General features: G+C 66.3%; 100 protein-coding genes and 1 tRNA gene (2 of these 101 running past the window's edge). 42 read left to right on the forward strand and 59 right to left on the reverse strand.

From position 1 onward, the window contains the following. The 13 genes from AC3ITN_RS11535 to AC3ITN_RS11595 all read right to left on the reverse strand — a co-directional run. On the reverse strand, positions 1-679 hold the 5' portion of the coding sequence (locus AC3ITN_RS11535) for a hypothetical protein (RefSeq protein ID WP_489390583.1). Its footprint begins 125 nt before the window's first position; 679 of the gene's 804 nt are visible here — the first part of the coding sequence; it begins with the start codon at positions 677-679; the stop codon falls past the left edge of the window. Positions 680-695: 16 nt separating this feature from the next. Beyond that, positions 696-3140, reverse strand: a complete 2445-nt coding sequence (locus AC3ITN_RS11540; RefSeq protein WP_313347100.1) for a VirB4 family type IV secretion/conjugal transfer ATPase — start codon at positions 3138-3140, stop codon at positions 696-698. 75 nt (positions 3141-3215) lie between these two features. Beyond that, a complete protein-coding gene (locus AC3ITN_RS11545) occupies positions 3216-3524 on the reverse strand; it encodes a VirB3 family type IV secretion system protein (protein ID WP_313347102.1) in 309 nt (102 codons plus the stop codon). Continuing rightward, complete coding sequence (locus tag AC3ITN_RS11550) at positions 3517-3903, reverse strand: TrbC/VirB2 family protein (protein ID WP_313347105.1); 387 nt, start codon at positions 3901-3903, stop codon at positions 3517-3519. The genes AC3ITN_RS11545 and AC3ITN_RS11550 overlap by 8 nt, the downstream gene beginning before the upstream one ends. Positions 3904-3975: 72 nt before the next feature. Further along, positions 3976-4902 (reverse strand): lytic transglycosylase domain-containing protein, encoded by a 927-nt coding sequence (locus AC3ITN_RS11555; protein ID WP_489390584.1) that lies wholly within the window; start codon positions 4900-4902, stop codon positions 3976-3978. Beyond that, positions 4902-5945 (reverse strand): P-type DNA transfer ATPase VirB11, encoded by a 1044-nt coding sequence (virB11, locus tag AC3ITN_RS11560; RefSeq protein ID WP_313347111.1) that lies wholly within the window; start codon positions 5943-5945, stop codon positions 4902-4904. Before virB11 ends, AC3ITN_RS11555 begins: the two co-directional genes overlap by 1 nt. Before the next feature lie 15 nt (positions 5946-5960). Then, positions 5961-7223, reverse strand: coding sequence for a TrbI/VirB10 family protein (locus tag AC3ITN_RS11565; protein WP_489390585.1), 1263 nt, complete (start codon positions 7221-7223; stop codon positions 5961-5963). After that, positions 7220-7999 carry a TrbG/VirB9 family P-type conjugative transfer protein gene (locus AC3ITN_RS11570; RefSeq protein ID WP_313347116.1) on the reverse strand — a complete coding sequence of 260 codons (780 nt, stop codon included), beginning with the start codon at positions 7997-7999 and terminating at the stop codon, positions 7220-7222. The genes AC3ITN_RS11565 and AC3ITN_RS11570 overlap by 4 nt, the downstream gene beginning before the upstream one ends. Beyond that, positions 7996-9033, reverse strand: coding sequence for a VirB8 family type IV secretion system protein (locus AC3ITN_RS11575; protein WP_313347119.1), 1038 nt, complete (start codon positions 9031-9033; stop codon positions 7996-7998). Before AC3ITN_RS11575 ends, AC3ITN_RS11570 begins: the two co-directional genes overlap by 4 nt. Positions 9034-9122: 89 nt before the next feature. After that, on the reverse strand, positions 9123-9572 hold the full coding sequence (locus AC3ITN_RS11580) for a hypothetical protein (RefSeq protein ID WP_489390586.1): 450 nt from the start codon (positions 9570-9572) through the stop codon (positions 9123-9125). A gap of 412 nt (positions 9573-9984) precedes the next feature. Then, positions 9985-11658 (reverse strand): type IV secretory system conjugative DNA transfer family protein, encoded by a 1674-nt coding sequence (locus tag AC3ITN_RS11585; protein ID WP_313347124.1) that lies wholly within the window; start codon positions 11656-11658, stop codon positions 9985-9987. Positions 11659-11694: 36 nt separating this feature from the next. Then, entirely contained in the window at positions 11695-11949 is a 255-nt protein-coding gene (locus AC3ITN_RS11590) for a hypothetical protein (protein ID WP_489390587.1), read from the reverse strand. 156 nt (positions 11950-12105) lie between these two features. Beyond that, positions 12106-12534, reverse strand: coding sequence for a D-Ala-D-Ala carboxypeptidase family metallohydrolase (locus AC3ITN_RS11595; RefSeq protein WP_489390588.1), 429 nt, complete (start codon positions 12532-12534; stop codon positions 12106-12108). A 224-nt stretch (positions 12535-12758) separates the two neighbouring features. Between AC3ITN_RS11595 and AC3ITN_RS11600 the strand changes: the two genes are divergently transcribed. The 4 genes from AC3ITN_RS11600 to AC3ITN_RS11615 all read left to right on the forward strand — a co-directional run bounded on the left by AC3ITN_RS11600 (position 12759) and on the right by AC3ITN_RS11615 (position 17998). Beyond that, positions 12759-13979: an MFS transporter gene (locus tag AC3ITN_RS11600; RefSeq protein WP_489390589.1), complete on the forward strand. Its 1221-nt coding sequence runs from the start codon at positions 12759-12761 to the stop codon at positions 13977-13979. Positions 13980-14117: 138 nt separating this feature from the next. Then, positions 14118-16865, forward strand: coding sequence for a UvrD-helicase domain-containing protein (locus AC3ITN_RS11605; RefSeq protein WP_489390590.1), 2748 nt, complete (start codon positions 14118-14120; stop codon positions 16863-16865). An 81-nt stretch (positions 16866-16946) separates the two neighbouring features. Continuing rightward, a complete protein-coding gene (locus AC3ITN_RS11610) occupies positions 16947-17507 on the forward strand; it encodes an RNA polymerase sigma factor (RefSeq protein WP_489390591.1) in 561 nt (186 codons plus the stop codon). Beyond that, positions 17504-17998, forward strand: a complete 495-nt coding sequence (locus tag AC3ITN_RS11615) for a hypothetical protein (RefSeq protein ID WP_489390592.1) — start codon at positions 17504-17506, stop codon at positions 17996-17998. Before AC3ITN_RS11610 ends, AC3ITN_RS11615 begins: the two co-directional genes overlap by 4 nt. A 46-nt stretch (positions 17999-18044) precedes the next feature. Here AC3ITN_RS11615 and AC3ITN_RS11620 read toward each other — a convergent pair whose 3' ends face one another. Beyond that, the gene (locus AC3ITN_RS11620) at positions 18045-18827 is read right to left on the reverse strand and encodes a hypothetical protein (RefSeq protein WP_489390593.1); all 783 of its coding nucleotides are present in this window, start codon (positions 18825-18827) and stop codon (positions 18045-18047) included. Between the two features lie 154 nt (positions 18828-18981). Between AC3ITN_RS11620 and AC3ITN_RS11625 the strand changes: the two genes are divergently transcribed. The 4 genes from AC3ITN_RS11625 to AC3ITN_RS11640 all read left to right on the forward strand — a co-directional run bounded on the left by AC3ITN_RS11625 (position 18982) and on the right by AC3ITN_RS11640 (position 22128). Beyond that, positions 18982-19182, forward strand: a complete 201-nt coding sequence (locus AC3ITN_RS11625) for a hypothetical protein (protein ID WP_489390594.1) — start codon at positions 18982-18984, stop codon at positions 19180-19182. A 589-nt stretch (positions 19183-19771) separates the two neighbouring features. Next, the gene (locus AC3ITN_RS11630) at positions 19772-20983 is read left to right on the forward strand and encodes an OmpA family protein (protein WP_489392919.1); all 1212 of its coding nucleotides are present in this window, start codon (positions 19772-19774) and stop codon (positions 20981-20983) included. A 50-nt stretch (positions 20984-21033) separates the two neighbouring features. Then, a complete protein-coding gene (locus AC3ITN_RS11635; protein ID WP_489390595.1) occupies positions 21034-21408 on the forward strand; it encodes a DUF6180 family protein in 375 nt (124 codons plus the stop codon). A 273-nt stretch (positions 21409-21681) separates the two neighbouring features. Further along, complete coding sequence (locus AC3ITN_RS11640) at positions 21682-22128, forward strand: lysozyme inhibitor LprI family protein (RefSeq protein ID WP_489390596.1); 447 nt, start codon at positions 21682-21684, stop codon at positions 22126-22128. Positions 22129-22234: 106 nt separating this feature from the next. Here AC3ITN_RS11640 and AC3ITN_RS11645 read toward each other — a convergent pair whose 3' ends face one another. Beyond that, positions 22235-23197 (reverse strand): hypothetical protein, encoded by a 963-nt coding sequence (locus AC3ITN_RS11645; RefSeq protein ID WP_489390597.1) that lies wholly within the window; start codon positions 23195-23197, stop codon positions 22235-22237. A gap of 3 nt (positions 23198-23200) precedes the next feature. Further along, positions 23201-23425, reverse strand: coding sequence for a hypothetical protein (locus AC3ITN_RS11650; protein ID WP_489390598.1), 225 nt, complete (start codon positions 23423-23425; stop codon positions 23201-23203). Between the two features lie 524 nt (positions 23426-23949). On the opposite strand from AC3ITN_RS11650, the gene AC3ITN_RS11655 reads away from it, so the two are divergent. Both AC3ITN_RS11655 and AC3ITN_RS11660 read left to right on the forward strand, forming a co-directional pair. Beyond that, complete coding sequence (locus tag AC3ITN_RS11655; RefSeq protein WP_489390599.1) at positions 23950-24444, forward strand: hypothetical protein; 495 nt, start codon at positions 23950-23952, stop codon at positions 24442-24444. A 177-nt stretch (positions 24445-24621) separates the two neighbouring features. Further along, a complete protein-coding gene (locus AC3ITN_RS11660; protein WP_489390600.1) occupies positions 24622-24792 on the forward strand; it encodes a CsbD family protein in 171 nt (56 codons plus the stop codon). A 203-nt stretch (positions 24793-24995) separates the two neighbouring features. Here the strand turns inward: AC3ITN_RS11660 and AC3ITN_RS11665 are convergent, their stop codons facing one another. From AC3ITN_RS11665 to AC3ITN_RS11685, 5 genes are all read right to left on the reverse strand, one after another. Further along, the gene (locus tag AC3ITN_RS11665) at positions 24996-25355 is read right to left on the reverse strand and encodes a helix-turn-helix domain-containing protein (RefSeq protein WP_489390601.1); all 360 of its coding nucleotides are present in this window, start codon (positions 25353-25355) and stop codon (positions 24996-24998) included. Between the two features lies 1 nt (position 25356). Continuing rightward, complete coding sequence (locus tag AC3ITN_RS11670) at positions 25357-25593, reverse strand: type II toxin-antitoxin system HigB family toxin (protein ID WP_489390602.1); 237 nt, start codon at positions 25591-25593, stop codon at positions 25357-25359. 282 nt (positions 25594-25875) lie between these two features. After that, positions 25876-26682 carry a type I restriction enzyme HsdR N-terminal domain-containing protein gene (locus AC3ITN_RS11675; protein WP_489390603.1) on the reverse strand — a complete coding sequence of 269 codons (807 nt, stop codon included), beginning with the start codon at positions 26680-26682 and terminating at the stop codon, positions 25876-25878. Between the two features lie 191 nt (positions 26683-26873). Further along, positions 26874-26963, reverse strand: a tRNA-Ser gene (locus AC3ITN_RS11680). A gap of 78 nt (positions 26964-27041) precedes the next feature. Then, entirely contained in the window at positions 27042-28034 is a 993-nt protein-coding gene (locus tag AC3ITN_RS11685) for a LysR substrate-binding domain-containing protein (RefSeq protein ID WP_313347170.1), read from the reverse strand. A 125-nt stretch (positions 28035-28159) separates the two neighbouring features. On the opposite strand from AC3ITN_RS11685, the gene AC3ITN_RS11690 reads away from it, so the two are divergent. After that, the gene (locus tag AC3ITN_RS11690; RefSeq protein WP_313347276.1) at positions 28160-28747 is read left to right on the forward strand and encodes an FMN-dependent NADH-azoreductase; all 588 of its coding nucleotides are present in this window, start codon (positions 28160-28162) and stop codon (positions 28745-28747) included. A 353-nt stretch (positions 28748-29100) separates the two neighbouring features. Here AC3ITN_RS11690 and serS read toward each other — a convergent pair whose 3' ends face one another. After that, positions 29101-30381: a serine--tRNA ligase gene (gene serS, locus AC3ITN_RS11695; protein ID WP_489390604.1), complete on the reverse strand. Its 1281-nt coding sequence runs from the start codon at positions 30379-30381 to the stop codon at positions 29101-29103. 115 nt (positions 30382-30496) lie between these two features. Between serS and AC3ITN_RS11700 the strand changes: the two genes are divergently transcribed. After that, the gene (locus AC3ITN_RS11700) at positions 30497-31132 is read left to right on the forward strand and encodes an energy transducer TonB (RefSeq protein ID WP_313347174.1); all 636 of its coding nucleotides are present in this window, start codon (positions 30497-30499) and stop codon (positions 31130-31132) included. A 321-nt stretch (positions 31133-31453) separates the two neighbouring features. Then, on the forward strand, positions 31454-32029 hold the full coding sequence (locus AC3ITN_RS11705; protein WP_489390605.1) for an energy transducer TonB: 576 nt from the start codon (positions 31454-31456) through the stop codon (positions 32027-32029). Positions 32030-32270: 241 nt separating this feature from the next. Here AC3ITN_RS11705 and aroA read toward each other — a convergent pair whose 3' ends face one another. From aroA to AC3ITN_RS11725, 4 genes are all read right to left on the reverse strand, one after another. Further along, positions 32271-33578 carry a 3-phosphoshikimate 1-carboxyvinyltransferase gene (gene aroA, locus AC3ITN_RS11710; RefSeq protein WP_489390606.1) on the reverse strand — a complete coding sequence of 436 codons (1308 nt, stop codon included), beginning with the start codon at positions 33576-33578 and terminating at the stop codon, positions 32271-32273. 91 nt (positions 33579-33669) lie between these two features. Continuing rightward, entirely contained in the window at positions 33670-34866 is a 1197-nt protein-coding gene (gene pheA / locus AC3ITN_RS11715) for a prephenate dehydratase (protein WP_489390607.1), read from the reverse strand. A gap of 52 nt (positions 34867-34918) precedes the next feature. After that, positions 34919-36004, reverse strand: coding sequence for a 3-phosphoserine/phosphohydroxythreonine transaminase (gene serC, locus AC3ITN_RS11720; RefSeq protein WP_489390608.1), 1086 nt, complete (start codon positions 36002-36004; stop codon positions 34919-34921). 97 nt (positions 36005-36101) lie between these two features. Beyond that, on the reverse strand, positions 36102-36902 hold the full coding sequence (locus AC3ITN_RS11725; protein WP_489390609.1) for an FHA domain-containing protein: 801 nt from the start codon (positions 36900-36902) through the stop codon (positions 36102-36104). Between the two features lie 120 nt (positions 36903-37022). On the opposite strand from AC3ITN_RS11725, the gene AC3ITN_RS11730 reads away from it, so the two are divergent. From AC3ITN_RS11730 to AC3ITN_RS11740, 3 genes are all read left to right on the forward strand, one after another. Further along, on the forward strand, positions 37023-37298 hold the full coding sequence (locus AC3ITN_RS11730) for a polyhydroxyalkanoic acid system family protein (protein WP_313347188.1): 276 nt from the start codon (positions 37023-37025) through the stop codon (positions 37296-37298). An 87-nt stretch (positions 37299-37385) separates the two neighbouring features. Next, complete coding sequence (locus AC3ITN_RS11735; RefSeq protein WP_489390610.1) at positions 37386-37880, forward strand: phasin family protein; 495 nt, start codon at positions 37386-37388, stop codon at positions 37878-37880. 277 nt (positions 37881-38157) lie between these two features. Beyond that, complete coding sequence (locus AC3ITN_RS11740; RefSeq protein ID WP_489390611.1) at positions 38158-39225, forward strand: restriction endonuclease; 1068 nt, start codon at positions 38158-38160, stop codon at positions 39223-39225. Positions 39226-39228: 3 nt separating this feature from the next. On the opposite strand, the gene hutC is transcribed toward AC3ITN_RS11740, so the two are convergent. Together hutC and AC3ITN_RS11750 are read right to left on the reverse strand one after the other, a co-directional pair. Further along, a complete protein-coding gene (gene hutC / locus AC3ITN_RS11745) occupies positions 39229-39957 on the reverse strand; it encodes a histidine utilization transcriptional repressor HutC (RefSeq protein WP_313347196.1) in 729 nt (242 codons plus the stop codon). Positions 39958-39986: 29 nt separating this feature from the next. Next, complete coding sequence (locus AC3ITN_RS11750) at positions 39987-41369, reverse strand: formimidoylglutamate deiminase (protein WP_489390612.1); 1383 nt, start codon at positions 41367-41369, stop codon at positions 39987-39989. A 63-nt stretch (positions 41370-41432) separates the two neighbouring features. Here AC3ITN_RS11750 and hutI point away from each other — a divergent pair, with 63 nt between their 5' ends. From hutI to AC3ITN_RS11780, 6 genes are all read left to right on the forward strand, one after another. Beyond that, positions 41433-42632 carry an imidazolonepropionase gene (hutI, locus tag AC3ITN_RS11755; RefSeq protein ID WP_489390613.1) on the forward strand — a complete coding sequence of 400 codons (1200 nt, stop codon included), beginning with the start codon at positions 41433-41435 and terminating at the stop codon, positions 42630-42632. 23 nt (positions 42633-42655) lie between these two features. Beyond that, positions 42656-44197, forward strand: coding sequence for a histidine ammonia-lyase (hutH, locus tag AC3ITN_RS11760; RefSeq protein ID WP_489390614.1), 1542 nt, complete (start codon positions 42656-42658; stop codon positions 44195-44197). Then, on the forward strand, positions 44194-45042 hold the full coding sequence (hutG, locus tag AC3ITN_RS11765; RefSeq protein WP_489390615.1) for an N-formylglutamate deformylase: 849 nt from the start codon (positions 44194-44196) through the stop codon (positions 45040-45042). Before hutH ends, hutG begins: the two co-directional genes overlap by 4 nt. Further along, positions 45039-46703, forward strand: a complete 1665-nt coding sequence (gene hutU, locus AC3ITN_RS11770; protein WP_489390616.1) for a urocanate hydratase — start codon at positions 45039-45041, stop codon at positions 46701-46703. The genes hutG and hutU overlap by 4 nt, the downstream gene beginning before the upstream one ends. A 202-nt stretch (positions 46704-46905) precedes the next feature. Then, a complete protein-coding gene (locus AC3ITN_RS11775; RefSeq protein WP_489390617.1) occupies positions 46906-49026 on the forward strand; it encodes a TonB-dependent receptor family protein in 2121 nt (706 codons plus the stop codon). A 114-nt stretch (positions 49027-49140) separates the two neighbouring features. Further along, a complete protein-coding gene (locus tag AC3ITN_RS11780) occupies positions 49141-49557 on the forward strand; it encodes an EF-hand domain-containing protein (protein WP_489390618.1) in 417 nt (138 codons plus the stop codon). 40 nt (positions 49558-49597) lie between these two features. Here AC3ITN_RS11780 and AC3ITN_RS11785 read toward each other — a convergent pair whose 3' ends face one another. The 9 genes from AC3ITN_RS11785 to AC3ITN_RS11825 form a co-directional block, all read right to left on the reverse strand. Next, complete coding sequence (locus tag AC3ITN_RS11785) at positions 49598-49957, reverse strand: hypothetical protein (RefSeq protein WP_489390619.1); 360 nt, start codon at positions 49955-49957, stop codon at positions 49598-49600. A gap of 31 nt (positions 49958-49988) precedes the next feature. Further along, positions 49989-50366, reverse strand: coding sequence for a VOC family protein (locus tag AC3ITN_RS11790; RefSeq protein ID WP_489390620.1), 378 nt, complete (start codon positions 50364-50366; stop codon positions 49989-49991). 50 nt (positions 50367-50416) lie between these two features. After that, positions 50417-51193, reverse strand: a complete 777-nt coding sequence (locus AC3ITN_RS11795) for an SGNH/GDSL hydrolase family protein (protein WP_489390621.1) — start codon at positions 51191-51193, stop codon at positions 50417-50419. Between the two features lie 13 nt (positions 51194-51206). Continuing rightward, positions 51207-53579, reverse strand: coding sequence for a GH92 family glycosyl hydrolase (locus tag AC3ITN_RS11800; protein WP_489390622.1), 2373 nt, complete (start codon positions 53577-53579; stop codon positions 51207-51209). A gap of 124 nt (positions 53580-53703) precedes the next feature. Continuing rightward, complete coding sequence (locus tag AC3ITN_RS11805) at positions 53704-55830, reverse strand: patatin-like phospholipase family protein (protein ID WP_489390623.1); 2127 nt, start codon at positions 55828-55830, stop codon at positions 53704-53706. Positions 55831-56091: 261 nt separating this feature from the next. Beyond that, a complete protein-coding gene (locus tag AC3ITN_RS11810; RefSeq protein WP_489390624.1) occupies positions 56092-58548 on the reverse strand; it encodes a S9 family peptidase in 2457 nt (818 codons plus the stop codon). A 138-nt stretch (positions 58549-58686) separates the two neighbouring features. Then, a complete protein-coding gene (locus tag AC3ITN_RS11815) occupies positions 58687-59109 on the reverse strand; it encodes a DUF4279 domain-containing protein (protein WP_489390625.1) in 423 nt (140 codons plus the stop codon). Between the two features lie 11 nt (positions 59110-59120). After that, entirely contained in the window at positions 59121-59438 is a 318-nt protein-coding gene (locus tag AC3ITN_RS11820; RefSeq protein ID WP_313347223.1) for a DUF5076 domain-containing protein, read from the reverse strand. 97 nt (positions 59439-59535) lie between these two features. Beyond that, positions 59536-60795: a cytochrome P450 gene (locus AC3ITN_RS11825; protein WP_489390626.1), complete on the reverse strand. Its 1260-nt coding sequence runs from the start codon at positions 60793-60795 to the stop codon at positions 59536-59538. Between the two features lie 580 nt (positions 60796-61375). On the opposite strand from AC3ITN_RS11825, the gene AC3ITN_RS11830 reads away from it, so the two are divergent. Both AC3ITN_RS11830 and AC3ITN_RS11835 read left to right on the forward strand, forming a co-directional pair. Continuing rightward, complete coding sequence (locus AC3ITN_RS11830; protein ID WP_313347226.1) at positions 61376-62152, forward strand: HipA family kinase; 777 nt, start codon at positions 61376-61378, stop codon at positions 62150-62152. Then, the gene (locus tag AC3ITN_RS11835; RefSeq protein ID WP_489390627.1) at positions 62130-62519 is read left to right on the forward strand and encodes a DUF3037 domain-containing protein; all 390 of its coding nucleotides are present in this window, start codon (positions 62130-62132) and stop codon (positions 62517-62519) included. The genes AC3ITN_RS11830 and AC3ITN_RS11835 overlap by 23 nt, the downstream gene beginning before the upstream one ends. Positions 62520-62558: 39 nt before the next feature. Here the strand turns inward: AC3ITN_RS11835 and AC3ITN_RS11840 are convergent, their stop codons facing one another. From AC3ITN_RS11840 to ligA, 8 genes are all read right to left on the reverse strand, one after another. Continuing rightward, on the reverse strand, positions 62559-63011 hold the full coding sequence (locus AC3ITN_RS11840; RefSeq protein ID WP_313347229.1) for an REP-associated tyrosine transposase: 453 nt from the start codon (positions 63009-63011) through the stop codon (positions 62559-62561). A gap of 414 nt (positions 63012-63425) precedes the next feature. Further along, positions 63426-65957, reverse strand: a complete 2532-nt coding sequence (locus tag AC3ITN_RS11845) for a membrane-bound PQQ-dependent dehydrogenase, glucose/quinate/shikimate family (RefSeq protein WP_489390628.1) — start codon at positions 65955-65957, stop codon at positions 63426-63428. Between the two features lie 293 nt (positions 65958-66250). Beyond that, on the reverse strand, positions 66251-68965 hold the full coding sequence (gyrA, locus tag AC3ITN_RS11850) for a DNA gyrase subunit A (RefSeq protein WP_489390629.1): 2715 nt from the start codon (positions 68963-68965) through the stop codon (positions 66251-66253). Between the two features lie 149 nt (positions 68966-69114). Beyond that, positions 69115-70188, reverse strand: a complete 1074-nt coding sequence (gene mtnA / locus AC3ITN_RS11855; RefSeq protein ID WP_489390630.1) for an S-methyl-5-thioribose-1-phosphate isomerase — start codon at positions 70186-70188, stop codon at positions 69115-69117. A gap of 55 nt (positions 70189-70243) precedes the next feature. Further along, positions 70244-70930, reverse strand: coding sequence for a DUF3011 domain-containing protein (locus AC3ITN_RS11860; protein ID WP_489392920.1), 687 nt, complete (start codon positions 70928-70930; stop codon positions 70244-70246). 201 nt (positions 70931-71131) lie between these two features. Continuing rightward, positions 71132-72076 (reverse strand): EF-P lysine aminoacylase EpmA, encoded by a 945-nt coding sequence (gene epmA, locus AC3ITN_RS11865; RefSeq protein WP_489390631.1) that lies wholly within the window; start codon positions 72074-72076, stop codon positions 71132-71134. Continuing rightward, positions 72073-72558 (reverse strand): GNAT family N-acetyltransferase, encoded by a 486-nt coding sequence (locus AC3ITN_RS11870; RefSeq protein WP_313347237.1) that lies wholly within the window; start codon positions 72556-72558, stop codon positions 72073-72075. The genes epmA and AC3ITN_RS11870 overlap by 4 nt, the downstream gene beginning before the upstream one ends. Before the next feature lie 86 nt (positions 72559-72644). Further along, positions 72645-75110 (reverse strand): NAD-dependent DNA ligase LigA, encoded by a 2466-nt coding sequence (gene ligA, locus AC3ITN_RS11875; RefSeq protein WP_489390632.1) that lies wholly within the window; start codon positions 75108-75110, stop codon positions 72645-72647. Positions 75111-75312: 202 nt separating this feature from the next. Between ligA and AC3ITN_RS11880 the strand changes: the two genes are divergently transcribed. Beyond that, positions 75313-76449 carry a pyridoxal phosphate-dependent aminotransferase gene (locus tag AC3ITN_RS11880; protein ID WP_489390633.1) on the forward strand — a complete coding sequence of 379 codons (1137 nt, stop codon included), beginning with the start codon at positions 75313-75315 and terminating at the stop codon, positions 76447-76449. A gap of 42 nt (positions 76450-76491) precedes the next feature. Here AC3ITN_RS11880 and zipA read toward each other — a convergent pair whose 3' ends face one another. The 6 genes from zipA to AC3ITN_RS11910 form a co-directional block, all read right to left on the reverse strand. Next, on the reverse strand, positions 76492-77223 hold the full coding sequence (gene zipA, locus AC3ITN_RS11885) for a cell division protein ZipA (protein WP_489390634.1): 732 nt from the start codon (positions 77221-77223) through the stop codon (positions 76492-76494). A 43-nt stretch (positions 77224-77266) separates the two neighbouring features. Next, a complete protein-coding gene (gene smc / locus AC3ITN_RS11890) occupies positions 77267-80770 on the reverse strand; it encodes a chromosome segregation protein SMC (RefSeq protein ID WP_313347243.1) in 3504 nt (1167 codons plus the stop codon). A 705-nt stretch (positions 80771-81475) separates the two neighbouring features. After that, complete coding sequence (gene rplI, locus AC3ITN_RS11895) at positions 81476-81928, reverse strand: 50S ribosomal protein L9 (protein ID WP_313347244.1); 453 nt, start codon at positions 81926-81928, stop codon at positions 81476-81478. 150 nt (positions 81929-82078) lie between these two features. Then, entirely contained in the window at positions 82079-82309 is a 231-nt protein-coding gene (gene rpsR / locus AC3ITN_RS11900) for a 30S ribosomal protein S18 (RefSeq protein WP_002804494.1), read from the reverse strand. An 11-nt stretch (positions 82310-82320) separates the two neighbouring features. Beyond that, positions 82321-82758 (reverse strand): 30S ribosomal protein S6, encoded by a 438-nt coding sequence (rpsF, locus tag AC3ITN_RS11905; RefSeq protein WP_313347246.1) that lies wholly within the window; start codon positions 82756-82758, stop codon positions 82321-82323. A gap of 168 nt (positions 82759-82926) precedes the next feature. Then, positions 82927-83265, reverse strand: a complete 339-nt coding sequence (locus tag AC3ITN_RS11910) for a HesB/IscA family protein (protein WP_313347247.1) — start codon at positions 83263-83265, stop codon at positions 82927-82929. Between the two features lie 129 nt (positions 83266-83394). Here AC3ITN_RS11910 and asnS point away from each other — a divergent pair, with 129 nt between their 5' ends. The 11 genes from asnS (at position 83395) to AC3ITN_RS11965 (ending at position 92856) form a co-directional block, all read left to right on the forward strand. Next, complete coding sequence (asnS, locus tag AC3ITN_RS11915) at positions 83395-84789, forward strand: asparagine--tRNA ligase (protein WP_313347249.1); 1395 nt, start codon at positions 83395-83397, stop codon at positions 84787-84789. Positions 84790-84813: 24 nt separating this feature from the next. After that, the gene (locus AC3ITN_RS11920) at positions 84814-85119 is read left to right on the forward strand and encodes a hypothetical protein (RefSeq protein WP_313347251.1); all 306 of its coding nucleotides are present in this window, start codon (positions 84814-84816) and stop codon (positions 85117-85119) included. Then, positions 85116-85430: a hypothetical protein gene (locus AC3ITN_RS11925; RefSeq protein WP_313347253.1), complete on the forward strand. Its 315-nt coding sequence runs from the start codon at positions 85116-85118 to the stop codon at positions 85428-85430. Before AC3ITN_RS11920 ends, AC3ITN_RS11925 begins: the two co-directional genes overlap by 4 nt. Positions 85431-85436: 6 nt before the next feature. After that, the gene (locus AC3ITN_RS11930; protein WP_313347255.1) at positions 85437-86069 is read left to right on the forward strand and encodes an FMN-binding negative transcriptional regulator; all 633 of its coding nucleotides are present in this window, start codon (positions 85437-85439) and stop codon (positions 86067-86069) included. Further along, the gene (can, locus tag AC3ITN_RS11935) at positions 86066-86728 is read left to right on the forward strand and encodes a carbonate dehydratase (RefSeq protein WP_313347257.1); all 663 of its coding nucleotides are present in this window, start codon (positions 86066-86068) and stop codon (positions 86726-86728) included. The genes AC3ITN_RS11930 and can overlap by 4 nt, the downstream gene beginning before the upstream one ends. 23 nt (positions 86729-86751) lie before the next feature. Beyond that, complete coding sequence (locus AC3ITN_RS11940; RefSeq protein WP_489390635.1) at positions 86752-87264, forward strand: 3-hydroxyanthranilate 3,4-dioxygenase; 513 nt, start codon at positions 86752-86754, stop codon at positions 87262-87264. 180 nt (positions 87265-87444) lie between these two features. After that, positions 87445-88722 (forward strand): kynureninase, encoded by a 1278-nt coding sequence (gene kynU, locus AC3ITN_RS11945; protein WP_489390636.1) that lies wholly within the window; start codon positions 87445-87447, stop codon positions 88720-88722. Positions 88723-88753: 31 nt separating this feature from the next. Next, entirely contained in the window at positions 88754-90121 is a 1368-nt protein-coding gene (locus tag AC3ITN_RS11950) for an FAD-dependent oxidoreductase (protein ID WP_489390637.1), read from the forward strand. Next, complete coding sequence (sbcB, locus tag AC3ITN_RS11955; RefSeq protein WP_313347265.1) at positions 90121-91563, forward strand: exodeoxyribonuclease I; 1443 nt, start codon at positions 90121-90123, stop codon at positions 91561-91563. Before AC3ITN_RS11950 ends, sbcB begins: the two co-directional genes overlap by 1 nt. Further along, positions 91560-92246 (forward strand): DUF2461 domain-containing protein, encoded by a 687-nt coding sequence (locus AC3ITN_RS11960; RefSeq protein ID WP_313347267.1) that lies wholly within the window; start codon positions 91560-91562, stop codon positions 92244-92246. Before sbcB ends, AC3ITN_RS11960 begins: the two co-directional genes overlap by 4 nt. A gap of 70 nt (positions 92247-92316) precedes the next feature. After that, entirely contained in the window at positions 92317-92856 is a 540-nt protein-coding gene (locus tag AC3ITN_RS11965) for a DUF2939 domain-containing protein (RefSeq protein ID WP_489390638.1), read from the forward strand. Positions 92857-92963: 107 nt separating this feature from the next. Here the strand turns inward: AC3ITN_RS11965 and AC3ITN_RS11970 are convergent, their stop codons facing one another. The 3 genes from AC3ITN_RS11970 to AC3ITN_RS11980 all read right to left on the reverse strand — a co-directional run bounded on the left by AC3ITN_RS11970 (position 92964) and on the right by AC3ITN_RS11980 (position 100703). Continuing rightward, entirely contained in the window at positions 92964-93908 is a 945-nt protein-coding gene (locus tag AC3ITN_RS11970; protein WP_421571028.1) for a 5'-nucleotidase, read from the reverse strand. A 49-nt stretch (positions 93909-93957) separates the two neighbouring features. Further along, positions 93958-94734, reverse strand: a complete 777-nt coding sequence (locus AC3ITN_RS11975) for an NAD kinase (RefSeq protein WP_489390639.1) — start codon at positions 94732-94734, stop codon at positions 93958-93960. A gap of 992 nt (positions 94735-95726) precedes the next feature. Further along, positions 95727-100703, reverse strand: a complete 4977-nt coding sequence (locus AC3ITN_RS11980; protein WP_489390640.1) for an NAD-glutamate dehydrogenase — start codon at positions 100701-100703, stop codon at positions 95727-95729. Positions 100704-100935: 232 nt separating this feature from the next. Here AC3ITN_RS11980 and AC3ITN_RS11985 point away from each other — a divergent pair, with 232 nt between their 5' ends. Genes AC3ITN_RS11985 through AC3ITN_RS11995 form a run of 3 tightly spaced genes read left to right on the forward strand, consistent with a single transcriptional unit; the run spans position 100936 to position 106058 of the window. Continuing rightward, complete coding sequence (locus AC3ITN_RS11985; RefSeq protein WP_489390641.1) at positions 100936-101595, forward strand: TetR/AcrR family transcriptional regulator; 660 nt, start codon at positions 100936-100938, stop codon at positions 101593-101595. Continuing rightward, a complete protein-coding gene (locus AC3ITN_RS11990; protein WP_313348973.1) occupies positions 101595-102869 on the forward strand; it encodes an efflux RND transporter periplasmic adaptor subunit in 1275 nt (424 codons plus the stop codon). Before AC3ITN_RS11985 ends, AC3ITN_RS11990 begins: the two co-directional genes overlap by 1 nt. A 15-nt stretch (positions 102870-102884) precedes the next feature. Continuing rightward, the gene (locus AC3ITN_RS11995) at positions 102885-106058 is read left to right on the forward strand and encodes a multidrug efflux RND transporter permease subunit (RefSeq protein WP_489390642.1); all 3174 of its coding nucleotides are present in this window, start codon (positions 102885-102887) and stop codon (positions 106056-106058) included. Between the two features lie 480 nt (positions 106059-106538). Here AC3ITN_RS11995 and AC3ITN_RS12000 read toward each other — a convergent pair whose 3' ends face one another. Next, positions 106539-107657 carry an acyl-CoA dehydrogenase family protein gene (locus tag AC3ITN_RS12000; RefSeq protein ID WP_489392921.1) on the reverse strand — a complete coding sequence of 373 codons (1119 nt, stop codon included), beginning with the start codon at positions 107655-107657 and terminating at the stop codon, positions 106539-106541. Positions 107658-107833: 176 nt separating this feature from the next. On the opposite strand from AC3ITN_RS12000, the gene AC3ITN_RS12005 reads away from it, so the two are divergent. From AC3ITN_RS12005 to metH, 3 genes are all read left to right on the forward strand, one after another. After that, positions 107834-108763 (forward strand): ArsR/SmtB family transcription factor, encoded by a 930-nt coding sequence (locus AC3ITN_RS12005; protein ID WP_313346264.1) that lies wholly within the window; start codon positions 107834-107836, stop codon positions 108761-108763. A gap of 10 nt (positions 108764-108773) precedes the next feature. Further along, on the forward strand, positions 108774-109877 hold the full coding sequence (locus tag AC3ITN_RS12010) for a homocysteine S-methyltransferase family protein (RefSeq protein ID WP_489390643.1): 1104 nt from the start codon (positions 108774-108776) through the stop codon (positions 109875-109877). 65 nt (positions 109878-109942) lie between these two features. Further along, positions 109943-112627 carry a methionine synthase gene (gene metH, locus AC3ITN_RS12015; protein WP_489390644.1) on the forward strand — a complete coding sequence of 895 codons (2685 nt, stop codon included), beginning with the start codon at positions 109943-109945 and terminating at the stop codon, positions 112625-112627. Positions 112628-112843: 216 nt separating this feature from the next. Here metH and AC3ITN_RS12020 read toward each other — a convergent pair whose 3' ends face one another. The 4 genes in view from AC3ITN_RS12020 to AC3ITN_RS12035 are tightly spaced (at most 23 nt apart) and all read right to left on the reverse strand, a layout consistent with a single transcriptional unit that may run on beyond the window. Beyond that, positions 112844-113569, reverse strand: a complete 726-nt coding sequence (locus AC3ITN_RS12020; RefSeq protein ID WP_489390645.1) for a DUF2058 domain-containing protein — start codon at positions 113567-113569, stop codon at positions 112844-112846. 13 nt (positions 113570-113582) lie between these two features. After that, positions 113583-113822: a SlyX family protein gene (locus tag AC3ITN_RS12025; RefSeq protein ID WP_313346258.1), complete on the reverse strand. Its 240-nt coding sequence runs from the start codon at positions 113820-113822 to the stop codon at positions 113583-113585. Further along, positions 113815-115164: a UDP-glucose dehydrogenase family protein gene (locus AC3ITN_RS12030; protein ID WP_489390646.1), complete on the reverse strand. Its 1350-nt coding sequence runs from the start codon at positions 115162-115164 to the stop codon at positions 113815-113817. The genes AC3ITN_RS12025 and AC3ITN_RS12030 overlap by 8 nt, the downstream gene beginning before the upstream one ends. Before the next feature lie 23 nt (positions 115165-115187). Further along, on the reverse strand, positions 115188-115343 hold the 3' portion of the coding sequence (locus tag AC3ITN_RS12035; protein ID WP_489390647.1) for an FKBP-type peptidyl-prolyl cis-trans isomerase. 825 nt of this gene lie beyond the right edge of the window; only the last 156 of its 981 coding nucleotides appear in the window; its start codon lies beyond the right edge, outside the window — the gene reads right to left on this strand; the stop codon is at positions 115188-115190.

Here is a 115343-nt window from a genome sequence, read left to right on the forward strand (position 1 = left end):
TGTAGGCGTCGTACGCCATCATGCGCGTTCCCCACTGCTGGGCCATGACGTTCAGCTCGTTGCCCAAACGCAGCGTATCGCTGTCTGCGGCCTGCACGGCACCGGTCTTGTTGCTGCCGATGCGGCTCATGAAGTTCTTGTACATCTGCTCCTGCGCCTTCTTGATGGTCTCTTCAAGGAAGTCGATGGAGTCGTTGTACTTGCGGTTCTGCATCATGCGGATGTTCACGCAGATCTGCGCCTGCTGCGAGGCAATGTCGCCATCACTGATGCCGGTCAGCGACGCCACGGTCCTCAGGTCGAAGCCCAAGGCCTTCTTGCCGCAAGCCTCCTCAACCAGATACTTGGGCGGCACCTTTTCGAGCTTCGCGCCGTCGGGCAAACCCACGATGTAGTTGAACGCATCGAAGATGGCCCGCACTTCATCGATCTGCTGCTTGATCTGGTTCCAACGCACCGCTTCCTTGGCATAGGTGGTGGTGTCGGAGATCCACGAGCGGATATCGCCGATGATCGAGGTGATGTCGATGACCGGCATGCCCGCGTACGCATTCTGCGTTCCCAGCAGCAAGGCGATGCTCAGCACGCCTGCGCGCAGTCGCATGCGCTTGGCGGGACGAGCCTTGGTCGTGTTGTTGGTCGAGATGTTCATTGCACCCTCCAATGTCATGTTGCTCATGATCCGTATCCTTACGTCAGGCCGCGTCCGAGCTGGCCGCTGACGGCTTGCCCGATCCTTTGCGATTCTTGTAGAACTCTTCCAGCCACTGCTCCGGGGTCAGCTCACTGACCGGCGTGCGCGCCCGGGCCGATGCGGTCTGCAGCACCCGGTGCATGATGTCGATGTTGTCGGTGGACGCCGAGATGACCGACAGAATGTCGTCCATGCCACGCAGGTTGAGCTGGCACACGCTCGATGCGTGGCCCTGCTTGACCAGGAAGCAGCGCGAGCGCTCGTCCAGTGCGGTGACCACGCGGAATTCGGCTTCCGTCAGCTTCAGGCCGTCCATGTAGTCCGACTTGCTGGCGTTCGGGTTCGGCAGCAGGATCAGCGTGGCGGTCTGCTCGATCAGCGCGGCGGAGATGTCGCTCTTCAGCGCATCTTCCGGGCTCTGCGTGGCGAAGATGCCCAGGCCGTTCTGCTTACGGATGGTCTTCTGCTTGTTCTTGGCGAATTCCTTCAGGCCACCCTCGCCGTCCAGGATTTTCCAGAATTCGTCCATCACGTAGATCAGCGGACGACCGTCAATCAGCGATTCCAGCTTGTGCAGCAGGTAATTGATCACCGGCACGCGCACTTCGGGGTTGTCGATGATGTCGGTGTAATCGAACCCGATGATGTTGGCCTTGCTCAGGTCGATGGTATCGACCGGGTTGTCGAACACCCAGCCCAGCGAGTTGCCCGACGTCCAGCGGCGCATGCGCGCGTACAGGCCGTCATCGCCCATGTTGGGCAGGCTCTTCTGGAAGTTGGTCATGCTGCGCAGGTGCATCGGGGTGTCGAGCATGCTCTCCACGCCGCGGTAGATGTCCTCTTCCTCGCGGGCGCTGTATTCCTTCTTGCCGGCCAGCACCTTGATCAGGTCGGCCAGGAACTGCACGTTGGCTTCATTGTTCTCGCACTGGAACGGGTTGAAGCCGGTGGCCGAACCGTTCTCCAGTGCCAGGTAGTTGCCGCCGCAGGCACGCACGAAGATCTCCGCGCCGCGATCCTTGTCGAAGAAGAAGATCGTGGGCGACGGGTCGTACTTCTGCACCTGGCTGAGCAGGAAGTTGATCAGCGCGGTCTTACCGGTACCGGACTTACCAATCACCATGGTGTTGGCGATGGCCTTCTCACCCAGCGAATTCTCCGACGGGTGGGTGGCGTGGAAGTTGAAGTAGTACGGCTGGCCGTTGGTGGTCTGCAGCGTGGTAACGCAGTCACCCCACGGATTGTTGTGCTGCTTGCCGGTGGCGAAGTTGTGCAGCGGCGACAGGCCCAGGAAGTTCAGCGAGCTCAGGTTCGCCAGGCGGGTACGGTAGCGCCAGTTGCCCGGAAGCTGTGCGTAGAACGCCGAGGTGACAGCCAGGTCTTCCTTCACCGACACGAAGCCGGCATTGGACAGCTCGGCGCGGGTGCTCGCCACGTTCTGGGAGAGCTTGGCCTGGCTGTCGCCGTACACGGCCAGCGTGTAATGGTACTCGCCCAGCACGAAGTTGCCGGACGACAGCTGGTCCATGGCCTGGTCCAGCTCGATGATCTGGCTCACGGCCTTGTCGCCGGAGGAGATCATCATGCCCTTGGTACGGTCGAGCACCTTCAGCGCGTCCTGGCGGCCCATGGGGCTGAAGGAATGCGTGACGACGTACTCGAAGTCCAGGTACTTCAGGCCATTGAGAATGCCCGGGTAGGTCCCCTCGGCAAACTCCTTGATATTGAGGATCGCGCCGAAATGGTTGACACCATTGGGCGTTGCGATCACGAAATCGCCGGTCTTGGCCGAGAACATGTGCTTGCTGACCGGCAGGAAGTCCTTGATCGGGGCCGACAACACCGGCACCGGTTCATCGATGCGGTTGATCAGGTACCCGAAGAACTCCAGGGTCTCGGAGAACACGATGCCGTTCTTGGCCTCGTACATGCCCAGACGGTACGGCGCGTAGTCGCGGATCACCGCTTCGACGTTGCCGGCCAGCTCCATCAGCTTCTCGATGGCCTGGGTCTGCTCGGCCTGCAGCTTGCTGACGTCGGCCGACTTTTCCACGAAGCGCTTACCGGTCACGACCGGGCGGTACAGCATGGTCAGGTACAGCTCGTTCTGCATGATGCGCTGCGAGGACAGCATGCCCATGTACTGATCGGACACGTCCTGGTTGAACTTCTGCTTGAACGTGCTCTTGCCCTTCAGGGTGCGGCGGCGGCGGATGTCGTGGGCCCAGAACGCCACGTTGACGAAGTCCGGCGCACGCAGCGTCTGCAGGAGGCGGTTGAAGGTGTTGTGCTTGTGCTCAAGCTCCCACTCCTCACGGCCCACGAACGGCAGACCCTCCAGGTGCCAGGTCAACAGATAGTCGCCGCCCGTCGTCTTGACCACATTGGTGGACACGTGCGACGACAGCGGGATGAATTCGGCAATGGAGGTGTCTGGGCTGAACATGCTGCTGATTCCGATGAGGGGTCTTCGGTAAGTCGGAATGGCCCGGGCAGGTGCTGCCAGGGCCATTCCGGCACCTCAATCCTTGGGTGCCGGTTTGGTGCGGTAGTGATTCGGGCTGAACACCCACATGCCGTCATGATCCTGCACGTTGCGCACCTTCAACTTGAACTGCAGCCGAAGGCCCATCAACCGGAAGATCATTTCGTCGCGCTTGGCCATGTGTCGCATCACGAACACAGCCACCGGAATGCTGGCCAGGTACCAGAAGTTCGTATAGACACTCAGCAGGAACAGGCCACCGACGACGAAAAAGAACGGCACGTAGGGAACGCCCATGAACATCGCTGGGCGTGTGCAGCCGCGAAAAACGACGTTCTTATGCACTGTAGTACTGCAGGGTGTTGGTCAGCATCGCGCTGCAGGCGCTGTTGTCCGAGCTGTCACCCAGCAGCATGCTGGCGATCTGGCCGGCCGCACCGATCAGCAGGCCACCGATCAGGATCGGCGCCACGTCGGCAATGCGCTTGTGCGCGAAGGCGATCTGGTAACCGGCGAAGATGACCGCGATGGTCACCACGGCGATCGAGGCGATGCTCAGCAGACCGTTGATGCTGTCGAAGAAGCCGCACACCTTCTCGTCGGTGCCACCGAAATCCTGGGCGAAGGCCTGCGGAACGAACATGGCGCCGACGAACGCGGTGGCCATCAGCACGGTCTTGAGGGTGCGCTGGGCGTTGACGAGATCGAGATTGAATCGCTTCATGGGTGGATATCCTTGTTGATGGGCTTGCATTACTGAGTGGCCAATCGGGGGCTTGACCGTGCCGCGCCCGCGTCAAAAGACGAAGGCTGCATCCCCTGCGGGAACCGGTGGTGCCGCCGGCATGGGAACCGGCGGGTTGTATTGCGGGGTTGACGATGCCGTCGGAACGGGCGCATTGCGCTCGCTCCACGGCCGGAGCATGACGGGGGCTTCAGGTGCGGCACCGAGCTGCGGCGACACAGCCGGTGCCTGCATCTGCACCCGCTGCGGCGCGGCCGGCGCCTGGGTCATGTTGCGATCCACCGCGCCCAGCACCACGCGTGACAACGCCTGGTCGGCCAGATTGACCAGGCTGCCGCGGGCCATGGCCGAGGTCGACGGGTAGACGACATAGGCGCGTGCCGGGTCGTCCGCGAGCGCCTGTGCGACGGCAGCGCCCTGGGCGATCACACGGCTCTGCGCGGCCGACTCGAACTGCGGATGGTGCTCGACCTTCACTTCGCGCCGTGCGCTGCGCGGCAGCACGTTGATCGGGGCGACGCCATCGGCCGCGGCCACGCGCTGGCTGCGCTGGATGGAGTCGTAGATCTTCTGCACGTACCCGTGGCGGAAACCGGTAGTGAAGTTGCCCGAGTAGTAGCAGCTGAACGACTTGCCCCAATCGCCGCCCGAGCGCTTGTAGCACTCGGCCAGGATGCGCGAACCGGCCACCAGGTTGTCGCACTGGCGGAAGGCCTTCTCGTACGAGTCCAGGCCGTATTTGGGCAGGTTGTAGCGGTTGACCTGGGCAAGGCCGACGGAGAAGTTGTAGCCCTTCTCTTCCAGCATGCGCACGGTGGCGATGGCTTCATCGAGCTGCTTGGGCTGGCGCGCCAGCGCACCGCCCACCACGCCGATGGCGTAGGGGTTGCGCGAGGACTCCACGTTGATCACGTGCTGCATGATGTCCATGGGCACCGCCATGTCCTGGCAGGCAAGCATTTCCAGTCCTGGAAGCATCAGTGCTGCCCTCCCTGTGCACGGCCGGGATTGAAGTCGATACCGGTGATGTAGCGCGAGCCGGCATGCGCCTTGATGTGGACCACGATGTCGATGGTCATCATCAGCAGGCGCTTGATGACGTCGAACTCCAGGCCGGAGCCTTCGGTGGATGCCTTCACCATCAGCGCCAGCTGGTCCCAGGTCTGCTCCGGGCTGCCGGCATGGCAGCTGGTGATCGAACCCGGGTGGCCGGAGGCGCAGTTGCGGATGAAGTAGAACGCCTCATCGCCGCGCAGCTCGGCGAGGATGATGCGTTCGGGCTTCATGCGCAGGCACGCCTCCATGCAGCTCTTGGCGGTCACGTTGCTGGTGCTCTGCCCGCCCTTGGAATACAGCAGGTGCACTACGTTGGGCTGCGACAGGAACAGCTCGCGGGCGTCCTCGATGGTGACCAGGCGTTCGCCGTCCGGAATGTGGTTGACCAGGGCCTTCATGAAGGTGGTCTTGCCGCTACCGGTGGCGCCGGACACCACGATGTTCTTGCGGTACTTCACCGCACGCCGGAAGAACTCGGCGTACTCGCGGGAGGCACGCAGCTCGATCAGCTCGCGGTCCTGCTCGCTGAGGCTGCCGTCCTGCTCCAGGATCTGGTTGAAGAAACCGTCTTCGTGGTACTGGCTCAGCGTCTTGGTGTGCTTGGACGGCAGACGGATCGTGATCGACACCTTGCCCGCATCGCAGGCCGGCGGGATCACGAACTGGGCGCGCTGCCCGGTCGGGAAGGTGAGCGACACCACCGGGTCAGCGTCGGTAATACGCTGACCGGTGTTGCTTTCATTCACCACGGCCGTGCAGAACTGCCGGGCCCGCTCGAAGGTCAGGCCCGGCACGTCCACGCGCTCCCACCCCGCCCGGGTTTCCAGGTACAGCTCGCCGGGACGGTTGATACAGATTTCCGTCACGTCCGGCGAGCTCATGTACTCGGCAATTCCCAGCACTTCGTACTGATAGCGCAGGAAATCACTGGAGACTTGGGCGATGGGGGCCACTTCTGCATCCATGGTCAGGTCACTTCGTTACCGGCTTCCCAGCACTTGGCTGAAGTCGACATCCTTGGCGACATATACGTTGATACGGGTACCCTGGTTGATGGTCACCGTCGGCGGACGACGCTGTGCCAGCGCCTCACCGGCCAGGCGTTCCATCTGTCGGGCGGTGGCGCTCTCATACGGGGACTGCACCGCCAAGCCGCTGCCGGTGATGGTCGTGCTTTCCGGGCCGTGTTCGGCGGCGGCGTACTTGAAGGCGTCCGCCAGCAGGCTGATCATCAATGCAGACGCGACGCGGCTGCCCCAATGCGCGGAGTACTGACCCGGCATGCCGGCGCCGCCCAGACCGTCGATACCCGGGCTGGACATGGCCACGTCGATGCCGTTCGGGGTGGTGACGCGGTCCCAGATCACTTCGACGCGATCACCGACCGGGCCACCGCCGTAGGAACCATAGATCTTGGAACCCTTGGGCAGCAGCAGCGTGCGACCGTTGATGGAGTACACCGGTTCGGTCAGCAGGCACGAGGTGTAGCCGGCGAAGTCGCTGATGATGCGGGTTTCCAGGATGCAGCGCAGGTAGGTGCCGCGCACCAGCAGCGCATCCGGCGAACGGATGAACGATGCATTGGACACATCATCCACGTCCGGACCGCGGCGCACGCGTTCCGGCGCGGCCGGCTGGCCGCCGTTGCTGGCCTGGATGGCGGCCATCATCATCTTGCTGTAGTCGTCGTTCGCACCTGCGCCTTCCGTGCCATCACCCTGGCCCACGCCCGGGCCACCGCCCGTACGACGATCCATCAGGGTCGGGCCACGGTCGATCTCGCGTTCCTGCGGCGGCGGCATCATCGCCGCCATGCGGGCCTCGCGGCTGTCGTTCTCCGGCAGCGGCGGCAGCATCGGAATCGGCTGGGCATCGGACGGCAGCGGCGGCACGCCACCGACCGAATCCGGCCCCAGGCGCGGCATTTCGGGAGCCGACGCACGCGTGGTTTCAGCCTTCTTGACCGGCTCCTCCTCGGTGCCCTTGCGGAACAGCAGGAAGCCCATGGCGATCAGCAGCACCAGGATGCCACCCATGAACGCAAGGGCCTTTCGGTTCAGGCGCTGCTCTTCGGCCGAGCGCAGCTGCGGCGCGCCGGCATCCAGATCCGGTGCCTGCGAGGCCTGTGCGTTGCCAAAGTACGGATTGGAGGGATCTACGCCGCCCTGGCCGGCGCCGTACTCGCGCTGTCCGTCATCTCGAATGTCGTTCGGGTCGTTGCCCGGAGTGTTGTGCTGGCTCATTTCTTCACGTTCCTTCGCAGGCCGACAACGTTCTCGCCGTGGCGGACCACCAGGTACGGGTAGGTCCCATGGACGATGAGGGTATTGCCTTCCACGGTGGTGTTGACCACGTATTCCTCACCATACTCTTCATCCCGGCCAAACACGGCGGGGAAAATGCCGGTCTTGTACTCGGGTGAGTTCGGCAGCTTGACGTAGGTAAAGCGGCTGTCGTCGTAGACATTGACCGGAATCAACCAGCCCATCTTCTTGGCGCGACGGGTCGAGTACGAGTAGTCAAAGTTGTACTGGCGATCCTTGGCCAGCTCGGTGCTGAGCAATGGCTTGGCTTCTTCCTGCACCGCCGCCTGGGCGGTACCGAATTCGGTGTCGCTGGGATAGCTGAAGGCGATCTTGTACTGCACGCCTGCGCGACGGGCCTGTTCCAGCTGGCGCCAGTCGGTCGCCACCACCTTCAGTTCGAAGATGTACGAATGCGTTTCGGTGCGCACCATCATGTTGGTGTCGACGTCGACGTTCTTCGGCTTGAGATAGAACACGTTCTCGCGACGGGTCAGCTCCCAGCCGCTGCTGAAGCCGGTGCTGTAGTCCAGGATCTTCTCGTTCGGGCTCAGCTCGATCTGGGTGGTCAGACCCAGGCCGGTGCGCACGGGATAGATGCGGTCCTGCTCGTATTCGTAGTGATCCACTGCCTGTGCAGACGCACCTGCGGAGAACATCAACGACAGCATCGACACGACGGCCAATGCTCCTCCTTTTACCTTTCGACTACTCATCGGTTGCTTGCTCCATCAGCAGTTCCGGTGGAAATTCCCTGAGCCGGCCTCATGGCCGGTTGCCCCTGCATCTGTTGTCCCTGGCCCGGCTGGGCCGGATACGCGCCCTGCGGCACCTGCTGGCCCGGGTACGGCTGTCCCTGCGCCGGCTGCTGCGGATAGCCCTGCGGCGGCACGGCGACCGGCTGGCCGGTGACCGGGTCGATCGCGGGCGCGGCGGCGGCCGCCTGGGCAGCGTCATACGCCGCCTGCTGGACCTGCTCGCCCTGCTGCTGCAGCGCGGCGTCGTCCGGACCCGGAATACCGCGGGAATAATCGTTGTCCACGCGGTACTCGAATACTTCCATGCCCAGCGGGTTGAGGATGCGTTCCTGCTCGGACAATGCCAGCTTGCCGTCGTAACGGAAGCGCAGGGTCACCAGCTGGTTGTCCAGGTAGTTGGTGGTGCTCTTGATCTTGTCGTAGATGCTGCGCTGGATGCGCACCGACGCGCCGCGGAAGCCGCCATTGGGCTGGGCTTCGAGCGGGGTGATGCTGAGGATCTTCACCCGGATGGCGCGTTCCTTGCCGTACAGCAGGATCGGGCTCTGCGGGTTGTTGCCCGCATAACGGGCGCGCACCGCATCGCTGACCGGCTTGCTGGACATCACGTGCACCAGCTGCCAGTCGCGCAGGCCCATCACCGCGAAGTCGTACGACTCGCGCGCCATGACGTACTGCGCCACGTTGCTGCGGTTGATCGCATCACTGGCGGTGATGGTCTGCCCTTCAAAGTTGCCCGTCAGCTTGGCCACGGTCGCGGTGCCGCTGTAGGCATCGGCCATCACCAGGAACGGCACCTTCTCCTTCAGCGGCAGCATGTAGTAGTAGCCGCCAGCCAAGGCAAGCGACATCACCAGCGACGACCCTGCCACCCACCATGCACGGCGCTCGCTGCGGCGTGCCAGGTCGGCCACGGTGATCTCGTAGCTCACCGCCTTGGAGACGGCCTGGTCCACTTTCGGGCTGTTGCCTGCGTCCTTCTTTCGGAACATGGAATTCATCCGTACTGCTGGAATATCAATGGGCACGACACCCCAACGCCAGGCGTGGGGAACATCGCGGTTGCCTGATCCCTACCGGCTCAGCTTCCGCTGGCCGCGTCGGCGCCGCCGGCCGAGGCGGTAGAGGCGGAAGCGGACTGGACCACGATCTGGTTGCCGACGATGGAGATCGACACACCCTGCCCCGCATACGCGGAGGTGAGATCGATGACCGCCTGCTGCGGATTGGTGGTGGTGATGTTGGCGACCGCGCCATACAGCGTGTAGTCCGAGGTCAGGCGGTAATCCAGGGTCATCCCCGAATCCTTGGCCCAACGCTCGAGCATGGTCTTCAACGTGCCGTCCATGGGAGATGCCTGGTACACGTAGCTGCTGTACAGGGGAATTTCCATGGTGGTGCTGGCGAAACGATTCACCGGCTTCCAGCGGCCGCCGAAATCCGGCGCGGGCTTGGTTGCGCAACCGGCCATCAGCACGGCAACAGCGACGATGGCAACAGTGCAACCCTTAGATAGAAACGCTTGCTTCATACGGACTTCCCTATGACGTACGGAATAGCGGCTTTTAGCCCGGAAATAACGGCAACACATCGACCCGTCGCGGCCTGCTGTCAGGCGCGACGAACCAACGTTGGATGCAAGCTGCAACACCTTTCACTGGTGCAACCGGGCCCCCGCCCCGTCTGGTGTGAAAACGCCCCGAACGCGTGTCCGGCCCCTGCGCCTTCACCCCTCAACCCGAGAAAAGCCATCCATGTTCCTCTTGGTAGTACTTCAGTGCATGTCTTCCAGCACTGTCCTCAACAACAAATGCGTGACGTATGGAACGTCCATCACAAATACGATGCCACAACTTCGCGTCAAATCAACGTCAAGCATGACAAATTTTTAACCTTCACATCCATTTTCCGAGACACACGTCACACGTTTTCACGCGTGACGCCTACAAATCCAACATCGGCACGGCGGTCTTCGGCAGCAGGCGCGATGTGAAATAACGGTCCTGGTAGTACTTGATCTTGTCGCATTTGACCGGGTGCGGAATGCCTTCGTACAGGAAGACCTCGTGGTCGTTGCCCATGGCCTTGAGCTCCTGCGGCAGCATCAGCGCACGGCGCTCCTCGGTGAAGCTGTGGGTCTTCTCACGCGCATGGGTGACGTTCTTCTTGCGCACGGTGGTGTAGCCGAGCATTTCCGAATAGTCGTTGGCATCCTGCTGTTCGCGCGGCGCGTACAGGATCTGCAGGGCGTGATTGGTGATGATGGTGCGCGACACGTCCTTGCCGTAGGTGGCATCGAGCTGGGCCATGCTCTGGATGATCGGCAGCAGGCGCACGTTGTAGCCGGCCATGTAGGACACGGCCGAAGCGATGATGTCGACCTTGCCGATCGCGGTGAATTCGTCCATCAACAGCAGGCACTGGTACTTCAGGTCCGGATTGGACTTGGGCAGTTCCTTGGTGTTGAGGTTGATGATCTGGCTGAAGAACAGGTTGATGATCAGGCGACTCTCGGCCAGCTTGTTGGGCTGGATGCCGATGTAGATGGTCATCTTCTTCTTGCGCAGGTCGGTGAGCAGGAAGTCGTTGGCGCTGGTGGCCTTGTCCAGCACCGGGTTGATCCAGGCGTTGAGCGGCTCCTTGAACGTGCCCATGATCGAGGCGAAGGTCTCATCGGCCTGCGACAGCATGTTGGCGAACGCCGAGCGCGCATTGCTGCTCAGGAACTTCTGCTCCGACAGCGCCTTGAGGTACTTCTTGAGATCGCTGCCGTCGCCGGTGGACAAGCGGAAGATGGCGCCCAGCGTCGGCGTGCCCTGCCCGGACGGGAAGCCCATCCGGCGCTCATCGTCCCAGTTCTCGAACAGGTACAGCGAGAAGGCCATGAACGCGTTGCGGGCCTGGCTGATCCAGAACTTCTGGTCATCGGACCCATCCGGATACAGCATCGCGGCGATGCTCATCAGTTCCGAGACACGGAACGCCTGGTCGTCGGACACGTAGCTGAGCGGATTCCAGCGATGGGTGCGGCGATCTTCGGCGAACGGGTTGAACAGGAACACCTCATGGCCCTGGCCGGCGCGCCAGCCACTGGTGAGGTCGAAGTTTTCCTGCTTGATGTCCAGCACCACCACCGACTCGCCGTACTCCAGCAGGTTCGGAATGACCACGCCCACGCCCTTGCCCGAGCGGGTCGGCGCGGCCAGGATCACGAACTGCTGGCCACTGAGCCGCACCAGCTTGCCGCCGAAGCTGCCCACCACGATGCCGTTGTCGGACTTCTTGAACAGCCCATGCTTGGCCAGGTCCGAGGCCGCCGCGAAGCGCGCATCACCGTGCAGCGACTTCTTCTTGGGCTTGAACATGAGGAACAGCACGACCAGGCACAGCAGCGCCGGCAGGCCGAAGCCCACCGCGCCAGCCGCCTTGATCTTGGTCAGGTACGGCGCCACCGCAGGCTGGTCCATCGCCTGGATGTACTGGTAATAGGTGCTCCAGGTGAACAGCCCGGTGTCCAGGCGCAGGAACAGCAAGGTGAGATACCCGGCGAGGCAGTAGCCGACAAGCGCGGTCAACAGCACGACGACAGCGGTGACAACAATCTTCTGCGTGGACAAACCCAATCCTCCATGACGCGCCCCAAGGCGCTACGGCTAGCGCCGACGCCTGCGTGGCGTCGAGCGCGTTTCTGTCGTCTCATCTTCCAGACTGACCACCTTCTCCTCTTCGAGCAGCAGCAACCATTGCCTGTGCGCCTGGTCCAGCGACACTACATCGGTCACGCGTGTTCCGTCAGAGGTGAAAACGGCATAGCCGAACACATCGGCCGGACTGTAGACCGGCGAATATGTCAGTGCCACCAGCTGAAATCTGCCGTCGACCCGCAACACATGAGGGTACTCGACCATCACGCATGCTCCCCGGATCGACGCCAATGGCGGCATGCTAATGCACGTTGAGCGCGATGCCAATCAGAAATTACCGACAATACGCATGTAGATACAGGTGTATTCGCGACAATGTTGCGCGTGGCGGGACAATGGAACGGGATCGCGTTCAACAGATCACCCCACGCCATCAAGGTAGCGGGTGCTTCCGTTGCGTCGCACCGCGGTCAACTGCTGGCGTCGATGTTGCGCGCCGTAGGACACGTGGACCCATTGCCCGAACTCGTCGATCAACTGATCGAACGGCAGCCCGAGCGCCACGATCCGCCGCGCCAGCGCCATGGAGGTCATGCCGTTGACGTGGATGTCGGCGGCCTGGCCGGATCGATGCTGGCTGCCGGGCACACCACCGACCGCGCGATTGACCGCCGCCGAACGAAACGCCGAGGTGATGTACACCGGTTTCCCTACCGCATCGCGCAACGGCTGCAGGATGTGCGTGGCCAATGCGAGCAACGCGGCACGCTCGCGGCGAGTGGGCGCGTTGGCCAGACCGGTCGAGGTCGCGGTGAGCTCCTCGAGACTGAAATTCGGGGTCAGCTGCACCCGCTCGCCTCGCCTGCAGAAAGACGCTCAAGCCTGCGGTGAGCGCTGCGGCGCGCCGTGAAGATCGCGTGAAACCAACGTGAAATGGCGCCGGATGGCGGGTCAATCGAGTTGCAGCCGCGCACGCCGGACCACAGCATTCCAGTGGCGAAGGCCACGATTTCAGGCGTATGGTGCGCCGCAGCAGTACAATAGCTGGCCTCGTTCTGTCCCACTGCCGTCCCATGACCCCCACTACCCTCCCCTTGGCCGCGCGGTTGTCTGCCCGCGAGCGGACGCTGATCATTCTGGCGCTGTCGCTGGGCGGCTTTGCCATCGGCACCAGCGAATTCGCCAGCATGGGGCTGATGCTGGAAATCAGCCGCGGGCTGTCGATCAGCGAGACCCAGGTGGGTCATCTCATCAGTGCCTACGCCATCGGCGTGGTCGTGGGTGCCCCGGTGCTGGCCTTCGCCGGCGCCGGCTATGCCCGCCGGACGTTGCTGCTGGGCCTGATGGGCTTCTATGCCGTGGGCAACCTGGCCAGCGCGCTGGCACCGGACTACGCGACCATGCTCATCGCTCGTTTCGTCGCCGGCCTGCCGCACGGCGCCTACTTCGGCGTGGCGATGCTGGTGGCGGCTGCGATCAGCCCGCCCGCACAGCGCGGCGCGGCAATGTCCAAGGTGCTGCTGGGCCTGTCGGTGGCAATCCTGGTCGGCAACCCGCTCACCACCTGGCTCGGCCAGCAGCTCAGCTGGCGCACCGCATTTGCCTTGGTCAGCGTGCTGGCAATTGCCACGGTGGTGATGATCGCGCGCTACCTGCTGCCCGACCCGGACGAGGTGCGCACCTCGCCGATGCGCGAGCTGCGCGCCTTCAACCGCCCGCAGGTGTGGCTGGCGCTGGCGATCGGCTCGGTCGGCTTCGCCGGCATGTTCTGTGTGTTCACCTATCTTGCCCCGACGCTGGTGCAGGTGACCGGCCTGGCCGAGTCGTGGATGCCGGTGGCCGTGGGCATCTTCGGTGTCGGCGCGATCATCGGCAATGTTGCCGGTGGCTGGCTGGTGGACCGCTTCCAGTTCCGTGCCGCCGGGCTGGTGCTGGTGTGGTCCATCGTGGTGCTGCTGGCCTACCCGCTGGCGGCCACCTCGGTCTGGACCGTCTTCCCGATGATCATCGCCGTGGGCACGATGGGCGCGCTGGCTGCCGTGCTGCAGACCCGCCTGATGGACGTGGCCGGTGAGGCCCAGACCCTGGCTGCCGCCTCCAACCACGCCGCCTTCAATACGGCCAATGCGCTGGGCCCGTGGTTCGGCGGCATGGCCATCGGCGCCGGCTTCAGCCCCGCCGTGACCGGTTATGTGGGCGCGGCCACTGCGGTGGGCGGCCTGCTGCTGTGGGGCGTGGCGGTGCTGGTGGAGCGGCAGTCGCGCACGCATGACGCGGTGGCCTGCGATCGCTGAGCGGTACGAATAGCCACACCCTGAAGAGACCCCGCTGCGGCGGGGTTTTTTCGTTTGGTTTTTCCTATCATGACGCGATGATTGCTTTCCCGATGCACGCCCTGCATCGGCGACCCGCCCGCTTTTCTGGATGTAGTGATGACGCACAACTGGTCCCCTTCCCCATGGGGCCTACGCCTCTCGCGCTCGCCGGACTGGCGACTGCGCCGGGTTGATGACCGCTTCGAGCTGACCGTGGAAGCACGGGTCTACACACTGGCCACCGGTGCGTCATCCGCGTGGCGGGTACAGCGCGGCCCGGTGTGGAGCACGCTGCATTTCGCCACCGAAGACGGCGACCTCCGGCTGGGCGGACTTCCAAATGGGCAGGCCGCCGACCTGCACGCGCTCTGGTCCACCAGCGTGCACGCACAGCAGCAGGACCGTCGCCTGGCCGACGCCAATGACGCCCTTGCGCAGATCCGCGACTGGCTGGTCCACGCCGACGCGCTGCTGGCGCGTGCCGATGCCCAGCGGCGCTGGCTCACCCAGGAGCAGCTTCAGACGCTGCAGCATCAGCGCCCCGCCCTGCCCTTGGATGACGAGGCGCTGTGGGCGGTATTCGACGATCCGGCGCTGCGCCCGCAGCTGGATGGCAACGACTCGGCGATCGAAGAAGACCTGCTGCGCTGGTGCGGCGACTGGCCCGCGCTGTGGACGGCGCGCAACGACGCCCACCTGCAGCGCGAGCGCAGCGACGCCGGCGACCTGCTGGACCAGGTTGAACGCCAGCCGCTGACGGCGGAGCAGGCGCGCGCGGTGATCTGTTTCGACAGCCGCATGCTCGTGGTCGCCGCGGCGGGATCGGGCAAGACCTCCACCATGGTGGCCAAGGCCGCCTACGCGATCGACCGCGGACTGGTGGCCGCCGACCAGATCGTCATGCTGGCCTTCAACAAGGAGGCCGCCACCGAGCTTCAGCACCGCACCGACGCCGCCTTCCAGCGGCTGGGCATGGATGCCGAGGGCGTCCAGGCGCGCACGTTCCATGCATTGGGGCGGCAGATCATCGGCAAGGTCAGCGGACGCATGCCCGAGGTGCCGGGCTGGGCCGTGGATGCCGCACAGGGCTTCCACCAGCTGGCCGACATCATCGACCGGCTGAAGGATCGCTCCCTGCACTTCCGCACGCAGTGGGACCTGTTCCGGCTGGTGTTCGGTCGCGACCTGCCGCTGCAGGGCGAAGCGCCCGTCGCGGACGGCTGGGATACCGAGGGCAACCGCTACGTGCGCGCGCTGCGCGGCGAGCGCGTGCGCAACATCGAGGAGTGCGTCATTGCCGACTGGCTGTTCTACAACGGCGTGGACTACACCTACGAGCCGCACCCCACGCTGGATACGGCCACCGACACGCTTCGCCAGGCGCCCCCGGACTTCTTCTATCCCGGCACCGCGCTGTACCACACGCACCGGCTGGACACGGACGAAGATGGCAACGCCCACCCCCGCGATGGCAGTGCCACCTGCATTGAAACCCACTCGCAGCAGCTGCGCAGCGGGGCGCTGTTCGACGCCTTGGGCGATGCGCTGAGCCGCCACGGGCTTGCGCTGGACCCCAACCCGGACCGTGAACTTCCCGACGGCGGTGCTACGCCGATGCCGGACAGCGAGCTGATCGGCCTGGTGCGCACCTTCATCAGCCACGCCAAGAGCAACGGACTGGGCGTGGCCGACATGGCCGAGCGCCTGCGGCAGCTGCCCGAGGACCGCTTCAAGCATCGCTACCGCCTGTTCCTGGAACTGGCCACGCCGATCCTGCACGCGTGGGACGACGCGCTGGCCGCCGAGGACGCCATCGATTTCGAGGACATGCTCAACCAAGCCGCGGCGTACCTTGAGGAGGGTCGTTACGCATCGCCCTACCGGTTGGTGATGGCCGACGAATTCCAGGACGCCTCACGCGCCCGCGCGCGGCTGTGCCGGGCGCTGGTGCAGGCGCCGGGCTGCCACCTGTTCGCGGTGGGCGATGACTGGCAGTCGATCAACCGGTTCGCCGGCGCCGATGTGAGCGTGATGACGGGCTTCGAGGACACCTTCGGCCCCGCACAAGTCATGCACCTGGAGCAGACCTTCCGCTGCCCGCAGGCATTGTGCGACGCCTCCAGCCGGTTCGTGTCGAAGAACCCGGCCCAGATCGCCAAGCAGGTGCGCTCGGCCGCCCAAGCCCACGGCCCGGTACTGCAGGCCTTCCAGGTCGCCACGCGCGACCGGCTGCAGGATGCGGTCTACCAGTACCTGCAGCGGCTGCAGCAACAGCTGCAGAGCGGTGCGATTCCGGCGGGCCGGAACGGGCGGCTGTCGGTGTTCATCCTCGGCCGCTACAACGCCGACCGCGCCTTCCTGCCGGCGCATTGGGCGTCACGATTCGGCGCCCATCTGGAGCTGTCCTTCCATACCGCGCACCGCTCGAAGGGCGCCGAGGCCGACATCGTCATCCTGCCGGCGATGCTGGAGCGCAGCTTCCCGAGCGCACGCGCCGATGACCCGGTGCTGGGGCTGGCCATGCCGCACGCCGACAGCTACCCGCTCGGCGAGGAGCGCCGCCTGTTCTATGTGGCGCTGACGCGGGCGCGGCGTTCGGTGGCGATGTTCACCGTGCAGGGCAAGCGGTCTTCGTTCCTCAACGAACTGGTCCATGACGGCGCGGTCAGCATAACGGCGATCAACGGCGAGCCGATCCGCGAGCAGGCCTGCCCGGCCTGCGATGGCGGGGTGATCGTGCAGCGGAGCGGGCCGTATGGTGAGTTTTCGTCGTGTTCGGGGTATCCGCGGTGTCAGTACAAGCCGAAAGATGGACGATCGGTACTGGCCAACAGGCCACGGTCCGGTGCGACACTGAGCCTGTAAACCGGTGCGGGGGGTGCTGCCCCGTGAACCTTTCCAGCGAAACGCCCGACTACTGCATCAACGGATGACAGGGGACCCGCGGTGGATGACAGGCTCAGCAAGGAAAACCAGGTCGATACGTTGTTGGTCGTGCGCTGCCAGCTCGGCGAGCGGGCCGCGTTTGACGCGCTGATCAGCCGCTGGACGCTGCCGCTGCACCGCTACGCCTTCAAGCTGGCGCAGGACCGCGACGTGGCCGATGACCTGGTCCAGGACGTCTGGCTGAGGGTCCTGCGTGGCTTGGGGCGGCTGCGGGAACCCGATCGGTTCCGCCCGTGGCTGTTCGGCATCGCCCACCGCACATTCGCCGACCGCCTGCGCATCCAGTACCGGCTGCCCATCGATCCGCACGCGGCGCTGGACACCCTGCCCGCGCTGGATGGCGGCGCGCTTCAGATCGACCGGGAGCAGCTGGTGCACGACGGCCTGGATGCCCTCCCCGTGATCGAGCGCGAGGTATTGACCCTGTTCTACCTGGAAGAACTGCAGCTGACCGAGATCGCCGTCGTGCTGGACGTCCCGTTGGGCACGGTGAAATCGCGCCTGCACCGCGCCCGTCAGCTGTTCCGCAACCACCTTACCGAGAAGGACAAACTGCCATGAACACCCACGTTGACCATGCTGCGCTGGAAGCCCATCTTCGGGCGCTAACCGCGCGCACGCTTTCGCCTGCGGCGCGCTACACGCATGTGGCGGTGCTGCTGCTGGCATTGATCATGTGCGCGCTGATCGGCTCGCTGCTGGCTACCGAGCCTGCCCTGCCCGGCCGCGCGCAGGCTGCGTTCGGGGTGATGCTGCTCATCGGGGCGTCGTGGGTCGGGTACGCCGCCTGGGTATTGGGCAACCGCACGACGCTGCTGGCCAATCAACAGGTGGTGGCCGGCTGCATGGCGGTGGGTTTCACCGGCACGTTCTTCGCGTGCAGCGCCGTTGCCGTGCTCATCAGTGGCAGCACCTTGGCACTGGCCGCGGCCGCCACCGGAGGCACGCTGTTGGCCTGCGCGCTCGCCGTGCTGGTATCGGCGACAAGCAACGCCGCCCGGCTGCGGGCGCTGCGGCGAGTGCTCGAGGGGCGGCTGGGCATTGCCGACTAGCGTGCAGCGCGGATCACTGCGCGTGATCCGCACCGGCGCCTGAGCGTTAGTGTCTACGTCCCATGCAGATCACTTCAATGCGCATATCCGCGTCCATGACCTCGCTGGTGCAAATCATCTGGATATCTCCAGGTGTGAAGTCCAGACGAATGCCCATATCAAAGGCGTAGCGGCTGAAGTCCATGTACGCATCGCTCGTGATTCCGCCCGGGAACTCATAGACGGTGGGCTGACCGTCTTTTGCGAAATCTTCCTTCTTCTGAGGAACAGTATTGCCATGAAGATCCCGGCCGGAACCCGGAATGGGAACCCAGCTCTTCATGTCCTTGTCATACGCTGCCTTGATCTTGGACCCGTCAGCGAAATTCATCGTGGTCACTGGACGACCACCGTCACCAGCAAGGATCGGTCCCTTGATGGAATTGATGAACGACATGTGGGCCACATAGCCCCTGGCGATCCACGACGCGTTCAGTCGATCAACGGCATTGTTCATCCGTGCCGGGCTCTGCAAGGCCTCGTACACGCTTCCGGGAACGGGCTGTTCGGCACCGGCTCGCGCCGTGTAACGATCAACGCTTCGAGCAGATGCGGCCCCCTGTGGCAGCAGCCATGTGTCAGTTGCCACATCGTAGTTCATCTCGAGGCTCTGCCCATTTTCATGCCAGAACCGCACCAAGGCGACGAAGTAGTCTTCGAGATCCCGATCAATCGGCGCTTCGATGATGGATGTATCCCAAGTGATAATGAACTTTCGAATATCACCCGTTGATACGCTGAACACGACAACGCCGCCGACATCGATTTCGGAGCGTGCACGCTCCTGCATCTGCTCGATCGTGCAGCCCTCGCATGCGACACCTGCCAGCTGAGCCTGCTGGGCAGAAACGTTTTGGGCACAGAAGTACAATGCCGCCAAAGCGACATATCGGAAAAGCCTCATCGAATTCGACCCCTAGATGGATGGATTGGGTAGGAAGTGAATGACGATCCTGGCTATGGCCGAAACGGTGAGCGCAATCGATATGGCTCGTGTGAACCTATTGATTCCGCAACGCCTGAAGGGTATCCAGACGGTAAGCAACATCGTGATCATCGCGAAGATGATTGCCGCGGCCCCGGTCGCGATCATCGCCATGCAAAGGCTGACGAAGGCAAAGAGTTCAAGGACCAGTTCGATATAGGTGCGCTGTCGCATAGGGTTTAGCAATTGGCTCGGTGGTCATCCATGACCGCGCCAAACTGCGCGGCCCGTAGATCGTATCACGACTCATTCGCATTTGTAGAGCGACGCCTCATATGTGGCTGATCAACCCCACAATGTTTCCTGAATTCCACTGTCGCAGGGACCGCCGAACAAGGCGCGCTTCAGCCCTCCATCCCGATACCCACTCAATAGCTGAGTTATGGTGACAAAATCAAAACTTGGGTTGGTCGTTGGGAGATCCACTACATAGCTGGCCAACACCTTGCCGTCCCTCGTATTGATCATGACGGTTCTTGACTGGCCGTGCTTCAACTTTGAAAACTCAAGATCCCGAGAGCGCACCAATGCCGGACCAAGCGCCACGCCGCAGCTCGTCTGCATGAGCAGGTAACAGAACAGCCGGCAACGCTGCGCGGCTTCGCACGCTGCAGTGGGTGCTGGAGGGGAAGCTGCGCGCTGCCTGAAGCGATCTCACACCACAATGTTCGGCTTCACGCCGCCGAAATGTGCGCTGGCTAAGATCTGCGGCCAGCCACCATTGCGGGACTGTCGGATCCATGAGCTCTTTGAAGCGTGTGCCTCTTGCTGTTGCCGTGTTCTTCGCGATCCTCCTGCCGGGCTGCTCCAAGGCACCTGATAGCAATCAGAGTGCTGCTGCGGCAGACGCCGAGGCCGCCAGCAATCCGGCAACCACCGCTTCGACGGAGGAAGGCGAAGCGATTGCCAGCGAGGTCCCCGAGTTCCCGATCATCCCCAACATCGTCGTGCCGGACATCCTCGGTGTCACGCCTGCGCAGCGAGCGCTTGAATCCTCCATGCAGTCCATCCTGGATCCGGTGGCCGGTGTGACGGTGTCGCCGGCACGCTGCGATGGAGCCGGCAGCCTGGTCAACGACGGCGGCATCACCCGCGTCGACGAACGCGGGCAGCTGCTGCGCAACGGCGACGAGGGTATCTTCGCCATCAATGCGGACGGCAGCGGGACGGCCAACTTCGAAGGCGGCCTCGTGCGCGTCAACGCCGATGGCAGCGGCACCATCAACGGCAGCGCCGGTGGCAGCGGTGACGGCGAAGCGGCCATCATCCAGGTAGGCGCCGACGGCTCGGGCACCTATAACGGCCCGGCCGGCCTCATCCGCCTGGATGGCAAGGGCGCCGGCACCTGGAATGGCGACAGCGGCCTGATCACCAACAACGGCGATGGCAGCGGCACCTGGAATGGACCCATGGGCCTGCTCCGCATCAACGCGGACGGCTCCGGCACCTGGAACGCGGAGGCCGGCCTGATCACCAACAACGGCGACGGCACCGGCACCATCGGGCCGCCCGCGCGTGCGGTGAAGATGCCGCCCATGCCGCGCCTGCAGCCGGCCGGCCGCTTCCCGCCGCTGAAGAAGTTCGCCCCGCCCGGGGCACCCTGCGGGTATCTGATCACGCTCAATGACCGCGTGCTGTTCGATTTCGACAAGGCCGACATCCGCCCCGACGCCTCGGCGCTTCTCGACACCCTTGCTGGTGCGCTGAAGCAGGTGGACGCCAAGGGCATGGAGATTCGCGGGCATACCGACGCCAAGGGCGAGGATGGGTACAACCAAACCCTCTCCGAACGGCGCGCTGCATCGGTCGTCACCGCCCTGCGCGAGCGCGGCGCGGCGCAGGACGCCAGTGCCAAGGGCTACGGTGAGACCCAACCGGTTGCGCCGAACACGCTTGAGAACAAGGACAACCCGGCCGGGCGCCAGCTGAATCGCCGGGTGGAGATTTTTGTACGGGCATGAGCAGCGCGCCCATCCTCGAACGTCGAAGGGAGTCAGAGATGAAAGCAGTCTTGATCGCCACCCTCACCACCCTCGCGTCGGCGGCATTTGCGCACTCCGCCACCGCGCAGGATTTCAGCTTGGGCTATGACGTCGATCGTTTCCCGGCCAAGACGCTGAGCCTGCAGGCCTGTCGCGCTGCCCTCTCGAAGGGGGCAGCAGCGGTGGGTTACACCACGCGCGTGGACCAGGATCAGAAAACGCTGGTGGTGCACGTGTCCGCCCCGCCGGGGGACGGCCGCTCGCTGGTGTCGTACTGCGTGAGCGCCGGGGACCAGACCGTGTTTCTGATCCAGGCGTTTGATTACACGCGGCCGAACAGCCCCGCGGTGGACGGCGTCAAGGCGCGGGTTGCTGCGGAGGTGCGGAAGGCGGCGGGTCGCTAGGACCCGCACCCCGACCCGACCTTGCTCTCAAGCAATCGACGCGTCGCCTCGCTCGCTTTCGTACACCGACGATGGCCCCGCCGAAAGCCGCTGAACTAGAGTGCGAAAAGAGCGACAGAAACTGCGTAGCCTCGTACAGTGCAAGAAGTTCCCCCGTGCGTATCCTATAGCTGAAAAACCAACAGGAAGGAAAGCCGCTCCTACTACACCGCATGCAGTCCCGCGGTTCGCGTTCAATGACGTCCAGACTTAGCCACACGAGGTTGACCCCGCATGAAAAAAGCATCCAGAATCATCACCATCGGCCTCGCACTCGTCATGTATGGGTCGGGCGCGCAGGCGTACGAAAGCACCGCTCAGGTCATCAAGCGTCAAGCGCCCCAAGGCATCACGGATCTGTTCTATGGCTGCGTTGAGAATGCGGGATCAGAAAGCATCGCACTTGCCGCATGTCAATCTGCGGAGAAAGAGCGACAAGACACGCGATTGAACACCGCTTATAAAGCGCTGCTCAGCAAACAGCGTGGCACGGCCAAGGACAATCTGATCCACGCCGAGCGCGCCTGGCTCGCCTTCCACAGCGCCAGCAATGCCTTTGAGTCGTCACTCTATGGCAGCGAAACAGTGAGCAGCTTCCAAGTCATGCAGAAAGAACTTTTCCGCCTTAGCGAACGCGCCACTGTTCTGGAAGAATATTTATCGATCGCAAACGATCGGTAGCCGCAACTCATAAGATTGCAGCTCTTCCTTGCGACGGGGCCTCTCTGGTGTTGTGATGCGTGAGTGCCGGAGGCCAGGCACAGAGGCCGTCCCAAAAGGCGGCCCTTCAACCCTGCTTGCCTTGAAGCTGGTCTCGGAGGAATGACTGCCAAAGTGATGCCCAGAAGCCCTTCTTCGTGGAAGAGACATCCGGAAGCTGCGTGGCATCGTGCGCGTCCTGAATCGCGAAAGCACCTACGTTGAAAATGGAAGCAGATGCAATGTCAGCACTCCTGACCACCCGCGCGAAATCAGCCGGATCGTCTTCGGTATCGTTCTTCTGACTTACTCTCGCAATTGCTTCCGAATAGTCGACAGACTTCAACACGCGGTTTGACACATCCCGATACCCACTCCACAGCGGAGTTATGGTGACGAAATCCAAGCTTGGGTTTGTCGTGGGGAGATCCACTACATAGCCGACCAACACCTTGCCGTCCCTCGTATTGATCATGACGGTTCTTGACTGACCATGCTTCAACTTTGAAAACTCAAGATCCCGAGAGCGCACCAATGCCAGCAACTCTGGCAATTCCTTCACTGGCGCGCTCAGAAAGGTGCCTATCTCCTTACCAATGAATGCAGCCATTTCCTTGATGAGCATCAGGGTGAACAGGAACGGACCACTGGGTCTATTGGGCTCCGCACCCACGCTGCTGCTCCATAGCACTCTCGTCATGGGGTCAAGATCGCCGCGATGATAGAGCCAGAAACCGGCAACCCGCTCACTGACGACTGCGTTGCTGCACACAATCAAGACGGTTGCGACCATCAACGTACCAAGCGCGGTACCAATGAAATCAAAGGGCGCAATCTTATGGAGTGCCGTGCCAAGCGCCAAGCCGTAGCTCGTCTGCAGCACCAAGTAACAGACCACCCGGCTGGCGACGAGAAATATAAAACCATGAACGGCAGCTGCCAGGAGGAGCTGGTCTTTGGGTAATCGGGCAGTGGCGTAAGCCCTAAGCCTACTCTTGGACAAAAACAGGTAACCCGCCAGAAGCGGAAGTAGAAGGGTGTTGTAAGGCACAAGCTACCTGCCAGCCACATACTTCCGGTTAGGTGCCTCGGGAACGCGGCGAGCCGACTCGATCTCAGCCTTCAATGCGGTGCGCCCGGCGTCCGAAGCGAGAAATCCCTTCAGATCGAGCTTAAGGTGGTTCCCTTTGAAAAAGACGTATGACACTTCCTGCCCCTTGAACTGTCGGTCCAAGGCCTGCCTTAACAGCTCAACAGTGGACCCAGGCTTCTTGCTCATGGCGTCATCTCGTCAAAGTCATGAGGATCGACACATCCGTCCTACGCTTCCATGTTAGCAGCCCGCCAACTGTGCGCAAACGCCTGATTTCTATGCATTTTGGCCACGCGATACATGGAGCCTTATCCGGTAGCCAAGGATGACCTCGGTCTGCCAGTCGACTTGCGATGCCCGCATCGTGCTCCGGAAGCCTGTCCAACAACGGTGCTCCGGCCAGACCTCGCAAGAGTTTGCCAAAAGCTGCCTCGAGAAAGGCGGAGTTCGCGACATGCTGGTGGAACCAGAACGGTCAAGTGCACAATTTCGCGACTTGAATATGGTTTTCACGACACGCTGGCGGTTGTAAACCATCCCAGTGCACACTTCTGCAGATGGGCAGTTGACAGCCTTTAAGCACGGCGCGCAGGATTCGCCCGTCGCCGCACAATCGGTGACCGGGATTGGCGTCCCGAGCCAGAGGCGCACCAGCGCCCGTTAATGCTTCTTGCAGGGCGATGGATCTCCACTACTTGAGGAATCCCGCCATGTCGATCGACACCCTAGCAGCACCCTCGCCCTTTGCGGTTGATATCGCCAATGACTTTGGTGTCTTGGCCGACGCTCTCGATTGGAACACTGCCGACTGGGCGGCGCTCAACGAATACCTCAAAGCCCGCGTCGCCGCGACCGGAAAGCCGCTGGGCGAGATGACGCTGCACGAGCTGCAAAGCGCGGTTTGGGCGTCAGGCCCAAAGGGAGCATACGTTTCGCACGTTCATTGCCTGATCGGCCAAGACGACACGGTCAGACACGACCTGTTCCGGGTAGCCCGGAAGCTGCTGCGCATCTACGACCTCCGGATGATCGATATGGTCAAGCTGTTCGGCCTGCTCGAGCGTTGCCCTGGCGCGATTGAGGATTTGACCGTCAGGAACCTGATGGCGTTGATTTCCGTAGTGGACTGGGCAGCGATGCCGGAACAGCCGTCACGATCTTCGATGGTCGAGGCGCCGAACACTGCCCCACCAAGCGAGAACTGACAGCCGTGTTGGACAAGCGGCCGAAGGATACGGCCCGCGCATGAAGCGGCACTCACGATATGTGCGCCGCGTGATGCCGCAGTTCACCTTACCCCCACCCGGGTGTCACCGTCTCACTACCCGCGTGCCTGCAGGATGGTGCCACCCACAACGGGTTCAACTTCGAGGCATCCGCACATGGACAAGAACCGTACTGAAGGCGCAAAGAATCAGGTCAAAGGCACCGTGAAAGAAGTTGCCGGCAAGGTGACGGGCGACAGGTCGCAGGAGCTTGAAGGCAAGGTGCAGAAGGAAGTCGGGAAGGTGCAGAGCGACGTTGGCAAGGCCAAGGATGATGCTCGGCATTGATGTTTGTTCAGCCACGCAGGGCGTGGCGCTTCTACCAGATACGCAAAACGCCCCGAAAGGGGCGTTTTGCGTATCTGGTAGAAGCGGCCCCGGTCCATTCCTGATCTGGTACATCCCCTTCCGACAGCTACAGAGGACCAACGACGATTGGATAGGCAGTCGCCATCTATTCACGTCAGGCGCAAATCAGATGCTTACAGTGCCTATGTGCCGATCAGGCTTTCAGCAGGGATGCCAAGATTCTTGTGCAACTTTCGGATCATCTCAATGGACAGGCCGCGCTTTCCGCTGAGCACTTCATACACTCGGTTCGGCTTGCCGATCGATGCGACGAGATCCTTCGGCTCCAGTCCTCCCTGCTCCATCCTGAACCTGATCGCCTGGATCGCGTTCGGTGCCTCCATTGGGAATTGCTTTGCTTCATACGCCTCAATGAGCGTTGCCATCACGTCCAGGAACTCGCCTTCCGGGCTATCGGGCGCTGGGTCAGTCTCCACAAGCCTGGAAATCGACTTCAATGCCTGCTTGTAATCTTCGGGGGTGCGAATGGGGGAAATGTGCATATCAGTCAACCTCTATCGTTTCGGCATTTATCTGATCGTATTCGGAATGCGTGCCGATAAACTTCACGTAAACGACGCCAACGCGGTAGGCAACTGCCACGATCAGACGGTAGTCATTGCCCTTGATGTTGAACACCACTCGGTTGTTCGCAATGATGCTCGCGTTACGGTAGACATCCTTGATGTCCTGAGGCGACTTCCAACCGGCCGCCTTCGCCTCGTCATACCACGCCTTCAAGGGTTGCTCGGTTGATGGGTTGGCTTCCCAATAGGCCCTGAGTGTAGCAATCGCGATAACTCTCATAGGTCAAGAATAGTCCCAATACGGGACATGTCAAGCGAACCTCGTCATAGAAATCGCCGCCGCCCGAACATTTTTCTTACAAATCAAATGCATACATTAGTGTCCGGCAGGGAGAATGAGACCGCCCCACCTCGTCTTGCGTTGCGAAGGGCTGGGCGACCGGCTCCTTATACAACGCTATCCGTATCCCGTAGTGCTCTGACGAAGATTGGCGCGTTACCTATCCACCTTCTGCACTGCATCTGGATCTGCCGCCGCCTTTTCATTCTTTCCGCCACTGGAGCGAAGTGCATTCTTAGCAGCGCGGACGATCTTCTTCTTTGCCTCTTCTGCCTTGTCCCCCTCCATGACCTCACGCTTAATTACCTCGTTGATCAGAACCTCTTTGATCTGATCCGAGTCAATTCTCACATCGGGCGACACCCTACGAAGCTCTCGACGTATTACATCGAGTACTGGCTGAGTCTGCAGCATTGCACCTACGAAGAACCGCGACAGTGCCTGCTTCTGAATGTGATACTCACCCAAGACTGATCGCTGCCAACCCTCTTTGCACCAGAGGAAGAGCAGCTCCACATCGCTTTCGGAGCGCGGATTCAACGCACAGAAATCGATCTCCAGGACCAGCTCCTGATCGATGGGCTTGGCGAAAATCAAATGATAGACCCGCCATACAACACCATTGGTCAGCAGAACCCAGTCGACACCTTGATTGGCTGCGTAGTCTATTGCCTGCTTGACGTGCTGATCCTTGAGGTCAAGGCCAATGGCTTTTACCTCGATTAGCGTCTGTAACTGCCCTTCAGTCTTGATCGCAAGGTCACAGTAGGTCCCACGAATGGCGTGCTCAGATGTGACATCTGAATACTTGTCGTATCCAAATACGTCTGCGAGCATATCTTTAATAATGGTCACGGTATCCGCCTCGCCAACATCGCGGGCCTTGGCCGCTGCAAGCACGGGCTGATATCGCTTGATCCCTGCCACCAGCCGTTCGGCAACCTTCTTCGGAACTGACGCCATTTCCTTCCCCTGGATTATCTGCGTGCAGCTGACTGTATCGCGGGTTTAGCGTGTCCACAACCGCACTACCATGCGCGCTGACAGAGTTGCCTCGCACGCTAAAAACGCTCGCCTCCAGTAAAGCGCGCCTCTGCCATCCGATTCTCTCTAGCAGATACGCAAAACGCCCCTTCCGGGGCGTTTTGCGTATCTGGCGGAGAGAGTGGGATTCGAACCCACGGAAGGTTTGACCCTTCGCCGGTTTTCAAGACCGGTGCCTTAAACCGCTCGGCCATCTCTCCGGATGTCGTGCGCCGGCCTGAGCCGGGCGCGTATTCTCGCATGGGCGGCCCGGTTTGCCCAAGGCCGCCCGCGTCACCTCACCCCGCGTCCACCGCCAACGCACCCAGGGCACTGGCCTTGATCTTCTCCTTGGCCCGCTCGCACGCGCCACCGCAGTCCAGGCGCGAGGCCTCGAGCTGGGGCGGCAGGTGTTCGGCCAGGAAGTCGATGAAGACGCGGACCGCCGGCAGCAGGCCGCGGCGCGAGGCGAACACGGCGTGGCACACACCCTGCGGCAGCGACCATTCCGGCAGCACCACTTCCAGCTCGCCGCTGCGCACGGCGTCGGCGCAGACGGTTTCGGGCAGCATGGTGATGCCGAAACCGTCCTTGACCATGCTCTGCAGCAGCGGGAAGTCGAAGCCGGCCACGCGGGGCTGCAGGTCCACACGGCGTACCGCGCCTTCCGGGCCATGCAGTTCCCAGCGCTGGCGCGCTTCGTCTTCGCTGATGCTCAGGGTGACGTGGTTGGCCAGCTCGTCCGGGTCCTTGGGGCGGCCGGCGCGGTCGAGGTACTTCGGGCTGGCGACCAGCAGTTCCTGCACCTGCCCGAAGCTGCGCATGACCAGGCTGCCGTCGTCGTCCAGCCGCGAGCGCACGCGCAGGGCGACGTCGTAGCCTTCATTGATGATGTCCACGCGGCGGTTGCTGATGTTCAGCTGCAGCCGCACCTTGGGGTACTGGGCCAGGAACTTCGGCAGCAGCTTGGGCAGCTGCATCTGCGCGAGCGAGACCGGCACGCTGGCGCGGACCAGGCCGCGCGGCTCGGCGCTGAGGCGGTCCACCACTTCGCGTGCGGCCTGGGCCTCGGCGAGCATGGTCTGGGCATGGCGGTGCACGCTGTTGCCCACGTCGGTGACCGCGAAGCGGCGCGTGGAGCGCTGCAGCAGGCGGACACCCAGGTCGGTCTCCAGCTGGCTGATGCGGCGGCTCAGACGGGATTTGGGGATGCCAAGGGCACGTTCGGCCGCGGCAAAACCGCCGTGGTCGACCACCATGGCGAAGTAGTACAGATCATTGAGGTCTTGCATACCGAAGTTCCAGATATAGAACAATACGTGGTATTCAACCACCTTTATCCCAGCGACGCAACAACCTAACCTCTTCTCCGTCGGCGGCGCCTTGACCGCCCTTCCCCGGATGACAGGTGATTGCCATGAAGCTTCTTCACATTGATGCCAGCGTGCTGGGCGACAACTCGGTGTCCCGCCAGCTGTCCGCGGCGGTGGTCGCACGTTTCAATGAGACCGTCGAGAACCTCGATGTAACCTACCGCGATCTCGATCGTAATCCCATTCCCCATTTGAGTAGTGGATCGCTTGCCCAGGCTGATGCGGCCGAGGCGACCGATGCCGAAGCGGTGATGCAGCAGTTCCTGGCGGCGGACGTGGTGGTGATCGGCGCGCCGATGTACAACTTCAGCATTCCCTCGACGCTGAAGGCCTGGATCGACCGCGTGGCGGTGGCCGGGCGCACCTTCAAGTACACCGAGAACGGCCCGGTGGGGTTGGCGGGTGGCAAGCGGGTGATCATCGCTAGCGCACGCGGCGGCATCTATACCGATTCGCCGGCCGATTTCCAGGAGCCCTTCCTGCGCCAGGTGTTCGCCTTCATGGGCATCAACAACGTGGAATTCGTGCGGGCCGAGGGCATTGCCTATTCGCCGACGCACCGTGAAGAGGCGATTGCTGCAGCGCTGGCGAGCCTTCCGGCGGCCGAGTTCGAAGAGCTGGCCGAGGCCTGATTGTTCCAGGGCGGGCGTTGAGTCCTCGTCGGACGCCCCGCCCGGGCCGGAGACCCCCTCCCCCATCCGGCCCACCCTGCGGCCCCGCGTTTGCGGGGCCGTTTTTTTTGCGTGTGGGACCGGTTGTAGAGCCAGGCCATGCCGCCTGGCTGTGCGCGGTGCTGGAGCGTAGGGCAGCCACGCATGGCGTGGCACTACGGGTCGGTTTGGCCCGAGCGGACGGCAGCCACGCATGGCGTGGCACTACGCAGAGGTTTGGCCCGAGCGGAGGGCAGCCACGCATGGCGTGGCTCTGCGGTGGGATGCGCTGGGTTGAGATGCAAAAAACCCGCCTTTCGGCGGGTTCTTCTGCATCAGGCGATGGTGTCCAGGCCGCCCATGTAAGGCTTGAGGGCGTCGGGAATGGTGATGCTGCCGTCGGCGTTCTGGTAGTTCTCCATCACCGCGATCATGGCGCGGCCAACCGCTACGCCCGAGCCGTTGAGGGTGTGCACCAGTTCGGGCTTGCCGGTGTCCGGGTTGCGCCAGCGGGCCTGCATGCGGCGGGCCTGGAAGTCGCCGGTGTTGGAGCACGAGGAGATTTCACGGTAGGTGTCCTGCGAGGGCAGCCATACTTCCAGGTCGTAGGTCTTCACCGCCGAGAAGCCCATGTCACCGGTGCACAGCAGCACCTTGCGGTACGGCAGGCCCAGCTTTTCCAGCACCACTTCGGCGGCACGGGTCATGCGCTGGTGCTCGGCCTCGCTGTCCGCCGGGGCGCACACGGTGACCAGTTCGACCTTCTCGAACTGGTGCTGGCGGATCATGCCGCGCACGTCGCGGCCACCGCTGCCGGCCTCGGCGCGGAAGCACAGCGAATGGGCAGTCATGCTCAGCGGCAGGCGCTCGGCGTCGACGATCTCGTCGCGGACAATGTTGGTCAGCGACACTTCCGAGGTCGGAATCAGGTAGCGGGTGGACTCGCCCACCGCCGTCTTGAACAGGTCGTCCTCGAACTTGGGCAGCTGGCCGGTGCCGCGCAGCGATTCTTCGTTGACCAGGACCGGGACGTTGGTTTCCTCGTAGCCGTGTTCACCGGTATGCAGGTCCAGCATGAACTGGGCCAGGGCGCGGTGCAGGCGGGCGATCGGGCCGCGCAGCACGGTGAAGCGCGAGCCGGACAGCTTGGCGCCGCTCTCACCGTCCAGGCGATGCAGGCGCGCGCCCAGCTCGACATGGTCCCGCACCGGGAAATCGAAGCTGCGCGGGGTGCCCCAGCGCTTCTGCTCGACGTTCTCCGACTCGTCCTTGCCGGCCGGGACATCCTCTGCCGGCAGGTTCGGGATGCCCATGGCGATGGCTTCGATCTTCTCGCGCAGGTCGTCCAGGGCCACTTCCGAGGCCTTGAGCTCATCGGCGAAGGCGGCCACTTCGGCCATGATCGCCGAGACGTCCTCGCCCTTGGCCTTGGCCTGGCCGATGGCCTTGGAGCGGCTGTTGCGCAGGCTTTGCAGCTCCTGGGTACGCACTTGGATGCGCTTGCGGTCGGCTTCCAGCGACTCCAGTCCGGAGACGTCCAGCTCGAAACCACGCGAGGTGCGCAGGCGTTCGGCGAGGTCGGCGGGCTGTTGGCGGAGCAGGGCTGGATCAAGCATGGCGTTTGGGCGGTATGTGCGGGTCTGGAGGGGGATTATCGCCTGTAATCCGTTTTTCTGCCGCCCGGTTCATTCCGGGCATGGCAGAATCGGGTTGTTCACCACGGTATGCCTCATGTCCGCTTCCCGCTCTTCGTCTGGCAAGAACATCACCTTCCACCTGCCCCGCCGCAGCCTCATGATCGCCGGGATCGCCTTTGGCGTCGGCGTGCTGCTGTTCCTGGTGGTGTGGTTGAGCAACCGCAACGACGATTTCTACAAGGCCGGCCCGGCCCAGACGCCGCAACAGGTGGCCGAGGTGGAGCCGCTGCCCGAACCCCTCGCCGCGGCGGCGGGTTCCAGCGACATGCCCGATGCGAAGGCACCGCCGGCGAACGAGGAACGCCCGCAGCTGGTGGAAACCGCCCCGCCCCCGCCGCCTCCGGCCGCACCGGCAGCCCCGACGACGGCGCCGGCGCAGACGGCGATGGCCGCCGGCGACCGCCCGCAGCCGATTGCCGACCAGTCACCGCCGCCCACCTACCCGCCCGCCGCGCTGCGCCGGGGCGAGGCCGGCAGCGTGGTGGTCCGTGTGGACGTGGATGCCACCGGCGTGCCGATGAACGTGACCATCGTGCAGCGCAGTGGTTCGCGCGACCTGGATCGCGCCGCCACCGATGCGGTGCGCCGCTGGCGCTTCCTGCCGGCGCAGAGCAACGGCGTGGCCGTGACCGGCAGCATCGAAGTGCCGTTTGATTTCAAGGCGCAGTAACGCGGCGCGTGGCGCGTACCGACCAGCGGTTGGTACCTGCCTCGTAATGCGTACCGACCCACGGTTGGTACCTGCCGTTTGATGCGTACCGCCCCACGGTTGGTACCTACCGCGTCGTGATCGTTCCGGGTGGTAATCGTTCCGCGTCGCCATCGTTATAGTGGTCATACGCGATCACGATCGCGTCAATCCCGTGTATAGGCCGGGATCATCATGCTGAACCTCACAGGGAATGCAGTCGCCGCGTTGACGCTTCGGTGACACACCTTCGACCGGCGGCAGGCAAGACTGCAGGCGTCAACTCGACACCAGGAGTCCGCCATGAGTGTTACCCATGCACACGACATGCCCACTTCGCCGCAGCACCAGCGCGACGTTCTCGACGATCCGGCCCGCCGCCGCACTTCTCCGTGGTTGTGGATGGCGCTGATCGTGGCGATGTTCGCCGCTGCGCTGGTCTGGCTGCGCTACGCGAATCCGACCGAGGGCGTTACCGCGCCGGTGGGCGAGCGCATGCTGCCCGCCACGGAAACGCCGGTTGCCACGACGCCTGTGCCGGCGAACCGCGAGGCCGCGCCGGCCACCACGCAGCGCCGCGCGGCGCCTGCGGTACGTAACCGCGATGCACGCCCGCTGACCAGCAATGCGAAGCCGGTGTACCCGCGTACGGCGCTGCGTAGCGGTGTGGAAGGCAGTGTGATTGCCAGCCTCAACGTGGATACGCGCGGCCAGGTGACGGACGCCAACATCGTGCAGCGCAGTGGTTCGCGTGACCGCGATCTGGATCGTGCGGTGCTGAGCACGGTGCGTGACTGGAAGTTCGAGCCGGCCCTGCAGAACGGTCGTGCCGTTGCCAGTGTGGTGCGTGTGCCGGTGGATTTCCGTACCGAGCGTTAAGGGTGTAGACGAATAACGGCGGGGGAGCCGGGGGGCCGATCTGTTTGATCGGCCCCTTTTTTTTTGTTTTTTTGGGTTTGCGCGAAGAAGAACAGACCAGAGCAGAGCAGCCGACTAACAGTCGGCTCTACCCAGTCGGCTCTACCCAGTCGGCTCTACCCAGTCGGCTCTACCCGGTCGGCTCTACCCTGCCGGTTTTACCGGTTGGATTACGCAGCCACGCATGGCGTGGCTCTACCGGTCAGGCGAGGTTGAAGCCGGTGCCGCGGGCCAGGCCATCGAAGTTGGGGAACGAGGTGGCTACGTTGGCGATGTCGTTGACGCGCACTTCGCCCGTGCTGAGCTGGCCGGCAATGGCGAAGGCCATGGCGATGCGGTGGTCACCGTGGCTTTCAATCGTGCCGCTGCCCAGTGGGTGGCCGCCGTGGATGGTGGCGCCATCTTCGGTTTCGTCCACCTGCACGCCCAGGCTGCGCAGGCCGGTGGCCATTGCCGCCAGACGGTCCGATTCCTTGACCCGCAGTTCGGCCGCACCACGCACGACGGTGTTGCCCTGCGCCGCGGCGGCGGCCACGAACAGCGCCGGGAACTCGTCGATCATGTCCGGCACCAGTGCCTCGGGGATCTCCGCACCGTGCAGCGGCGCATGACGCACCACCAGGTCGGCCACCGCTTCCCCCCCCTGCTCGGCATGGTTTTCCTCGACGATGTCCGCGCCCATCAGGCGCAGTGCCGCCAGCAGGCCGGTGCGGCGCGGGTTGAGGCCCACCTGGCGCAGGCGCAGTTCCGACCCCGGAATGATGCTGGCGGCCACCAGGAAGAACGCAGCCGACGAGAAATCGGCCGGCACCGCGATGTTGGTGGCGCGCAGGCGCTGGCCGCCCTGCAGGCGCGCCTGGCCGGGGGAGAATTCAATCTCCACGCCGAAGGCGCGCAGCATGCGCTCGCTGTAATCGCGGGTCGGGTGCGGTTCGGTCACGGCGGTGACGCCGGCGGCGTACAGGCCCGCGAGCAGCACGGCGGATTTGACCTGGGCGCTGGCCACCGGCGAGGCGAAGTCGATGCCGTGCAGCGCCTGGCCGCCGTGCACGCGCAGCGGTGGGGTGCCGTCGGAGTCGGTGTCGATCTTCGCGCCCATCTGCGCCAGCGGGCCGGTCACGCGGCGCATCGGGCGCCGCGACAGCGATTCGTCACCCACCATCACCGAGTCGAACGGCTGCGCGGCCAGCAGACCGGCGAGCAGGCGCATGCCGGTGCCGGCATTGCCGCAGTCCAGCGGCGCGCTGGGCGCCTGCAGGCCATCCACGCCAACGCCGTGCACGATGCGCTGCGACGGCGACGGGGTCTCGATGCGCACGCCCAGCTGCGAAAAGATGGCGGCGGTGGCGCGGGTGTCCTCGCCTTCCAGGAAGCCGTCGATGTGCGACACGCCGTCGGCCAGGGCGGCGAACATCACCGCGCGGTGCGACACGGACTTGTCGCCGGGAATGGTCAGGCTGCCCTGCAGGGGCTGGCCCTTGCGGGCGATCCAGTAAGCGGAAGCGGTCATCGATGAATCCTGTCAGGCCGCCCACAGGGGCGGCAGTAATGCGGAAAGTCGTTGCAACGGCGCCGTACGCGGGGCGGCAGCGCCGGTCGAATCAGGGCACGGCGACGGGATAGGAGCCCAGCACCTTGATCTGCGCCGAATGCGCCTCCAGCTCGGCCAGTGCGGCCTGCATGGCGGGGTCGTCGATGTGGCCGGCCAGGTCGATGAAGAACCCGTACTCCCACTTGGCGTTGTGCGACGGACGCGATTCGATGCGGTTCATGCTGATGCCGTGGCGGGCAAACGGGCTGAGCACGTCGAACAGCGCGCCGGGCTTGTCGTGGATGAACACCAGCACCGAGGTGCGGTCGTGCCCGGAGGTCGGGAAGAACTGCCGGCCCACCACCAGGAAGCGGGTGGTGTTGTCGGCATCGTTCTGGATCGGCTTGGTCACCACTTTCTTCAGGCCGTACACGTGCCCTGCACTCTCGCCACCGATGGCCGCCGCGTCGTCGGCATTGCGGGCGCGCCGCGCGCCTTCGGCGTTGCTGGAGACCGGCACCTTTTCCGCCTTGGGCAGGTTGGCACGCAGCCACGACGAGGTCTGCATGAACGACTGCGGGTGGCCGTACACGCGCTCGACATCCTCCAGCCGGCCGCTGCGCGACATCAGGTACTGCTGCACGCGCAGCTCGACTTCACCGCAGATCTTGAGGTTGGAGGTGAGGAACATGTCCAGGGTGATCTGGATGGTGCCCTGCCCCGAGTTCTCCACCGGCACCACGCCGAAGTCGGCGTTGCCTGCTTCCACTTCCTGGAACACTTCTTCGATGCTGGCCAGCGGCAGGCCCAGCGCCGAGCGGCCGAAATGCTTGAGCACGGCCTGCTGGCTGAAGGTGCCTTCCGGGCCGAGGTAGCCGATCTTCAGCGGCTCCTGCTGGGCCAGGCAGGCGGACATGATTTCGCGGAACACGTGCACCAGCACTTCATCGCTGAGCGGACCTTCATTGCGATCCACCACCATGCGCAGCACCTGTGCTTCGCGTTCGGGGCGGTAATAGTCCACGGCGGCAGCGAGCTTGCCCTTGGCCTTGCCGACCTGGTGGGCGAACTGCGCGCGCTCGGCGATCAACGCCTGGATGCTGCGGTCGATGTGGTCGATCTTGGCGCGCACATCGGACAGCACGGGCGCGGCGGCGGCCGGCAGTGCATCGGCCTTGGCCTTGGCCGGTTTGGGCGCGGCCTTGGTCGAGCTGGCCGGTGCAGGCTTGGCGGAGGGTGCCTTGGGCTTGGCGGGTTTGGTGGCCATCAGGGGTTCCAGGTGCAGTGGGGCGGCCAGCGCCCCGGTAAATTTGAACGCGTCAGCCGTTGCGCTGCTGGAAGTCGCGCATGAAGGCGACCAGCGCCTGCGCGCCTTCCACCGGCAGGGCGTTGTACAGCGAAGCACGGATGCCGCCGACCGCCTTGTGGCCCTTCAGCGCCAGCAGCCCGGCAGCCTTGGATTCACTGACGAAGCGTGCGGTGAGGGTTTCATCGGGGAGGAAGAACGGAATGTTCATGCGCGAGCGCGCCGCCGGCACCACCGCGTTGCGGTAGAAGCCGCCGGAGGCATCGATGGCGCCGTAGACCAGGGCGGACTTGGCGGCGTTGCGCCGCGCGAACTCCTGCACGCCGCCTTCGGCGAGCATCCACTGGAACACCAGCCCGGCCAGGTACCAGTTCCAGGTAGGCGGGGTGTTGAGCATGGAATCGCGCGCGACGTGCGAGCGGTAATCGAAAATGTCCGCGCGCGGTTGGCCGCTGCGGTCGAGCAGGTCGCGGCGCACGATCACCACCGACACGCCGACCGGGCCGAGGTTCTTCTGCGCGCCGGCATAGATCAGCCCGTAGCGCGAGACATCGAGCGGTTCGCTGGCGATGGACGAGCTGAAATCGGCGAACAGCGGGACGCCGCCCACGTCGGGGGTGTCACGGAACTCGACGCCGTGGATGGTCTCGTTCGCGGTGATGTGGACGTAGGCCGCATCATCGGAAAGCTGCCACTGGTCGCGCGGCGGAATGTCGTGGAAGCCGTTGGCTTCGCTGCTGGCGGCAACGTTGACCGTGACGTAGGGGCTCACCTGCTTGATGGCGGTCTTGCCCCAATGGCCGGTGAGCACGTAGTCCACGGTCTGGCCGGGCGCGGCAAAATTGAGCGCGAGCAGGGCCTGCTGGGTGGTGGCCCCGCCGGCCAGGAACATCACCGCGTAGTCGTCCGGAATGCCGATCAGGCGGCGCAGGTCCGCTTCGGCCTGGGCGGCAACGGCCATGAATTCCGGGCCGCGGTGGCTCATTTCAACAATGGAGGCGCCAGCGCCGTTCCATTCCAACATCTCTTCCTGCGCCTGGCGCAGGACCGATTCCGGCAGGGTTGCAGGGCCGGCACTGAAGTTGAACGCGCGCGTCATGTCACACCTATGGGGCAAGACCCCTAGTATGCCGCAGCGCACCAGCCTTTAGGCCTTGCAGCACAAGGCCAATTTGGTTGCGTTTGAATCTATCTGGTCAGCGCGCGCCGAACCACAGCAGCAGGCTGAGGAGGGCGGCCAGCAACAACGCACTGCCGAGCAGCCAAGGCCAGCGGCTCACCCGGCGCGGCTTGGCCGGTGCTTCCACCGCCGCCGGCAGGTCGAGCAGCTCATCCTCTTCGTGGCTGGCCACGCGCTTGCGACCGTCGTGCGGGACTTCCAGCACGAACCGGTGCTGGGCGTCGAACACCAGCTGGTCACCCGGCTGCAGCCAGCAGTGCCGCACGCTGACGCCGTTGACCCGGGTCGACTCGCCCGCGCCCAGATCGCGCAGCAACAACCGCTCGCCGTGCCGCTCCAGCCGCGCGTGCTGTTCGGCGAAGGCCGGGTCGTCGATGACGATGTCCGCCTCGGCCCCATGCCCGATCAGCCGGGGGCGGTCCAGGGTGAAGCTGCGGCCGTGGTGCTGCCCGCCAACGCCGCGCAGCAGGCGCGGATCGTCGCCGATTTCATCACTGCGGGAGGGGGCATGGTTGAGGGCTTCGCATTCGCCCTGGATCACCATTTCCACGCCATCGGCATAGACCGCGTCGCCGGGACGCAGCAGCGCCATGCGCCGCACCGGGCGCCCGTTGACGTGGATGCCGCGCATTCCGTTGGCCACCTGCAGCCACAGGCCGCGGTCGTCCAGGCAGAACTGCGCCAGCAGCAGGGTGCCCGCCGCGTCGCCACCGAGGCGGACGCTGCCGGACGCGTGGCGCACGATGCGCTGCACCCCGGGCCGCAGCGGCTGGTCGGGGTGTTGGCGATGGGTGAAGTGAACAAGCAGGTTCTGCACGCGGCGCAGACTATCAGGTTGGCTGTCTGGGAAGAAGAAGTGTGACGCACACCTTGGAGTTATGGGCGAGGATGCGCACAATGCACGCCCTTTCCCCGCTATCGCCCGCCAGGAGACTGTATGTCCAGCATTGATATCCGCCACGCCCACGCCCTGCCCGATGACGGTGCCCGCAAGGCGATCGAGTCGATGGTGGCCAAGCTCACCGAGAAGTTCTCGCTGGAAAGCAGCTGGGTTGGCGACGCGCTGAAGTTCAACGGCTCCGGGGTCAAGGGGCTGATCGAGCTGCTCCCGGGCCAGGTGCATGTCTCTGCCGAACTGGGCTTCCCGGTGTCGATGATGAAGGGCATGGTGGAAAGCGAAATCCAGCGCGTGCTGAAGGAAAAGCTGGGCTGAACCCACGCTGCAACCGGGCGCGGCCATCACGCCGCGCAACACCGGGCGTGGGTAGGATCGGCGGGTGGCCACTCACAGGATCGCCCCATGAACTCACACGATGACTTCGATGACCGCATTCCGGGCGACAAGCCCTCGCTGCAGGATCAGGCCGAGCGCTTCTCGCGCAAGCTGAGCGATTCGGCGCAGCAGATCTGGCTGGCCGGGCTGGGCGCGTTCGGACGCGCGCAGGCCGAGGGCAGCCGCGTCTTCGACAACCTGGTCAAGGAAGGCGAGTCGATCGACGCGCGCAACCGCGAGCAGGCCGGCGATGCGCCGCGCTGGCGCGACAACGTCGAAGAACACCTGGGCGAGGCGCGTGAAAAGGCCTCCGGCACCTGGGACAAGGTGGAGAAGGCCTTCGATGACCGGGTCCAGGGCGTGCTCAAGCGCCTGAGCATCCCCACCGCCGAAGACGTCGCCGCGCTCAACGCCCGGATCGATGCGCTCAACACCCGCGTCAACCGCGCCGAAGCCCGCAGTGCCTCGCCCAACGCAGACCCGCGCCCGGGTACCCATCAGTCGCCCGGCTCGGATCCCTGAGCGTAGACCACACGCTACCGCACGGAGATTGTTGCAAAGCAGCACGACTTTGTTGACAATCGAAAACGACCCGCCAATCGCTTCTGCGCCGTTTGTTCCCTCCCCTCACGGCTACGGATTGGCGGGTTTTTCGTGTCCGGGATGCAGCGGCACGAAATGAGACTTCCATCACCGACCCGACCATCGATGCGCGAGTCGAGACTAAAACGACACCCCACAGACAGGCGCGAGCGCATATAAACTGTCTACGCACATCCGTGTTCATTTCATAGGCCTCATGTTCTCCTGGATTCTGGCTCTCCTGTTGGCCCTCGTTGTCTGGTCCCTGGCCGCCGCCTACTTCTGGCTGGTGAAACGCCGCCGCAAGGAGACCCGCCTGGGCCTCAACGCGTTGGCCGGCATGCACTGGCGCGATTTTTCAGAAATCGTCAAGCGGGCGTTGCGCGAGCAGCGCGGGCTGCAGGATGTTCCCGACCATGTCGATGAGAGCCACGAGCCGCGCAGCGATTTCCTGATGCAGAACGCCCAGCAGCAGCGCTGGCTGGTGTCGTGCAAGCATGGCCGCGCCTATCGGATCGGCACCGCGGCGGTGAACGAACTGGGCGCGGCGGCCCGCCTGGCCGGCGGCCGTGGCGGGATCCTGATCACCGAAGGACAGATCGAGCGCGATGGCCGCGCCGCTGCCGAGAAGCAGCACGTGGAGGTCCTGGACGGCCGCCTGCTGTGGCCGCTGCTGCAACCCTACCTGCCCGGCGACGTGGAAGCCCGGGTCAAGCAGGCGGCACGGCGCGAGGCGATCCGACGCATTTCCATTGCCGCGCTGGGCTCGCTGACGCTGGGGCTGATCGTGGGCATGGGGTACCTCACCTCGCGGCTGGACCAGTCCGCGCGCGTGATGGCGCAGGCTCCGGCGACGGCTGCACCTGCGCCGACGGCGTCCACACCGACGCCCAAGGCGGCAGATGTGCCGGCTCCTGCGCCGGCCAGCACGGCCGCGGCCCCGGTCGAGAACGCCACTGCGCCGCCCCCTGCACCGGCCGCTGCCGCCCACGGCGGCGATCCGAATCACATCCTCGGCACCGAGCCCGATCCGGACCCGGCCACACTGGCCCGCTACCAGCGTGAGCTGGCGGCGCTGCTGAGCCAGCAGAGCGGCGTGCTCAGCGCGTTCTGGCAGACCCGGCAGACCCTGGCAATCAACCGTTCGGCAGAGATCGACGCGCTCTGGCCGCATATCTGTACGCAGGTGAAGCGCTACCCGGCGCTGCGCACGGTGCGCATCCAGCTCAACCCGCGCCTGGGTACCGACGAACCGGTGCGCTGGCGGCAGTGCGCCACGCTCTAATCCTCAGCGCGCGCCGGGGGCGAAGCGGGCAACCAGGTCCCAGGCGTCGCCCAGGAACATCTGCCGCACGCAGGTGATGGGCTGTTCGCCGCGCCAGGTCAGGCGGTCGATCACCAGGCAGGCCGTGCCCGGCTTGACCTCCAGCAGCGCAGCAGCAGCCGCATCGGCGCCCCAGGCGCTGATGCGGTGCTGGGCGCGCGTCCACGACACGTTCTGCAGCAGCCAACTGCCTGGCGCGGTGGTGTTGAAATCGACCGCCAGCACGTCCGGCACGCCCACCGGGCTGATCAGCCGGTGCTCCAGCGCGAACGGTTTGCCATCAGCGCGGTGCAGGCAGCGTATCGCCAGCAGTTTTTCGCTCCCTGACAAGGCCACTTCCTCGCTGGCCTCGGCATTCGGGCTGCGGTAGGCGCGATCGAGCAGCTGGTAGCCGTAGACGTGGCCGCGCGCACCGACCGCCATCGCGATGTCCGGTATTTCCAGCGCCACCTGCTCCAGGTGCGGCGGTTGCCGGGCCACGAACGAACCGGCACGGCGACGACGTTCGATCATGCCGCTCTCGGCCAGCGCGGTGAGCACCTTGTTCACCGTCATGCGCGAGCAGCCGTACTGCTCCATCAGTTCGTGTTCGTACGGGATGCGGAACCCCGGCGGCCATTCGCCGCTGAGAATGCGGCTTTCCAGCTCGGCACGGATGCGCTGGTTGAGGGTGGCTGCTTTCTTGCCCGTCACTCGGGAGTCCTGGAATGGGTGGGCGGGGATCAGCGCGCGGCGGTCAGCACGCTGCGCAGGGCCTGGGCGAAGCGCGCCGCCACGGCATCGCGCTGCACATGGCGTCCCTGCCGGACCAGTTCGCGTCCCCCGCGCCAGACCGATCGCACGGCACCATTACGTGCGGCGAACACCCAGCTGTCAAGCCAGGCATCCCCTTCGCGCGCGATCATCGCCGGGTGCTGCGGATCCAGTTCGACCACATCGGCCGGCGCGCCCACCTGCAGGCCCGTAGTCACGCCCAGCGCCTGTGCGGCGCCGCGCAACGACTGCTCGAACAACCAGCGCCCGCTGGAGGTGTCGTCCTGCGGTGCCAGCACGTTGCGCCCGCGCAACTGCAGGCGCTGGCCGTACTCGAGCAGGCGCAGTTCCTCGGCCGCATCAATCAGCACGTTGGAATCCGAGCCGACGCCGAAGCGGCCGCCGGCACGCGCGAAGCCCTGCATCGGGAACAGGCCATCGCCCAGGTTGGCTTCAGTGATCGGGCACAGCCCGACCACCGCGCGGCTGTCGAGCATGCGCTGCACTTCGTCAGCGTCCACATGGGTGGCGTGGACCAGGCACCAGCGCGCGTCGACCGCCGCGTGTTCGTACAGCCAGCGCACCGGGCGAAGACCGCTCCAGGCCACGCACGCGTCCACTTCACGGGTCTGTTCGGCGATGTGGATGTGCACCGGGCCGTCATTGAGTGGCAGCAGGGCCTGCAACTCTTCGCCGGTCACGGCGCGCAGGCTGTGCGGAGCGATGCCCAGCACCGCATCGGGCTGCCCGCGCAGCGCCTGGCGGCAGCCGTCGAGCAGCGCGGCGAAACCGTCCACGTCGTGGATCAGCCGGCGCTGCGCCGGGTTCGGCGGGGCGCCACCGAAATCGGCATGCGCGTAGAACACCGGCAGCAGGGTCAGGCCGATGCCACTGCCCTGCGCGGCAGCGGCGATGCGCGCGGCCATCTCGGCGCGGTCCGCGTAGGGCGTGCCATCGGCGGCGTGGTGCAGGTAGTGGAACTCGCCCACGCGGGTGAAGCCCGATTCGAGCATCTCCACGTAGGCCTGTTCGGCGATGGCCTGCACCGCCTCCGGCTGCAGGTGGGCCAGGAAGCGGTACATCAGCTCGCGCCAGCTCCAGAAGCTGTCGCCGCTGCGACCGCCGATCTCGGTCAGCCCCGCCATGCCGCGTTGGAACGCATGGCTGTGCAGGTTGCCCAGCCCGGGCAGCGCGATCGACAGGGGGGTATCGCCCGGCTGCGCCGGCACACCGGCGGTCACCTCCTGCAGCGTGCCCCCTACCCCGACGATCCGCACATCGCGCGCCCAGCCCTGCGGCAGCAAGGCATGTTCGGCATGGAAGGCGACGGCAGAGGCAGGGTTGGCTGGCATGACTGGACATCCCGGAAGAGGCGCCTATATTGTATAGACATATAAGCCGCCGTGGTTGCTGCCATGCACTGTGACACCCTCTGGACCAACGCCCACCTGATCACCGCCGATGGCCCTGGCCTGGGCGTGATCCGTGACGGGGTGATCGCCGCCCGCGATGGCCACATCGTGCACGTGGGCGCGGCCGGTTCGGCGGACCCTCTTGAGCCCGTTCAGCGCGTGGACTGCGGCGGGCGCTGGATCAGCCCGGGCCTGATCGACTGCCACACCCACCTGGTGTACGCCGGCAACCGCGCCAATGAATTCGAGCAGCGCCTGCAGGGCGTGAGCTATGCCGATATCGCCCGCGCGGGCGGCGGCATCGTCTCCACGGTACGCGCCACCCGTGCCGCCAGCGAGGACGCGCTGCTGGCCGCCAGCCTGCCACGGCTGGACGCGATGCTGGCCGAAGGCGTCACCACCGTGGAGATCAAGTCGGGCTACGGCCTGAGCCTGGAGGACGAGACCAAGCAGCTGCGCGTGGCCCACGAACTGGCACGCCAGCGCGCGGTGGAGGTGGTGCCCACCTTCCTCGGCGCGCACGCGGTGCCGCCCGGCCGCCAGGCGCAGGAGTACATCGACGAGGTGTGCAACGTGATGATCCCGGCGGTGGCCGCACAGGGCCTGGCCGACGCCGTGGACGTGTTCTGCGAGAGCATCGCCTTCAGCACCGCGCAGGCCGAACAGGTATTTGCCGCTGCACGGCAGCACGGACTGGCGGTGAAGATCCACGCCGAGCAGCTGACCAACCAGCATGGCGCGGCGCTGGCCGCCCGCTACGGCGCGCTGTCGGCCGACCACATCGAACACCTCGACGCCGAGGGCATTGCCGCCATGCGTGCGGCCGGTACCGTGGCGGTGCTGCTGCCCGGCGCGTTCTATTTCACCCGCGACACCACCCTGCCCCCGATCGACGCGCTGCGCGCGGCCGGGGTGCCATTGGCGCTGGCCACCGACAGCAACCCGGGCACGTCGCCGCTGACCAGCCCGCTGCTGGCCATGAACATGGCCGCCACCCTGTTCCGCATGACCGTGGACGAGTGCATCGCCGGCTTCACTCGTGAAGCGGCGCGTGCACTCGGCCGGCAGGACCGGATCGGACGGCTGGCGGTCGGCCTGGACTGCAACCTGGCCCTGTGGGACATCGAGGCACCCGCCGACCTTGTCTACCGCATGGGCTTCAATCCCCTGCACGCGCGTGTGGTGCGCGGCGTATCCGTCTGACCTTTGTGATGTCTGGAGATTCCATGAGCAACACCCTGACCCTGCAGCCCGGCGCGGTGACGCTGACCCAGTGGCGCGCGATCTACGACGGTGCGCGCGTGCGCCTGGACCCGGCCTCCGCCGAGGCCGTCCTGCGCAGCGCGCAGACGGTGGCCGCCATCGTCGCCAAGGGCGAACCGGTGTACGGCATCAACACCGGCTTCGGCAAGCTGGCCAGCGTCCGTATCGAGCGCGACGACCTGGAGACACTGCAGCGCAATATCGTGCTCTCGCACGCGGCCGGCGTGGGCGAGCCGATGCCGGCCGCCGTGGTGCGGCTGATGATGGCGCTCAAGCTCACCAGCCTGGCCCAGGGCGCCTCCGGCATCCGCCCGGAAACGCTGGCCCTGCTGGAAGCCTTCCTGCAGCACGACATCGTGCCGGTGATTCCGTGCCAGGGCTCGGTGGGCGCCTCGGGCGACCTGGCCCCGCTCTCGCACCTGGCCAGCGTGATGATCGGGGTGGGTGAGGCCTTCGTGGGCGGCGAGCGCCTGCCGTCGGCAGAGGCGCTGGCCCGGCTTGGGCTGGCGCCGTTGGTGCTGGGCGCCAAGGAAGGCCTGGCGCTGCTCAACGGCACGCAGTACTCCACGGCGTACGCGCTGGCCGGCCTGTTCGAGATCACCACCGTGTTCCAGGCCGCACTGGTCACCGGCGCGCTGTCGGTGGAAGCGGCCAAAGGCTCGGACACGCCGTTCGATCCGCGCATCCATCAGATCCGCGGCCAGCGCGGGCAGATCGCCGCCGCCGCCGCGCTGCGCACGCTGATGCAGGGCTCGGCGATCCGTGAATCGCACCGCGACAACGACGTTCGCGTGCAAGACCCGTACTGCCTGCGCTGCCAGCCGCAGGTGATGGGCGCTGCCTACGATGTGATGCGCCAGGCCGCCACCACACTGGCGATCGAAGCCAACGGCGTGTCCGACAACCCGCTGGTGTTCACCGATACCAACGAGGCCCTGAGCGGCGGCAACTTCCACGCCGAACCGGTGGCGTTCGCGGCCGACATGCTGGCGATGGCGGTCTGCGAGATCGGCTCGATCAGCGAACGCCGCACCGCGATGCTGGTCGATCCGGCGCTGTCCGGCCTGCCCGCCTTCCTCACCCCGAAGCCGGGCCTCAACTCGGGCTTCATGATTCCGCAGGTCACCGCCGCCGCGCTGGTGTCGGAAAACAAGCAGCGCGCCTACCCGGCCAGCGTGGATTCGATCCCGACCTCAGCCAACCAGGAAGACCACGTGTCGATGGCCGCGCATGGCGCGCGCCGCCTGCTGCAGATGGCCGAGAACGCGGCCAACGTGGTCGGCATCGAGCTGCTGGCCGCCGCGCAGGGCTGCGACTTCCACGCCGGCCTGCGTTCCAGCGGAGCACTGGAACGCGTGCGTGGCCGACTGCGGGCGCAGGTGCCGACCCTGCAGGACGACCGCTATTTCCACCCCGACATGCTGGCGGCGACCGCGCTGGTGCGCAGCGGCGCGCTGGCCGAAGGCCTGGCCGACATCCTGCCGCAGGTGGAGCCGCTGGCATGAACCGCCACCCGGAGTGGCTGCAGGTCCACGAGGGCGATGCGCCGCTGATCGTCAGCTTCCCGCATACCGGCAGCGAACTGCCCGATGCGCTGGTGGACGGCTTCGTCTCGCCGTGGCTGGCACGCCGCGACGCGGATTGGTGGGTGCACGAGCTGTATGACTTCGCCCAGCGCCTCGGCGCGACCACGGTGCGCTCGGCGATCTCGCGTTCGGTGATCGATCTCAACCGCGATCCCAGCGGGGTGTCGCTGTATCCGGGCCAGAACACCACCGGGCTGTGCCCGCTGACCACCTTCGACAACCAGCCCCTGTACCACGCGGGCCGGGCGCCGGATGCGGACGCCATCGCCCTGCGCCGCGACACCTGGTTCGCGCCCTACCACGACGCGCTGTCCGCGCAGATCGCCCGGTTGCGCCAACGACACGCCACCGTGGTGGTGTACGACGCGCACTCGATCCGCTCGCACATTCCGCACCTGTTCGACGGTGAGCTGCCGCAGTTCAACCTGGGCACGGCGGGGCCGTCCGGCGCGCCGGATACCTCGTGCGACAACGCGCTCAGCGACGTGGTGGAGAACCTGTGCCGGCTCAGCGGGATGGGCCACGTGCGCAACGGCCGCTTCAAGGGCGGCTGGATCACCCGCCACTACAGCGACATCCCCGGCGGCGTGCACAGCCTGCAGATGGAGCTGGCCTGCCGCGGCTACATGCACGAACCGGAACAGGTGGACGTGCACAGCTGGCCCACCCCGCTCGACCCCGATCACGCTGCACCGCTGCGCCAGACGCTGCAGCAGGTGCTGACTGCCTGCCTTGAATTCGCGAACTCCCGGAGTGCTGCATGACCCGTCACGATTCCACCCGCACCATCATCGCGCCCACCGGCACCACGCTCACCGCCAAGAGCTGGCTGACCGAGGCGCCGCTGCGCATGCTGATGAACAACCTGCACCCGGACGTGGCCGAGCGCCCGCAGGAACTGGTGGTGTACGGCGGCATCGGCCGCGCCGCGCGCGACTGGGAAAGCTTCGATGCCATCGTCGAAACGCTCACCCGCCTGGACGACGACCAGACCCTGCTGGTGCAGTCCGGCAAGCCGGTCGGCGTGTTCCGCACCCATGTGGATGCGCCGCGCGTGCTGATTGCCAATTCCAACCTGGTGCCGCGCTGGGCCAACTGGGACCACTTCAACGAGCTGGATAAGAAGGGCCTGGCGATGTACGGCCAGATGACCGCCGGCAGCTGGATCTACATCGGCGCGCAGGGCATCGTGCAGGGCACCTACGAGACCTTCGTCGAAATGGGTCGCCAGCACTACAACGGCAGCCTGGCCGGCAAGTGGCTGTTCACCGGCGGCCTGGGTGGCATGGGCGGCGCGCAGCCGCTGGCCGCGGTGATGGCCGGCGCCTCGTGCCTGGCGGTGGAATGCCGCCGGAGCAGCATCGAGATGCGCCTGCGCACCGGCTACCTGGACACCTGGACCGACGACCTGGACGAGGCGCTGCGCCTGATCGAGGAATCGTGCACGGCGAAGAAGCCGCTGTCGGTCGGCCTGCTCGGCAACGTGGCCGACGTGCTGGACGAGCTGCTGGTGCGCGGGGTCAAGCCGGACCTGCTGACCGACCAGACCTCCGCGCATGATCCGGTCAACGGCTACCTGCCGCAGGACTGGACGGTGGAAGAGTGGGACGCAAAGCGCGTCTCCGCGCCGAAGGACGTGGAAGCCGCCGCGCGCGAATCGATGGCCAACCACATCCGCGCCATGCTCGCCTTCCATGCGCTGGGTGTGCCGACCGTGGACTACGGCAACAACCTGCGCCAGATGGCGCTGGAAGAAGGCGTCGAGAATGCCTTCGACTTCCCCGGTTTCGTGCCCGCCTACATCCGCCCGCTGTTCTGCCGCGGTATCGGCCCGTTCCGCTGGGCCGCGCTGAGCGGCGATCCGGAGGACATCGCCAAGACCGATGCCAAGGTGAAGGAGCTGATTCCGGACAACCCGCACCTGCACCGCTGGCTGGACATGGCCGCCGAGAAGATCAAATTCCAGGGCCTGCCGGCGCGCATCTGCTGGGTCGGGCTGGGCGACCGCGACCGCTTGGGGCTGGCCTTCAACGAGATGGTCGCCAACGGCGAACTGAAGGCACCGGTGGTGATCGGCCGCGATCACCTGGACAGCGGCAGCGTGGCCTCGCCCAACCGCGAGACCGAGGCGATGGCCGACGGTTCGGATGCGGTGTCGGACTGGCCGCTGCTCAACGCCCTGCTCAATACCGCCAGCGGCGCCACCTGGGTGTCGCTGCACCACGGCGGCGGCGTCGGCATGGGGTTCTCGCAGCATGCCGGCATGGTGATTGTGTGCGACGGCACCGAAGCGGCCGCCAAGCGCATCGCGCGGGTGCTGTGGAACGACCCGGCCACCGGCGTGATGCGGCATGCGGATGCGGGGTATGAGATCGCGATTGAATGCGCGAAGGAGAAGGGGCTGGATCTGCCTGGGATTCTCTGAGGGCGCGCCGATCAACGGTCGACACCTGGCGTGGAGGATTCCTCCGTCGGTAGGTGCGGACCGTTGGTCCGCACAATGACGGAACCGTACGCCTTCGGCGGGTGACGGCGGCGGCGCAACCTGTTAACTTTCGCGCCCTCGCGATGGTTTACAGGGCGCCGCCCTGTCGACTGCTGCCCCATTCCGTACCGGTTCCAGACGCATGCCCCCTCTCCTGTCGTTGCATCGCCCCACCCTGTCCGCGCTGACCCTTGCCCTGTGTGCAGCCCTTGCGGCCACCGCCCACGCCGCCCCGGGCGACAAGGCCACCACCCTGGACGCGGTGAACGTTACCGCCGCCAACGCCACCGCGCAGGCGCGCGACGCGCTTAAACGCGTGCCCGGCGCCGGCAACGTGATCGACCTGGCCAAGGCCGAGGGCCGCTTGGCTGGCAGCGCCGACGTGCTCGCCTACCAGCCCGGCATCAGCGCGCAGTCGCCCGGCAATGAAGGGGCCAAGGTGTCGATCCGTGGTTCAGGCATCAACCGTGGCCCGGGCGCACATGCGTCCGGCATCGCCGTGTCGCTGGATGGCCTGCCGCTGAGTGGACCGGGCGGCACGCCGTATGAACTGCTGGAACCGCTGTGGCTGAGCCGCGTCGACGTGTTGCGGGGTGCCAATGGCATCGAGCGCGGTGCGCTGGCGCTGGGCGGCGCGATCGACTACGTCAGCCGCAGCGGCCGGGATTCGGCCGGGCTGGAGCTGCACTACGAAGCCGGCAGCCGCGGCTACCAGAAGCGCGGCGTGGGCAACGGCGGCGTTGCCGGTGACGTGGACTACTACCTGGCCTACACCGACACCGAGTTCGACGGCTACCAGCATCACGCGGCCGGCGACGGCAAGGGTGCAATGGCCAACGTCGGCTGGCAGATCAATCCAGAGCTGGAAACGCGCTTCTTCCTGCGTTACCGCGAGACCAACCACGACACGCCCGGGCGCCTGACCCGCGACCAGATCCGCCACGATCCGCGCGCGGCCAATCCGGCCAACCTGGCCATCGACGCGCGCCGCCCGCAGCCGGGCAGCACCTGGCTGGGCAACATGACCACGCTGCAGATCGATGAGGATTCCTCGCTGCAGGCCGGGCTGGTGTACCACCACTACCCGATGGACTTGAACGAGAGCCTGTACCGGCAGCAGCTGGACTACACCAACCTCAATGCCACGCTCGACTACCGCCGGCGCCACACGCTGTTCGGCCGCGACAGCGTGACCACGCTCGGCCTGCGCGTCACCCACGACCTGGATGCCGACGTGCGCGAAACGCTGCGCTTCGCCAACAATGGCTACCCCGCCGGCACCCATACCCGCGACTTCTCGCACCACGGCACCGACAGCACGCTGCACGTGGGCAACGAGCTGGCGCTGAGCGACACGCTGCGCCTGCAGACCGGGCTGGCGCTGATCAACACCCGCCGCGACGTGCAGGTCACCTGGCCGGCCACGCCGGAGCGCCTGCGCGAGCACCAGTGGGACTACGCACCGCGCCTTGGCTTCACCTGGCAGCAGAGCGTAACCACGCAGTGGTTCGGCAACCTGAGCCGTTCGGTGGAACCGCCGCATCCGTGGTCGATGATCTGGGGCTCGAACCAGTACTTTGCCGCCGGCAATGGCGCCTCCACCGGCCGCCAGCGCGCGCCGGTGCCGCTGGACAACCAGACAGCCACCACACTGGAGCTGGGCGCACGCGGCGACAGCGCGCTCGGCCACTGGGAGCTCACCGGTTACTACGCCCGCGTGCTGCACGAACTGCTCACCGTGGAAGTACTGCCGGTGCCGAACCTGTTCGTGGCCGAGAACAACGCCAGTCCTACCGTGCACCGTGGCCTCGAAGCCGGGCTGGACAGCGCGTTGTGGGAAGGTGCCGCCGGCCGACTCTCGCTGCGCCAGGCGTATACCTTCAGCGACTTCCGCTACCGCCACGACGCACGCTTCGGCGACAACCGCCTGCCCGGCCTGCCCCGCCACTACTACCAGGCCGAGCTGCGCTACGCGCACCCCACCGGCTTCTATGCTGCGCTCAACACCGAGTACGCGTCGAAGATGTTCGTCGATTACGCCAACAGCTTCAGTGCCGACAGCCACGTGATCTTCGGCACCCGGGTGGGCTATGACGCGCCCGGTGGCCGCTGGCAGGCCTGGGCCGAACTGCGCAACCTGGGCGACCGCCACTACGCGGCCACCGTCACGCCGGGCTACAACGATGCCGGCAAGGACGTGGCGCGCTCCACCCCGGGCGAAGGCCGCAGCGTCTACGCCGGGTTGCGCTGGCGCTTCGACTGATACCGCACCGATGGCGCCAGTAGAAATACTGGTGCCAGGCGCAGGTATTGCCGTAGCCGCGGCGCGGGCGGCAGCGGACACTGGCACCTCCCAACCGGTCCTGCGGAGTGTCCCGTGAACCACCTTGCCTCGCACCTTGCCTGCTCGCTCGTGCTCTGCCTGGGGCTGTCCGCCACCAGCCATGCGCAGTCCGTGGGCGACACCGCCGCGCAGCGCTTCGCCGCCCTGGACAAGAACAATGACGGCCGGGTCAGCGACGACGAATACGACGCGGGCGCACTGTTCCGCACCCTCGATGCCGACCACAACTACCGCGTGAGCGTCGAAGAAGTCCAGGCCGTGCTCGGCCCGGACCGCGATGGTCAGCTCACGGCGGCCGACCGGATCCGGGTGGCCGACCTCAATGGTGATGGCGAGTTGAGCGAGGAGGAGGTCAGCCGCGTGGCCGACATGCGCTTCCAGTCGCTGGACACCAACCACGACCAGGAGCTGACGTTGGCCGAACTGCAGGTGGGGTTCTGGCGGCCGTGACGCACGCTGCGGCGTATTGCCGGCTGCGCGGCCGCTGGACTCAGACCAGCGAGCCCATCATGAAATACGGCAGGTACATCGCAAAGATGACGCTCACCGCGCCCAGCAGTGCCGCGCCCAGTCCGAACACCCCGGCCACGATGCGGCCGGCCACGGTGGGGCGGACGTACCAGCCCGCCCCTACCAGCAGCGGCGCCAGCCAGGCCAGCAGGTAGGCCTGGCTGAAGGCGTGGGTGAGCCACGGCAGCGGTTGGCCGACGCTGCCGAACAGTGTCGCGAAACTCGGCATCGCCACCACGCCGACCAGGGTCACCACGCAGGCCATGCCCAGGCTGGCCAGCAGGCCCAGCCACGGCAGGATGCCGGCGACGCGCTGCAGGAGCGGATGAACGACGTGCATGGTGACTCCTTCAACGAGGGGAACGCGCGATTCAGCCGGCGGCGTTGATCACCGCTTCGAGCCGGTGACCGTCGGGATCGATCACGAACGCGGCATAGTACTGCGCGCCATAGTCCGGACGCAGCCCCGGCGCACCGTTGTCGCGCCCGCCCGCGTGCAGTGCGGCGCGATGGAAGGCGTCCACCGCGTTGCGCGAGGGCGCGGCGAACGCAAGATGGAAGCCCGCCCCGGGGGCGGTGGCGTCATCGTGCAGCTTCAGGCACAGCAGGTCGTTGTCGTCGACCAGGCCGTAGCCGATCGCGGTCTCGTCCTCGAACACACGGCGGTAGCCGAGCGCGTCCAGGAGCGCGTCGTAGAACGCGCCGGCCACGGCGAGGTCACGAACGCCGAGCGAAATGTGGTGCAGCATGCGAAGTCATCCGTGTCGTCACGATGCGTGATTGTAGACGCGCGCCATGCTTACGGCGTCAGCGCCTGCTGGATCGAGGCTTCCGCCAGCGGCGCCATGCGCGCATAGCCTGCCGGGGTGGGATGCACGCCGTCCTTGGCCAGCGCGGGATCCAGGCCACCTTCGGCATTGGCCATCGCGGCGTGATAGTCCAGCCACACCAGCGACTGCTGCTGCGCATAGGCGTGCAATGCCGTGTTCAATGCGCGCACTTTCTCCGCCGGCTGCACGCCGGGGCGCCAGGGATAGTCGCTGACGGGCAATACCGAGCTGAGCACCACCGCGATGCCGTGCGCCTTGGCCAGCTCCACCATCGCATGCAGGTTGTCTTCGATCATGCCCTGCGTGGCCGCACCGGTATTTCCGGCGATGTCGTTGGTGCCGGCGAGAATGACCACCACCGCCGGCTTGAGCGCGATCACGTCCTGGCGGAAGCGCACCAGCATCTGCGCGGTGGTCTGGCCGCTGATGCCGCGGTTGATGTAGCCCTTGCCGGCAAAGAACCTGTCGCTGCCAGTAGGCCCCCAGCCTTCGGTGATCGAGTCGCCGAAGAACACGGCACGCGACTTCCCGGCAACCGCCGGTGGCAGCGTGGCATTCTCGCTACGGTAGCGCTGCAGTTGCGGCCAGTCGGCCAGACGCTGCTGCATCTGGCGCACCTGGTCGGGTGTGACCTGCTCGACCGGCTTGGTCATCAGCGGGTCCACCGCCGGTTCCGCTGCGGTGCCAGCGGCTGGCACGGCGAGTGCCAGGGTGATGAGAAACGCGAGGCGGTGGTGACGTGACATGCGTGCGACTCCGTTAGTGCGGTCCATACGAAGGCGGCAGCGTTGCCGCACCCCACTGCGCGTTCTTTTCCGTACCCAGCTCGAATTCCAGGGTGCCGCCCTTCTGCACGAGGCGGGCGGGCAACCAGCTGGCATCGCTGGGCGTGCCGTTCACCCGCAGCGACTGCACGTATGGCGCGTCCATCGCCGCACCAGCGGCCTTGATGGTGAGCGTGGCGCCCGGGCGCTGGATCACCGCTTCGCGGAACAGCGGGCTGCCGATCACCAGGTCGGCGCGGCCGGGGTACATCGGGTACAGCCCCAGTGCGGACCACACATACCACGACGACATCTGCCCCAGATCGTCATTGCCGGGCATGCCTTCGGGCGCGTTGGTCCAGATCTGGCGCATCGCCTGGCGCACGGTCTCCTGCGTCTTCCACGGCTGGCCGACGAAGTTGTACAGCCACGGCGCGGCCACCGAGGGCTCGTTGTCCAGCTCGGCATGCAGCGGCCCGGACTTGGTGACCGCCCACTCGCCGTTGTCCTTGCGGAAGAACGCATCCAGCCGCTGGATCGCCGCGTCACGGCCACCCAGCGTTTCAATCAGGCCGGCCGGATCGAACGGCACCATCCACAGGTACTGCGCGCCGCTGCCTTCGACGAACTCCTCGTCCGACGCCGGATCGAACACCGGCCAGCTGCCATCGGCGTTGCGCGGCTGGATGTAACCGGCCTTCGCGGTCGCCTTGGGGTTGTACAGGTTGCGCCACCAGCCCGAGCGCTCACGGAACAGCGCCGCGCCCTTGGCATCACCGGCCGCCTGCGCCAGCTCGGCCAGGCCGAAGTCGGCGGCCGCCATCTCCAGCGTGTCCGACGCCATGCCCCAACCGGGCGCGCCTACCGGCATGTACTTCAGCGCCATCCACTGGTCCAGGCCCGGGCGCTGGCCCACGCACAACACTGGGCAACCGCGCCGGCTGAGGTCGCGCTCGGTCGGCACCGTGGCCGCCCGCTTGAGCGACGCGTAGGCCCGCTGCAGATCGAAGTTGCGCCCGCCGAAGGCGTGGATGGCGGCCACGGACGGCGGCGACGGATCGCCGTTCATCACGCCGGTGGCGCCGGTGAGATGCGTCCAGCGGTCCCACACCCCGCCGTTCTGGTCGGCCTGGTTGAGCAGCGACTGGGCGATATCCGAGCCCACCTGCGGGTGCAGCAGGGTGACCAGCTGCAGCTGCGAGCGGTACACGTCCCAGCCGGAGTAGTTGGCGTACTGCGCGCGCTGACCCTTCGACAGTGCGTGTACCTTGCCGTCCATGCCGCGATAGCGGCCGTCGCCGTCACTGAACAGATTCGGCGCCAGCAGCGTGTGGTACAGCGCGGTGTAGAACACGGTGCGTTCGTCCGGCGTTCCGCCTGCCACGCGCACCTGGCCCAGCGCCGTGTTCCATTCGGCGCGGGTGGCCGCCTGGGTCGCCGCCACCGTGGTGCCGGCCGGGCTTTCGCGGTGCAGGTTGGCGCGCGCGCCAGCCTCGTCCACGTAGGAAATGCCGATGCGCGCGGTCACGGTCGGGCTGCGCGCGGGATCGAACTGGATCCAGCCGCCGGCGCCCTTGCCGGCCGGCGGGTGGCCCTGGGTGCCATAGCTGGTGCCACCGCCGCCTTCGCGGGCACCGACCTGCACGGTCTCATCGCGCCAGGTGCCGCCGACCTCGAAGGGCTGGTCGAACTCGGCGATGAAATGCAGCGTGTAGTAACTCTCTCGGCGGTCTTCGGCGAGATAGCCGCAGAAGTTGCCGGCGGTGACCGAGCCACGCACGGTGCGCGTGGCCGGGTCGATGATGATGCTCGAATCGGTGCTGCCGACTTCGCTGTCGGAGGTGCGGAACAGCAGGTTGGCGGGCTTGTTGGCCGGGAACTGGAACTGCCCCACCGCCGTGCGCGCGGTGGCGCCCAGGTCCACCACCACGCCGTTGTCGAGGGTGAGCTGGTACGCGCCGGGGCTGGCCGACTCGCGCCGATGGTCGAGCACGCTGGCATAGCGCAGGCCCGCCTCGACCGACGCGGGCGACAGCTCCACCTTGGTGGTCACCGGCATGATCGGGATATCGCCACTGGCCCCGGTGCAGCCGGTGCCCGATACATGGGTGAGGCTGAAGCCGCGCACGCCGTTGCCCCGCCACTCGTACCCACCGGGCGCGGCAATGGCGAAGCGTTTGCCGGGCAACGGGGTCATTTCCGGACTGAAGGCGACCATGCCGAACGGCACCGACGGACCGGGATAGACGTTGCCGGCGTTGGTGGTGCCGATGAAGGGATTGACCTCGGCGGCGAGGTCGGCGGCCTGCAGGGCGCAGGGCGCGGCGGTCAGGACAAGCGAAGCAGCAACCAGCATCGAACGGTGCACTACGAACTCCCAAAGCGGAAAGGACGGGCCATCAACGTAGCGCCACGCCCTGCGTGGCTGGATCGATTGTATCGATCTAAACCCTGGTCGCAATGAGACGAATGGCACCCCTTGCACTATGCCTTCAGAACCCATCGAGGGTACGCAGCAGCGAACCGAAGGTGAGATAGAACGAATCGTGCCCGCCCTGGGCACGACCGTAGCCCAGGAACACCGGGCCAAGGAAGGTATCGGCACCGACGAAGATGCTGCCGGCGGTTTGCATGCCATCGATGTTCACCTCGTCGCGCGTGGCCCAGAACCCGCCCCACTCCACGCTGCCGCCCACGTACAACGGAATGGTCAGCAGGGAATCGGCATGCGCCACGCGGCGGTAGTACATCACGCGCGCCAGCGCGGTCTGCGGCGCGAAGATGGCTTCTTCCGGGTAGCCGGACAGGTTGCCCAGCCCACCGAGGAACCCGTACGTGGCCAGCAGGTCGTCGCCGCCATGGGTGGACGACGCGCGCAGGCCGCCCAGCCAGCGGCTCTCGCCCCGGGACCAGGCGCCGTCCCACTGCAGCCGGGTGACCGCTGCCGGGTCCTCCGTACCCAGCGCGCCCAGATAGTGCTGGCGGGTCAACGACAGGCGTTGGCCGCGGCTGGGGAAAGCAGAGCTGTCGATGGAGTCGTGGCGCAGTTGCCAGCCGACACTGCCCATGTCGGCGCGGTAGTTGCCGAGCTCGGTGGGATTGCCCACGTCCAGCCGGGTGCGTTCCTGGCCGCGCTCAAGGAAGCTGGCGAACTCCCAATCCGGATGCGGCGAGTACGCCCAGCGCAGGCCGCCGAACCACTGGCTGTAACGGTACTGGGCCAGCGCCCCGCGGTTCAGCAACGCCAGGTCCAGGTCGGTGGCGCGGTAGCGTGCATAGGTGGACAGCGCGTGGCGGCCACGGGCACCGAAGGGATGGTAGTACTCGGCAAAGGCCTCCTCGACCTCGCCCAGGCCGACGCGCAGCTTGAGTTCGGCGCCCTGCTCGCTCAGCCCGGTACGGGTGAACTCGCTGATCAGCTGGTAGTTGCTGCTGCCATCGAAGTCATCGGACAGGCGCAGCGCGAAGTGCAGGAAGTCCGGCCCCCAGCGTTTGTCCTGCGGCGCAACCACCACCCCCTTCTGCCCATCGCGGTCGTCCAGCCGCCATTGCACCTGCTCGTAGCGGCCCTCGCCGTAGGTCAGCGCCACCTGCCGTTCGATATGCGCCGGTGCCAGCGGCTGCCCCACCTGCGGCTGCAGGCGCTGTTCGATGTAGTGCGAGGTGCGCGTGCCGTCGCGCAGCACGTCCACGAAGGCCACGATCGGTGCCTCGTACACGGGCGGGCGATGCAGCTGCTGGAAATCCGCGTAGCGCGCCGGGTCCACCTGGTAGCGTCGCACCGCCAGCACGTCGGCCTGCGCCGCCTGCTCGCCCACGCCCACCGCCTGCGGCGACCGGTTGAATTCCTGGCTGCCCATGTCGCCCAGTGGCGGGGTGATCAGCAGGTCCTGCGGGCCCAACGTGGCCAACTGCTCCTCCACCACGCGCTTCATCAGCACGCCGGCCATCTGGTGGCTGATCGCCAACGGCGAATCCAGCTGTTCCTCGGTCATGAGCGGCGTGCCCACGCGGACCACGATCAGGCGCTGCGCACCCAGCCGGCGTGCCTCGTCGATCGGCAGGTTGTCGACCACTCCCCCATCCACCAGCAGATGGTCCTGGTAGCGGACCGGCGCGAAGACGCCCGGCACCGACATGCTGGCGCGGATGGCCAGCGCCAGGTCGCCTTCCGCGAACACCACCTTGTCGCCGGTGACGATGTCGGTGGCGATCGCGCGGAACGGAATCGGCAGCTGGTCGAAGTCGCGCACCTGCCAGGTTGGCAGCAGCAGGCGGCGCAGCAGCATCTCCAGTTTCTGGCCCTGGATCAGCCCGCGCGGAAACGCGATCTTCCCGTCGCTGATGCCGACCTCGACACCGCCGAGCAGGCGCAGGTCGTCTTCCTTGCGCCGCATGCTGCGCTCGTTGCGGGGTGGCTTGTCGTGCAGCACCTCGGCCCAGTCGATGCGGTCGAGCACCGTCTCGATCTCATCGGCGGAATACCCGGACGCGTACAGTCCACCGACCACGGCGCCCATCGAGGTGCCGACGATGCAGTCGATGGGCACGCGCTCGCGTTCCAGCACCTTGAGCACGCCGATATGCGCCGCGCCGCGCGCGCCGCCCCCGCCGAGCACCAGGCAGGTGCGGGGCGATCGGGGTTGGCGCTGGGGGATGACGGCTGCGCCGAGGCCGCCAGCGGCAGCACCAGCGCCGCCATGAGAACCAGCAGGCTGGCCAGGCGCACGTTGCGGTACGGCGGGCGCGGGTCATCCTGCATGGCAGCTCTCCTTGCGGCGTTGTGTGACAGATGCCCCGCACTTTGCCTGCCGCACCGCCACACGTCCAGAACCCGCGCAGGGACACGCCCTGCGTGTCCCCCGATCCAGCCGACGCGTTTACTTCGCGTTTTTGACGTACGTATCGAACCAGTTGAGCATTTCCGACACCAGCTGTTCGTTCGATTCCAGCGCCGTATACCAGTGCGGCTCGTTGGGCAGCATCACCAGGCGGGTGATGCCGCCGTTGCCACGGATGGCCTGGTAGAGCTTGCGCGACTGGAACGGCTCGGTGCCCGGATTGGCGTCGTCCTCGCCGTGAACCAGCAGCAGCGGCAGCTTGATCTTGTCGGCGTAGAAGAACGGCGACGCCTTCAGGTACACGTCCTGCGCCTGCCATACCGAGCGGCGCTCGTTCTGGAAACCGAACGGGGTGAACGTCTTGTTGTACGAGCCGCTGGTGGCCACGCCGGCCTTGAAGAGGTTGGTGTGTGCGATCAGGTTGGCGGTCATCAACCCGCCGTGGCTGTGGCCGGTAACACCGATGCGGTTGCGGTCGACCACGCCCAGGTCCACCGCCTTGTCCACGGCGGCCTTGGCATCGGCTTCGAGCTGCTCCAGGTAGGTGTCATAGGCGGTCTTCGGGTCGCCGACGATCGGGAACGAGGCGTTGTCGATGATCGCGTAACCGGCCAGCAGCATCAGCCGGTACGGCGCCAGGCGGGTGAAGGTCTGCTGCGACCCGGACACCTGCCCGGCCTGCGCGGCGTTGGCGAAGTCGGCCGGGTAGGCGTACAGGATCGCCGGCACGCGCTGGCCTTCCTTGTAGCCCGGCGGCGTGTACAGGGTGAACGACAGGTCCACGCCATCGGCGCGTTTGTACGTCACCAGCCGCTTCCTGATCTGACGCACTTCCGGGGTCGGGTCGGTCAGCCGGGTCAATGCGCTGGCGGTGGAGGCGTACTGCGCTTCGCCGTCCTTCGCTGCGGCCTCGCGCTCGCCCTGCTGGCGCACGAATGCGTTCGGCGGGTCCATCACCGACTGGTGCCAGGTCAGGTAGCGGCCCGGGGCCGCGGTCAGCCCCAGCACCTGCTCATAGGCGTCGGTGCTGCTGCGGAACAGGCGCTCGGTCTTGAGCGAGCCCAGGTCGAGGCGATCCAGGAACGGGCGGTCGCCCTGCGGTGAACTGCCCTGCCCGCGCAGGAACACGAACGCGCCGTCCTGGCGTACGACCGGTGCGCCATTGGGGAGGCGCTTGAAGACCAGGTTGCCCGGATCGGCGTACTGCTCGTCACTGGAGAGGTCCCACAGCAGGCGGCCTTCCTGTTTGGCGTTGTCCACGTCGACGATGCGGGTCTGGCGCCAATGGCGGTTCTCGTCGTTCTCGAACAGGAACGACACCGCCGGGTCCGCGCTCCAGGCGATGCCCTCGAAACGCTGCGCGGTGCGCGCGATCTCCTGCGGCTTGCCAGTGAACGGCGCCTTCAATGCCAGCACCCGGTCGCGATGCGGCACCGTCACCTTCCAGTCGCCCTTGTCCAGCGCCTCGGCATACACCAGCGTGGCCGGATCGGTGGAGCGCCAGTCGAACTCGCGCGGGCCTTCCGGCACGCCGTGCACCGGCACGCGGTCGGCCAGTGGCAGGCTGGCAACCGGCGTGCTGCGGCCGGTGCCCAGGTCAACCACCGCTACGTCATTGGCGAAACGCTGGTACGTCACCGCATGCGAGAACGGCGCCTTGAGGGTTTCGGTGAGCACATGCACGCCATCGGGCGCCGCATTGATGTCGTTGTACAGCGCGGGTGCACCGACGTTGCGCACGCTGCCGGCGGCGGTGTCGACCACCGCCAGCTGCGAGGCACCGTAGTACGCGAACAGCGCTTCGTCGTGCACGCTGGTCAGCGTGTCGCGGGCCTCATAGGTGCTGCTCTCGCCGCTGCTGCCCAGCGACTCCTGCACGTCCGGGCCGCCCGCCCCATTGCCGCTGGTCGGTGCCGGGCCCTGGTTGGCCGGCACGGTCTTCACCAGAAGTTGCTGGCCGCCGCCGAGCCATTGCACGGTGTAGCCGAAGATCGGGTTGAGCTGTACGTTCGGAATCTGCTTGACCTCGCCGGTCTGCGCGTCGCCCACCCACAGCTGCACCGAGGTCTCCACCGCGTTCTGGAACGCGAAGCGGCTGCCATCGGCCGACCACTGCGCGGCGCTCGCGCAGCCCTGCGGCAACGCTACCTTGGTGTTGCGGGCGGTACCGACCTCAACGAGGGTGAAATCGGCCACGCAGGCCGGGATGCCGTAGCCGCCCTGGGTGTCGTGGCGGCTGCGGTTCTTCGGCTCCAGGCGCACGCCAGCCAGCTTCAGATAAGGCTGGGCAACGCGCTCGATCGACGGGTAGGTCTGCAGCGTGGTCAGCAGCAGCCGCTGCCCGCTCGGGTCCAGGCTGGGCTGCGGCGGCGGCGGTGCCTTGAGCACCTTGAGCAGCGCCTCCGGCGGCTTGGCGTAGTCGGCGAAAGCCGGTGTGGCGACAGTGAGCGTTGCCATGGCAATGGCCGAAGCCAGGCAGGTACGACGGATGAGCATCCAGATCCCCTTGAAAGTGTGGGTTCCCGGCGGCGCACGTGTCGCCGGCATCCCGTGGAATCTAGCACCGGGGCCCCGTGCTGGAATGGGCCGAAAGCACTAGGTGCGTTGCCGGCCTTGCGCTGCGGATGCCGTCAGTCAGGCGCCCTGGTATACGTCGTGGACAAGCGAGATGCCCAGCGCTGCCATGCGACCGAGCAACCGGGGCGGCAGTTCAACGGCGAAGTTCCGGTTGCTGTGCGAACTGAACCATATGCGGATCGTCCCCTGTTCGGCGATCTTCAACAGGAACGCTGCGTGTGGCTCAAGCCAGCCCAATGTGTCCTCCAGCGCGTCCTCGAAACGCTCTTCGGTGGACTCCCGCCAACGCTCGGAGAAGGGGTTGCAGGTCCAGTACGATTCCGGCCACGTCCCCTGCAGCAACGTGCCCTTCGGCGTGCGGCGCGGCTCTCCTGCCTTCCAGAACGTGTCTGCAGACTTGCCAAGTGCCTGGCTGATCAGCTCAGGATCGAAGGACGGATGGGTGATCCTGATGTCCAGAATGTACGTGTAGGCCTGCAAGAAACCCGTCCTCAGTTCGACAGCCTGCGTTCGCCGCTGTCCAGGATCGCGCCTTCGATGCTGTCCTTGGGTGCGCCGACGCGTTCCATGAAGTCGCGCAGCATCACGTCCCGGCAGTGCTCCAGTGACTGGCCATCGCGTTCGGAGAACATGCGCGCGGCGTGCTCGAACAGATCGGACAACAGCTCACCAAAGTCGGCAGCGCCGCCACTGAGATCGGAATTGAGCGTCACGTGCAGTTCTTCGTGAGCCGCCCACAGGCGCATGATCTCGAACGCCTCCGGGTCACTCAACACGCCGTCGGGGATGCGCAGTTCATCGGTATACATGGGATTTCTTCCGTGATGGTGTTTGGGTCGTGTCGCTGCATGCGTTGGCGGTCCACCCCCTGCGGACCGCTACGGCATCACGGTAAGACGAGCGCACTTACTCCGTCAATGGATCCCCGTGCGCAGCGGCCATGCGCGCCGCTGCGGCATGCGGACAGACCGGCGCGGCATCGCGCTGGGGTACCGGTCGCGGTGCGGGAGTGCCCACCTGACGCGGCGCCACCACCCCCTTGAAGTCGATGGGAATGGCAAACCCCTCCAGTTGCATCCAGGGCGCCGGATCGGCCTGTACCTGGATATCGAAATCCCGCGTGACCAGCGCACAGAACAGGATCAGCTGGGCGTGCCCGACCGCGCTGCCGATGCATGCCCGGGAGGAGAATCCAAATGGAACGTAGGCGCCCTTGTTGGGCTGACGGCGCGACGGGAGCCACCGGTCAGGATCGAATACGTCGGGCGCATCCCAGAACTCCGGCGAATGGTGCTGGTAATACGAGGACAGCTCGTAAGCCGCGCCCTTCTTGATGGTCACGCCCTCGGCCTCGATGTCATGCCAGGCCGGGCGACGCAGCGCGAACAGGCCGGGCCACACGCGGATGGTTTCCTTGACGAACCGCGAGGTGCACGGCAGATCCTTCATGGGCAGCGAATACAGCGTGTCCAGGTCAAGCGCCGTGGTCTCGGCCTGGATGCGTTCGCGCCACTCGGGGTAGCGATGCATCGCATACAGCAGGCTCGCCGCCGTGATGCCCGGCAGGCCGGACATTCCGGCCAGCACCGTCGAAACCAGGTAGGCCACGCGATCGACGCCAATCCGCCCCGCCAGGGGCAGCAGCGACTGCAGGAAATCGTCATGCGTGCGGCCGTTATCGCGCGACCGCTGTTTGATGTGGCGGGTGACCGTGCGCGCCGCCTTGCGTGACAGGTGGAAATTCAGAATGCGGCGCAGCAGCGAGAAATCCTGCTGCACGATGCCGCTGTAGCGGGTCTTCTGCTCGCCCACCAGCGCATCGGTATCGCGCTGGTTCATGCCACCAATCAAAAGGGGAAGCAGCGGCTCGGAAATGGTCCACCAGCTGAGTTCGCTCAGGTCCTGCACCGTGCCGCAGCGCTGGGACAGGAATGCGTGCATGCGCGTGTACAGCGTGCGCATGTGCTCCGGTGCCGCAAGCCGGCCGCCCTGCTCGCTCAGCAATGCCCGGACTTCCCGCCAGGCAACGGGTGTGCGCGATCCACGCAGGCCGAGAAAATCGATGAGTGAATCAGGCACCGTGTGCTTGTCGGTGTTGGCCTTGTCGACCTTGACCGCCAGCGTCGGATCGAAAATGCCGACCACGTCGTTCTGGAATGCAAGCACCGGCCCTTCCCGGCGAACCCGTTCAAGCAGGTCGTCGATGGAAACGACTTCCGCGTCTGTGCCCTGATCCGCCATCTCACCGCCTCCCTGAAATGCCAGGGGTGGCCATTGACCACCCCTGGCGTGCTCATGAAAACACGCGGAGAATCTGCGCTTAGAAAATGATCCAGTAAATGTACTTCGAACGGATGCTCTGGGTCGGACTGACCGAACGGAGGTTCAGGGAAACCTGCAAGGCGCGAACAAGATTAGCCATGATATGACTCCTGGTTGTTTCGTTGTTGTCCCGATATCGAATACCAGATGCTGGATGTCTGGCGCCTTGTTTTAGCACGCATGATCCGTCGAAATGGAATGTCGTTGAATCTGTCGTTATCCGGATAGTTTTCACACTGGTGCGCTCTTATTGGACGAGAGGCGCATCACAGTTTCGCCTGACGCGGGCGGCGGCCCCGCGCGGCCTGCGCAGGACACACCGCGCGCCTCCCGCGCCTGCCTGGCCTCGGCGACACCCACCGCCCGGGCGCGGGGATGCATGGGCCACGCTAAGATGTCCAGATCTTTCCATCACTGGATCCCCGTGCGTACCGTCCACGCGCTCCGCTACATCACCCCGCTCCGCGAGGGGGGCTCCCTGCCTGCCGTGGTCGAGACTGACGACGATGGGATGGTGGTCCTCAAGTTCCGGGGCGCCGGCCAGGGCCCCAAAGCGCTGATCGCCGAGCTGATTGCCGGCGAGTTGGCCCGCACCCTCGGCCTGCCTATTCCCGACATCGTGTTCGTGGAGCTGGACCGCGAGTTCGCCCGCACCGAGCCGGACCCGGAAATCCAGGACCTGATCCGCGCCAGTGAAGGCCTGAACCTGGGCAGCGATTACCTGCCCGGCGCGATCAATTACGATCCGGCGGCCATGCCGGTGGACGCTGACCTGGCCTCGCGCATCGTCTGGTTCGATGCCTTCACCAGCAACGTGGACCGCACCGCGCGCAACCCGAACCTGATGGTCTGGCACCGCAAGCTGTATCTGATCGACCATGGCGCGGCGATGTATTTCCACCACGATTGGGCCACCGCCGGCGATGTATGCGAGAAGCCGTTCCTGCTGATCCGCGACCAGGTGCTGCTGCCGTTCGCCACGAAGATCGCCGAGGTCGATGCCGAGCTGGCCGCGCGGCTGCCGGATGCGGAGATCGAGCGCATCGTCGGGCTGGTGCCTGACAGCTGGCTGGTCGACGAGCCCGCCTTCGACACCCCGGCAGCGTACCGCCAGGCGTACATCGATTATCTGACGTGCCGTCTGCGGTCGCGCGCCGCTTTCGTCCAGGAGGCCGTCCGTGCCCACGCTGCATACGTATGACTATGCGGTGATCCGCGTGGTACCGCGGGTGGAACGCGAAGAGTTCATCAACGTCGGGGTGATCGTCTCGTGCCCCGGCGCACGCCACCTGCAGGCCGCGATCGAGATCGACGCCGCGCGCATGCACGCCTTTGCGCCCTCGCTGGACGTGGAGGCGCTGCAACCGTGGCTGGATGCGATCGTGGCGATCTGCCGGGGCGACGCCAACGCGGGACCGATCGCCCAGCTGCCGGCGCGTGCGCGCTTCCATTTCCTGACCGCGAAGCGCAGCTCGATCGTGCAGATGTCGAGCACGCATGTGGGGCGCACTGCGGACCCGCAGGGAGTGGTGGAGCATCTGATGCGGAAGATGGTGCGGGTGGTTTGACGGTGGGTCATGAAAGGCTGCACCGACAGCCGGTTGGGTCTACCCAACCGGCCATCGGCACCATGCATGCGGGTACTCACCCAGGCATTCCGCCAGCTTTGCGCGCACCGGATTGGCGAGGATGTACATCGCCTGTTCGCGCAGGGATTCCTCCGTTCGAATGGCATGGTCGTAATAGCCCGGTTGCCACACTCTGCCGCTGCGTCCCTGGCAGCGGTTGAGCAGGAAGCTGGTGCGCGCCTTGAAGCGCTGGACGCAGTAACCCAGCGTGTGGCCGCGCAGCTGTGCGAGCCAGTGGATGTGATCGGGCATGACGACCCACGCCAGTGAGCTGGTGACGCCTTCCGCATCCATCGCGCGGAGGATGCGCATGGGAATCTCCGCGCATCGGGCGTCGTCGAAGTAGCGATGACGCTGCTCGCAGACCATGGTGAGTGCGTAGACGTTGCCGATCATGGACCGGCGCCCGATGTGGAGTTGTGGGCTGCTCATGGGGCCACGATGCCGTGCGTGGCGAAGTCGCGGTATCGGCGTTCTGTGATTGGTTTTGTCGGGGGAGCCGCCTGTTGAGTGTCGGGTCTATGGCAGGGCGTCTGGGCGGCCGGGCGGCTGGCTGGCTGGCTGGCTGGCCGGCTGCCCGACTGCCCGACTGTCCGACTGTCCGACTGTCCGACTGGCCGACTGGCCGACTGGCCGACTGGCCGACTGGCCGACTGGGTAGAGCCGACTGTTAGTCGGCTGCTCCCCGCCGGCGACGCTCCCATCAACGGCAGCCGACTAACAGTCGGCTCTACCCAGTCGGTGTTGTCCGGTTTTGCCGTGTCGGTGTTGCCCTGTCGGTTTTGCCCGGCCGGTCATGCCCGGTCCGTTTTGCCCGGGCCGTTTTACTCGGTCTGCACCTTCGCGCTAACGCTGCGTCTTCGGCAACGCGTACGCCATCACGTAATCGCCCGGTGGCGTTTCCATGAAGTGGTGGCCGCCGGCCATGATCACCACGTATTGCCGGCCCTCGTATTCGTAGACCATCGGGTTCGCCTGGCCGCCCGCGGGCAGTCTGGCGTGCCAGAGCTCCTTGCCGGTCTTGAGGTCGATCGCGCGCAGCAGGTCGTCGGTGGCGGCGGCGATGAAGATCAGGCCGCTGGCGGTGATCGCGGAACCACCATTGTTGGGCGTGCCGATTTCGATCGGCAGGCCCGAACGGATGCCGAACGGGCCGTTGCCGCGTGCGCTGCCGAACGGGCGGTCCCAGAGCAGTTCACCGCTGCGCAGGTCGATGGCGCGGATGCCGCCATAGGGCGGCTGCTTGCACAGCAGCCGGGTGAAGGGCAGCCGCCAGCCGGCGTTGACATCGATGCCGTATGGCGTGCCGGTCTGCGGATCCCCTGCCCCCTCGGCACCGCCACGGTCGGCGCGCACCAGTTCGCGGGGGACCCAGCCCTTGCGATCCGCTTCGGCGCGCGGCACCAGCCGGTTGTAGTTGGGCATGTCGTTGTAATTGGCCACGATCACGCCGTGGCGCGGGTCCACCGCGACCCCGCCCCAGTCCGAACCGCCGTTGTAACCGGGATACTCAATCGAATGGCGGTCGGCGGTGGGCGGTGTGTAGAAGCCTTCGTAACTGGCCATGCGGAACTGGATGCGACACACCAGCTGGTCGATCGGGGTGATGCCCCACATGTCGCGCTCGGTCAGGTCGGGCCTGCGCAGGGTGTGGTACAGCGAGAACAGCTGGGTGGGCGAACGCTGGTCAGGCTCGACACCGCCGCCCGGCACCCTGCGCTCCTCGGCAGGGGTGAGCAGCTGGCCGGTACGCCGGTCCAGGACGTACAGGTCGCCCTGCTTGGTGGGCAGCAGGATCGCAGGCACCTTGCCCGCGGCGGTGGGGTAATCGACCAGCGTGGCCTGCGAGCCCAGGTCGTAGTCCCAGACGTCCTTGCGCACTGCCTGGAAGTGCCATGCCGGCTTGCCAGTGGTCACATCCAGCGCCACCAGCGAGGTGGCGTAGCGGTTCTGGTTGTCCGTGCGCGACCCGCTCCAGTAGTCGCCCGCCGAGTTGCCCATCGGCAGGTAGACCAGGCCCAGCTGCTCATCACCGGTTGCGGTGGTCCACATGTTCGGCGTGCCGCGTGTATAGGTCTTGCCCTGCGGCGGCAGGCCGCTGCGCTCGGGCGCGTCCATGTCCCAGGCCCAGCGCAGCTTGCCCGTCTGCGCGTCGTAGGCCTGGATCACGCCGGACGGCGCATCGCGACGCTGGCCGTCCAGCACCTGGTGGCCGGTCACGATCACGCCGCGCACGATCGCCGGCGGTGCGGTGATCGATACATACCCCGGCGGCGCCTCGCCCATCCCCAGGGTGATGTCGACCTGGCCGTTGTTGCCGAATCCCGGGCACGGCCGGCCGGTGGCGGCGTCCACCGCGATCAGGCGGCCGTCCAGCGTGCCTTCGATGATGCGTGCGGCGCACAGCGCACGATTGCCCGCCGCCAGCGAACGCGTGCTCACGCTGGGCGGTGGCTCGGGCAGGGCCAGGTCGGCGGCGACGTCGGCCAGTACCGGGTCCACCTGCGGCACTCCGGGCACTTCGTAATAGGCCACGCCGCGGCAGGCGGCCGTATAGGGAATGGAGGCGTCGCGGACCTTGGGATCGAAGCGCCAGCGCTCCTTGCCGGTCGCCGCGTCCAACGCGATCAGCTGGTTGCGCGCGGTGCACAGGTACAGGCTGTCGCCGACCTTGAGCGGCGTGGTCTCGGCCCCCCAGCGCTTCTTCGGCAGGTCGCCGGTGCGGAACTGCCACGCCAGTTCCAGCTCGCCCACGTTGGCCGGGGTGATCTGCTGCAGCGGCGAGTAGCGCGTGGCGGCATTGCTGCGGCCCCACGCGGTCCAGTCGCCGGCGGCCGGTTCGTCGGCCGGTTGCGGGCTGGCCTCGCGGGTCGGCGCCAGACCGGCGTTCGCCGTGCTGTCCGGAAACGGCTGGGCGCCGGCCACCGCGCCATGCGGGACGAACGCCAGGGTGAAGGCCAGTGCGAACAACAGCCCCAAGATGGCGGCCAAGGTGCGCGAGAGACGCTTTCGCACCGGTGTGCGCAGGGTGGGCAGCAACAGCGCGAGGACGAACCCCAAGGCGGTCACCACCCCGAGTCTCGGCACCCAGCGCCAGTAGTCGCTGCCCGATTCCCACCAGGTCCAGACCAGCGTGCCGGCGAACACCAGCAGGTACATCCACGCGCCGCTGCGGCGGTTGCCCCACAGCAGCACGCCGGACACCAACAGCCCTGCCCCCGCCAGCACGTAGTACCAGGAGCCGCCCAGCTGCGCCAACCAGGCGCCCAAGCCGCCCAGCACCCCGCCGAGCAGGAGCAGGACCAGGGCAAGCACGGTGATGAGCGGGTGGCGCGCGGGCACCCCCACGGTCGGATCGGACGACGCTGCTGCGGACATCGGTGGTCTCCCCGGTACGGCAGAACCATGGCCGGCCTCCCCCGTCGGCCGCTTACGCCGCTTATGCCAGTGCGGGTGTGAATGCCGCGCGTTTTTTGTGGCGGCAATCCGGGAGCCGGCCAGCGGCCGGCACTACGGATCGCTGCGAGCCGGCCAGCGGCCGGCACTACGGATCGGTGCTAGCCGGCCAGCGGCCGGCACTACCCGTTGGGCGTCGCGCGGTTTGGTGCGCGGCGTGAAACGAACAACGCCGGCACAGGGCCGGCGTTGTTCGCGGGTACCGCAGGCGTGGATCAGCCCTGCGGTGTGTCGTCACCGACGGCCGGTGCGGGGGCGGCGTCGACCGGCGTCACCGCCGCTTCAACCTCGTCCTCGCCCTCGTCGATGGACGCATCCATCCGCTCCACCGCCTGCAGCTTCTCGTCCTTGGACAGGCGGATCAGGGTCACGCCCTGGGTGTTGCGACCCACGCGCGAGATTTCCGAGCCACGGGTACGCACCAGGGTGCCGCCGTCGGAGATCAGCAGGACCTCGTCGCGCGAGCCCATCAACACCGCGCTCACCAGCTTGCCGTTGCGCTCGGTGGTCTGGATGCCGATGACGCCCTGGGTGCCACGTCCCTTGCGCGGGTAATCCGGCAGCGGGGTGCGCTTGCCGTAGCCGTTCTCGGTGGCGGTCAGGATGTACAGCATGCTGTCGTCGTCACCGGCCTCGATCACGGCATCGCCGTTCTCGACCACCGCTTCCTCGACCTGCACGTCGTCTTCGCTCTCGTCATCGCTGCCGCCGGCACGCTCGGCCACGATCAGGCTGACGACTTCCTCGCCCTTGGGCATCTTGATGCCGCGCACGCCGGTGGCGGTACGGCCCATCGAACGAACCCGGTCCTCGCCGAAACGCACGGTCTTGCCGTTGGAGGCGAACAGCATGATGTCGCGGTCGCCGTCGGTCAGGCCAACGCCAACCAGCGCGTCGCCCTCATCGAGGTTGATGGCGATCTTGCCGCGCGCCAGACGGAACGCGAACTCGCTGAGCGGGGTCTTCTTGACCGTGCCGTTGCGGGTGGCAAAGAACACGAACTGGCCTTCGGCGTACTCGCGCACCGGCAGCACGGCCTGCACCCGCTCACCGGATTCGAGCGGAATCCAGTTGATGATCGGGCGCCCGCGCGCGTTGGAACCGGCTTCGGGCAACTGGTGCACCGGCAGCCAGAACACCTTGCCCGAGCTGGTGAAGGTCAGCAGCGTGTCATGCGTGTTGACCAGCCACAGCTGTTCGATGAAGTCCTCTTCCTTGGTCGACGCCGCGCTGCGGCCACGGCCGCCACGGCGCTGTGCGCGGTAGGCACTGACCGGCTGGCGCTTGACGTAGCCGGCGTGCGACACGGTGACCACCACGTCTTCCGGGGCGATCAGGTCCAGGATGTCCAGGTCTTCTTCGCTGTGGCGGATCTCGGTGCGGCGTTCGTCGCCGAACTCGGTACGCACGTTGACCAGCTCTTCGCGGATGACCTCACGCAGGCGGTCCGGATCTTCCAGGATGTGGATCAGCCCGGCGATGGTTTCCAGCAGCAGCTTGTACTCTTCGGTCAGGCGGTCCTGCTCCAGCCCGGTGAGGCGGTGCAGGCGCATTTCCAGGATCTGGGTCGCCTGGATCTCGGTCAGCTGGTAGCCGCCGGCAAGCAGGCCCACGCCCTTGGGCAGGTCTTCCGGACGCGAGGTCTCGGCGCCGGCAGCGCCCAGCATCGAACCGACCAGGCCCGGCTCCCACAGGCGGGCGAGCATGCGTTCGCGCGCCTCGGTGGGATTGGGCGAGGTCTTGATCAGCTCGATCATCTCGTCGATGTTGGCCAGCGCGACGGTCAGGCCTTCCAGCACGTGGGCACGGGCACGCGCCTTGCGCAGCTCGAACACGGTGCGGCGGGTGACCACTTCGCGGCGGTGGCGCACGAAGGCCTCGAGCATCTGCTTGAGGTTCATCAACTGCGGGCGGCCATCGACCAGCGCCACCATGTTGATGCCGAACACCGACTCCATCTGGGTCTGCTGGTAGAGGTTGTTCAGGACAACATCGGCCGACTCGCCACGCTTGATTTCGATGTAGATGCGCATGCCGTCCTTGTCGGACTCATCGCGCAGCTCGCTGATGCCTTCGAGCTTCTTTTCCTTGACCAGCTCGGCGATCTTCTCGATCAACCGGGCCTTGTTCACCTGGTACGGGATCTCGGTGACGATGATCGATTCGCGGCCGTTGTCGGCCACTTCGATATCGGCCTTGGCGCGGATCCGCACCCGGCCACGGCCGGTGCGGTAACCGGCGACGATGCCGGCCGTACCGTTGATGATGCCCGCGGTCGGGAAGTCCGGGCCCGGGATGAATTCCATCAGGCCGTCGACATCGATGTCCGGGGTGTCGATCAACGCGATGCAGGCGTTGATCGATTCCGTCAGGTTGTGCGGCGGAATGTTGGTCGCCATGCCCACGGCGATACCGGCCGAACCGTTGACCAGCAGGTTCGGGAACCGGGTCGGCATGACCGTCGGCTCCAGTTCCTTCTCGTCGTAGTTGGGCTGGAAATCGACGGTTTCCTTCTCGATGTCCGCCATCAGCTCATGGGTGAGCCTGGACATGCGGGCTTCGGTGTAACGCATGGCGGCGGCGGAGTCGCCGTCGACCGAACCGAAGTTACCCTGGCCATCGACCAGCATGTAGCGCAGCGAGAACGGCTGTGCCAGACGCACCAGCGTGTCGTACACCGACTGATCGCCATGCGGGTGGTACTTGCCGATGACGTCACCGACGATACGCGCCGACTTGAAGTAAGGCTTGTTGCTGTGCGCGTTCAACTCACTCATTGCGAACAGCACGCGGCGATGCACCGGCTTTAGGCCATCGCGCGCATCCGGGAGGGCGCGGCCCACGATCACGCTCATGGCGTAATCGAGGTAGCTCTTGCGCATCTCGTCTTCCAGGTTGACCTGGATGATTTCCTTGGCGGTTTCTGCCATTCGGGTTCCGTTGTCTGGTAGCGGTCCAGTCCGTCGCGCCAGCCCTTTCGGGGCGGTTGCGCCGGAATCTCGATTAACTGACGGAGTCTACCATAACGGGGGCCTTTCCGCCCGTTTTTACGCCGGTTTTACCGGCGAGAATCAGGCACTTACGAGGGGTTGGAGCCGAATGCGGCCTGCATGTTGGTGGTGTTCGGGCTCAGGATCACGCCCTTCTCGGTCACGATGGCATCGATCAGCTCGCCCGGGGTGACGTCGAACACCGGATTCCAGGCGGCAATACCTTCGGCCACGGTGCGGGTGCCGCCCACGCCGTACAGCTCGCCCGGGTCGCGCTGCTCGATCTCGATCTGGTCGCCGTTGGCCGTGTCCATGTCCACCGTGGACGACGGGGCCACCACCATGAACTTCACGCCGTGGTGGCGGGCAGCGATGGCCAGCTGGTAGGTGCCGATCTTGTTGGCCGTATCGCCGTTGGCGCAGATCCGGTCCGCGCCGACGACCACCCACTGCACCGCACCGGTCTTCATCAGGTGCGAGGCGGCCGAGTCGGCGATCAGGGTGGCATCGATACCGTCCTGCTGCAGTTCCCACACGGTCAGCCGCGCGCCCTGCAGCCACGGCCGGGTCTCACCGGCGAAGACGCGCCCGATGCGGTGCTGGGCCATGCCCGCACGGATCACGCCCAGCGCGGTGCCGAAACCGGCGGTGGCCAGCGAGCCGGTGTTGCAATGGGTCAGCACACCGCTGCCGGTGTCGATCAGGCCGGCGCCCAGCGCGCCCATGTGGCGGTTGGCCGCCAGGTCTTCTTCGGCGATGGCCTGCGCTTCGTTGGCCAGCACCTGGGCCCAATCGGCCCCGGCCGGCGCCAGCGCACGGCGCATGCGGGCCAGTGCCCAGGCCAGGTTGACCGCGGTGGGACGCGAGGCGTTCAGGCGCTGCAGCGCCGGCTCCAGCTTGGCCAGCGCCTGCGCGCCGTCCTCGGCCTGCACGCCCTGCGCGGCCAGCACGACGCCCCAGGCCGCGGCGATGCCGATGGCCGGTGCACCGCGCACGGTCAGCGCATGGATGGCCTCGGCCACCGCGTCGCTGTCGCGGCATTCCACATGTTCCACCACGAACGGCAGCTTGCGCTGGTCGAGCAGCTGCAGGGAATCACCGGTCCACAGGATCGGACGGATGTGGTCGTAGCGGGCGTAGTCGATTTCGGAGGATGCGTTCATCCCCCAATTGTAGAGCCACGTCCTGCGTGGCTGCGACCTTCCCGCGCCTGGGCCGTCAATTCACCTGGAATTCGGCGCGACAGCCGTTGTCCACCCAGACCCCACGCGCGTCCCAACCCCAGCCGCGACCTTCCTCGCAGGGGCTGCCGGAGAGCTGCTTGGACAGCCGCGCGCCCTTGCTGATGCTGGCACCGCAGAAGCGGCGCTGGCGGGACTTGGATTCGCATACCAGCAGGCGCGGGGCGTCGACGAAGCCGCTGCCGTCGACGGCGCCCACCTCGAAGTCGCCCTGGCAGCCCCGGGTCACCCAGACTTCGTTGCGGCGCGCGCCCCAGCTGTGGCCTTCGCGGCATGGCATGGCCGAGAGCTGGCGCAACAGCCGGACCGGTGCGCCCTGCAGCACCACGGGGCAGTTCTGCGGGCGTCCGCTGGATTCGCAGCGGACCACCCGGCGTACTTTGCGTTCGCTGGTGCCGGCGGTGCCGGCGGGCGTACGGCTGCGGAACTCGGCCCGGCAGCCCAGGGTCACCCACACCCCGGAACGATCGGTGCCCCACTCCGAGCCGCGCACGCAGCTGTTGTCGGACAGCTGGCGCACCAGGTCGACGCCATTGGCGACCGGCATGTCGCAGTGCACCCATTCCATGTCACGCGACTGGCAACGGACGACCTGGCCGGCGTAGCCGGTCTCGGCCCACGCCAGCGATGGGAGTGCGCCGGCACACAAGGCCAGGCCGAGCATCGACAGCGTCCCGCGCACGGCGCCCAGGCGCGGCATGCGCCACGTCGGCAGCGAAGGCGACGGTCCTGCAGGTTCCAACAGCTTCATCAACACGGTCCCCGCCGCCACTGAACGATCACGTCGCCACCTTCCGACATCGGGTGTGATCAGAGCATCATCATGCGCAGCGCGCAAGACATCGGCGTCGCGAATGAACGTCGTTCAGGCGCGGGCGAAGTCGAATGCAAGTACGTCGGCGATGCGGCCGGTGCGGTTCATCGCCATCAGCAACCGGTCCACGCCCACCGCCACGCCGGCGCAGGCAGGCAGTGCCGGCAACGCGTCGAGCAGGCGTTCATCCAGCGGCGGCAGGGCCGCGCCACGGGCACGCCTCACTGCATGGTCACGCAGGAAGCGGGTGCGCTGTTCATCGGCGTCGTTCAGTTCGTGATAGCCGTTGGCCAGCTCCACCGTGCCCAGGTACAACTCGAAGCGCTCGGCCAGTGGCGGGGTGCCGGGACGGATGCGGGCCAGTGCGGCCTGGCTGGCCGGCCAGTCGTGCACCACCGTCATGCTGTCGTCACCGAAGTGCGGCTGGATGCAGTGGGTCATGAGCAGGTCGAGCCAGTCGTCGCGGGTCAGCCCATCGGCGTCGATGCGCACGTCCGCCAGCGGTGCCTGCAGCTGCTCGATAGCGGCCTCGAACGGGTCCAGCCCCACGTACTGCTGGTACAGGCTGCGGTAGTCGAGCACCCGCAAGGTCGCCTCGCGCTGCACCAGCGCCAACGCGTCGCGCACCAGCGCCACCGTCTCGTCGATCAGGCGGTGGTGGTCCCAGCCCAGGCGGTACCACTCCAGCATGGTGAACTCGGGATTGTGGCGACCGCCGGCCTCGCCGTTGCGGAACACCCGGCCGAGTTCGTAGCAGTCGCCCACGCCGGCGGCCAGCAGCCGCTTGAGCGGGTATTCCGGGGACGTACGCAGCCAGCGCTGTGCGCTGCCGGCGTCCACATGGCCGCTGAAGCGGGTGTGGAAGCTGTCGATGTTGGGTTCGGTGTTGCCGGCGGCGGAGAGTATCGGCGTCTCCACTTCCAGCAGGTCGCGCTCGGCGAAGAAAGCGCGGATCAGCGCGTTGAGCGCGGCACGCTGGCGCAGCGCGGCGATCACGCGCGCGCGTCCCGCATGCGCTTCTCCAGCTGCAGGGTGAGCAGGCTGCGGGTGTCGTCCACGTAGCCGGTGGCCAGGTACAGGCGGCGCGCCAGTTCGTTGTGGTGGTTCACTTCCAGGCGCATGCGCTCCACCCCGCGCGCATTGGCGCGCTGCTCCAGGATGGCCAGCGCCTGCTTGCCGCGGCCACGGCCGCGTGCGGCGTGGCTGAGGTACAACTCGTCGAGCAGCGCGAAGTGGCCGCCCTGCTCCAGGCTGAAGCCCATGGCCAGCGCGGCATGCCCCACCACTTCGCCGGTCTCGGACAACCACAGCAGCACCTCGCCGTTGCGCGGGTCTTCGAGCAGCGCGGCCAGTGCGCGGCGCACGCGCGCTTCGTCGAAGTCCAGCTGGTCCTCGGCGTAGAACGCGCGCATCAGGCCGATAACCAGTTCAGTGTCGGCGACGGTGGCGAGGCGGAAATCGAGGGGGGAGGTCTGCATGCTGTTTCCATCCGGTGGGTGGGGTCTGTGCGGGGCGGCCAACGGCCCGCGCTGCCGCGTAATGATCCCTCAAGGGGTGCCGCGCGCTAGTGCTGCGCGGCGAGGTAGGCGACCAGGCGGTCTTCGTCCCAGACGTCGATGCCCAGTTCGGTGGCCTTGGTGAGCTTGGAGCCCGCGTCGGTGCCGGCGACCACGAAGGAGGTCTTCTTCGAGACGCTCCCGGCGACCTTGGCGCCGAGTGCTTCCAGGCGCTCCTTGGCCTCGTCGCGGGTCATCTGTGCGAGCGTGCCGGTCAGCACCACGGTCTGGCCGTCCAGCGGCCCGGCGGCCACATCGGCCTGCTCGGGCGCGCGTTGCAGCAGCGTGCGCCGATACTCCTCGGCCTTGAGCAGCATCGGCCCATGCCCGTCGCGGTCCAGCCATTCGGCGACGCCGAGCGCGACCTCGTTGGGCAGGCCGGCGGCCACCAGCTGGACGGGCTCGGCGTCGAGCACGGCGGCGGCATCGGGCAGCAGCGCGGCCAGTTTCTCCGCGCGGAGCCGGGTGATGCCGGGAATCTCGGCCTCGACCAGCAACTGCGGGAAGTCCAGGCCGTCGCGCAGTTTCGCGCTCGGCGCATGGGTGTCGCTGATCTTTACCTGGCCCACCTGCAGCAGCGCGTCGATGGCCTCCTGGTTGCCCGGCTGTTCGAAGAAGTGGCCGAGTGAGCGCGCCACTTCACCGCCGATATCGGGCACGCGCTTGAACAGCGGCCATGGCAGGTGGCGGATCAGTTCCAGATCACCGAACCACGCGGCCAGCGCCTTGGCGGTGCTTTCACCCACGTGTTCGATGCCCAGCGCGAACAGCAGCCGCTCCAGGGTGGTGCTGCGGCTGGCGTCGATCGCGGCGATCAGGTTGTCGGCCCACCGGGTGGCAATCTTCTTCGTGTTCCAGTTGAACGGGGTCTGCAACGCCAGTGCGCGTGCACGCCAGCCCTCATCGGCCGCATCGAGCGCGAGGATGCTGCGCAGGGAGTCGCCGCTGCCTTCGGGCGGCAGGTGCAGGGCGATCTGGCTGGCCAGCGCCTCGGGCGATTCGGCGTCGAGCACCAGCTTGAGGTGCAGCAGCGGGTCGCGGGTGAGGCGGTACAGGTCGGCCACGCTGCGCACGATGCCGGCGTCGACCAGGGTTTCGATGTACTTGCCACCCAGCCCGTCGATGTCCATCGCGCGGCGCGAGGCGAAGTGCGCAATGGCTTCCTTGCGCTGTGCGGGGCAGCTCAGTTCGCCGGAGCAGCGCCAGGCGGCCTCGCCCTCTTCGCGCACGATGTCGGCGCCGCACACCGGGCAGTGGGCGGGCATCTGCCACGGCGTGGTACCCGCCGGGCGACGGTCGGCGATGACGCTGACCACTTCGGGAATCACATCGCCGGCGCGGCGCACGATCACCGTGTCGCCGACGCGCACGTCCAGCCGCGCGATCTGGTCGGCGTTGTGCAGGGTGGCGTTGGAGACGATGACGCCGGCCACCGCGACCGGATTCAGGCGCGCCACCGGCGTGGCGGCGCCGGTGCGGCCGATCTGGATCTCGATCGCCTCCACGGTGGTGGTCTGTTCCTGGGCCGGGAATTTGTGCGCGATCGCCCAGCGCGGCGCGCGCGAGACGAAGCCCATCTGTTCCTGCCCGGCGCGGTCGTCGAGCTTGTAGACCACGCCGTCGATATCGAACGCAAGGCCATCGCGACGCGCGCCGATGTCACGGTAATAGGCCAACAGCCCTTCGCTGCCCTCGACCACCTTGCACAGATCGCTGACCGGGAATCCCCAGTCGTTGAGTTGCGCCAGGGTGCCCGAATGGGTAGGCGGCAGTTCTCCGCCCTGCACTTCGCCAATCCCGTAGGCGTAGAAGCTCAGCTTGCGGCGCGCACTGAGCTTGGGGTCCAGCTGGCGCAGCGAACCGGCCGCCGCATTGCGCGGATTGGCCAGCACTTTGCCCTCGTGCAGACGTGCGTCGGCGTTGTAGGCCTCGAAGTCCGCGCGCGCCATGTACACCTCGCCGCGCACTTCCAGTACCTGTGGCCAACCACCACCCTGCAGCACCTGCGGAATCACCTTGATCTGGCGCAGGTTGGCGCTGACATCCTCGCCGGTCGCGCCGTCGCCGCGGGTGGCGCCCTGCACGAACCGGCCATCCTCGAAGCGCAGGCTGATCGCCAGGCCGTCCAGCTTGGGCTCGGCCGAAAAGAACAGCGCGTCGCGACGCAGGCGCTCACGGATGCGGCGCACGAAGTCGTGCACCTCCTCATCGCTGAAGGCATTGCCCAGCGACAGCATGGGCACCGCGTGGCGCACCTCCGCAAAACGCGACGCGGCCTTGCCGCCTACCCGCTGGGTCGGTGAATCGGCCTGCACCAGCTCGGGATGGGCCAGCTCCAGCGCCTCCAGTTCGCGCACCAGCCGGTCGTACTCGGCGTCCGGAATCAGCTGCTCGTCGCGGTCGTGGTAAGCCTTGCCGGCCTCGTCGATCTGGCGGCGCAGGCCTTCGGCACGTTGGGCGGGACTGGGACTCATGCGACGGGCATCCTGGAAGGGCTGTGAATTTTAGGCGCTGCGGCGGCCAGCGGCCACCCGCTGAGGTGACGGCGGCGCCGGGCAACCACACCGCCCCTGCCGATGGTGGCGACGACGACGGCACGCCTGCGCGCGGGTGGCTTGCCGGCCGGGCGGCGTGGCGCTAGCGTGCAGGCATTGTCCCGCCTCCGGTGTTCCCGCGATGTCATCGCACCTGCCGTCCCGCCGCACTTTCCTGCACCTGGCCGGCACCGGCCTGGCCCTGTCCGGCATCGGCCTGGTGCCGGCGACGTCGACCGCCGTGGCGTCGCCCTCCGCCCCACCCCGGGCGACCGGCCCGGTGCTGCTCAATTTCAATGAAAGCCCGTATGGCCCTGCCCCCTCCGCGCAGGCGGCGGCGCGCGCGATCGTCGCCGACAGCGGCCGCTACCTGTTCGCGCTGGCCGGCGAACTGCGCGATGTGTTTGCCGCGCAGGAAGGGATCGGCACGGACCGCGTGCGGCTGTTCCCCGGCTCCAGCGAGCCACTGAACCGGGCCGCCGTGGTGTGGACCTCGGCTACCGCCGGACTGGTGGTGGCCGACCCGACCTTCGAGAGCCTCGGTGACCTGGCCGCCGCGCGCGGTGCCACTGTCGTGCGCGTGCCGCTGACGGCCGATGGCGCCCACGATGTCCGCGCGATGGTGGACGCTGCCGCGCGCATCAACGCCGGCCTGTTGTATCTGTGCAATCCGAACAACCCGACCGGTTCGATCACCCCGGCCGCCGACATCGCCTGGCTGCTGGCGCACAAACCGGCGCAGACGCGGGTGCTGGTCGATGAGGCCTACCTGCAGTTCAGTGCGCAACCGTCGGTGATCGCGCAGGTGATGCAGCGCGACGACCTGATCGTGCTGCGCACGTTCTCCAAGCTGTATGGCATGGCCGGGCTGCGGCTGGGCGTGGCCGCCGCGCACCCGGACCGGCTGCGCGAACTGGCCAGCCTGGGCGACAACCCGTTGCCGGTCACCGCGCTGGCCGCCGGCCTGGCCAGCCTGCGCGAGCCCGGGCTGGTCGCGCAGCGGCGCGAACAGAACGCGCGGGTGCGCCAAGCCACGGTGGAATGGCTGGGCAAGCGCGGCTTCCGCTGCGTGCCGTCCGAAGCGAACTGTTTCATGGTCGACGTACAGCGCGACGGCGCGGCGTTCACGGCCGCCATGGCCGAACGCGGCGTAGTGATCGGCCGCAGCTGGCCGATCTGGCCCAAGGTAGTGCGCGTCACCGTCGGCACCGAAGCCGAGATGGCCGCCTTCCGCACGGCGTTCGCGGCGATCACGGGCGCGCCAACGGCGCAGGGTTAAGGTGGAATGCGCGGGCCGCCCGTCGAACGCGTCGCGTTGGCTTCACCAACGCGGGGCTTTCGTAAGTGGCGGCGCCTGGTGCTGGCGGTCATACGCGCGCAGCTCGTCGCGGATGTGCGCGACCCGCTGGCGGCCGAGCGAGGCGCGGCTGTCGTCGAGGACGATGCCGTTCAACAGCTCGGCCATGCGTTCCACGGTCGGCAGCATCTTTTCCCACGCGTCCAGCGCGGTCAGCGGCGCCGGCAGGGTCAGGAAGAAGGCAATCGCCGGGGTCTCCATCTCACGGATGTTGGCCATGTCGAAACTGCCCGGCTTCATGATGCTGGCCATGGAGAAGATCGGGCCGCGCTCGGGATGCCCTTCCACCAGGCGGTGGAACACGTTCATGTGGCCGAACACCAGGCCGGTCTTCTCGGCGGCGACGACGATGTCTTCGCCGCGCAGCTGTTCGCCGGCGCGGGCCGCCACGAACAGCGACACGATCTTGTCGAAATCCTGCGTGGCGCGCTTGCCCAGGTCGCTGACCGGGGCGTCCACGTCGGGCAGGCCCAGTTCGGGCTGCGAGACGCCGTCGTCGCGGCTGGCCGCGCCGTCGGCGCCGGGGGCCTCCCCGTCGCCCAGCATCGGCTCACGCCGCTGGCCGGTGCTGTTCTCCGCGCCTTCCAGGCGACGGCCCTGCGATTTCTTCTTCGGACGGCCAAACAGGAAGATCGCGGCAATCAGCAGCAGGCCGGCGGCCAGGATGCCGATGCGGAGCAGTGCCATGTCGGACATTCGGGGGGTCTCCGGCTAAATACATTCAGGTAAGCATGGCACGTCAGGCCGCGCCCGCCAATCGTGCCGCCTCTTCCAGGTCAACGCTGACCAGGCGGCTGACGCCCGGCTCGCGCATGGTCACGCCCGACAGCTGGTGGGCCGCCTCCATGGTCGCCTTGTTGTGACTCACGAACAGGAACTGCACTTTCTCGCTCATCTCCTTGACCATGTTGGCCAGGCGACCGACGTTGGCTTCATCCAGCGGCGCGTCCACCTCGTCCAGCAGGCAGAACGGCGCCGGGTTGAGCTGGAAGATCGCAAACACCAGCGCCACCGCGGTCATCGCCTTCTCGCCACCGGACAGCAGCGAGATGCTCGACACCCGCTTGCCCGGCGGCCGCGCCATGATCGCAACACCGGTGTCGAGCAGGTCTTCACCCGTGAGTTCCAGGTAAGCGTGGCCGCCGCCGAACAGGCGCGGATACAGCTGCTGCACACCGGCGTTGACGCGGTCGAAGGTGTCCTTGAAGCGGCCGCGGGTCTCGCGGTCGATCTTGCGGATGGCGTCTTCCAGCGTCTCCAGCGCGGTGCACAGATCGGTGTTCTGCGCATCCAGGTAGTCCGAGCGCTGCGAGGCCTCGCCATATTCCTGGATGGCGGCCAGGTTGACCGGCTCCAGGCGGCGCATGCGCCCGTCGATCTGGTGCACGGCCTGTTCCCAGTCGCCGATGCGGGCGTCCTCGGGCAGTGCGTTGATCACGTCCTGCAGCACGAAGCCGGCCTTCTCCACCGAGGCGGTGAGCTGGTCGGCACTGAGCACCAGCGCCTGCTGGTCCAGCTTGCGCTGGGAAATCCGCTCGCGCTGGGCCAGCGCCTGTTCGTCGCGATGGTGGCGGGTCTGTTCGAAATTGCGCAGCTCCGCGTCGATGCCTTCCAGCAGGGTGCGGGCTTCGCCCAGCACGCGGTCGGCGCGCACGCGCTCGCCGAGCGCATTCTGGTGTTCGGCTTCCAGCGCCTGGACCGGGGAACCGCCGTCGTCGAGCTGCGAATGCAGTTCGCCCAGGCGTGAATCGAGCTGGCCGCGCTGGGTGCTCATGCGCTCCAGCGCCTGGCTCAGCGAGGTCACCTGGGTGCGCTGCGACTCCAGCGTGAGGGCCAGGGAATGCGCACTCTCACGCACGTTGCGGGCGGCCTCGCGGGCCTGGTCGCGGGCGTCGCTGAACTGGCGGCGCTCACTTTCCAGCGCGTGCCGCACCGCTTCCAGATCGCCCATGCTGTTGACCGCATCGTCCAGCCGCGAACGTGCCTCGCGGACCTGTTCGCGCCCGGTATCAAGCGTTTCAAGCAGCTGCGAGAGTTCGCCTTCGATGCGATCGATGCGGGTGCGCGCGGCGTCGACCTTGCCCTGCTGGCTCTGCAGCTGGCCACCCAGCTCGGACACGCTGCGGTGCGCCAGGTACAACTGGCGCTGCGCGTCTTCGCGCTGCTGCTCGCCGGCCAGCAGCTGGTCACGGAATCCAGCCAGGCGCTCTTCGAGACCGGCTTCGCGTTCCTGCAGGCTGTCGATCTGCTCGCGCAGGGTGACGATTTCGCGTTCGCGCAGCAGCGCGCCCTGCTTGGCGGCGCCGGAGCGCGAGACGCGCACCCAGCCGTCGCCGAGGCGCTCGCCACCGCGGGTGATGACCGAATCGCCCTCGCCCAGCTGCGCCTGCAACGCACGCGCCTGTTCGAGGTCTTCAGCGGCATGCAGGCGGGCCAGCAGCCGACGGATCGCGGTGGGGCCCTGCACCTTGGCGGCCAGCGAGGTCGGGGCGACCTCAAGCGGGCTCTGGTCGGCCGAGACCAGGGCGATGCGCCCATCGCCCAGCTCGGCCAGCGCGCCGACCAGGCGTTCGGGCGCCTCGACCAGCACGCCTTCGATGAGCTGGCCGAGTGCGCTTTCAACGGCGTTTTCCCAGCCGCTTTCCACGTTGAGGCGCTCGCCGACGCGCGCACCCGAATCCAGGCCATGCTGTTTCAACCAGGCCACCGCCGCGCCCTGCTCCTGGCCCAGTGCGGCCTGCTGCAGGGTTTCCAGCGAAGACAGCCGACCGCGCGCGGCCTGGGCCTGCTTGCGGATATCCGCCAGTTCGGTCTGGCCGCTGCGCTGGCGATCCTGCAGGCCAGCCACGGCTTCCTTGCGTGCCTCGACCTGCTCGGTCAGGCCATCCAGCGCGGCCTTCTGGGTCTCGTGCTGGAGCTGCAGCTCCTCAAAGGTCTCGGCCAGCGCATCCAGGTCCAGCCCGGTGCGTTCGGCGGTGAGGGCCTCACGGCGGCGGTCGGCTTCGAGCACCTGGCGGTCCAGGTAATCGACGCGGGTGCGCTCGACTTCGCCGGCACGGGAGGCTTCGGAGGTGTTGCGGGTATGGGCTTCCCAACGCGCCTGCCAGTCGGCAAGCCGGGCTTCGGCGTCGCGCAGGGCCTCCTGCTTGATTTCGTTTTCTTCCTGCAGCTGCTCCAGCTGGGGTTCGGCCAGCTCGACGGCGTCGCGCAACACGATCAGTTTGGCTTCGTCGCCGCTGATGTGCTGACCCAGTTCGGCCAGGGCCTGCTGGGTTTCGTCGCGGGCCTTGTGCAGGCGCTGCGACATTTCACGCTGGTGCTGGATCTGCTGTTCAAGCCGGGCCAGGGTGCTGCCCACCTGGTACACCTCGGCCTGTGCGGTGCTGAGGGCATCGGACGCTTCTTCGCGGCGGACGCGGCTGGTCTCGATGCGGGCCTCGGCGTCGCGCTGTTCGGCGATGAGCTGCTGCAGGCGGGTTTCTTCCTGCGACAGGGCCTCGCGCAGGCCGCCCAGGCGCTGGTCGAGGCCACGGAATTCGAGCGCCTTCCATTCGGCATCCTTGACCTTGCGCTCTTCCTGCAGGGTCTGGTACTGCTCGGCCTGGCGGGCCTGGCGCTTGAGGTGTTCGAGCTGCTTGCCAATCTCTTCGCGAAGGTCGCCGAGGCGGTCGAGATTCTCGCGGGTATGCCGGATGCGGGTTTCGGTTTCCTTGCGGCGCTCCTTGTACTTGGAGATGCCGGCGGCTTCTTCAAGATAGACGCGCAGGTCTTCGGGCCGGGCTTCGATGATCTGGCTGATCATGCCCTGCTCGATGATGGAGTAACTGCGGGGCCCCAGGCCGGTACCGAGGAACAGGTCGGTAATGTCGCGGCGGCGGCACTTGGTGCCGTTGAGATAATAGTTGCTGCTGCCGTCGCGGCTGACGGTCCGCTTCACCGATATTTCGTTGAACGAGGCGTACTCGCCGGAAATGGTGTGGTCGGTATTGTCGAAAATCAGTTCGACGGTTGCCTGCGACACGGGCTTGCGTGCGGAAGACCCGGAGAAAATAACGTCGGTCAGCGAGTCGCCACGCAACCGGCTGGCGGAGCTTTCGCCCATGACCCAGCGCACGGCATCGATGATGTTGGACTTGCCACAGCCATTGGGCCCGACCACGCCGGTCATGTTGGTGGGCAGATGCAGGGTGGTGGGATCAACAAACGACTTGAAGCCGGAGAGCTTGATCGTGGACAGACGCATGGCGTGGTGGGCTTCCGGACAGTCGCGATAGGCGGAGTATAACGGGGTGGGTGTTGTGCGGGCGGTTGAGGCGATAGGGCCAGAGCCAGAGCCAGAACCAGAGCAAAGCCAAAGCCAAAGCCATGGGCTCCAGTGGTGTCGGTTAGCGGGCCGGGGTGGGTGGGCCGGCGGGACACGCTGCAAGTACATCCATGTAAGCTCGTTCACGCCATCCATGGCGCTCAACGGTCCCGCCAACCCACCCACCCCGCCCCGCAGACAGTTGGCAGGTACGCATGGGCGATCAACGGCAACTGCCCAGCTCCCTTCGATCATTTACATGCGTTACCGCGTGTTGGAGGGTTTGGGGCGGTCGTTTGGGAACCGCCCCTACCGGCGCAGGCGCAATACGCCAAGCCCCACGCGCCAGGCGCCAGGCCGTAGAGCCAGGCCATGCCTGGCTGCTCTTTCCATCCAGCCGCGACCATCTATCGGGGGAGGCCGGCGGGCAGTCCTCGTAGGGACTGTCAAAAACATGGATGTTTTTGCCAAGCCTACACGGACGTACTTGCGGCGTGTCCCGGAGGGGGCTGCCCGCCGGCCTCCCCAGCACGGAAAAATGAAACGCCGCTCTTGGCGCCATGCTTCCAGCAACAGCGGCCCCAAAGCAAAAACGGGCACCCTCGCGGGCGCCCGTTTCCGGTGATTCCAGCCTTGCGGCGGAAATCAGGCCTTTTCGGCTTCCACAACCACCTTGACGGTGGTTTCGACGTCGGCGTGCAGGTGAATGGTCACCTCGTACTCGCCCACGTTGCGGAAGGCGCCTTCGCCCAGGATGACTTCGCTCTTTTCCAGCGGCAGGCCGGCCTTGGTGAAGGCTTCGGCGATGTCGCGCGGGCCAACCGAGCCGTACAGCTTGCCTTCGGTCGACGCGTTGGCGGCGATCGAGACGCTCTTGCCTTCCAGCTTGGCCTTGCGGGCTTCGGCGTCAGCGTGGATCGACTCGGCCTTGGCTTCGTACTCGGCGCGCTTGGCAGCGAACTCGGCAACGTTGCCAGCGGTGGCCGGAATGGCCTTGCCGGTCGGGACGAGGAAGTTGCGGCCGTAGCCCGGCTTCACGTCGACCTGGTCGCCCAGACCGCCGAGGTTGGTGACCTTCTGAAGAAGAATCAGCTTCATGGTGTTGCTCCAATATGTATTCGTTAGCGAGGCGAACCCCGCAGCAGATGGCTGTCCGAATATCCGAACGGTAGACCCGGCACCGCCCGCTGCCTTGCGGCGCGGGCGGTCGAGACTACGAAAGCGGCGGCCAGGGGCCGCCCGCCCTCATCAGACGTCGTGGTTGTCGGTGTACGGAATCAGGGCCAGGAAACGGGCGCGCTTGACGGCCGTTGCCAGCTGGCGCTGGTACTTCGACTTGGTACCGGTCACGCGGCTCGGCACGATCTTGCCGTTCTCGGTGAGGTACTGGCGCAGGGTGTTGAGATCCTTGTAATCGATCTCCTTGACACCTTCGGCCGTGAACTTGCAGAACTTGCGGCGACGGAAGAACTTGGACATGTCAGTGCTCCTTAAGCGGCCGAAGCGGCGTCATCGCCGGCATCGGTGTCAGCGGCGGGGGTGGTTTCGCCTTCTTCGTCATCACGACGACGACGCTCACCGCGCTCGGGCTTGTCGCCCTTCTCGTCCTTGCTCTTCATGATCAGCGACTGCTCGGTGTCGGCACCCGGACGCAGGATGACGAGGTTGCGCAGCACTGCATCGTTGAACTTGAAGCTCTCGGTCAGTTCGGTCAGCACCGCCTGATCCACTTCGATGTTCATCAGCACGTAATGTGCCTTGACCAGGTTCTGGATCGGGTACGCCAGCTGACGACGGCCCCAGTCTTCCAGACGGTGGATGGTGCCGTTACCGGTTTCGACCAGCGACTTGTAGCGCTCGATCATGGCCGGGACCTGTTCGCTCTGGTCCGGGTGGACCATGAACACGACTTCGTAATGACGACTCATGTGTTGTTACCTTTCGGATGTGGCCCTTGTCGGGCCGGACAGCCCCCCGCAGGTGAACGCGGTGGAGCAAGGGTCCTGCCAGAAATCAGGCAGGAAGCCGCGCATTGTGGCAGCAAAGTCCTGTCCCGGCAAGCTGAACCGGGAACGCGGGGCCATGCGGCGCCCGTTTCAGGCCTTGTCGGCCTCGGTGGTGAAGCTTTCGCCGCAGCCGCATTCAGCCGTGGCGTTGGGGTTCCTGAACGTGAACGTCTCGCTCAGGCCCTGCTTGCCGAAGTCGATCTGGGTGCCATCGACCAGCGCCAGGCTGTCGGCGTCCACGTAGATGCGCACCCCGTCCTGCTCGAACACGGTGTCTCCGGGACGCTCGTCACGGGCCAGGTCGGTGATGTGCCCCCACCCCGAACAGCCGGTGCGGGTCACGCCGAAACGCAGGCCCAGCGCATCGGGGGTCTGTGCGACGAACTTCTGGACGCGGGTAAAGGCAACGGGGGTAAGGGTTACGGCCATGACAGACAACTCCAGCGGATCAGACACATTATAGGTCCACGGCACAGTCAGAAATGCCTCGCAAGCAGAACGCTGCAACCGTTAAACTCCTCGTTCAGAGATCGAGTCGATCAACAGAGGATTCAAGTCATGACGGTGGTCAGCGTTGAACATGCGCTTGCCGGGAAAATCCCGGAAGGCGGCGAGGCAACTGTACGGGGCTGGGTGCGCACGGTGCGCGGCTCTGCGGCCCTTGCTTTCGTCAATGTCACCGACGGCTCCTGCTTCGCCCCCATCCAGGTGGTGGCCAATGACACCCTGGCCAATTTCGACGACGTCAAGGCGCTGACCCCGGGCTGCTCGGTGATCGCCCGCGGCACCCTGGTCAAGTCGCAGGGCAAGGGCCAGTCGTTCGAGATCCAGGCCAGCGGCATCGAGATCGTCGGCCTGGTCGAAGACCCGCTGACCTACCCGATCCAGCCCAAGCCGATGAGCGCCGAGTTCCTGCGCGAAGTGGCGCACCTGCGCCCGCGCACCAACCTGTTCGGCGCGGTGACCCGCATCCGCAACTGCCTGTCCCAGGCCGTGCACCGGTTCTTCCACCAGAACGGCTTCAACTGGATCAGCACCCCGATCATCACCACCTCCGACGCCGAAGGCGCCGGGCAGATGTTCCGCGTGTCCACGCTGGACATGGCCAACCTGCCGCGCAACGCGAAGGGCGAGGTGGACTTCAGCCGCGATTTCTTCGGCAAGGAAACCTTCCTCACCGTGTCCGGCCAGCTCAACGTCGAGGCCTACTGCCTGGCACTGAGCAAGGTGTACACGTTCGGCCCGACCTTCCGTGCCGAAAACTCCAACACCACCCGCCACCTGGCGGAGTTCTGGATGATCGAGCCGGAAATCGCCTTCGCCGACCTGGCCGAAGACGCACGCCTGGCCGAGCAGTTCCTGAAGTACCTGTTCCGCGCGGTGCTCGATGAGCGCGGCGACGACCTGGCCTTCCTGGCCGAACGCGTGGACAAGAACGCGATCAAGAAGCTGGAAGACTTCATCAACGCCCCGTTCGAGCAGATCGACTACACCGACGCGGTGAAGCTGCTGCAGAAGGCCGACAGGAAGTTCGACTTCCCGGTCGAGTGGGGCCTGGACCTGCAGACCGAGCACGAGCGCTGGCTGACCGAGGAACACATCGGGCGCCCGGTGGTGGTCACCAACTACCCCGAGCACATCAAGGCGTTCTACATGCGCCTGAACGACGACGGCAAGACCGTTGCGGCGATGGACGTGCTGGCCCCGGGCATCGGCGAGATCATCGGCGGCAGCCAGCGCGAAGAGCGCCTGGACGTGCTGGACGCGCGCATGGCGCAGTTCGGCCTGGACCCGGCCCATTACGGCTGGTACCGCGATTTCCGCCGCTACGGTTCGGTTCCGCATGCCGGCTTCGGCCTGGGCTTCGAGCGCTTGGTGGTCTACGTGTGCGGGCTGGGCAACATCCGCGATGCGATCCCCTACCCGCGCGCACCCGGCACCGCCGAGTTCTGATCCCGACCACGGAGGCATGCCCCCATGACCCTGTTCTTCGCGCTGTGTTTCGTCGGCGTGGCGATCGCCGGGTTCAGTGCCTTCGTGATCTTCTGGCCGCTGACGCTGGTGCATATCCGCGACCGCCACCCTGCCCTGGCCACCCGCTTCGGCAGTGGCGCCTTCCTGCGCCCGGACGCGCTGCGCTGGCTGCTGGGCCGCGATTACCGCGACACCCCCGACCGCTCGCTGTCGGGGCTGGCCACGCCGGCCTGGCTGTCGCTGCTCACCCTGCTGGCCGGACTGGGCATGGCCGCCCTGCTCTGGCTGCTTTCGATGGTACTGACATGAACGACATCACCGCCCACCACGACCAGTGGTTTCTCGCCAGCCTGGGCAACACGCTGATCTGGGCACGCCTGCGGGTGCGTCCCGGCGGCACTGCCGAAGTGCTGGACAGCGATGGCAACACGCTGAGCTACGACAGCGAGGACACCGCGCGCTCGCAGCTGTTCGACGCCGAATTCGTCGCCTACGACGGGCTGGATGAGGAAGACGCGCTGATCCGCGGCTTCAGCCTGCACGAAGTGCGCCCGCCCCAGGCGGACAGCGATGACGGACTGCAGGGGCGCATGGTGCAGAACCTGGGCGCGCGCGCCTGACCGACGATGTTCATCCCGTCCGACTTCGTTGAGACCGACCTGACCTGGCTGGACCGGCTGATGGCGCGCGATGCGTTCGTCACCGTGGTCACCACCGGCAGCGACGGGCTTCCGCAGGTAACCCTGCTGCCGGTGGTCTACCGGCGCGATGGCGACGACATTTTCATCGAGGGCCACTGGGCCCGCCCCAACCCGCAGGCCGGCCATGCCGGCCCGGCGCTGGTGCTGGTGCACGGACCGCACGCCTACGTATCGCCGGGCTGGTATCCGGACAAGGACGCGCAGGCGCGCGTGCCGACCTGGAACTATGCGGCCGCCGAACTGCGCGGCACGCTCGAACCGGTCACCGATCCAGAGGCGTTGATCGCCATGCTGGACCGGCTGAGCGCGACCTACGAAGCCACCGTGGGCGGGGATTGGAGCCTGCTGCCGATCGAACCACGCCAGCGGCGCATGCTGGGCGGCATCATCGGGTTCCGTTTCCGCGCCACCCAGGCGCAGATCAAGCTCAAGCTCAGCCAGAACCATCCCGAGGCCAACCAGCGCAACGTGATCGATGCGCTGTCGGCGCTCGACTCCCCTTCTTCCCAGGAGCTGGCGCAGTGGATGCGCTGGAAACTAGAGGTACCGCAACCATGAAAGACATCCACAAGCTGCTGCAGAACAACCGCGACTGGGCCGACCGGATCGAGAAGGAAGACCCGGACTTCTTCCACCAGCTGGCCAAGCAGCAGCACCCGGAATACCTGTGGATCGGCTGTTCGGATTCGCGCGTGCCGGCCAACCAGATCATCGGCATGGCACCGGGCGAGGTGTTCGTCCACCGCAACGTCGCCAACGTGGTGGTGCACACCGATCTGAACTGCCTGAGCGTCATCCAGTACGCGGTGGACCAGCTGAAGGTGAAGCACATCCTGATCGTGGGCCACTACGGCTGCGGCGGCGTGCATGCCAGCCTGAACAACACGCGCGTCGGCCTGGCCGACAACTGGTTGCGGCATGTCGGCGACGTGGCGCAGAAGCACGCGGCGATCATGGATGCGATCGAGGAGCCCGACCTGAAGCATGCGCGCCTGTGCGAGCTCAACGTGATCGAACAGGTGGTCAACGCCTGCCGTTCGACCATCGTGCAGGACGCCTGGGCCCGCGGCCAGAAGCTGATGGTGCACGGCTGGGTATACAGCCTGAAGGACGGCCGCGTGCGCGAAATGGGCATCGACGTGGGTCGCCCGGAAGACCTGCAGCCGGCCTACGAGCAGGCGCTGGCCCACGTACCGCGCCGCGGCCGGCGCGACTGACCCCTCACCGCACGGAACCGCCCATGCTCGCCTCCCCGATCAACCTGCTGGCCTGGATCGACGAGAATCGCCACCTGCTCAAGCCGCCGGTGGGCAACAGGATGATCGAGAACGGTGACTTCATCGTGATGGTGGTGGGAGGCCCGAACAGCCGCACCGACTTCCATTACGACGAAGGCCCGGAGTGGTTCTATCAGCTCGAAGGCGAGATGCTGCTGAAGATCCAGGAAGACGGCGCGGTGCGCGACATTCCGATCCGCGCCGGCGAGATCTTCCTGCTGCCGGGCAAGGTGCCGCATTCACCGCGTCGCCCGCCCGGCGGCGTGGGGCTGGTGGTGGAACGCAAGCGCCTGGCACACGAGCGCGATGGCGTGATGTGGTTCTGCGAACGCTGCAACCACAAACTCTACGAAGAATATTTCACCCTGCAGAACATCGAAACGGACCTGCCGAAGCTGTTCGAACGCTACCAGGCGTCCGTCGAGATGCGCACCTGCGACGCCTGCGGGCACGTGGACCCGCTGCCGGGCACCTGATCGCCTGATTGCCGCGCCAACAGCAGCCAGGCAGGGCCTGGCTCTACGATCCTTGCGGGGACGTACCGAAGCCGCCCATCAGCCGTCCATGACCGGCAGCCTTCACACCCCACGTCGGATTCAGCCCATAGGCAGGACACACAGATAAACTGTCTGTTCACAGACAACCTCAATCGCCCCATGTCCGAGATCCTCAGTCGCACCCATGCCGTGGCCCTGGACGCTGCCGACCCCCTGCGCGCCCTGCGCGGTGAGTTCGTGTTCCCGCAGCACAACCATCGCGACCAGACGTACTTCGTCGGCAACTCGCTGGGGCTGCAGCCGCGTGCGGCCAAGGCCGCCGTGCAGGAGGTGATGGACAAGTGGGGTGCGCTGGCCGTGGAAGGCCACTTCACCGGCGAGACCCAGTGGCTGGGCTACCACCGCCTGGTCAATGCGCAGCTGGCCCGCATCGTTGGCGCCCTGCCCAGCGAAGTGGTCGCCATGAACACCCTGAGCGTCAACCTGCACCTGATGATGGTGAGCTTCTACCGGCCCACGGCCGCGCGGCCGGTCATCCTGATGGAGGCCGGTGCTTTCCCGACCGACCGCCACGCCGTGGAATCGCAGATCCGCTTCCATGGCCTGGACCCGGCCACCTGCCTGGTCGAAGTGCAGCCCGATGAGCCCAACGGCACGATTTCGCTGCAGGCCATCGAGCGCGCCATCACCGAATACGGCCCGCGCCTGGCGCTCGTGCTGTGGCCGGGCGTGCAGTACCGCAGTGGCCAGGTGTTCGACCTGGACGCGATCACCCGCATGGCCCGCCTGCAGGGTGCCCGGGTGGGCTTCGATCTGGCCCATTCGGTGGGCAACGTTCCGCTCCAGCTGCACGACATCGCCCCCGACTTCGCCGTGTGGTGCCACTACAAGTACCTCAACAGCGGTCCGGGCGCCGTGGCCGGCTGCTTCGTGCACGAGCGCCATCACCGCGACCACACCCTGCCGCGCTTCGCCGGCTGGTGGGGTCATGAAGAAGCCACCCGCTTCAAGATGGCGCCGCAGTTCGTGCCGGCCGTGGGTGCCGAAGGCTGGCAGCTCAGCAACCCGCCCGTGCTGGGGCTCGCCCCGCTGCGCGCGGCCTTGGACGTGGTCGACAAGGCCGGTGGCATCCAGGCGCTTCGCGACAAGTCCCTGCAGCTCACCGGCCTGCTCGACGCCCTGGTCCGTGCCCGCCTGCCGGGTGTGCTCGAGGTGCTCACCCCGCGCGAGCCGGAACGGCGCGGGTGCCAACTGTCACTGCGTGTCGTGGATGGCCGCGAGCGCGGCCGCCACCTCTTTGAATACCTGCAGACGGTCGGCGTGCTGGGCGACTGGCGCGAACCCGACGTGATCCGCATCTCACCGACCCCGCTGTACAACCGCTACCTTGACCTGCACCACTTCGTCGAGGAAGTGGAATCCTGGGCCGGACTTTGAGCCGCACTCCCCCTCCTTCGCGGAACCGCTCTTGATCGCTACTGCACACCGCTCCCTGAGCATCATCGGCGCCGGCCTGGCCGGCTCCCTGCTGGCCATCCTGCTGTCCCGCCAAGGCTGGCGGATCACCCTGTATGAGCGTCGCGGCGACCCGCGCATCAGCGACTACGAATCCGGCCGCTCGATCAACCTGGCCCTGGCCGAGCGCGGTCGCAATGCCCTGCGCCAGGCCGGCGTCGAAGACGCGGTGATGGCCAAGGCGGTCATGATGCGCGGGCGCATGGTCCACCCGCGCCACGGCGAACCGCAGCTGCAGCGCTATGGCCGCGACGACAGCGAAGTGATCTGGTCCATCCACCGCAAGGACCTCAATACCACGCTGCTGCAGCTGGCCGAAGATGCCGGTGCGCAGGTGCATTTCCACCGCCGCCTGCACACCGTCGATTTCGATGCCGGCTACGCCCGCTTCATCGATGACCGCAACGACCACCCGCACGACATCCGTTTCGATACGCTGATCGGCGCCGACGGTGCCGGTTCGGCGCTGCGTGCGGCGATGAACCGCAAGCACCCCTTGGACGAGCGCATCGACTTCCTGGACCACTCCTACAAGGAGCTGGAGATCCCGCCCACCGAGGACGGCGGCTTCCGCATCGACGCCAATGCCCTGCACATCTGGCCGCGCGGCAACTACATGTGCATCGCGCTGCCCAACGACGAAGGCACCTTCACCGTCACCCTGTTCCTGCCCAACGAAGGCGAGCCCAGTTTCGCCACCACCAACAGCGGTGCCGAGGCCGAGGCGCTGTTCGCGCGCGACTTCCCCGACGCACTGCCCTTGATTCCCAACCTGCGCCGCGACTGGGAAGAACACCCGCCCGGCCTGCTCGGCACGCTGCACCTGCGCCAGTGGCACCTGCAGGGCCGCGCCGTGCTGATCGGCGATGCCGCCCATGCCATGGTGCCGTTCCACGGCCAGGGCATGAACTGCGCGTTCGAGGATTGCGTTGCCCTGGCCGGCCACCTGCTGGAGCAGGACAGTCTGGCCGGCGCCTTCGCCGCGTTCGAGCGCGACCGCAAGCCCAATGCCGAGGCCATCCAGCAGATGGCGCTGGAGAACTACCTGGAAATGCGCGACCGCGTGGCCGACCCGGCCTTCCTGCTGCAGCGCGAGCTGGAACAGCAGCTGCAGGCACGCTGGCCGACCCGCTTCGTGCCGCACTACACCATGGTGACCTTCCTGCACACGCCGTACGCGGTGGCGCTGCAACGCACCGAACTGCAACGGCGCATCCTCGAGGACGCCACTGCCGGCCACGACAGCCTGGACCCTATCGACTGGGACGCCCTGGAACGTATCGTGCACGCGCAGCTGCCGGTGCTGGAAGGCGCGCACTGATGGCCGACGACAGCTTCCTGTTCTACGACCTGGAAACCTTCGGCCAGGACCCGCGCCGCACCCGCGTGGCCCAGTTTGCCGCCATCCGCACCGATGCCGCGCTGAACATCATCGACACGCCGGTGAGCTTCTACGTGAAGCCCGCCGACGACCTGCTGCCCTCGCCGATCGCCACGCTGATCACCGGCATCACCCCGCAACACGCGCACGCCGAAGGGGTGAGCGAGGCCGAGGCGTTTTCGCGCATCAACGACCTCATGGCGCGCCCGGGCACCTGCACGCTCGGCTACAACACGCTGCGCTTCGATGACGAGTTCGTCCGCCACGGGCTGTTCCGCAATTTCTACGATCCCTACGAGCGCGAGTGGCGCAACGGCAATTCGCGCTGGGACCTGCTGGACATGCTGCGCCTGGCGCACGCGCTGCGCCCCGAGGGCATCGCCTGGCCGCAACGCGAAGACGGCGCCACCTCGTTCAAGCTCGAACACCTGGCGCTGGCCAATGACGTGCGCCAGGGCGATGCGCACGAAGCGTTGTCGGACGTGCATGCCACCATCGGCATGGCACGGCTGTTCCGGCAGTCACAGCCGCGGCTGTGGGAGTACGCGTTGAAGCTGCGCGACAAGCGTTTCGTCGGCAGCCTGCTCGATGTGGACGCGATGCAGCCGGTGCTGCACGTGTCCATGCGCTACCCCGCCCAGCGCATGTGCGCCGCGCCGGTGCTGCCGATCGCGCGGCACCCGTACATCAACAACCGGGTCATCGCGCTCGACCTGGAAGGCGACATCGACGGCCTGCTCGCGCTGCCGGCCGAAACGCTGGCCGCCCGCCTGTACACGCGGGCGGCAGACCTGGCCGAGGGCGAGCAGCGCGTGCCGCTCAAGGAAGTGCACCTGAACAAGGTGCCCGCGCTGGTCGCCTGGAACCACCTGCGCCCGTCCGACCATGCCCGGCTGGGCATCGACGTGGCGACCGTGGAGGCCAATGCCGCGCGTGTGCGCGAGGCCGGCCCGGCGCTGGTCGAGAAGGTACGGCAGGTCTACGGCGGTGAACGCACGGCCACGGTCAGTGACGTGGACGCCTCGCTCTACGACGGCTTCCTGGCGGACGGCGACAAGGCGTTGATGGCCCGCCTGCGCACCAGCCCGCCGGCCGAACTGGCCGGCTTCGCCGAGCGCCTGAAGGACCCACGCATGCCGGAGCTGCTGTTCCGCTATCGCGCACGCAACCACCCGCACACCCTGGATGCCGCCGAACGCCAGCGCTGGAACGACTACCGTCGGCAGCGCCTGTTTGGCGACACCGCGCTGGGCGAGCAGCGCCTGGGCGAGTTCCGCGCGCAGCTGGACGCCCTGGCCGTCGAACACGCGGCCGACCCCGCCAAGCTCGCCCTGCTGCAGCAGCTGGGCGACTGGGGCACCCAATTGGAGCAGAGCCTGTGAGCAGCTATTTCAGTCCCGCCAGCTTCACCTTCCTGCGTGGCCTGGCGCGCAACAACGACAAGACCTGGTTCAACGAACACAAGGCGAAGTACGAGGAACATGTGCGGCAGCCGTTCCTGCGCCTGATCACCGACCTGCAGCCGGACCTGGCCGAGGTCAGCACCCACTTCCGTTCCGATCCGCGCGGCGTGGGTGGCTCGCTGTTCCGCATCTACCGCGATGCGCGCTTCTCCAACGACAAGTCGCCCTACAAGAGCTGGCAGGGCGCGCGCCTGTTCCATGAACGCCGCAAGCAGGTGCCGGCACCGTCGTTCTACATCCACCTGCAGCCGGGCGAGAGCTTCGTCGGCGCCGGGCTGTGGCACCCCGAGCCGGCCACCCAGCGCAAGGTGCGCCACTTCATCGTGGACAACCCCGGCGCCTGGAAGGCGGCCGCGCATGCGCCTGCGCTTCGGAAGAAGTTCGATTTCGAGGAAAGCGAGAAGCTGGTGCGCGCGCCGCGCGGCTTCGAGCCGGATTTCGAGTTCATCGACGACCTCAAGCACCGCAACTGGGTGTTCTGGCGCTCGCTGGACGATGCCACCATGACCGGGCCGAAGCTGCGGCAGACGCTGGCGAAGGATCTGGTGGCGCTGGGGCCGTTTGTGGACTATCTGTGTGCGGCGTTGGATCTGGAGTTTTGAGGGTGGGTCGCTCAGCCACGCAGGGCGTGACTCTACCCAGCGTTGACGTGGGCTGCGGCAAGCTGGTGACATGAAAAAACTGCTTCTGCTGCTGGGACTGGTCGTGGTGCTGCTGGCGGGCTGGCTGGTCAGCGGGCCGTATTTGACCCTGCGTGGGCTGGCCGCAGCGGTTGAACAGCGCGACACCTCGACGCTGGACCGGTACGTGGACTTCCCGATGCTGCGTGCCAACCTGCGCGCGCAGCTGGACGATTACATGGTGCGGCGCGCTGGGCCGGACGTGCAGTCCAACCTGATTGGCGCGCTGCTGCTGACCGCTGGCCAGAAGTTGAGCGGAACGGCGGTGGACGCGATGGTGACGCCGACCGGGATCGGTGCGTTGATGGAAGGCCATACGCTGTGGAAGCGGGCCAGCAATGACCTCGAGAGCAATGACGCCTATGCCGGGCCGCGCGCCGCGCGGCCGCTGGAGGGCGCCACGCATCGCTTCGAGTCGACGTCACGATTCACCGCCACCACCCACACGCCGGAGGGCGCGCCGATGGTGTTCGTGCTGCAGCGGCAGGGATTGGTGTGGAAGCTCGTTAATATCGAGCTGCCGCTCGATTGATCGGTGTCACGACCAACAGTCGTGACCTACCGGCGATGAGCGATGCGTCACGACCAACAGTCGTGACCTACCGGCGATGTGTCACGACCAACGGTCGTGACCTACCTTCAATCGTTCGCCACGCCGTGCGGCACGTGGCCGGCGGCCACGCTTTGATGCTGGCGGGCGCTGTCGATGTTGTGCTGCGAATCGTCGAAGAAGATGTCCGCGCCGAATGCTTCCAGGAACGGGCCCTTGTGGCGGCCGCCCAGGAACAGCGCCTCGTCCAGGCGCACGCCCCACTCGCGCAGGGTGCGGATCACCCGCTCATGCGCCGGTGCCGAGCGCGCCGTGACCAGCGCGGTGCGGATCGGCGCATCTTCGCCCGACGGGAACACCGCCTGCAGCGTGTGCAGTGCCGACAGGAAATTGCGGAACGGACCGCCGCTGAGCGGCTCGCGCGCGTTTTCGCGTTCATGCCGGCCGAACGCCTCCACGCCCTGCTCGCGCGAGATGCGTTCGCTTTCATCGCCGAAGATCACCGCGTCGCCATCGAAGGCGATGCGCAGCTGGCCCAGCGGCTTGCTGAGATCCACCTGCTCGGCCGCGGCGATGGTCTCGCCGGGCGGCTTGGGCAGGATCGTCGCCGCCGCGATGCCATGCCGCAGTGCACGCCGCACCGACTCGGGGTTGGCCGACAGGAACAGGTCGGTACCGAACGGCTTCACATACGGCCAGGTCGGCTCACCGGCGGTGAACGTCGCGCGGATGATGCCCAGGTCGTAATGCTGGATCGAATTGAAGATGCGCAGGCCGGTGTCGGCGGAGTTGCGCGACAGCAGGATGACTTCCACCCGCGGTGACTCCGGCGACTGGCCCTGGTTCAGCGCAAGCAGCTTGCGCACCACCGGGAACGCAACGCCAGGGCGCAGCACGTCGTCTTCGTGCTTGCGCTGGTACTCGGCGTAGGCATCGACGCCCTCGGCCTCGAACAGCGCGTGACCCTCTTCCAGGTCGAACAGGGCGCGCGAGGTCACGGCAACGGTCAGCAAACGGGGGGTGTTGTCGCCCATGGCAGTCAGCAATCCAGTGCGGCCAGAAGGGCCGGCCACCTATTGTCCTTCAAAACATGAACTGTTCGCTGAGGATCCGGTCTTCCAGGTTGTGTTCCGGGTCGAACAGCAGGGTGACCCGGCGCTCGCGCGACTCGCGGATGGTCACTTCAACCACGTCGCGGGTCTCATGCGAATCGGCGGTGACGCTGACCGGGCGCTTGTAGGGGTCCAGCACGCGGAAGCGCACTTCCGTATCGGCCTTGAGGATCGCCCCGCGCCAGCGCCGCGGCCGGTACGGGGCCAGGGGGGTCAACGCGATGGTGTGCGAGCCCAGCGGCAGGATCGGCCCATGCGCGGAGTAGTTGTAGGCCGTGCTGCCGGCCGGCGTGGACACGAGCACCCCGTCACCGATCAGCTCGGCCACCCGCTCCTGGCCATTGAGGTCCACCCCGATGTGCGCGGCCTGCCGGGTCTGGCGCAGCAGCGAAACGTCGTTATAGGCCAGCGACCCGGTGGTGGTGCCCGATTCGGTCAGGGCCAGCATTTCCAGCGGGCGCAGGTTGGCCGGCTCGGCCGCCGCGAGGCGCGCCGGCAGGTCGTGGTCGTCTTCACGGTACTGGTTCATCAGGAACCCCACCGTGCCCAGCTTCATGCCGAACACCGGCAGCCCCAGCGCACCGTGGCGGTGCAGGGTCTGCAGCATGAAGCCGTCGCCGCCCAGCGGGCACAGCACATCGGCCTGTTCCGGCGGATGGTCGCCGTAGCGGGCCACCATCTGCGCCAACGCCTGCTGCGCGGCCTCGGTGTTGCTGGCCAGAAAGGCGATGCGGGGGGAATCGCTCATGGGGTTTCTGCGAATGGCATGTGCAGGAAGCATACCCGGTCGGCGCACGGAAGGGCTTTGGAAGCTTGGCGCACGATCTTCGATCGGATCTGCCGCGAGCGTTGACGCAGACGCGGCTGCCGGTGGAGCGAGCGCGGGGCCGCCATACCCTTGCCGGCGGAGGTCCCTCAACAGCGGCTGCCGGTGAATCGAGCGCCGGGCCGCCTTACCCTTTCCGGCGAATGTCCCCCGGCGTCGGCCTGCGGCCGCCCCCTCCTCCTTTACTTCGCCTACAAGGGCAAGGCGCCCCGGCACTCGACCCACCGGCGTTGGCACAGTGACATCCGCTTTTCCATCGCGAACCGCAAGCCGAGCCCCGTCGCGGCCGGTAGGTCCCTGGCAATGCCTAAAAAGGGGACGGAGGAGGTTAACCCTGACCGTCCCCGATTAACGTCCTCCGTCCCGGATTTTGCCCCGTGACATCCGCTTTTCCATCGCGAACCGCAAGCCGAGCCCCGTCGTGGCCGGTAGGTCCCTGGCAATGCCTAAAAAGGGGACGGAGGAGGTTAACCCTGACCGTCCCCGATTAACGTCCTCCGTCCCGGATTTTGCCCCGTGACATCCGCTTTTCCATCGCGAACCGCAAGCCGAGCCCCGTCGTGGCCGGTAGGTCCCTGGCAATGCCTAAAAAGGGGACGGAGGAGGTTAACCCTGACCGTCCCCGATTAACGTCCTCCGTCCCGGATTTTGCCTTTTCCTGCGGACCGCAAGCCGAGCCCCGTCGCGGGCGGCAGGTCCCTGGCAAAGTAAAGGAGGAGGCGGCGGCGCAGGCCGACGCCGGGGGACATTTGCATAGGGGCCTGCCGGCCGCGACGTGGCCCTCAACGCTCGCGACGAACCCGATCGAAGACCTTGAGCTTCTAATCTGGCGAAGAGCCAAAGAAAAGGCCCCGCCGGTGGCGGGGCCTTGTCATGCAGCCATTGCCGGGCAGCGCCCGGCATCACCGCGCGGCTTACGCGCCGTGTGCGGCCAGCTGGCCCAAGCGCTGCACCGCCACCGACACCGTCGGGTAGTCGAGCGTCTTCTGCTCGGCCAGCTCCTGCAGCATCGACAGGGTGAAGCGCAGGCTGCTGTCGTCACGGCCGATCCAGGCGGCGACCTTGGCTTCGGCACTGCCGCCCTTCATCGACAGTACCTGGGCCGCCAGGTTGCGGTGATGCGCGGCCAGCTCGTCGCGCAGCACGCCACGGGCCACCGCATGCCAGCGGCCGTTGACCTCCAGCGCATCGATCTGCTCGAACAGCCACGGCAGCTGCAGCGCGTCGCCCAGGCGGAAGTGGACCTTCGACACGTCCACCGGCTTCAGCTTGCGCGTGCGCGCCAGCTCGATGATGTCGAACGCCGGTTCCAGGAACTGCAGCTCCGACAACTGCTGTGCCAGTGCCGGCGGCAGGCCCTTGTCCTTCCACTCCTGCACGCTCGCCTCGTAGGCCGGGCGCTGCGAATCGGGCAGCACGCCCGACGCATCACGGATGTCGTTGAACGGCGCCTGGTAGCGGTTCACCGCCTCGGTGATGCCCGGCATCGCGCCGGGGCGGAACAGCAGCCAGCGCACGAACGACCGTTGCAGCTTCCAGATCACTTCCAGCGCATCGATCTGCACCGACTCCGGCAGCGTCCCGTCGAGCGCATCGATCTGCGCCCACAGCGCACGCGCATCCAGCGTCTCACGGCTGATGGTGTAGGCCTTGGCGACCTCGGCGATGGTGCGGCCGGTGTCTTCCTGCATGCGCATCAGGAACGTGGCGCCCATGCGGTTGATGGTCTGGTTGGTCACGGCCGTGGCGATGATTTCGCGCTTCAGGCGGTGACGCTCCATCGCGTCCGCGTACTTTTTCTGCAGCGGCGTCGGGAAGTAACGCAGCAGCTCCTTGGACAGGTACGGATCTTCCGGGATGTCCGATTCCAGCAGCTGCTGGAACGCCACCAGCTTGGAATAGGACAACAGCACCGACAGTTCCGGACGGGTCAGGCCCTGGCCGCGCGCCTTGCGTGCCGACAGCTCCGCATCGGACGGCAGGAACTCGATCTGGCGATCCAGCAGGCCCTGCTTTTCCAGCGTGCGGATGAAGTGCTGCTTGGACCCCAGGCGCTTGACCGCCATCCGCTCCATCAGGCTCAGGGCCTGGTTCTGGCGGTAGTTGTCGTTGAGCACCAGGTCGGCCACTTCGTCGGTCATCGAGGCCAGCAGCGTGTTGCGCGCCTCCACGGTCAACTTCTTGGCCCGCACCACATCGTTGAGCAGGATCTTGATGTTGACTTCGTGGTCGGACGTATCCACGCCGGCCGAGTTGTCGATGAAGTCGGTATTGAGCAGCACGCCCGCCTGGGCGGCTTCGATGCGGCCCAGCTGGGTCATGCCCAGGTTGCCGCCCTCGCCCACCACCTTGCAGCGCAGCTCGCCACCATTGACGCGCAGCGCATTGTTGGCGCGGTCGCCCACGTCGCTGTGCTGCTCGGTGGCCGCCTTGACGTAGGTACCGATGCCGCCATTCCACAGCAGGTCCACCGGCGCCTTCAGGATCGCGCTCATCAGATCGTTCGGCGACAGCGCCTTGACGTTGTCGTCCAGGCCCAGCGCCTCACGCACCTGCGGGGTGATCTCGATCGACTTCAGCGTGCGCGGGAATATGCCACCGCCCTTGCTGATCAGCGTCGCATCGTAGTCGGCCCAGCTGGAACGCGGCACGGTGAACATGCGCTCGCGCTCGACGAACGAAGTCGCCGCATCCGGATTCGGGTCCAGGAAAATGTGGCGGTGGTCGAACGCGGCCAGCAGGCGGATGTGGCGCGACAACAGCATGCCGTTGCCGAACACGTCGCCGGACATGTCGCCGACACCAACCGTGGTGAAGTCCTGGCTCTGGCTGTCACGGCCCAGGGCGCGGAAGTGGCGCTTGACCGACTCCCATGCACCGCGCGCGGTGATGCCCATGCCCTTGTGGTCGTAACCGACCGAGCCACCGGAGGCGAACGCATCGCCCATCCAGAAGCCATGCGCCACGGCCAGGCCGTTGGCGATGTCGGAGAAGGTCGCCGTGCCCTTGTCTGCCGCCACCACCAGGTACGGGTCGTCCATGTCGTGGCGGACCACGTCCACCGGCGGCACGATCTTGTTGTTGACGATGTTGTCGGTGATGTCCAGCAGGCCCTGGATGAAGAGCTTGTAGCAGGCCACGCCGTTGGCGAAGACCGCGTCGCGGTCACCGCTCACCGGCGGCGTCTTGGCGAAGAAGCCGCCCTTCGCACCCACCGGCACGATCACCGTGTTCTTCACCATCTGCGCCTTGACCAGGCCCAGCACCTCGGTACGGAAGTCTTCGCGACGGTCCGACCAGCGCAGGCCGCCGCGGGCGACCGCACCGAAGCGCAGGTGGGTACCTTCCACGCGCGGGCCATACACGAAGATTTCGCGGTACGGGCGCGGCTTGGGCAGGTCCGGCACCAATGCCGAATCGAACTTGAAGCTGATCACGTGGCCGGGGCGGCCCTGTGCATCGGTCTGGTAGTAGCTGGTGCGCAGAGTGGCGTCGATCACGCCCATGAAGCTGCGCAGGATGCGGTCTTCGTCCAGGCTGGAGACGCGGTCCATCAGCTTGACCAGCGCATCGCGTGCGGCGTCCATCTGCGCCTTGCGGTCACCCTTGCGGGCATCGACCACGGTCTTGAGCACCTTCAGGGTGGCCTCGTCGCCGCCGGCCAGCACGGTCAGGTGCGCGCGCAGGCCAGCCTGCCCTTCGGCAATGGCGGCCTTGTCCTCATGCCCGGTGGCCGGATCGAAGCGGGCTTCGAACAGCTCCACCAGCAGGCGCGCCAGCAGTGGGTAACGGGTGAAGGTGCCTTCCACGTACGCCTGCGAGAACGGCACGCCCGTCTGCAGCAGGTACTTGCAGTAGCCACGCAGCATGGCGACCTGGCGCCAGTGCAGGCCGGCGGCCAGCACCAGGCGGTTGAAGCCATCGTTCTCGGCATCGCCGTGCCAGACCCGGGCGAAGGTCTCGCCGAAGGCCTCGTCCACGCTGGCGGCATCGATCGCGCCGGCCACCGACTCCACTTCGAAGTCCTGCACGTACACCGGCGCGTTGTCCACCGTCAGGCGGTACGGGCGCTCGGAGATGACGCGCAGGCCCATGTTCTCCATCATCGGCAGCGCGTCCGACAGCGGAATGTCGTCCAGCTGGCGGTACAGCTTCAGGCGCAGGCCATCGCCTTCTTCGCGATGCACGGCCTGCAGGCTCAGGCGCAGGTCGTCTGGGCCGGTCAGCGCGTCGAGCTGGCTGACGTCGTTGGCCGCGATCTCGGTGCTGGAATCTTCGATGTAGCCGGCCGGCAGGGCCTTGCCGATGCGGGCGGCAATGCGCAGGCCTTCGCTTTCACCGTGACGGACCACCAGCGCTTCGCGCAGGTCGTCCTGCCAGTTGCGCAGCACCTGGGCCAGCTTCTGCTCCAGCACGCTGGTATCCACTTCCAGGGTCTGCCCAGCCTTCGGGCGCACGATCAGGTGCACCTGGGCCAGCGGCGATTCGCCGAGCACCACCGAGCTGTCCACGTATTCGCCCTGCAGGGCGTCCTTGAGCATCGCCTCGATGCGCAGGCGCACGTCGGTGTTGAAACGCTCGCGCGGCAGGTAGACCAGCGCGGAAATGAAGCGGCTGTACTTGTCACGGCGCAGGAACAGGCGGCTGCGCACGCGTTCCTGCAGGCCCAGCACGCCCATGGCGGTGCGGAACAGCTCGTCCTCGCTGGACTGGAACAGTTCCTCGCGCGGCAGGGTTTCCAGGATGTGGCGCAGGGCCTTGCCGCTGTGGCTGGCCGGGGCCAGGCCGGACTGCTTCATCACGTATTCGTGGCGCTGGCGCACCAGCGGGATTTCCCACGGGCGGCGGTTGTAGGCGCTGGAGGTGAACAGGCCCAGGAAGCGCTGTTCGCCGATGATCTTGCCCTTGGCGTCGAATTCCAGCACGCCGATGTAATCCATGTAGCCGGCGCGGTGCACCCGCGAGCGGGCGTTGGTCTTGGTCAGGATCAGCGCGTCCTTCAGCCCCGAGGTGGCGTTGAGCCCCTGCGCGGCGAGGGTCTTGACCGGGCGCGCGGCGGACTTGTCCTTGCCGCGCATCAGGCCCAGGCCGGTGGCGTTCAACGGCGCCAGCACGTCTTCCTTGCCTTCCTTCTCCACGCGGTATTCGCGGTAGCCGAAGAAGGTGAAGTGGTTGTCGGCAGCCCAGCGCAGGAATTCCTGTGCTTCGGCGCGCGAGGCGGCATCGATAGGCAGCTGGCGGGAGCCCAGGTCGTCGGCCAGGGCCAGCGCCTTGCTGCGCATCGCGTCCCAGTCACCGACGATCGCACGGACCTCGTCCAGTGCCTTGACGATGGCCTTCTCGACGTCGGCCATGGCCTCGGCCGGCTGGCGGTCGATCTCCAGCAGCATCACCGACTCGGCGGTGCCATCGCCCACGCCCGACAGCTTGCCGCTCTTGTCGCGGCTGAAGCGCAGCACCGGGTGACCCAGCACGTGCACGCCCACGCCATGTTCGGCCAGGGACATTGTCACGGTGTCGACCAGGAACGGCATGTCGTCGTTGACGATCTGCAGCACGGTGTGCGGCGATTCCCAACCATTGGCCTTCAGCGTCGGGTTGAACACGCGCACATTGGCCTTGCCGGCCTTGCGCACGCGGGCGAACTCGAGCGTATCGGCGGCCAGCGCGGCCCACTCCTCAGCGGTGTGGTGCGGGAATTCGTCCGCTTCCATGCGCTTGTAGAAGTCGGCGGCGAACGCCACTGCCTCGGCCTGCCCGGCCGCCGGGTAACGCTTGCGCAAGGCCGTGTACACCGGCTCCAGCGAGAAGCCCACTGGCGAAACAGTCTGCGTATCGGCTGGTTTGGTCGTTTTTTTCACGGTCTTGGCTGCTGTTTTTTGCGGTTTCATGGCAGAGCGATGCGTGTTGCCCAGTTGGGAAAATGAAATTGTAGCCCTACCGCACAAAAAGGCCTTGCTGCAGGACGGAATAAGGTTTTTCAGTTGGGTGCCGTTTACGTCGCACTCCGGCACGACCCCACGCCATAGCATCGGCGCGTTGTGTGTCACCTTGAGGTGCCAGCAGGGACAGTGCCAAAAGCAATGCTTCACCAATTCTGAACTGGACGGTATAGTCCACCGCGTGAACTCCCCCACCCCTGCCGTCGCCCCACTGGATGCGCGCGATCATCGCGTGTTCGATGCCGTGCGCGATCTGATGGCCAGCCAGGGCATGCAGCTGAGCATGGAATCGGTGGCCCAGCAGGCCGGATGTTCCAAGCAGACCCTCTACAGCCGCTACGGAAGCAAGCAGGAACTGCTGCGCCGGGTATTGCAGCGCCACCTGTGCAGGACCACCGCCGGCCTGCGTGCGTTGGACGGCGAGGACCTGCGCGGCAGCCTGCTGCAGTTCGCCGTCGACTACGTCGAACACTTCAATGAGCCGCAGGTGGTCCAGGCCTGCAAGCTCATCGCAGCCGAATCGGCCCAGTTCCCCGAGGAGGCGCAGGCCCTGTACCGCGATGGTGCCGGTGCACTCACCCTTCACCTCGCTGAATGGCTCCATCTGCGCATCAAGCGTGGCCTGCTTCGCCATGACGACCCGCACTTCATGGCCGAACTGCTATTGAGCATGATCGCCGGGCTGGATTTCGAGAAACAACGCTTTCATACCCCCCATCGTGCAGACGCCTCGCAGCGGCGCCGGTGGGCCGAATTTTCCGTGGACAGCTTCCTGCGCGCCTTCGCCGTGCCTGAAGCGCTTCCGATACTGCATTCAAACCAACACCGGAGTTTCTCCTGATGATCGCCCCACTCCGCACCCTCGCCCTGACTTGCGCAGTCGCCGTCGCGTTGACCGCCTGCAAGAAGCCGGAGCAACAGACGCCCCCGCCGCCGGAAGTGGGCGTGATCGAGGCCAAGGCCGATACCCTGCCGCTGCAGCGTGAGCTGGTCGGCCGCCTGTCGCCGTACCGCAGCGCCGACGTGCGCGCGCGCGTGCCGGGCGTGCTGCTCAAGCGCGTCTACCAGGAAGGCCAGGACGTCAAACAGGGCCAGGTGCTGTTCCTGATCGACCCGGCCCCGCTGCAGGCGTCGTTGAACGCCTCGCAGGCCGAGCTGGCCTCGGCCCAGGCCACCTACGCCAATGCCAAGGCCGCCGCCGCCCGCGCCCGTTCGCTGGCCCCGCAGAAGTTCGTCTCCAAGTCGGACCTGGACGCTGCCGAAGCCACCGAACGCACCGCTGCAGCGGCTGTGCAGCAGGCGCAGGCCTCGCTGTCCAACGCCAAGATCAATCTCGGCTACGCCCAGGTGACCTCGCCCATCGCCGGCCGCGCAGGCAAGCAGCAGGTCACCGAAGGCGCACTGGTCGGCCAGGGGGACATCACCCTGCTGACCACGGTGGACCAGCTGGATCCGCTGTACGTCAACTTCTCGATGAGCTCGGACGAGCTCACCCAGCTGCGCCGGGCCCAGGCCAATGGCGCGGTGTCGCTGAGCGGCGACGGCAAGTCGACGGTGCAGGTGAAGCTGGCCGACGGCACGATGTACGACCAGCCGGGCACGCTGGATTACTCCTCGGCCGTGGTCGACCCGTCCACCGGCGCGGTGACCCTGCGCGCGGTGCTGCCGAACCCGGAACAGATCCTGCTGCCGGGCGCATTCGTGAGCTTCCAGGCTGTCCTGGGTGAGCGCAGGAACGCCTTCCTGGTGCCGTTGCAGGCCCTGCAGCGCGACACCACCGGCGGCTTCGTCATGGTGGTGGGCAAGGACGGCAAGGTGGTGCGCAAGAACGTCGTCAGCGAAGGCCAGCAGGGCAGCAACTGGCTGGTCAGCAGCGGCCTGGAACCGGGCGACAAGGTGATCGTGGCCGGCGTGCAGAAGGTCAAGGAAGGCGCCCCGGCCACGGCCAAGCCGTGGACCCCGACTGCCGCCAACGGCCCCGGCCAGGCCCCGGCAGGTGCCGCCCCCGCGGCCGCCGGCCAGGCGCCCGCCGCCCAGGCAGACGCCGCCGCACCCGCCGACCCGGCCGCCAAGCCTTCCGATGGCGCTCCGGCTGCCGAACCGACCAAGCAATAACGGGAACCAGCCGTCATGCCTAAATTTTTCATTGAACACCCGGTATTCGCCTGGGTGGTCGCGATCCTGATCTCGCTTGCGGGCGTGATCTCGATCCTCGGTCTGGGCGTGGAGTCCTACCCCAGCATCGCACCGCCCCAGGTGACGGTGAGCGCCACCTACCCCGGCGCCAGCGCCGACACCACCGAAAAGTCGGTCACCCAGGTGATCGAGCAGCAGCTGACCGGTATCGATCACCTGCTGTACTTCAGCTCCTCGTCCGCCTCCAACGGCCGCGCGACCATCACGCTCACCTTCGAAACCGGCACCGACGCGGACATCGCGCAGGTGCAGGTGCAGAACAAGGTGTCGCTGGCCACGCCACGCCTGCCCACCGAAGTGACCCAGCAGGGTGTGGTGGTGGCCAAGGCCAACGCCGGCTTCCTGATGGTGGTGGCGCTGCAGTCCGACAGTGAGGCGATCACCCGCGATGCGCTGAACGACATCGTCGGCTCGCGCGTGCTCGACCAGATCTCGCGTATCCCCGGCGTCGGCAGCACCCAGCAGTTCGGTTCCGAGTACGCCATGAACATCTGGCTCAACCCGGAGCGCATGCAGGGTTTCGGCCTGTCGGCCAGCCAGGTGCTTGCGTCGATTAAGGCGCAGAACGTGCAGTTCGCGGCCGGTTCGCTGGGTTCGGACCCGTCCCCGGCGGGGCACTACTTCACCGCCACCGTGTCGGCCGAAGGCCGCTTCAGCTCGCCCGAGCAGTTCGAGGAGATCATCCTTCGCGCCAATCCGGACGGCTCGCGTGTGATGCTCAAGGACGTGGCCCGCATTGCCTTCGGCGCCAACAACTACGGCTTTGACACCCAGTACAACGGCAAGCCCACCGGTGCCTTCGCCATCCAGCTGCTGCCCGGTGCCAATGCACTGAACGTGGCCGATGCGGTGCGCGCCAAGATGGAAGAACTGCAGCCGAGCTTCCCGGCCGGTGTGAGCTGGTTCTCGCCGTACGACAGCACCACCTTCGTCAAGATCTCGATCGAGGAAGTGGTCAAGACGCTGATCGAAGCGGTCGTGCTGGTGTTCCTGGTGATGCTGATCTTCCTGCAGAACTTCCGCGCCACCCTGATCCCGACGCTGGTCATCCCGGTCGCCCTGCTGGGCACGTTCCTGGGCATGAGCATCATCGGCTTCACCATCAACCAGCTCACCCTGTTCGCGATGGTGCTGGCGATCGGCATCGTGGTCGATGACGCCATCGTGGTCATCGAGAACGTCGAACGCATCATGACCGAGGAGAAGCTGCCGCCCAAGGCCGCGACCCAGAAGGCGATGACCCAGATCACCGGCGCGGTGGTGGCCATCACGGTCGTCCTGGCGGCGGTGTTCATTCCGTCGGCACTGCAGGGCGGCGCGGCCGGCGAGATCTACAAGCAGTTCGCGCTGACCATCGCCATCGCGATGGCGTTCTCGGCGTTCCTGGCGCTGGGCTTCACCCCGGCGCTGTGCGCGACCTTCCTCAAGCCCACGCACAACGATCACCCGAACATCGTCTACCGCACCTTCAACAAGTACTACGACAAGGTCAGCGGCACCTACGTGGGGCACATCACCTCGGCGGTGAAGCATGCGCCGCGCTGGATGATCCTGTTCGTGGTGCTCACCGTGTTGTGCGGCTTCCTGTTCACGCGCATGCCGGGCAGCTTCCTGCCGGAAGAAGACCAGGGCTATGCGCTGGCGATCGTGCAGCTGCCGCCGGGCTCGACCAAGGCCCAGACCAACGCGACCTTCGCGCAGATGCGCGGCATCCTGCAGAAGCAGGATGGCTTCGAGGGCATGCTGCAGGTGGCCGGTTTCAGCTTCGTCGGTTCCGGCGAAAACGTCGGCATGGGCTTCATCCGGCTCAAGCCGTGGGCGGACCGTGACATCACCGTTCCCGAGTTCATCCAGAACATGAACGGCGCGTTCTACGGGATCAAGGAAGCCCAGATCTTCGTGGTCAACCTGCCCACCGTGCAGGGCCTGGGCCAGTTCGGCGGCTTCGACATGTGGTTGCAGGACCGCGGCGGTGCCGGCTTCGAACAGCTCACGCAGGCGCGCAACATCCTGCTGGGCAAGGCCGGCGAAGAGAAGGACCTGCTGACCGGCGTGCGCCCGAACGGGCTGGAAAACGCCCCGCAGCTGCAGCTGCACGTGGACCGCGTGCAGGCGCAGAGCATGGGGCTGTCGGTGTCGGACGTGTACAGCACCATCCAGCTGATGCTGGCCCCGGTGTACGTCAACGACTTCTTCTACCAGGGCCGCATCAAGCGCGTGACCATGCAGGCCGATGGTCCGTTCCGCACCGGTGCCGAGTCGTTGAACAGCTTCTACACCCCCAGCTCGCTGCAGACCAACGCCGACGGCACGCCGGCGATGATTCCGCTGAGCACCGTGGTGAAGTCGGAGTGGGTGTCCGCGCCGCCGTCGCTGAGCCGCTACAACGGCTACTCGGCGATCAACATCGTCGGTTCGCAGGCGCCGGGCCGCAGCTCGGGTGAAGCGATGCAGGCGATGGAGCGGATCGTGCAGGACGACCTGCCGGCCGGCTTCGGCTACGACTGGTCGGGCATGTCCTACCAGGAAATCCTGGCGGGCAACGCGGCCACGCTGCTGCTGGTGCTGTCCATCGTGGTGGTGTTCCTGTGCCTGGCGGCGCTGTATGAAAGCTGGTCGATCCCGGTGGCGGTGCTGCTGGTGGTGCCGTTGGGCGTGCTGGGCGCACTGGCGTTCTCGCTGGCCCGTGGCCTGCCAAACGATCTGTACTTCAAGATCGGCCTGATCACGGTGATCGGCCTGGCCGCCAAGAACGCGATCCTGATCGTGGAGTTCGCGGTGGAGCAGCGGGCGGCCGGCAAGAGCCTGCGCGAGGCGACCATCGAAGCCTCGCGCCTGCGCTTCCGCCCGATCCTGATGACCTCGTTCGCCTTCATCATGGGCGTGATCCCGATGGCCATCTCCAGCGGTGCGGGCGCCAACGCGCGTCACGCCATCGGCACCGGCGTGATCGGCGGCATGGTGTTCGCCACCTTCCTGGGCCTGCTGATGATCCCGGTGTTCTTCGTGGTGGTCCGCCGCATGTTGGGCGACAAGCTGGACGAACCGTCCAAGGAGTTCCTGGAACGCCAGGGCGAAGCCAACGCGGCGCACCGTCCGGATCGTTGATCTACGTTTGATTGAAACGCGAAAGGCCCCGGAGCGATCCGGGGCCTTTTTTTTTGCGTCAGACGCGGCTGCCGGTGGGGCGAGCGCGGGGCCGCCATACCCTTGTCTGCGAATGTCCCCCGGCGTCGGCCTGCGGCCGCCCCCTCCTCCTTTACTTCGCCACAAGGGCATGCCGGCCCCGCACTCGCCCCACCGGCGTTGGCACCGTGACATCCGCTTTTCCATCGCTTGCCGCAAGCCGAGCCCCGTCGCGGCCGGCAGGTCCCTGGCAAAGTAAAGGAGGAGGCGGCGGCGCATGCCGACGCCGGGGGACATTTGCATAGGGGCCTGCCGGCCGCGACGGGGCCCTCAACGCTCGCGATGAACCTGATCGAAGACCCTGCACCAAGCTTCACGGGCCTGAAAAATCAAGCACCCTGAACGCAATCGGGGCCCATGAAGGGCCCCGATGTGTGGCTCTGCGTGGCTTGAAAATCCGCCTCAGCGCAGGCCCGTCTCGTTGCGGGCGATGACCAGGCGCTGGATTTCCGAGGTGCCTTCGTAGATCTCGGTGATCTTGGCATCGCGGAAGTAACGCTCCAGCGGCATTTCCTTGGAGTAGCCCATGCCGCCGTGGATCTGCACGGCCTGGTGGGTGATCCACATGGCCGCTTCCGACGCGGTCAGCTTGGCGATCGCCGCCTCGTTGCTGAAGCGCTTGCCCTGGCCCTTCACCCACGCCGCGCGCAGCGTCAGCAGCAACGCTGCATCCAGCTTGCACTTCATGTCGGCGATCTTGGCCTGGGTCATCTGGAACGTGCCGATCGGCGCGCCGAAGGCCTTGCGGTCCTTCACGTACTCGATGGTCGCCTCATACGCCGCACGCGCGATGCCGATGGCCTGCGAGGCGATGCCGATACGGCCCGCATCCAGCACGCCCATCGCGATCTTGAAGCCCTCGCCTTCCTTGCCGACGATGTCTTCTTCCGCCGCCACGTAATCCTGGAACTCGATCTCGCAGGTGGCCGACGCGCGGATGCCCAGCTTCGGCTCCGTCTTGCCGCGATGGAAGCCGGCCTTGTCCGTGTCGATCATGAAGGCCGTGATCCCGCGTGCACCCGCCGTCGGGTCGGTCATCGCGAACAGCACGATGTACTTGGCCACCGGGCCCGAGGTGATCCAGCTCTTCTTGCCGTTGATCACGTACGTACCGTCGGCCTGCTTGACCGCGCGGCAGCGCATGGCGGTGGCGTCCGAGCCCGACTGCGGCTCGGTCAGCGCGAACGCACCAATGGCCTCGCCCTCGGCAATCGCGCGCACGTACTTCTGCTTCTGCGCTTCGCTGCCGTGGGTCAGGATGCCGTTGCAGAACAGCGAATTGTTGACCGACATGATCGTCGAATGCGCGGCGTCACCGGCGGCGACCTCCACCATCGCCAGCACGTACGCAATCGGATCCATGCCGGCGCCGCCGTATTCGGCCGGCACTTCGATGCCCATCAGCCCGTTTTCGCCCAGCAGGCGGATGTTCTCCAGCGGGAACTCGCCGGTACGGTCATGATGCTCGGCGCTCGGCGCGATTTTTTCCTGCGCGATACGCCGCGCGACGTCCTGCAGCATCAGCTGCTCTTCGGTGAAACTGAAATCCACAACACCCTCCCGGGAACATGTCGATATAGGCCGCGCAACGCGCGTCCAGGTGCGGCGATTGTACCGGCGGCCGGCCAATCCCGGCTGACTTGACCGCAGCGCACGCGGGACCGAAAATATCTCTATATCGCGATAGGTAGATATTTATGGATCTCGAGGACTGGTCGGTCCGGCTGAAAGTGTTCGCCGACGCCACCCGCGTACGCCTGCTGGCGCTGCTGGAGCAGGAAGAACTGACCGTGGCCGAGCTGTCGGCCATCACCACCCTGGCGCAGCCGCGCGTGTCCACCCACCTGGCCCGGCTCAAGGAAGCCGGCCTGGTCCGGGACCGTCGTGCCGGCGTGTCTGCCTATTATCGCTTCGACGACGCCGCCCTGGACCCGGCGCAGCGCGCCTTGTGGCACGCGCTCAGCACCGGCAGCGACGACCCGCTGCTGCGTCAGGATGCTGAACGCGTGGCCAGCGTGTTGGCCAGCCGTGCCTCCGACCAGAACTGGGCCGACAGCGTGGCCGGCGACATGGAACGCCATTATTCCCCGGGCCGCACCTGGGAGGCGCTGGCGCGGACCGCGCTGCCCCTGCTGGAAACCGGCGATGTGCTGGATATCGCCTCGGGCGACGGCGTGCTCGCCGAACTCGTGGCCCCGCATGCCAAGCGCTACGTCTGCATCGATACCAGCGCCCGCGTGGTGGCCGCCGCCAGCGAACGCCTGCGCCGCCTGGCCAACGTGGAAGTGCGCGAGGGCGACATGCATGCCCTGCCCTTCAAGGACCGCAGCTTCGACCTGGTCGTGCTGATGCACGCCCTCACCTACGCCGCCAAACCCGCCCAGGCCGTGGCCGAAGGCGCGCGCGTGCTGCGCTCCGGCGGCCGCCTGCTGTTGTGCAGCCTGGCCCGCCACGAGCACAAGGCGGCGGTGGACGCCTACGGCCACGTCAATCTGGGCTTCTCGGACAAGGAGCTGCGCAAGTTCGTCGAGAAGGCCGGGCTGGTCGTGTCCAGCCTGGAAACCGTGACCCGCGAGAAGCGCCCGCCGCATTTCGAAGTCATTTCATTGATTGCCAGCAAGCCCTGAGGTTCCTGCCATGTCCCTGCCCTGGTTGCACCCCGATCGTGTCCGCGCCCTGGAAGACGCACTCGCGCAGCGCATCCTGATCATCGACGGTGCGATGGGGACCATGATCCAGCGCCACGGCCTGGAAGAAGACGATTACCGCGGCGAACGCTTCGCCGGCGGCTTCGACACCGCCCACCGCCCCGGCTGCGCGCACGGCGCCGATGCGCCGGCACCGGAGGGGCATGATCTCAAGGGCAACAACGACCTGCTGCTGCTGAGCCGGCCCGAGGTCATCGCCGGCATCCACACCGCCTACCTGGAGGCCGGTGCCGACCTGATCGAGACCAACACCTTCAACGCCACCTCGGTCAGCCAGGCCGATTACCACCTGGAACACCTGGTCTACGAGTTGAACAAGGCCGGCGCCGCCGTGGCGCGCGCGTGCTGTGACGCGGTCGAGGCCACCACGCCCGACAAACCGCGCTTCGTGATCGGCGTGCTGGGCCCCACCAGCCGTACCGCCTCGATCAGCCCGGACGTCAACGACCCGGGCTTCCGCAACACCAGTTTCGACGCGCTGCGCGAGACCTACCGCGAGGCCATCGATGGCCTGATCGATGGCGGCGCCGACACCCTGATGGTCGAGACCATTTTCGACACGCTCAATGCCAAGGCCGCGCTGTTCGCGATCGAAGAGGCATTCGACGACCGCGGGGCGCGACTGCCGATCATGATCTCCGGCACGATCACCGATGCCTCCGGGCGCACCCTGTCGGGGCAGACCGCCGAGGCGTTCTATGCCTCGGTGGCGCACAGCCGGCCGCTCTCGGTAGGCCTGAACTGCGCGCTCGGTGCCAGCGATATGCGCCCGCATGTGGAAACACTGTCGATCGTGGCCGATTGCCGGGTCAGTGCGCACCCCAACGCGGGCCTGCCCAACGCCTTCGGCGAGTACGACGAGACGCCCGAGGAAATGGCCACCACCCTGCGCGAGTTCGCCAGTGCCGGCCTGCTCAATCTGGTCGGCGGATGCTGCGGCACCTCGCCCGCGCACATCCAGGCCATCGCCGAGGCCGTCGCCGACCTGCCGCCGCGCGCCCTGCCCGCGGCGGTGCTGGAGGATGCGGCATGACCGCCTGAGCCACCGTTTCACCCGTTGCCGTTGTCCTCCCTCCGCCAGCCCGTGCCCGCCCGCCCATGACGCCTTCCCGCCACACCCGCCTGTCCGGTCTCGAGCCGCTGGTCATCACCGCGGACCTGCTGTTCGTGAACATCGGCGAGCGCACCAACGTCACCGGTAGCGCGCAGTTCCGCAAGCTGGTCAAAGAAGAGCGTTACGAAGAGGCGGTGGAAGTGGCGCGCCAGCAGGTCGCCAGCGGCGCGCAGATCCTCGACGTGAACATGGACGAGGGCCTGATCGACTCCGAGAAGGCGATGACGCGCTATCTCAACCTGATCATGTCCGAGCCGGATATCGCGCGGATTCCGGTGATGGTCGACTCCTCCAAGTGGAGCGTGATCGAAGCCGGCCTGAAGTGCCTGCAGGGCAAGAGCGTGGTCAACTCGATCTCGCTCAAGGAAGGCGAGGCGCAGTTCATCGATCATGCGCGAAAGGTGCTGCGCTACGGCGCGGCGGCGGTGGTGATGGCCTTCGACGAAGACGGCCAGGCCGACACCTGCGCGCGCAAGGTGGAAATCTGCACCCGCGCCTACCGCATCCTGGTGGACCAGGTGGGTTTCCCGCCGCAGGACATCATCTTCGACCCGAACATCTTTGCCGTGGCCACCGGCATCGAGGAACACGACAACTACGCGGTGGACTTCATCGAGGCCACCCGCATCATCAAGCGCACGCTGCCGCACTGCCATGTCTCCGGCGGCGTCTCCAACGTGTCGTTCTCGTTCCGCGGCAATGAAACCGTGCGCCAGGCGATCCACTCGGTGTTCCTCTACCACGCCATCGCGGCGGGCATGGACATGGGCATCGTCAACGCCGGCGCGATGCCGATCTACGACGACCTGGACCCGGAGCTGCGCGAGCGCGTGGAGGATGTGATCCTCAACCGGCGCCGCGACGGCACCGAGCGGCTGCTGGAGGCCGCCGAGCGGTACAAGGGCAAGAAAGGCGAGATCAAGGGCGAGGACCTGGCCTGGCGCGAGAAGCCGATCGACGCGCGGCTGGCGCATGCGCTGGTGCACGGACTGGATGCCTGGGTGGAGGCAGATACCGAAGAAGCCCGCATCCGCTCCAGCCGCCCGCTGGACGTGATCGAAGGGCCCCTGATGGATGGCATGAACGTGGTCGGCGACCTGTTCGGTGCCGGCAAGATGTTCCTGCCACAGGTGGTGAAGTCCGCGCGCGTGATGAAGAAGGCGGTGGCCTACCTGCTGCCCTTCATCGAGGCCGAGAAGCTGCGCAGCGGCGACACGGCCAAAAGCAACGGCAAGATCATCATGGCCACGGTCAAGGGCGACGTGCATGACATCGGCAAGAACATCGTCGGCGTGGTCCTGGCCTGCAACAACTTTGAGGTGATCGACCTGGGCGTGATGGTGCCGGCGCAGAAGATCCTGGACGCGGCGCGTGCGGAAAACGCCGACATCATCGGCCTGTCCGGGCTGATCACACCGTCGCTGGAAGAGATGAGCCACGTGGCCCGCGAGATGGAACGGCAGGGCTTCACCCTGCCGCTGATGATCGGCGGCGCCACCACCTCGCGCGCGCACACTGCGCTGAAGATCGACCCGCACTACAAGGCCCCCACGGTATGGGTGAAAGACGCCTCGCGCGCGGTCGGCGTGGCGCAGTCGCTGATCTCCACCGAACTGCGTGCGGCTTTCGTGGCCGCCAACGAGGCCGACTACGCCGACATCCGCCTGCGCCACCGCAACCGGGGCGACGCCAAGCGCCTGGTCACGCTGCCCAAGGCGCGCGCGCAGCGTTTCGACGGCGACTGGGCCAACTACCAGCCCCCCACCCCGCGCAAGCCGGGCCTGCACGTGCTGGACGATTACCCGCTGGCCGACCTGGTCGAGGTGATCGACTGGACGCCCTTCTTCCAGGCATGGGAGCTGGCCGGCAAGTACCCGGCCATCCTCACCGACGAGATCGTCGGTACCCAGGCTACCGAGCTGTACCGCGATGCGCGCGCGATGCTGGACCGCATCGTCGCCGAGCGCTGGCTGACCGCCAAGGCCGTGTTCGGGCTGTGGCCGGCCAACAGCGTCGGTGACGACGTGCACCTGACCACCGACGCGGGTCCGGCCGTGCTGCACTTCCTGCGCCAGCAGGTGGACAAGCCGGTGGAGCGCCCGGACTTCTGCCTGGCCGACTTCATTGCGCCTGCCGATAGCGGCAGGCAGGACTGGATCGGCGGCTTCGCGGTGACGGCCGGCATCGGCATCGACCCGCACGTGGCGCGCTTCGAAGCCGACCATGACGACTACAACGCGATCCTGCTCAAGGCGCTGGCCGACCGCTTGGCCGAGGCGCTCGCCGAGCGCCTGCACCAGCACGTGCGCACCGACTACTGGGGCTACCAGCCCGACGAGACGCTGGACAACGAATCCCTCATTGCCGAGAAATACAGCGGCATCCGCCCCGCCCCGGGCTATCCGGCCTGCCCCGAGCACAGCGAGAAGGCCACGCTGTTCCGGCTGCTCGATGCCGAGCGCAACGCGGACATGCAGCTGACCGAAAGTTTCGCGATGCTGCCGACGGCGGCGGTGTCGGGCTATTACTTCAGCCACCCGCAGAGCCAGTACTTCGTGGTCGGCCGGGTAACGCGCGAACAGGTCAGCGACTATGCCAAGCGCAAGGGCGTGGACCGTGTGCAGGCCGAGCGCTGGCTGGCCTCCAATCTCGACTACGATCCGGAATGACCGCCACGGCAGCCAGGGCGGTTGGGTCCGCTGTAGAGCCGACGGTTGGGTGGACGGCAGAGCCGACGGTAGAGCCGACTGTAGAGCCGACTGTAGAGCCGACTGTTAGTCGGCTGGCATCCGAAGCAGCCGTCCAACAGACGGCTCTACCGCGTCCGAAGCAGCCGTCCAACAGACGGCTCTACCCCGCGGGCCAGCTGTGGACGAAGCGACGGATTACCAGACCAGGTCGTCAGGCACCTGGTAGGCCGGATCCGCATAGGGATCGTCTTCGGCCGGCGCATTCGGGTCCACCCGCAACGCCACCGACGGGGCGAACACCGCTTCGGCTTCGTCCAGCACCGCGGCGGTCACCAGCATGTAGCGGCCGTTCTGCTGCAGCACGCCCAGTTCGCCGGCGTTGAGTGCCTTGAGCTGGTCGGCGGTCACGTAGATGCGCTTGATCTTGCCGCCATAGTTGAAGTGGCGTGCAATCTCCGCGCCGGCGTCGTTCAACGACTTGCCTTCCAGCAGCACGTCGAGCTTTGCCTTGGCCTCGCGGCGCAGGCGCGCCTCTTCCTGCTTCAGGCGCTCCGCTTCAATGCGGTCGTCCTTTTCCTTCTGCGCGCGGATCGCGTAGGCCTTGGCCAGGTCGATATCCTCGCGCGAACGCGGCTTGCCCTGGCCGGGGTTCTGGCCCTGGCCGGGGCGTGCGGCGCCGCCCGGGCGCCCTTTGCCCGGCGGTCCACGGCGGGCATCGCCATCACGCGCGGGGCGCTGCCCGTCACGGGGCGGGCGTTGCCCGTCACGCGGCGGACGCGCGCCATCAGCCTTGGCCGGCGGACGGGCGCCGTGCGGCTTGTTCGGGGGCCGGCCGTCGCGGCGGGCGTCGGGGGTGCGTTCGGGCTTGGGCGCGGACTTGAAGCCCAGGCCCAGCAGCTGGTCGCGGAGGGTATCGCTCATGGCGTCAGATCGATCAGTAGTGCGGGGGCGGCGGTTCTTCGCCCGAATCGGAATACAGCGCGTTGCGGACCTTGCCCAGGTCCTCCAGCAGCAGGCGGGTCAGGTCCGCGTTGCGGGTGCCCTCGATGCGGGCATCGGCGAGGGCTTCGCTCAGCTCGGCCAGTGCCTGTTCCTGGAAGGACACGCGCATTTCCAGTTCGATCAGGCGCGCTTCCAGCGCCTGCTCACGCGCGGAGGGAGTGGTCTCATGCATGCAGCGAACGTCCCCGGCCAATGCCGTAATAGGCCAGGCCCGCGGCTTCGATCTCCTGCGGGTCATACAGATTGCGGCCGTCGAAGACCACCGCGTCTTTCAATGTTTCGCGCAGGCGGACGAAGTCCGGGCTGCGGAACTGCTTCCACTCGGTAACCACGACCAGCGCGTCGGCGCCATCCAGCGCGTCGTAGGCGTTGTCGCAGAACACCAGGTCATCGCGCTCGCCGAAGATGCGGCGGGCCTCGTCGGTGGCTTCCGGGTCGTAGGCGCGCACGCGCGCGCCGCCTTCCCACAGCTGCGCCAGCAGGCGCCGGCTCGACGCCTCGCGCATGTCGTCGGTATTGGGTTTGAAGGCCAGGCCCCACACCGCAAAGGTGCGGCCACGCACGCCCTCGTCTTCGCCACGGTCGTAGTGGCGCTGGATCAGCTGGAACAGGTGACCCTTCTGCGCATCGTTGACCGCCTCCACCGCATTGAGCAGCTTGGGCTCATGCCCGTACTGCTGCGCGGTGCGCGCCAGCGCCTGCACATCTTTCGGGAAACACGAACCGCCGTAGCCCGCGCCGGGATAGATGAAGTGCCAACCGATGCGCGGGTCCGAGCCGATGCCCTGGCGAACCTGCTCGATGTCGGCACCGACCTTCTCGGCGATGTTGGCGATTTCGTTCATGAACGAAATCTTGGTCGCCAGCATGGCGTTGGCGGCGTACTTGGTCAGTTCCGCCGAGCGCACGTCCATCTCCACCACGCGGTCGTGGTTGCGGTTGAACGGGGCGTACAGGCGACGCATCAGCGCGATCGAATCGGGGCTGGACGCACCGATCACGATGCGGTCGGGCCGCATGCAGTCGGCCACCGCGTCGCCTTCCTTGAGGAATTCGGGGTTGGAGACCACGTCGAACGCGATCTCCAGGCCACGCGCGGCCAGTACCTCGGCAATGGCGGCGCGGACCTTGTCGGCCGTGCCTACCGGCACGGTCGACTTGTTGACCACCACGGTCGGCACGGTCATGTGCTGGCCGATGGTGCGGGCCACGGCCAGCACGTACTGCAGGTCGGCGCTGCCGTCCTCGTCCGGTGGCGTGCCCACGGCGATGAAGATCACCTGGCCATGCGTGACCGCCGATGCGGCGTCGCTGGTGAAGGCCAGCCGCAACGCGGCATGGTTGGCCTTGACCATCGGCTCCAGGCCCGGCTCGTAGATCGGGATGACGCCACGGTTGAGGCCGTCGACCTTGGCCTGGTCGATATCGACGCAGACCACCTGGTGGCCAACATCGGCCAGGCAGGTACCCGTGACCAGACCGACATAGCCGGTACCGAAAATCGCAACACGCATGTCCGTGGTGACTCCAGTTCCGATTACGGAAGGACGTTCAGCAGTTCAACGTCGAAGGTCAGCGTCGCGTTCGGACCGATCGGGCCGCCCTGCGTACCCTGTTCGCCGTAGGCCAGCTCGCCCGGGATCCAGAAACGGTACTTGGAACCGACCGGCATCAGCGAGACGCCCTCGGTCCA

Source organism: Stenotrophomonas sp. KH_036_B, assembly GCF_057839485.1.

Excerpts from the sequence above, each read along its gene's own strand:
- AC3ITN_RS11540 (WP_313347100.1), bottom strand. The coding sequence starts at position 3,140 with ATGTTCAGCCCAGACACCTCCATTGCCGAATTCATCCCGCTGTCGTCG.
- AC3ITN_RS11550 (WP_313347105.1), bottom strand. The coding sequence starts at position 3,903 with ATGAAGCGATTCAATCTCGATCTCGTCAACGCCCAGCGCACCCTCAAG.
- AC3ITN_RS11555 (WP_489390584.1), bottom strand. The coding sequence starts at position 4,902 with ATGCTTCCAGGACTGGAAATGCTTGCCTGCCAGGACATGGCGGTGCCC.
- virB11 (WP_313347111.1), bottom strand. The coding sequence starts at position 5,945 with ATGGATGCAGAAGTGGCCCCCATCGCCCAAGTCTCCAGTGATTTCCTG.
- AC3ITN_RS11565 (WP_489390585.1), bottom strand. The coding sequence starts at position 7,223 with ATGAGCCAGCACAACACTCCGGGCAACGACCCGAACGACATTCGAGAT.
- AC3ITN_RS11570 (WP_313347116.1), bottom strand. The coding sequence starts at position 7,999 with ATGAGTAGTCGAAAGGTAAAAGGAGGAGCATTGGCCGTCGTGTCGATG.
- AC3ITN_RS11575 (WP_313347119.1), bottom strand. The coding sequence starts at position 9,033 with ATGTTCCGAAAGAAGGACGCAGGCAACAGCCCGAAAGTGGACCAGGCC.
- AC3ITN_RS11580 (WP_489390586.1), bottom strand. The coding sequence starts at position 9,572 with ATGAAGCAAGCGTTTCTATCTAAGGGTTGCACTGTTGCCATCGTCGCT.
- AC3ITN_RS11590 (WP_489390587.1), bottom strand. The coding sequence starts at position 11,949 with ATGGTCGAGTACCCTCATGTGTTGCGGGTCGACGGCAGATTTCAGCTG.
- AC3ITN_RS11600 (WP_489390589.1), top strand. The coding sequence starts at position 12,759 with ATGACCCCCACTACCCTCCCCTTGGCCGCGCGGTTGTCTGCCCGCGAG.
- AC3ITN_RS11605 (WP_489390590.1), top strand. The coding sequence starts at position 14,118 with ATGACGCACAACTGGTCCCCTTCCCCATGGGGCCTACGCCTCTCGCGC.
- AC3ITN_RS11615 (WP_489390592.1), top strand. The coding sequence starts at position 17,504 with ATGAACACCCACGTTGACCATGCTGCGCTGGAAGCCCATCTTCGGGCG.
- AC3ITN_RS11620 (WP_489390593.1), bottom strand. The coding sequence starts at position 18,827 with ATGCAGGAGCGTGCACGCTCCGAAATCGATGTCGGCGGCGTTGTCGTG.
- AC3ITN_RS11625 (WP_489390594.1), top strand. The coding sequence starts at position 18,982 with ATGACGATCCTGGCTATGGCCGAAACGGTGAGCGCAATCGATATGGCT.
- AC3ITN_RS11640 (WP_489390596.1), top strand. The coding sequence starts at position 21,682 with ATGAAAAAAGCATCCAGAATCATCACCATCGGCCTCGCACTCGTCATG.
- AC3ITN_RS11650 (WP_489390598.1), bottom strand. The coding sequence starts at position 23,425 with ATGAGCAAGAAGCCTGGGTCCACTGTTGAGCTGTTAAGGCAGGCCTTG.
- AC3ITN_RS11655 (WP_489390599.1), top strand. The coding sequence starts at position 23,950 with ATGTCGATCGACACCCTAGCAGCACCCTCGCCCTTTGCGGTTGATATC.
- AC3ITN_RS11660 (WP_489390600.1), top strand. The coding sequence starts at position 24,622 with ATGGACAAGAACCGTACTGAAGGCGCAAAGAATCAGGTCAAAGGCACC.
- AC3ITN_RS11665 (WP_489390601.1), bottom strand. The coding sequence starts at position 25,355 with ATGCACATTTCCCCCATTCGCACCCCCGAAGATTACAAGCAGGCATTG.
- AC3ITN_RS11675 (WP_489390603.1), bottom strand. The coding sequence starts at position 26,682 with ATGGCGTCAGTTCCGAAGAAGGTTGCCGAACGGCTGGTGGCAGGGATC.
- AC3ITN_RS11685 (WP_313347170.1), bottom strand. The coding sequence starts at position 28,034 with ATGCAAGACCTCAATGATCTGTACTACTTCGCCATGGTGGTCGACCAC.
- AC3ITN_RS11690 (WP_313347276.1), top strand. The coding sequence starts at position 28,160 with ATGAAGCTTCTTCACATTGATGCCAGCGTGCTGGGCGACAACTCGGTG.
- serS (WP_489390604.1), bottom strand. The coding sequence starts at position 30,381 with ATGCTTGATCCAGCCCTGCTCCGCCAACAGCCCGCCGACCTCGCCGAA.
- AC3ITN_RS11700 (WP_313347174.1), top strand. The coding sequence starts at position 30,497 with ATGTCCGCTTCCCGCTCTTCGTCTGGCAAGAACATCACCTTCCACCTG.
- AC3ITN_RS11705 (WP_489390605.1), top strand. The coding sequence starts at position 31,454 with ATGAGTGTTACCCATGCACACGACATGCCCACTTCGCCGCAGCACCAG.
- aroA (WP_489390606.1), bottom strand. The coding sequence starts at position 33,578 with ATGACCGCTTCCGCTTACTGGATCGCCCGCAAGGGCCAGCCCCTGCAG.
- pheA (WP_489390607.1), bottom strand. The coding sequence starts at position 34,866 with ATGGCCACCAAACCCGCCAAGCCCAAGGCACCCTCCGCCAAGCCTGCA.
- serC (WP_489390608.1), bottom strand. The coding sequence starts at position 36,004 with ATGACGCGCGCGTTCAACTTCAGTGCCGGCCCTGCAACCCTGCCGGAA.
- AC3ITN_RS11730 (WP_313347188.1), top strand. The coding sequence starts at position 37,023 with ATGTCCAGCATTGATATCCGCCACGCCCACGCCCTGCCCGATGACGGT.
- AC3ITN_RS11735 (WP_489390610.1), top strand. The coding sequence starts at position 37,386 with ATGAACTCACACGATGACTTCGATGACCGCATTCCGGGCGACAAGCCC.
- AC3ITN_RS11740 (WP_489390611.1), top strand. The coding sequence starts at position 38,158 with ATGTTCTCCTGGATTCTGGCTCTCCTGTTGGCCCTCGTTGTCTGGTCC.
- AC3ITN_RS11750 (WP_489390612.1), bottom strand. The coding sequence starts at position 41,369 with ATGCCAGCCAACCCTGCCTCTGCCGTCGCCTTCCATGCCGAACATGCC.
- hutI (WP_489390613.1), top strand. The coding sequence starts at position 41,433 with ATGCACTGTGACACCCTCTGGACCAACGCCCACCTGATCACCGCCGAT.
- hutH (WP_489390614.1), top strand. The coding sequence starts at position 42,656 with ATGAGCAACACCCTGACCCTGCAGCCCGGCGCGGTGACGCTGACCCAG.
- hutG (WP_489390615.1), top strand. The coding sequence starts at position 44,194 with ATGAACCGCCACCCGGAGTGGCTGCAGGTCCACGAGGGCGATGCGCCG.
- hutU (WP_489390616.1), top strand. The coding sequence starts at position 45,039 with ATGACCCGTCACGATTCCACCCGCACCATCATCGCGCCCACCGGCACC.
- AC3ITN_RS11775 (WP_489390617.1), top strand. The coding sequence starts at position 46,906 with ATGCCCCCTCTCCTGTCGTTGCATCGCCCCACCCTGTCCGCGCTGACC.
- AC3ITN_RS11785 (WP_489390619.1), bottom strand. The coding sequence starts at position 49,957 with ATGCACGTCGTTCATCCGCTCCTGCAGCGCGTCGCCGGCATCCTGCCG.
- AC3ITN_RS11790 (WP_489390620.1), bottom strand. The coding sequence starts at position 50,366 with ATGCTGCACCACATTTCGCTCGGCGTTCGTGACCTCGCCGTGGCCGGC.
- AC3ITN_RS11795 (WP_489390621.1), bottom strand. The coding sequence starts at position 51,193 with ATGTCACGTCACCACCGCCTCGCGTTTCTCATCACCCTGGCACTCGCC.
- AC3ITN_RS11810 (WP_489390624.1), bottom strand. The coding sequence starts at position 58,548 with ATGCTCATCCGTCGTACCTGCCTGGCTTCGGCCATTGCCATGGCAACG.
- AC3ITN_RS11820 (WP_313347223.1), bottom strand. The coding sequence starts at position 59,438 with ATGTATACCGATGAACTGCGCATCCCCGACGGCGTGTTGAGTGACCCG.
- AC3ITN_RS11840 (WP_313347229.1), bottom strand. The coding sequence starts at position 63,011 with ATGAGCAGCCCACAACTCCACATCGGGCGCCGGTCCATGATCGGCAAC.
- AC3ITN_RS11845 (WP_489390628.1), bottom strand. The coding sequence starts at position 65,957 with ATGTCCGCAGCAGCGTCGTCCGATCCGACCGTGGGGGTGCCCGCGCGC.
- gyrA (WP_489390629.1), bottom strand. The coding sequence starts at position 68,965 with ATGGCAGAAACCGCCAAGGAAATCATCCAGGTCAACCTGGAAGACGAG.
- mtnA (WP_489390630.1), bottom strand. The coding sequence starts at position 70,188 with ATGAACGCATCCTCCGAAATCGACTACGCCCGCTACGACCACATCCGT.
- AC3ITN_RS11860 (WP_489392920.1), bottom strand. The coding sequence starts at position 70,930 with ATGCTCGGCCTGGCCTTGTGTGCCGGCGCACTCCCATCGCTGGCGTGG.
- AC3ITN_RS11870 (WP_313347237.1), bottom strand. The coding sequence starts at position 72,558 with ATGCAGACCTCCCCCCTCGATTTCCGCCTCGCCACCGTCGCCGACACT.
- ligA (WP_489390632.1), bottom strand. The coding sequence starts at position 75,110 with ATGAGTCCCAGTCCCGCCCAACGTGCCGAAGGCCTGCGCCGCCAGATC.
- AC3ITN_RS11880 (WP_489390633.1), top strand. The coding sequence starts at position 75,313 with ATGTCATCGCACCTGCCGTCCCGCCGCACTTTCCTGCACCTGGCCGGC.
- zipA (WP_489390634.1), bottom strand. The coding sequence starts at position 77,223 with ATGTCCGACATGGCACTGCTCCGCATCGGCATCCTGGCCGCCGGCCTG.
- smc (WP_313347243.1), bottom strand. The coding sequence starts at position 80,770 with ATGCGTCTGTCCACGATCAAGCTCTCCGGCTTCAAGTCGTTTGTTGAT.
- rplI (WP_313347244.1), bottom strand. The coding sequence starts at position 81,928 with ATGAAGCTGATTCTTCTTCAGAAGGTCACCAACCTCGGCGGTCTGGGC.
- rpsR (WP_002804494.1), bottom strand. The coding sequence starts at position 82,309 with ATGTCCAAGTTCTTCCGTCGCCGCAAGTTCTGCAAGTTCACGGCCGAA.
- rpsF (WP_313347246.1), bottom strand. The coding sequence starts at position 82,758 with ATGAGTCGTCATTACGAAGTCGTGTTCATGGTCCACCCGGACCAGAGC.
- AC3ITN_RS11910 (WP_313347247.1), bottom strand. The coding sequence starts at position 83,265 with ATGGCCGTAACCCTTACCCCCGTTGCCTTTACCCGCGTCCAGAAGTTC.
- asnS (WP_313347249.1), top strand. The coding sequence starts at position 83,395 with ATGACGGTGGTCAGCGTTGAACATGCGCTTGCCGGGAAAATCCCGGAA.
- AC3ITN_RS11920 (WP_313347251.1), top strand. The coding sequence starts at position 84,814 with ATGACCCTGTTCTTCGCGCTGTGTTTCGTCGGCGTGGCGATCGCCGGG.
- AC3ITN_RS11925 (WP_313347253.1), top strand. The coding sequence starts at position 85,116 with ATGAACGACATCACCGCCCACCACGACCAGTGGTTTCTCGCCAGCCTG.
- AC3ITN_RS11930 (WP_313347255.1), top strand. The coding sequence starts at position 85,437 with ATGTTCATCCCGTCCGACTTCGTTGAGACCGACCTGACCTGGCTGGAC.
- can (WP_313347257.1), top strand. The coding sequence starts at position 86,066 with ATGAAAGACATCCACAAGCTGCTGCAGAACAACCGCGACTGGGCCGAC.
- AC3ITN_RS11940 (WP_489390635.1), top strand. The coding sequence starts at position 86,752 with ATGCTCGCCTCCCCGATCAACCTGCTGGCCTGGATCGACGAGAATCGC.
- kynU (WP_489390636.1), top strand. The coding sequence starts at position 87,445 with ATGTCCGAGATCCTCAGTCGCACCCATGCCGTGGCCCTGGACGCTGCC.
- sbcB (WP_313347265.1), top strand. The coding sequence starts at position 90,121 with ATGGCCGACGACAGCTTCCTGTTCTACGACCTGGAAACCTTCGGCCAG.
- AC3ITN_RS11965 (WP_489390638.1), top strand. The coding sequence starts at position 92,317 with ATGAAAAAACTGCTTCTGCTGCTGGGACTGGTCGTGGTGCTGCTGGCG.
- AC3ITN_RS11970 (WP_421571028.1), bottom strand. The coding sequence starts at position 93,908 with ATGGGCGACAACACCCCCCGTTTGCTGACCGTTGCCGTGACCTCGCGC.
- AC3ITN_RS11975 (WP_489390639.1), bottom strand. The coding sequence starts at position 94,734 with ATGAGCGATTCCCCCCGCATCGCCTTTCTGGCCAGCAACACCGAGGCC.
- AC3ITN_RS11980 (WP_489390640.1), bottom strand. The coding sequence starts at position 100,703 with ATGAAACCGCAAAAAACAGCAGCCAAGACCGTGAAAAAAACGACCAAA.
- AC3ITN_RS11990 (WP_313348973.1), top strand. The coding sequence starts at position 101,595 with ATGATCGCCCCACTCCGCACCCTCGCCCTGACTTGCGCAGTCGCCGTC.
- AC3ITN_RS11995 (WP_489390642.1), top strand. The coding sequence starts at position 102,885 with ATGCCTAAATTTTTCATTGAACACCCGGTATTCGCCTGGGTGGTCGCG.
- AC3ITN_RS12000 (WP_489392921.1), bottom strand. The coding sequence starts at position 107,657 with ATGCTGCAGGACGTCGCGCGGCGTATCGCGCAGGAAAAAATCGCGCCG.
- AC3ITN_RS12005 (WP_313346264.1), top strand. The coding sequence starts at position 107,834 with ATGGATCTCGAGGACTGGTCGGTCCGGCTGAAAGTGTTCGCCGACGCC.
- AC3ITN_RS12010 (WP_489390643.1), top strand. The coding sequence starts at position 108,774 with ATGTCCCTGCCCTGGTTGCACCCCGATCGTGTCCGCGCCCTGGAAGAC.
- metH (WP_489390644.1), top strand. The coding sequence starts at position 109,943 with ATGACGCCTTCCCGCCACACCCGCCTGTCCGGTCTCGAGCCGCTGGTC.
- AC3ITN_RS12020 (WP_489390645.1), bottom strand. The coding sequence starts at position 113,569 with ATGAGCGATACCCTCCGCGACCAGCTGCTGGGCCTGGGCTTCAAGTCC.
- AC3ITN_RS12025 (WP_313346258.1), bottom strand. The coding sequence starts at position 113,822 with ATGCATGAGACCACTCCCTCCGCGCGTGAGCAGGCGCTGGAAGCGCGC.
- AC3ITN_RS12030 (WP_489390646.1), bottom strand. The coding sequence starts at position 115,164 with ATGCGTGTTGCGATTTTCGGTACCGGCTATGTCGGTCTGGTCACGGGT.